The sequence below is a fragment of the Sphaerisporangium flaviroseum genome, assembly GCF_039537005.1.
Lineage (GTDB): Bacteria > Actinomycetota > Actinomycetes > Streptosporangiales > Streptosporangiaceae > Sphaerisporangium > Sphaerisporangium flaviroseum.
Window position 1 is genome coordinate 127,193 of record NZ_BAAAZR010000052.1, and the last position, 114,873, is coordinate 242,065.

At 68.0% G+C, this 114,873-nt stretch carries 117 protein-coding genes and 1 tRNA gene (1 of these 118 running past the window's edge); 25 read left to right on the plus strand and 93 right to left on the minus strand.

The genetic code is table 11. The features are described from left to right. The first annotated feature begins 3,388 nt into the window (after window positions 1–3,388). Window positions 3,389–4,096: a hypothetical protein gene (locus ABD810_RS37120; RefSeq protein WP_344952193.1), complete on the plus strand. Its 708-nt coding sequence runs from the start codon at window positions 3,389–3,391 to the stop codon at window positions 4,094–4,096. A 309-nt stretch (window positions 4,097–4,405) separates the two neighbouring features. Here ABD810_RS37120 and truA read toward each other — a convergent pair whose 3' ends face one another. The 51 genes from truA to ABD810_RS37375 all read right to left on the minus strand — a co-directional run bounded on the left by truA (window position 4,406) and on the right by ABD810_RS37375 (window position 44,981). Further along, window positions 4,406–5,320, minus strand: coding sequence for a tRNA pseudouridine(38-40) synthase TruA (gene truA / locus ABD810_RS37125; RefSeq protein ID WP_425567035.1), 915 nt, complete (start codon window positions 5,318–5,320; stop codon window positions 4,406–4,408). Window positions 5,321–5,648: 328 nt separating this feature from the next. Next, window positions 5,649–6,221 (minus strand): 50S ribosomal protein L17, encoded by a 573-nt coding sequence (rplQ, locus tag ABD810_RS37130; RefSeq protein WP_344952196.1) that lies wholly within the window; start codon window positions 6,219–6,221, stop codon window positions 5,649–5,651. Window positions 6,222–6,334: 113 nt separating this feature from the next. After that, window positions 6,335–7,351 (minus strand): DNA-directed RNA polymerase subunit alpha, encoded by a 1,017-nt coding sequence (locus ABD810_RS37135; RefSeq protein WP_344952199.1) that lies wholly within the window; start codon window positions 7,349–7,351, stop codon window positions 6,335–6,337. Window positions 7,352–7,473: 122 nt separating this feature from the next. Then, complete coding sequence (gene rpsD, locus ABD810_RS37140; RefSeq protein ID WP_344952202.1) at window positions 7,474–8,100, minus strand: 30S ribosomal protein S4; 627 nt, start codon at window positions 8,098–8,100, stop codon at window positions 7,474–7,476. Window positions 8,101–8,120: 20 nt separating this feature from the next. Further along, complete coding sequence (rpsK, locus tag ABD810_RS37145; protein ID WP_248964969.1) at window positions 8,121–8,525, minus strand: 30S ribosomal protein S11; 405 nt, start codon at window positions 8,523–8,525, stop codon at window positions 8,121–8,123. A 93-nt stretch (window positions 8,526–8,618) separates the two neighbouring features. After that, a complete protein-coding gene (rpsM, locus tag ABD810_RS37150) occupies window positions 8,619–8,999 on the minus strand; it encodes a 30S ribosomal protein S13 (protein WP_262849274.1) in 381 nt (126 codons plus the stop codon). A gap of 204 nt (window positions 9,000–9,203) precedes the next feature. Beyond that, complete coding sequence (rpmJ, locus tag ABD810_RS37155) at window positions 9,204–9,317, minus strand: 50S ribosomal protein L36 (RefSeq protein ID WP_003956441.1); 114 nt, start codon at window positions 9,315–9,317, stop codon at window positions 9,204–9,206. Between the two features lie 105 nt (window positions 9,318–9,422). Continuing rightward, on the minus strand, window positions 9,423–9,644 hold the full coding sequence (gene infA, locus ABD810_RS37160) for a translation initiation factor IF-1 (protein ID WP_012887858.1): 222 nt from the start codon (window positions 9,642–9,644) through the stop codon (window positions 9,423–9,425). Between the two features lie 716 nt (window positions 9,645–10,360). Continuing rightward, window positions 10,361–10,843 carry a hypothetical protein gene (locus ABD810_RS37165; RefSeq protein WP_344952211.1) on the minus strand — a complete coding sequence of 161 codons (483 nt, stop codon included), beginning with the start codon at window positions 10,841–10,843 and terminating at the stop codon, window positions 10,361–10,363. 175 nt (window positions 10,844–11,018) lie between these two features. Next, complete coding sequence (locus ABD810_RS37170; RefSeq protein WP_344952214.1) at window positions 11,019–11,450, minus strand: DUF1707 SHOCT-like domain-containing protein; 432 nt, start codon at window positions 11,448–11,450, stop codon at window positions 11,019–11,021. Window positions 11,451–11,515: 65 nt separating this feature from the next. Then, window positions 11,516–12,355 (minus strand): type I methionyl aminopeptidase, encoded by an 840-nt coding sequence (gene map / locus ABD810_RS37175; RefSeq protein WP_344952217.1) that lies wholly within the window; start codon window positions 12,353–12,355, stop codon window positions 11,516–11,518. 125 nt (window positions 12,356–12,480) lie between these two features. Further along, entirely contained in the window at window positions 12,481–13,134 is a 654-nt protein-coding gene (locus ABD810_RS37180) for an adenylate kinase (protein WP_344952220.1), read from the minus strand. After that, complete coding sequence (gene secY / locus ABD810_RS37185) at window positions 13,134–14,441, minus strand: preprotein translocase subunit SecY (RefSeq protein WP_344952223.1); 1,308 nt, start codon at window positions 14,439–14,441, stop codon at window positions 13,134–13,136. Before secY ends, ABD810_RS37180 begins: the two co-directional genes overlap by 1 nt. Before the next feature lie 167 nt (window positions 14,442–14,608). Then, complete coding sequence (gene rplO / locus ABD810_RS37190; protein WP_344952226.1) at window positions 14,609–15,082, minus strand: 50S ribosomal protein L15; 474 nt, start codon at window positions 15,080–15,082, stop codon at window positions 14,609–14,611. Window positions 15,083–15,084: 2 nt separating this feature from the next. Then, entirely contained in the window at window positions 15,085–15,267 is a 183-nt protein-coding gene (rpmD, locus tag ABD810_RS37195) for a 50S ribosomal protein L30 (protein ID WP_030451484.1), read from the minus strand. Window positions 15,268–15,270: 3 nt separating this feature from the next. Then, the gene (gene rpsE / locus ABD810_RS37200; protein WP_203982312.1) at window positions 15,271–15,903 is read right to left on the minus strand and encodes a 30S ribosomal protein S5; all 633 of its coding nucleotides are present in this window, start codon (window positions 15,901–15,903) and stop codon (window positions 15,271–15,273) included. 49 nt (window positions 15,904–15,952) lie between these two features. Beyond that, entirely contained in the window at window positions 15,953–16,333 is a 381-nt protein-coding gene (gene rplR / locus ABD810_RS37205) for a 50S ribosomal protein L18 (protein WP_344952233.1), read from the minus strand. 2 nt (window positions 16,334–16,335) lie between these two features. Beyond that, window positions 16,336–16,878, minus strand: coding sequence for a 50S ribosomal protein L6 (gene rplF / locus ABD810_RS37210; RefSeq protein ID WP_344952236.1), 543 nt, complete (start codon window positions 16,876–16,878; stop codon window positions 16,336–16,338). 19 nt (window positions 16,879–16,897) lie between these two features. After that, complete coding sequence (gene rpsH, locus ABD810_RS37215; protein ID WP_262849247.1) at window positions 16,898–17,296, minus strand: 30S ribosomal protein S8; 399 nt, start codon at window positions 17,294–17,296, stop codon at window positions 16,898–16,900. A 143-nt stretch (window positions 17,297–17,439) separates the two neighbouring features. After that, window positions 17,440–17,625 carry a type Z 30S ribosomal protein S14 gene (locus tag ABD810_RS37220; RefSeq protein WP_248964959.1) on the minus strand — a complete coding sequence of 62 codons (186 nt, stop codon included), beginning with the start codon at window positions 17,623–17,625 and terminating at the stop codon, window positions 17,440–17,442. Next, window positions 17,625–18,200, minus strand: a complete 576-nt coding sequence (gene rplE, locus ABD810_RS37225) for a 50S ribosomal protein L5 (protein WP_344952245.1) — start codon at window positions 18,198–18,200, stop codon at window positions 17,625–17,627. Before rplE ends, ABD810_RS37220 begins: the two co-directional genes overlap by 1 nt. After that, the gene (rplX, locus tag ABD810_RS37230) at window positions 18,200–18,499 is read right to left on the minus strand and encodes a 50S ribosomal protein L24 (RefSeq protein WP_344952605.1); all 300 of its coding nucleotides are present in this window, start codon (window positions 18,497–18,499) and stop codon (window positions 18,200–18,202) included. Before rplX ends, rplE begins: the two co-directional genes overlap by 1 nt. Window positions 18,500–18,507: 8 nt before the next feature. Continuing rightward, complete coding sequence (gene rplN / locus ABD810_RS37235) at window positions 18,508–18,876, minus strand: 50S ribosomal protein L14 (protein WP_203982318.1); 369 nt, start codon at window positions 18,874–18,876, stop codon at window positions 18,508–18,510. A gap of 149 nt (window positions 18,877–19,025) precedes the next feature. Next, window positions 19,026–19,310 (minus strand): 30S ribosomal protein S17, encoded by a 285-nt coding sequence (gene rpsQ, locus ABD810_RS37240; protein WP_344952248.1) that lies wholly within the window; start codon window positions 19,308–19,310, stop codon window positions 19,026–19,028. Next, window positions 19,303–19,539: a 50S ribosomal protein L29 gene (gene rpmC / locus ABD810_RS37245; protein ID WP_279776767.1), complete on the minus strand. Its 237-nt coding sequence runs from the start codon at window positions 19,537–19,539 to the stop codon at window positions 19,303–19,305. The genes rpsQ and rpmC overlap by 8 nt, the downstream gene beginning before the upstream one ends. After that, the gene (rplP, locus tag ABD810_RS37250; protein ID WP_184608221.1) at window positions 19,539–19,958 is read right to left on the minus strand and encodes a 50S ribosomal protein L16; all 420 of its coding nucleotides are present in this window, start codon (window positions 19,956–19,958) and stop codon (window positions 19,539–19,541) included. Before rplP ends, rpmC begins: the two co-directional genes overlap by 1 nt. A 2-nt stretch (window positions 19,959–19,960) precedes the next feature. Then, window positions 19,961–20,815, minus strand: a complete 855-nt coding sequence (gene rpsC, locus ABD810_RS37255) for a 30S ribosomal protein S3 (protein ID WP_344952257.1) — start codon at window positions 20,813–20,815, stop codon at window positions 19,961–19,963. Continuing rightward, window positions 20,815–21,183 (minus strand): 50S ribosomal protein L22, encoded by a 369-nt coding sequence (gene rplV / locus ABD810_RS37260; RefSeq protein WP_262849231.1) that lies wholly within the window; start codon window positions 21,181–21,183, stop codon window positions 20,815–20,817. Before rplV ends, rpsC begins: the two co-directional genes overlap by 1 nt. 25 nt (window positions 21,184–21,208) lie before the next feature. Continuing rightward, entirely contained in the window at window positions 21,209–21,487 is a 279-nt protein-coding gene (rpsS, locus tag ABD810_RS37265) for a 30S ribosomal protein S19 (protein WP_262849229.1), read from the minus strand. Between the two features lie 11 nt (window positions 21,488–21,498). Next, entirely contained in the window at window positions 21,499–22,335 is an 837-nt protein-coding gene (rplB, locus tag ABD810_RS37270; protein ID WP_248964953.1) for a 50S ribosomal protein L2, read from the minus strand. Between the two features lie 45 nt (window positions 22,336–22,380). Then, window positions 22,381–22,683 carry a 50S ribosomal protein L23 gene (gene rplW / locus ABD810_RS37275; protein WP_344952264.1) on the minus strand — a complete coding sequence of 101 codons (303 nt, stop codon included), beginning with the start codon at window positions 22,681–22,683 and terminating at the stop codon, window positions 22,381–22,383. Further along, window positions 22,683–23,333: a 50S ribosomal protein L4 gene (gene rplD / locus ABD810_RS37280; RefSeq protein ID WP_344952266.1), complete on the minus strand. Its 651-nt coding sequence runs from the start codon at window positions 23,331–23,333 to the stop codon at window positions 22,683–22,685. The genes rplW and rplD overlap by 1 nt, the downstream gene beginning before the upstream one ends. Then, window positions 23,330–23,983, minus strand: coding sequence for a 50S ribosomal protein L3 (gene rplC / locus ABD810_RS37285; protein WP_344952269.1), 654 nt, complete (start codon window positions 23,981–23,983; stop codon window positions 23,330–23,332). Before rplC ends, rplD begins: the two co-directional genes overlap by 4 nt. A gap of 14 nt (window positions 23,984–23,997) precedes the next feature. Then, on the minus strand, window positions 23,998–24,306 hold the full coding sequence (gene rpsJ / locus ABD810_RS37290; protein ID WP_012887830.1) for a 30S ribosomal protein S10: 309 nt from the start codon (window positions 24,304–24,306) through the stop codon (window positions 23,998–24,000). A 274-nt stretch (window positions 24,307–24,580) separates the two neighbouring features. Continuing rightward, a complete protein-coding gene (tuf, locus tag ABD810_RS37295) occupies window positions 24,581–25,774 on the minus strand; it encodes an elongation factor Tu (protein ID WP_184888245.1) in 1,194 nt (397 codons plus the stop codon). Window positions 25,775–25,955: 181 nt separating this feature from the next. Continuing rightward, window positions 25,956–28,004, minus strand: coding sequence for an elongation factor G (gene fusA, locus ABD810_RS37300; RefSeq protein WP_425567036.1), 2,049 nt, complete (start codon window positions 28,002–28,004; stop codon window positions 25,956–25,958). Window positions 28,005–28,094: 90 nt separating this feature from the next. Next, window positions 28,095–28,565 carry a 30S ribosomal protein S7 gene (rpsG, locus tag ABD810_RS37305; protein WP_344952274.1) on the minus strand — a complete coding sequence of 157 codons (471 nt, stop codon included), beginning with the start codon at window positions 28,563–28,565 and terminating at the stop codon, window positions 28,095–28,097. Window position 28,566: 1 nt separating this feature from the next. Then, window positions 28,567–28,941 carry a 30S ribosomal protein S12 gene (rpsL, locus tag ABD810_RS37310; protein ID WP_061253213.1) on the minus strand — a complete coding sequence of 125 codons (375 nt, stop codon included), beginning with the start codon at window positions 28,939–28,941 and terminating at the stop codon, window positions 28,567–28,569. Between the two features lie 625 nt (window positions 28,942–29,566). After that, on the minus strand, window positions 29,567–33,442 hold the full coding sequence (locus ABD810_RS37315; RefSeq protein ID WP_344952280.1) for a DNA-directed RNA polymerase subunit beta': 3,876 nt from the start codon (window positions 33,440–33,442) through the stop codon (window positions 29,567–29,569). A gap of 22 nt (window positions 33,443–33,464) precedes the next feature. Beyond that, window positions 33,465–36,932, minus strand: a complete 3,468-nt coding sequence (gene rpoB, locus ABD810_RS37320; RefSeq protein WP_344952288.1) for a DNA-directed RNA polymerase subunit beta — start codon at window positions 36,930–36,932, stop codon at window positions 33,465–33,467. A 456-nt stretch (window positions 36,933–37,388) separates the two neighbouring features. Continuing rightward, window positions 37,389–37,958 (minus strand): hypothetical protein, encoded by a 570-nt coding sequence (locus tag ABD810_RS37325; protein WP_344952291.1) that lies wholly within the window; start codon window positions 37,956–37,958, stop codon window positions 37,389–37,391. After that, window positions 37,955–38,428 carry a hypothetical protein gene (locus ABD810_RS37330; RefSeq protein ID WP_344952294.1) on the minus strand — a complete coding sequence of 158 codons (474 nt, stop codon included), beginning with the start codon at window positions 38,426–38,428 and terminating at the stop codon, window positions 37,955–37,957. The genes ABD810_RS37325 and ABD810_RS37330 overlap by 4 nt, the downstream gene beginning before the upstream one ends. 197 nt (window positions 38,429–38,625) lie before the next feature. Continuing rightward, complete coding sequence (locus ABD810_RS37335) at window positions 38,626–39,627, minus strand: ABC transporter ATP-binding protein (protein ID WP_344952297.1); 1,002 nt, start codon at window positions 39,625–39,627, stop codon at window positions 38,626–38,628. Between the two features lie 152 nt (window positions 39,628–39,779). Then, a complete protein-coding gene (gene rplL / locus ABD810_RS37340) occupies window positions 39,780–40,169 on the minus strand; it encodes a 50S ribosomal protein L7/L12 (RefSeq protein WP_344952299.1) in 390 nt (129 codons plus the stop codon). Window positions 40,170–40,259: 90 nt separating this feature from the next. Continuing rightward, window positions 40,260–40,838, minus strand: a complete 579-nt coding sequence (rplJ, locus tag ABD810_RS37345) for a 50S ribosomal protein L10 (protein ID WP_344952301.1) — start codon at window positions 40,836–40,838, stop codon at window positions 40,260–40,262. Window positions 40,839–41,170: 332 nt separating this feature from the next. Continuing rightward, on the minus strand, window positions 41,171–42,049 hold the full coding sequence (locus tag ABD810_RS37350; RefSeq protein WP_344952303.1) for an SCO4651 family lipoprotein: 879 nt from the start codon (window positions 42,047–42,049) through the stop codon (window positions 41,171–41,173). A 251-nt stretch (window positions 42,050–42,300) separates the two neighbouring features. After that, the gene (gene rplA / locus ABD810_RS37355; RefSeq protein WP_344952305.1) at window positions 42,301–43,020 is read right to left on the minus strand and encodes a 50S ribosomal protein L1; all 720 of its coding nucleotides are present in this window, start codon (window positions 43,018–43,020) and stop codon (window positions 42,301–42,303) included. A 65-nt stretch (window positions 43,021–43,085) separates the two neighbouring features. Continuing rightward, window positions 43,086–43,517 (minus strand): 50S ribosomal protein L11, encoded by a 432-nt coding sequence (gene rplK / locus ABD810_RS37360; RefSeq protein ID WP_344952307.1) that lies wholly within the window; start codon window positions 43,515–43,517, stop codon window positions 43,086–43,088. A gap of 176 nt (window positions 43,518–43,693) precedes the next feature. Next, window positions 43,694–44,500, minus strand: a complete 807-nt coding sequence (gene nusG / locus ABD810_RS37365; protein WP_344952309.1) for a transcription termination/antitermination protein NusG — start codon at window positions 44,498–44,500, stop codon at window positions 43,694–43,696. Between the two features lie 76 nt (window positions 44,501–44,576). Next, window positions 44,577–44,834: a preprotein translocase subunit SecE gene (gene secE, locus ABD810_RS37370; protein ID WP_344952311.1), complete on the minus strand. Its 258-nt coding sequence runs from the start codon at window positions 44,832–44,834 to the stop codon at window positions 44,577–44,579. Window positions 44,835–44,908: 74 nt separating this feature from the next. Next, window positions 44,909–44,981: transfer RNA gene (locus ABD810_RS37375), tRNA-Trp, on the minus strand. 171 nt (window positions 44,982–45,152) lie between these two features. Here ABD810_RS37375 and ABD810_RS37380 point away from each other — a divergent pair. Further along, the gene (locus ABD810_RS37380) at window positions 45,153–46,367 is read left to right on the plus strand and encodes a pyridoxal phosphate-dependent aminotransferase (protein WP_344952313.1); all 1,215 of its coding nucleotides are present in this window, start codon (window positions 45,153–45,155) and stop codon (window positions 46,365–46,367) included. A 1,367-nt stretch (window positions 46,368–47,734) separates the two neighbouring features. Here ABD810_RS37380 and ABD810_RS37385 read toward each other — a convergent pair. After that, the gene (locus ABD810_RS37385) at window positions 47,735–48,712 is read right to left on the minus strand and encodes a hypothetical protein (RefSeq protein ID WP_344952315.1); all 978 of its coding nucleotides are present in this window, start codon (window positions 48,710–48,712) and stop codon (window positions 47,735–47,737) included. Next, window positions 48,622–49,122 carry a SigE family RNA polymerase sigma factor gene (locus ABD810_RS37390; RefSeq protein ID WP_344952317.1) on the minus strand — a complete coding sequence of 167 codons (501 nt, stop codon included), beginning with the start codon at window positions 49,120–49,122 and terminating at the stop codon, window positions 48,622–48,624. The genes ABD810_RS37385 and ABD810_RS37390 overlap by 91 nt, the downstream gene beginning before the upstream one ends. A 99-nt stretch (window positions 49,123–49,221) precedes the next feature. Between ABD810_RS37390 and ABD810_RS37395 the strand changes: the two genes are divergently transcribed. Then, window positions 49,222–50,241: an adenosine deaminase gene (locus ABD810_RS37395; RefSeq protein WP_344952319.1), complete on the plus strand. Its 1,020-nt coding sequence runs from the start codon at window positions 49,222–49,224 to the stop codon at window positions 50,239–50,241. A gap of 161 nt (window positions 50,242–50,402) precedes the next feature. On the opposite strand, the gene ABD810_RS37400 is transcribed toward ABD810_RS37395, so the two are convergent. The 5 genes from ABD810_RS37400 to ABD810_RS37420 all read right to left on the minus strand — a co-directional run bounded on the left by ABD810_RS37400 (window position 50,403) and on the right by ABD810_RS37420 (window position 55,960). After that, the gene (locus tag ABD810_RS37400) at window positions 50,403–52,076 is read right to left on the minus strand and encodes a hypothetical protein (protein WP_344952321.1); all 1,674 of its coding nucleotides are present in this window, start codon (window positions 52,074–52,076) and stop codon (window positions 50,403–50,405) included. Window positions 52,077–52,102: 26 nt separating this feature from the next. After that, a complete protein-coding gene (locus ABD810_RS37405; RefSeq protein WP_344952323.1) occupies window positions 52,103–53,782 on the minus strand; it encodes an RNA polymerase sigma factor in 1,680 nt (559 codons plus the stop codon). Window positions 53,783–54,188: 406 nt separating this feature from the next. Next, window positions 54,189–54,617: a hypothetical protein gene (locus ABD810_RS37410; RefSeq protein ID WP_344952325.1), complete on the minus strand. Its 429-nt coding sequence runs from the start codon at window positions 54,615–54,617 to the stop codon at window positions 54,189–54,191. 130 nt (window positions 54,618–54,747) lie between these two features. Then, window positions 54,748–55,491, minus strand: a complete 744-nt coding sequence (locus ABD810_RS37415; RefSeq protein WP_344952327.1) for a hypothetical protein — start codon at window positions 55,489–55,491, stop codon at window positions 54,748–54,750. Then, window positions 55,478–55,960 (minus strand): RNA polymerase sigma factor, encoded by a 483-nt coding sequence (locus ABD810_RS37420; RefSeq protein WP_344952329.1) that lies wholly within the window; start codon window positions 55,958–55,960, stop codon window positions 55,478–55,480. Before ABD810_RS37420 ends, ABD810_RS37415 begins: the two co-directional genes overlap by 14 nt. Before the next feature lie 272 nt (window positions 55,961–56,232). On the opposite strand from ABD810_RS37420, the gene ABD810_RS37425 reads away from it, so the two are divergent. From ABD810_RS37425 to ABD810_RS37440, 4 genes are all read left to right on the plus strand, one after another. Next, complete coding sequence (locus ABD810_RS37425) at window positions 56,233–56,964, plus strand: class I SAM-dependent methyltransferase (RefSeq protein ID WP_344952331.1); 732 nt, start codon at window positions 56,233–56,235, stop codon at window positions 56,962–56,964. A gap of 101 nt (window positions 56,965–57,065) precedes the next feature. Next, window positions 57,066–57,584, plus strand: coding sequence for a DUF5666 domain-containing protein (locus ABD810_RS37430; RefSeq protein ID WP_344952333.1), 519 nt, complete (start codon window positions 57,066–57,068; stop codon window positions 57,582–57,584). An 11-nt stretch (window positions 57,585–57,595) separates the two neighbouring features. Then, window positions 57,596–58,357, plus strand: a complete 762-nt coding sequence (locus tag ABD810_RS37435) for a response regulator transcription factor (RefSeq protein WP_344952335.1) — start codon at window positions 57,596–57,598, stop codon at window positions 58,355–58,357. After that, entirely contained in the window at window positions 58,354–59,703 is a 1,350-nt protein-coding gene (locus ABD810_RS37440) for a sensor histidine kinase (RefSeq protein ID WP_344952337.1), read from the plus strand. Before ABD810_RS37435 ends, ABD810_RS37440 begins: the two co-directional genes overlap by 4 nt. Window positions 59,704–59,771: 68 nt before the next feature. Here ABD810_RS37440 and ABD810_RS37445 read toward each other — a convergent pair whose 3' ends face one another. From ABD810_RS37445 to ABD810_RS37465, 5 genes are all read right to left on the minus strand, one after another. Then, window positions 59,772–60,986 carry an alpha/beta hydrolase family protein gene (locus tag ABD810_RS37445; RefSeq protein WP_344952339.1) on the minus strand — a complete coding sequence of 405 codons (1,215 nt, stop codon included), beginning with the start codon at window positions 60,984–60,986 and terminating at the stop codon, window positions 59,772–59,774. A gap of 82 nt (window positions 60,987–61,068) precedes the next feature. Then, on the minus strand, window positions 61,069–62,502 hold the full coding sequence (locus ABD810_RS37450; protein WP_344952341.1) for a S41 family peptidase: 1,434 nt from the start codon (window positions 62,500–62,502) through the stop codon (window positions 61,069–61,071). Further along, window positions 62,499–63,563 carry an ABC transporter permease gene (locus tag ABD810_RS37455; RefSeq protein WP_344952343.1) on the minus strand — a complete coding sequence of 355 codons (1,065 nt, stop codon included), beginning with the start codon at window positions 63,561–63,563 and terminating at the stop codon, window positions 62,499–62,501. Before ABD810_RS37455 ends, ABD810_RS37450 begins: the two co-directional genes overlap by 4 nt. After that, the gene (locus ABD810_RS37460) at window positions 63,560–64,447 is read right to left on the minus strand and encodes an ABC transporter ATP-binding protein (RefSeq protein WP_344952345.1); all 888 of its coding nucleotides are present in this window, start codon (window positions 64,445–64,447) and stop codon (window positions 63,560–63,562) included. The genes ABD810_RS37455 and ABD810_RS37460 overlap by 4 nt, the downstream gene beginning before the upstream one ends. 64 nt (window positions 64,448–64,511) lie before the next feature. Next, entirely contained in the window at window positions 64,512–64,904 is a 393-nt protein-coding gene (locus tag ABD810_RS37465) for a GntR family transcriptional regulator (RefSeq protein ID WP_344952347.1), read from the minus strand. A gap of 247 nt (window positions 64,905–65,151) precedes the next feature. On the opposite strand from ABD810_RS37465, the gene ABD810_RS37470 reads away from it, so the two are divergent. Both ABD810_RS37470 and ABD810_RS37475 read left to right on the plus strand, forming a co-directional pair. Beyond that, a complete protein-coding gene (locus tag ABD810_RS37470; protein ID WP_344952351.1) occupies window positions 65,152–66,774 on the plus strand; it encodes a hypothetical protein in 1,623 nt (540 codons plus the stop codon). Window positions 66,775–66,995: 221 nt separating this feature from the next. Further along, window positions 66,996–67,229 carry a hypothetical protein gene (locus ABD810_RS37475; RefSeq protein ID WP_344952353.1) on the plus strand — a complete coding sequence of 78 codons (234 nt, stop codon included), beginning with the start codon at window positions 66,996–66,998 and terminating at the stop codon, window positions 67,227–67,229. Between the two features lie 116 nt (window positions 67,230–67,345). Here ABD810_RS37475 and ABD810_RS37480 read toward each other — a convergent pair whose 3' ends face one another. Continuing rightward, window positions 67,346–68,491, minus strand: a complete 1,146-nt coding sequence (locus ABD810_RS37480) for an acetyl-CoA C-acetyltransferase (RefSeq protein ID WP_344952355.1) — start codon at window positions 68,489–68,491, stop codon at window positions 67,346–67,348. A gap of 518 nt (window positions 68,492–69,009) precedes the next feature. Between ABD810_RS37480 and ABD810_RS37485 the strand changes: the two genes are divergently transcribed. Beyond that, window positions 69,010–69,336 (plus strand): hypothetical protein, encoded by a 327-nt coding sequence (locus ABD810_RS37485; RefSeq protein ID WP_344952357.1) that lies wholly within the window; start codon window positions 69,010–69,012, stop codon window positions 69,334–69,336. A 224-nt stretch (window positions 69,337–69,560) separates the two neighbouring features. Here ABD810_RS37485 and ABD810_RS37490 read toward each other — a convergent pair whose 3' ends face one another. Beyond that, window positions 69,561–70,430, minus strand: a complete 870-nt coding sequence (locus ABD810_RS37490) for a class F sortase (RefSeq protein ID WP_344952359.1) — start codon at window positions 70,428–70,430, stop codon at window positions 69,561–69,563. Window positions 70,431–70,449: 19 nt separating this feature from the next. After that, entirely contained in the window at window positions 70,450–70,626 is a 177-nt protein-coding gene (locus ABD810_RS37495) for a hypothetical protein (RefSeq protein WP_344952361.1), read from the minus strand. Window positions 70,627–70,672: 46 nt separating this feature from the next. Here ABD810_RS37495 and ABD810_RS37500 point away from each other — a divergent pair, with 46 nt between their 5' ends. Both ABD810_RS37500 and ABD810_RS37505 read left to right on the plus strand, forming a co-directional pair. Further along, window positions 70,673–70,864: a hypothetical protein gene (locus tag ABD810_RS37500; protein WP_344952363.1), complete on the plus strand. Its 192-nt coding sequence runs from the start codon at window positions 70,673–70,675 to the stop codon at window positions 70,862–70,864. A gap of 871 nt (window positions 70,865–71,735) precedes the next feature. Beyond that, window positions 71,736–72,842: a DUF3466 family protein gene (locus tag ABD810_RS37505; RefSeq protein WP_344952365.1), complete on the plus strand. Its 1,107-nt coding sequence runs from the start codon at window positions 71,736–71,738 to the stop codon at window positions 72,840–72,842. A gap of 707 nt (window positions 72,843–73,549) precedes the next feature. On the opposite strand, the gene ABD810_RS37510 is transcribed toward ABD810_RS37505, so the two are convergent. Beyond that, window positions 73,550–73,789 (minus strand): DUF397 domain-containing protein, encoded by a 240-nt coding sequence (locus ABD810_RS37510; protein WP_344952367.1) that lies wholly within the window; start codon window positions 73,787–73,789, stop codon window positions 73,550–73,552. Next, window positions 73,780–74,607: a helix-turn-helix domain-containing protein gene (locus ABD810_RS37515; protein ID WP_344952369.1), complete on the minus strand. Its 828-nt coding sequence runs from the start codon at window positions 74,605–74,607 to the stop codon at window positions 73,780–73,782. The genes ABD810_RS37510 and ABD810_RS37515 overlap by 10 nt, the downstream gene beginning before the upstream one ends. Before the next feature lie 86 nt (window positions 74,608–74,693). Here ABD810_RS37515 and ABD810_RS37520 point away from each other — a divergent pair, with 86 nt between their 5' ends. After that, window positions 74,694–75,155 (plus strand): ATP-binding protein, encoded by a 462-nt coding sequence (locus ABD810_RS37520; protein ID WP_344952371.1) that lies wholly within the window; start codon window positions 74,694–74,696, stop codon window positions 75,153–75,155. A 73-nt stretch (window positions 75,156–75,228) separates the two neighbouring features. Here ABD810_RS37520 and ABD810_RS37525 read toward each other — a convergent pair whose 3' ends face one another. Beyond that, complete coding sequence (locus ABD810_RS37525) at window positions 75,229–75,873, minus strand: TetR/AcrR family transcriptional regulator (RefSeq protein ID WP_344952373.1); 645 nt, start codon at window positions 75,871–75,873, stop codon at window positions 75,229–75,231. A gap of 61 nt (window positions 75,874–75,934) precedes the next feature. Here ABD810_RS37525 and ABD810_RS37530 point away from each other — a divergent pair, with 61 nt between their 5' ends. Together ABD810_RS37530 and ABD810_RS37535 are read left to right on the plus strand one after the other, a co-directional pair. Next, a complete protein-coding gene (locus tag ABD810_RS37530) occupies window positions 75,935–76,228 on the plus strand; it encodes a hypothetical protein (RefSeq protein ID WP_344952375.1) in 294 nt (97 codons plus the stop codon). Next, entirely contained in the window at window positions 76,228–77,250 is a 1,023-nt protein-coding gene (locus ABD810_RS37535; RefSeq protein ID WP_344952377.1) for a class I SAM-dependent methyltransferase, read from the plus strand. The genes ABD810_RS37530 and ABD810_RS37535 overlap by 1 nt, the downstream gene beginning before the upstream one ends. 395 nt (window positions 77,251–77,645) lie before the next feature. On the opposite strand, the gene ABD810_RS37540 is transcribed toward ABD810_RS37535, so the two are convergent. Beyond that, a complete protein-coding gene (locus ABD810_RS37540; protein ID WP_344952379.1) occupies window positions 77,646–78,512 on the minus strand; it encodes a class F sortase in 867 nt (288 codons plus the stop codon). Further along, entirely contained in the window at window positions 78,509–79,834 is a 1,326-nt protein-coding gene (locus ABD810_RS37545; protein ID WP_344952381.1) for a hypothetical protein, read from the minus strand. The genes ABD810_RS37540 and ABD810_RS37545 overlap by 4 nt, the downstream gene beginning before the upstream one ends. Before the next feature lie 275 nt (window positions 79,835–80,109). Here ABD810_RS37545 and ABD810_RS37550 point away from each other — a divergent pair, with 275 nt between their 5' ends. Continuing rightward, entirely contained in the window at window positions 80,110–81,255 is a 1,146-nt protein-coding gene (locus tag ABD810_RS37550) for an acyl-CoA dehydrogenase family protein (protein ID WP_344952383.1), read from the plus strand. A 227-nt stretch (window positions 81,256–81,482) separates the two neighbouring features. After that, window positions 81,483–81,647 carry a hypothetical protein gene (locus tag ABD810_RS37555; RefSeq protein WP_344952385.1) on the plus strand — a complete coding sequence of 55 codons (165 nt, stop codon included), beginning with the start codon at window positions 81,483–81,485 and terminating at the stop codon, window positions 81,645–81,647. A gap of 6 nt (window positions 81,648–81,653) precedes the next feature. On the opposite strand, the gene ABD810_RS37560 is transcribed toward ABD810_RS37555, so the two are convergent. From ABD810_RS37560 to pdxH, 5 genes are all read right to left on the minus strand, one after another. Continuing rightward, on the minus strand, window positions 81,654–82,430 hold the full coding sequence (locus ABD810_RS37560) for an alpha/beta fold hydrolase (RefSeq protein WP_344952387.1): 777 nt from the start codon (window positions 82,428–82,430) through the stop codon (window positions 81,654–81,656). Between the two features lie 627 nt (window positions 82,431–83,057). Further along, the gene (locus ABD810_RS37565) at window positions 83,058–85,286 is read right to left on the minus strand and encodes an ATP-binding SpoIIE family protein phosphatase (protein WP_344952390.1); all 2,229 of its coding nucleotides are present in this window, start codon (window positions 85,284–85,286) and stop codon (window positions 83,058–83,060) included. Between the two features lie 162 nt (window positions 85,287–85,448). Beyond that, a complete protein-coding gene (locus tag ABD810_RS37570; RefSeq protein WP_344952392.1) occupies window positions 85,449–86,153 on the minus strand; it encodes an iron-dependent transcriptional repressor DtxR in 705 nt (234 codons plus the stop codon). A 265-nt stretch (window positions 86,154–86,418) separates the two neighbouring features. Further along, entirely contained in the window at window positions 86,419–87,642 is a 1,224-nt protein-coding gene (locus ABD810_RS37575; protein ID WP_344952394.1) for an MFS transporter, read from the minus strand. Between the two features lie 106 nt (window positions 87,643–87,748). Beyond that, complete coding sequence (gene pdxH / locus ABD810_RS37580; RefSeq protein WP_344952396.1) at window positions 87,749–88,402, minus strand: pyridoxamine 5'-phosphate oxidase; 654 nt, start codon at window positions 88,400–88,402, stop codon at window positions 87,749–87,751. Between the two features lie 170 nt (window positions 88,403–88,572). On the opposite strand from pdxH, the gene ABD810_RS37585 reads away from it, so the two are divergent. Together ABD810_RS37585 and serC are read left to right on the plus strand one after the other, a co-directional pair. After that, a complete protein-coding gene (locus ABD810_RS37585) occupies window positions 88,573–89,673 on the plus strand; it encodes a citrate synthase 2 (protein ID WP_344952398.1) in 1,101 nt (366 codons plus the stop codon). 180 nt (window positions 89,674–89,853) lie between these two features. Continuing rightward, entirely contained in the window at window positions 89,854–90,966 is a 1,113-nt protein-coding gene (gene serC, locus ABD810_RS37590; protein WP_344952399.1) for a phosphoserine transaminase, read from the plus strand. Window positions 90,967–90,979: 13 nt separating this feature from the next. Here the strand turns inward: serC and ABD810_RS37595 are convergent, their stop codons facing one another. From ABD810_RS37595 to ABD810_RS37635, 9 genes are all read right to left on the minus strand, one after another. After that, complete coding sequence (locus ABD810_RS37595; RefSeq protein WP_344952401.1) at window positions 90,980–91,384, minus strand: BlaI/MecI/CopY family transcriptional regulator; 405 nt, start codon at window positions 91,382–91,384, stop codon at window positions 90,980–90,982. Window positions 91,385–91,482: 98 nt separating this feature from the next. Next, a complete protein-coding gene (locus ABD810_RS37600) occupies window positions 91,483–92,142 on the minus strand; it encodes a rhomboid family intramembrane serine protease (RefSeq protein ID WP_344952403.1) in 660 nt (219 codons plus the stop codon). Between the two features lie 172 nt (window positions 92,143–92,314). After that, entirely contained in the window at window positions 92,315–93,079 is a 765-nt protein-coding gene (locus tag ABD810_RS37605) for a crotonase/enoyl-CoA hydratase family protein (RefSeq protein ID WP_344952405.1), read from the minus strand. Between the two features lie 22 nt (window positions 93,080–93,101). After that, a complete protein-coding gene (locus tag ABD810_RS37610) occupies window positions 93,102–93,875 on the minus strand; it encodes an SDR family NAD(P)-dependent oxidoreductase (RefSeq protein WP_344952407.1) in 774 nt (257 codons plus the stop codon). A 48-nt stretch (window positions 93,876–93,923) separates the two neighbouring features. After that, entirely contained in the window at window positions 93,924–94,265 is a 342-nt protein-coding gene (locus tag ABD810_RS37615) for an STAS domain-containing protein (RefSeq protein ID WP_344952409.1), read from the minus strand. A 51-nt stretch (window positions 94,266–94,316) separates the two neighbouring features. Next, window positions 94,317–95,069, minus strand: a complete 753-nt coding sequence (locus tag ABD810_RS37620; protein ID WP_344952411.1) for an energy-coupling factor ABC transporter ATP-binding protein — start codon at window positions 95,067–95,069, stop codon at window positions 94,317–94,319. Then, window positions 95,066–95,830 (minus strand): cobalt ECF transporter T component CbiQ, encoded by a 765-nt coding sequence (cbiQ, locus tag ABD810_RS37625; protein ID WP_344952413.1) that lies wholly within the window; start codon window positions 95,828–95,830, stop codon window positions 95,066–95,068. The genes ABD810_RS37620 and cbiQ overlap by 4 nt, the downstream gene beginning before the upstream one ends. After that, the gene (locus tag ABD810_RS37630) at window positions 95,830–96,861 is read right to left on the minus strand and encodes an energy-coupling factor ABC transporter permease (protein ID WP_344952415.1); all 1,032 of its coding nucleotides are present in this window, start codon (window positions 96,859–96,861) and stop codon (window positions 95,830–95,832) included. Before ABD810_RS37630 ends, cbiQ begins: the two co-directional genes overlap by 1 nt. Before the next feature lie 80 nt (window positions 96,862–96,941). Next, the gene (locus ABD810_RS37635; RefSeq protein ID WP_344952417.1) at window positions 96,942–98,744 is read right to left on the minus strand and encodes a glycosyltransferase family 2 protein; all 1,803 of its coding nucleotides are present in this window, start codon (window positions 98,742–98,744) and stop codon (window positions 96,942–96,944) included. A 140-nt stretch (window positions 98,745–98,884) separates the two neighbouring features. Between ABD810_RS37635 and ABD810_RS37640 the strand changes: the two genes are divergently transcribed. Continuing rightward, window positions 98,885–99,259, plus strand: coding sequence for an STAS domain-containing protein (locus ABD810_RS37640; protein ID WP_344952419.1), 375 nt, complete (start codon window positions 98,885–98,887; stop codon window positions 99,257–99,259). Between the two features lie 350 nt (window positions 99,260–99,609). Continuing rightward, entirely contained in the window at window positions 99,610–101,934 is a 2,325-nt protein-coding gene (locus ABD810_RS37645; RefSeq protein WP_344952422.1) for a HelD family protein, read from the plus strand. 344 nt (window positions 101,935–102,278) lie between these two features. Here the strand turns inward: ABD810_RS37645 and ABD810_RS37650 are convergent, their stop codons facing one another. The 5 genes from ABD810_RS37650 to ABD810_RS37670 form a co-directional block, all read right to left on the minus strand. Then, entirely contained in the window at window positions 102,279–102,713 is a 435-nt protein-coding gene (locus ABD810_RS37650; RefSeq protein WP_344952424.1) for a YkvA family protein, read from the minus strand. Window positions 102,714–102,797: 84 nt separating this feature from the next. Continuing rightward, on the minus strand, window positions 102,798–103,829 hold the full coding sequence (locus tag ABD810_RS37655; protein ID WP_344952426.1) for an ABC transporter ATP-binding protein: 1,032 nt from the start codon (window positions 103,827–103,829) through the stop codon (window positions 102,798–102,800). A gap of 28 nt (window positions 103,830–103,857) precedes the next feature. Continuing rightward, window positions 103,858–104,703, minus strand: a complete 846-nt coding sequence (locus ABD810_RS37660; protein WP_425567030.1) for an ABC transporter permease — start codon at window positions 104,701–104,703, stop codon at window positions 103,858–103,860. Between the two features lie 6 nt (window positions 104,704–104,709). Continuing rightward, entirely contained in the window at window positions 104,710–105,495 is a 786-nt protein-coding gene (gene modA / locus ABD810_RS37665) for a molybdate ABC transporter substrate-binding protein (RefSeq protein WP_344952428.1), read from the minus strand. Between the two features lie 10 nt (window positions 105,496–105,505). After that, window positions 105,506–105,916, minus strand: coding sequence for a TOBE domain-containing protein (locus tag ABD810_RS37670; protein ID WP_344952431.1), 411 nt, complete (start codon window positions 105,914–105,916; stop codon window positions 105,506–105,508). A gap of 90 nt (window positions 105,917–106,006) precedes the next feature. Here ABD810_RS37670 and ABD810_RS37675 point away from each other — a divergent pair, with 90 nt between their 5' ends. Both ABD810_RS37675 and ABD810_RS37680 read left to right on the plus strand, forming a co-directional pair. Beyond that, entirely contained in the window at window positions 106,007–106,195 is a 189-nt protein-coding gene (locus ABD810_RS37675; protein ID WP_344952433.1) for a hypothetical protein, read from the plus strand. Between the two features lie 67 nt (window positions 106,196–106,262). Next, on the plus strand, window positions 106,263–107,687 hold the full coding sequence (locus ABD810_RS37680; protein ID WP_344952435.1) for a dihydrolipoyl dehydrogenase family protein: 1,425 nt from the start codon (window positions 106,263–106,265) through the stop codon (window positions 107,685–107,687). A 19-nt stretch (window positions 107,688–107,706) separates the two neighbouring features. Here ABD810_RS37680 and ABD810_RS37685 read toward each other — a convergent pair whose 3' ends face one another. After that, window positions 107,707–109,776: a glycoside hydrolase family 6 protein gene (locus tag ABD810_RS37685; protein ID WP_344952437.1), complete on the minus strand. Its 2,070-nt coding sequence runs from the start codon at window positions 109,774–109,776 to the stop codon at window positions 107,707–107,709. A gap of 642 nt (window positions 109,777–110,418) precedes the next feature. Here ABD810_RS37685 and ABD810_RS37690 point away from each other — a divergent pair. Continuing rightward, entirely contained in the window at window positions 110,419–112,161 is a 1,743-nt protein-coding gene (locus tag ABD810_RS37690; protein ID WP_344952439.1) for a glucuronyl esterase domain-containing protein, read from the plus strand. A 78-nt stretch (window positions 112,162–112,239) separates the two neighbouring features. Here ABD810_RS37690 and ABD810_RS37695 read toward each other — a convergent pair whose 3' ends face one another. Next, a complete protein-coding gene (locus ABD810_RS37695; RefSeq protein ID WP_344952441.1) occupies window positions 112,240–113,445 on the minus strand; it encodes a cytochrome P450 in 1,206 nt (401 codons plus the stop codon). A gap of 38 nt (window positions 113,446–113,483) precedes the next feature. Next, the gene (locus ABD810_RS37700; RefSeq protein ID WP_344952443.1) at window positions 113,484–113,972 is read right to left on the minus strand and encodes a GbsR/MarR family transcriptional regulator; all 489 of its coding nucleotides are present in this window, start codon (window positions 113,970–113,972) and stop codon (window positions 113,484–113,486) included. Between the two features lie 126 nt (window positions 113,973–114,098). On the opposite strand from ABD810_RS37700, the gene ABD810_RS37705 reads away from it, so the two are divergent. Further along, a protein-coding gene (locus tag ABD810_RS37705) for an ATP-binding cassette domain-containing protein (RefSeq protein WP_344952445.1) crosses the window boundary here: on the plus strand, window positions 114,099–114,873 show its 5' portion. It continues 254 nt past the right edge of the window; the window shows 775 of its 1,029 coding nt (coding positions 1–775); the start codon lies at window positions 114,099–114,101; its stop codon lies off the right edge, out of view.

The window sequence follows — 114,873 nt, forward strand, 5'->3', positions numbered from 1 at the left end:
CCGCACCACCCCCACCCGAAACCCGAACTTCTCCAGCGGCCTGACCAGCGCAAATCCCACGACCGACCCAGCCGGCACCGGCCCTTCCCCCCGACCAAGCGGTACGAACCCTTCGGACGGACCCGGCCGTACGGGACCCTCGGGCGGCCTGAGCGGTACGACCCCCTCAAGCGGACCCACCGGCGCAGCACCCTTCGGCGGCCCAGGCAACACGAACTCTGCGGGCGGACCCGGCCGTACGGGACCCTCGGGCGGCCTGAGCGGTACGACCCCTTCGAGCGGGTCGGGCGGTGCGGGATCCTTCGGTGGTCCGGGCGGTACGGATCCTTCGCGTGGACTGAGCACGCCGGGGTCTTCCGGGGGATCGGGTGGTACGGCTCCTTCGGATGATCTGCGCGGTGCGCAGTCTTCCCGTGGGCTGAGTACCGCAGGGCCCTCTGGCGGCCTGAGTGATGCGGATCGAGTAAGAGGTAAGGGCTTCTCGGGCCTGAGCGATGCCGGGTCCGCCGATCGGATGAGCGGTAGAGGTTCTTCGGGGCTGAGCGACGCAGGCTCCCCCGACCGGATGAGCGGTAAGAGCTTTTCTGGGCTGAGCGACGCGGGGTCCTCTGACCGGATGACTGGTAGGGCTGCTTCCGGTGGCGTGAGTGATGCCGGCCCGCAGAGGTCCGAGCCCACTGGAGACCCGAAGTCCGGGCAAGGGGCATCGAGCGCCCCGGGCGCTCCGTCCTGGCGGCCACCCGCGTACAACACCCCTTTCGAGATGCAAGTCTGGCCCGCGCCGGTCGTCCTGCCTCCGGAAGCGCCTCCCGCTGAGCCGCTCACCCCTCTGGAGACCCCACAAGACGCCCCGTGGACTCCCCACGACGCCCCGACCGCGGGACAGAACGCTCCCTGGGCACCACAAAACGCTCCTTCGGTCCCACAAGACACCCCGTGGACTCCCCACGGCGCCCCCGCCGCTGGACCAAACGCACCAGGGGCACCGCAAGACACTCCATGGACTCCCCACAGCGCCCCCACCGCTGGACCAAACGCTCCCGCGGCACCGCAAGACACTCCATGGACTCCCCACGGCGCCTCCACCATCGGACAGAACACACCCGCTGCGCCACAGGACGCTCCGTGGACTCCCCACGGCGCTCCCGCCGCTGGACCAAACGCACCCGCGGCACCGCAAGACGCCCCGTGGACTCCTCGTGACGCCCTATCGGCACCACAAGACGCCGCGCCCTGGAAGCCCGACGCTGCTCCAAGCGATGCGCCTTGGACTCGGGAGCAGGAGCCGTCCGGTGCCTCGAAGGACGCTTCTCCGACCCCGCAGGACGTCTCCCCTGCTCCGCATGACGTCTTGGGTGTGAGTCCGGGGTCATTCGAAGAACCGCCGACTACTCGGACCCGGCCCGCCGACTACCTCTCACGTCGGGACATCCCGGTCTGGCCGCCTTCCCCGGCCTCAGACGAGTCCCAGCAGGACAGGGCGGAAGGACAGCGCCCAGGTAGCGCACCGCTCCCGGGCGAGACCGGCGGCTCGTCGTCGATGAGTGGCACGCGGGGGGCCGAACAGCCCGGGTCATCCCCGGCCCCCCCAGCTCCGTCACCACGGCCGGCTCCCCCCGGCCCAGGACAATCTCCGTCCACCCCCACCCCGGGCCCCGGACCATCACCCTCGGTCCCCACCCCCGGCGCAGGACCGTCACCGTCCACCCCCACTCCCGGCCCAGGCCCATCACCCTCGGTTCCCGCCCCTGGCCCAGGACCGTCACCGTCCAGCCCCACCCCCGGCCCGGGACCATCCCCTTCGATCCCCGCCCCCGGCCCAGGACCGTCCCCATCGGTTCCGGCTCCCTCGCCTCCTCCGGCACCCACGCCGTCCGTACCGGCACCGCGCCCGTCCGCGCCTGCCGCTATGGGGTCCACGGACACCCCGGCGCCTCCCGTCCCTCGCTCCCAAGGCTCCCCAGGAGCGGGGCCATCCGATCCATCCCGGCCGTCCGGACCACACCAGCCATCCGGGTCGTCCGGACCGTCCGGGTCCTTTGGATCATCCGGACCGTCCGCGTCCTCTGGATCAGCTGGATCTTCTGGGTCCGGGTCGTCCGAGTCGTCCGGGTCATCCCGGTCCGGGTCTCCTGGGGGCAGTGGGTCATCTGGGGGGTCTGCGTCTTCTGGTGGGTCTGGTGGCGCTGGGTCATCTGGGCCGTCCGACCGGCACACCATGCCGCTCATCCACCGCTCTCAGGCCGGGCCTCCACCCAAGAGCGGCGCTCCTCGCACTCCCACGCCGCCCCGCGGTATTCCGCTCCCTCCAGCGCCGGTGACCTTGCCACCTGTGGCAGGCCCATCGGCCGCGGGCTCAGGCGGCTCTCCTAGCGGCCCTGGCACGTCACCAACCGGCTCGGCTACGTGGGCAGGCGATCCCCCCACCTCCCCGAACCGGCCGTCCACGCCGGCGCCCGGCACCCCCGGCTCCCCGATGGGTCAATCGGGCACAGGAACCGGATCGTCGGCACCAGGGACCGATCCCTCAAAGAGCGGTTCCGCCACGACGCGATCGTCGATGCCGGGGTCCAAGTCGTCCGGACTCTCCAAGTCGGGACCGGCGCCCGGCACGCCGCTTCCCCCCGCGCCGCTGACCAGCGACGCGCTCTCTCCGAGATTGCCGGGATCTCCCACCGGCTTGACCTCCTCACCGGGATCGAGGGGCGGTCTTCCTCCGGCACCGGCTCCAGGGACTCCGCTCCCGCCGGCGCCCCGGAGCCTCTCGCCCCTGGCACCTCCGCCATTCCCCACCCCATCCCTGCCGGGCTCGCCATCGTCCAACCCATCCACCCCGGGGTCCCCGTCGTCCAACCCATCCACCCCGGGCTCGCCCTCGTCCAACCCGTCCACCCCAGGCTCGCCTCCGTCCAGCCCGTCCACCCCCGGGGCGCCTTCGTCCAGCCCGTCCACCCCCGGGGCGCCTTCATCCCCTCCGGGTTACCCCTCGCTCAGCGGGTCCAAGACCGGCGGCGCTCCGTCCCCGTCCTCTCCGCTGGGGACGTCCACCCCCTCGACGTCCGGAGTCTCCGCACCCGGGCCATCCCCCTCCGTAACCTCCACGCCCGGAGCCGTCAACTTCGCAACGTCCACCCCGCAAACGCTGGCATCCGGAATATCCGGAATGCCGCCGGCTGGCGTATCAGGAGCGCCCGGTACCCCGCCCTCTGGGATCTCCGCGCTGGGGACGTCCGCACTAGGCACCTCCGCTCCCAGCGCGTTCAACGCTGAGCGGCCGGCGGCCGGGCCTGTGGTCGAGCGGGCGCCGTTCGTACCTCCGGGCGCCACGCCGCCGGATGCCCCTGGTACCGGTTCCACGAAGCCCACTTCAGGCTCGTCGAAGAGAGTCGTGCTGGCCGCCGGGGTGGCCGTGGCCATCGCGGCCATCGGCACGGCCGGGTACTTCGGTTACCAGTCCTACAGCGAGAGCAACGCGCCGGTGAGCCTGCCGCAGCCCATTCCCTCCGTGGACTCCCAGTTGCCCGAGCCGACCGAGTCCGTCTCCGCCGAGCCGACGCCCGTGACGACGAACGTCCTCGACTCCGAGCGGACCGATCCGAAGAAGCTCACGCTCAAGGAGGCGTTCGCCCAGCAGCGCGTGACCGTCGGAAGGCGCGCCTACACCCGGACCAAGGTCGACATCACCGGCCAGTGCGACAAGGTGGCCGTGGGCACGTTCGCCAGCGCCCTCAAGCGTCAGAAGTGCACTCGGGTGCTGAGGGCGACCTACGTCGACAACAAGCGGCGTTACGCGGTCACGACAGGGATCGCCGTGTTCCCCACCAAGGAAGCGGCGGTCGCGGCGGACAAGAGGAAGAACCTGGCGAAGACCGTGTGGTTCCGGGGACTCGCGGGTGGGGCGGGAACCGGCGCCGACAAGGCCGACATCTCGGGCGGCTACGCCGCCGGCCTCGTCTGGGGCCGGTACATCGTCTTCAGCTTCGCGACCTACAGCGACGGCCACACGCCGACCAGTAAGGAGAAGGATCTCGGACCGGTCAGCGGAGCATTCCGCGACCACACGGCCAAGGTGATCGAAAAGCGCGTCACCGACTGACCTTGGCCGTTGATCACACCCTCGACCACCGCCCGAACTCACCACGGCCGAACTCACGATCAACTGCGGCGGGGGGTGGGAGGGGGTTCGGCCAGTACTTCAGAGCACGAACGCCATCCCCACCGGCCGAGCCCACCAATGGTCGAAGGACCTTCAGAGCACGAATGCCATCCCCACCGGCCGAACCAGATGGTCGGAGGGCGGTCAGAGCACGAATGCCATCCCCACCCGCCAAGCCCACCAATGATCGAAGGACCTTCAGAGCACGAATGCCATCCCCACCGGCCGAGCCAGATGGTCGGAGGGCGGTCAGTGGTTGAGGGTGCGGAAGCGGCGGGTCAGTTGGGCGCGGCGGGTCAGTTCGCCGGGTTCGGGGTAGCGGACCTCTTCGAGGCACAGGCCGTGGGCCGGGGCGACGTTCACGCCGGCGTCTCGTACGGCGTTGGCCAGTACCTCTCGCGGCCATTCGACAGGCCGCTGCCGTTCGCCGACGGCCAGCAGCGAGCCGACGAGGGCACGCACCATGGAGTGGCAGAAAGCGTCCGCGATCACGGTCGCCACGAGGACCCCGTCGGCGCCCCGCACCCACTCCAGGCGCTGAAGCTCCCGGATCGTCGTCGCGCCGTCCCGTTTCTTGCAGAACGCGGCGAAGTCGTGCTCCCCCAGCAGACGCGAGGCGGCCTCGTTCATCTTGTCCATGTCAAGGGGACGTGGATACCAGAGGATCTCTCTCCTGCGGAGCGGGTCCGCTCCGCCAAGGGCGTCGTGCACCCGATAGGCGTACCGCCGGAAGAGAGCCGAGAAGCGGGCGTCGAAGCCCTCAGGAGCCTCTGTGACGGCGTGAACCCGTACATCTGGCGGCAGAACACCCGCCAGGCGCCGCATGAGCGCGGAGAGGCGCTCAGCCATGCTCATGGGCTCACGCCCGCCCCTGCGCCCTTCGACGGCCTTCAACGCCTCGGAGGGCAGGTCCACGTGAGCCACCTGCCCGCGGGCGTGCACTCCCGCGTCCGTACGCCCGGCGACGGTCAGCGTGGGAACGGGGTCGAGGCGGAGGATGCGGCCGAGCGCCGCTTCGAGCTCTCCCTGGACGGTACGCCGCCCGGGCTGGCGCGCCCAGCCGGAGAAATCCGTGCCTTCGTAAGCCAGGTCCAGCCGGAACCGCGTCGTGCCCGACCCTGCGGTGATCCCCGCACCGGCGGCCTGACCACCGGTCGCGCGCACGGCCGGCTGGACCCCCGTGGTCACGGGCGCATCCGTCCCGGTCCCATGCGGGACCGTCCCCGTTCCCGCCGTCTCGGGCCCATCCGTCCGGGTCCCATGCGGGGCCGTCCCCGTTCCCGCCGTCTCGGGCCCATCCGTCCCGGTCGCGCGCACGGCCGACCCCGCCGCCGTCTCGGGCGTACGTGCGGCGGTGTTCGTCCCCGTCGTCTCGGACACGTCGGCTCCCTTCTCGCCAACGCGAAGGGCCCAGCACACCGGTCAGTGCGCTGGGCCCGTTCACGATCTTCAACAGCCGGGAAGGAGAGATCCCGGCGCTACCACCGCGAGATCAGGCCTCGTCCTTCTTGGACTCGGTCTTCTTCTCGTCCGCGGGAGCCTCGTCCGCGGAGGCCTCGTCCGCAGGCGCCTCGTCGACCGGGGTCGCGTCGGCCGGGGCCTTGTCGGTCTCGGTCGCGGGCACGTCGTCCTCAGGAAGCTCGACGACCTCCTGGGCGGGCGCGGCCGTGGCGGCGGGCGTCGTACGGGACACGCTGACGGCGTTCAGCGGCTCCGCCACCAGCTCGATCAGCGCCATGGGGGCGTTGTCGCCCTTACGGGGGCCGAGCTTGGTGATGCGGGTGTAGCCACCGGGACGCTCGGCGAAGGTCGGAGCGATCTCGGTGAACAGGTGGTGGACGACGCCCTTGTCCTTGACCACGGCCAGGACCTGGCGACGGTTGTGGATGTCGCCCTTCTTGGCCTTGGTGATCAGGCGCTCGGCCACCGGCCGGAGGCGCCTGGCCTTGGTCACAGTGGTGCGGATGCGCCCGTGCTGGAACAGCTGGGTGGCGAGGTTCGCCAGGATCAGCCGCTCGTGAGCCGGGCTTCCACCAAGACGTGCGCCCTTGGCTGGCTTGGGCATGGTCGTTCTCCTTTGGGATAACCCGCTCCGGCCGTATCAGGTACCGGAGTCGGGCCGGGAGCCTCGGGCGAGGCTCCCGTTGACAGAAATGCGGTGAAGCGGGCCGGAGCCGATCAGTACTGCTCGGTCTCCACGTAACGGGCGTCGTCGTCGTCGTAGTCGCCACCGGCGACGGCCGTCGGGTCGAATCCGGGCGGGGAGTCCTTGAGGGCCAGCGTCATCTCGTGGAGCTTCTGCTTGACCTCTTCGATGGACTTGGCGCCGAAATTCCTTATATCGAGAAGATCCTGCTCGCTGCGCGCGACGAGCTCGCCCACCGTGTGGATGCCCTCGCGCTTGAGGCAGTTGTAGGAACGAACGGTGAGGTTCAGCTCCTCGATCGGCAGCGCCAGGTCGGCGGCCAGGGCCGCGTCCGTCGGCGACGGGCCGATGTCGATGCCCTCGGCCTCGACGTTGAGCTCGCGGGCCAGGCCGAACAGCTCGACCAGGGTCTTGCCGGCGGAGGCCACCGCGTCGCGGGGCTTCATCGACGGCTTGGTCTCGACGTCCAGGATCAGACGGTCGAAGTCGGTGCGCTGCTCGACTCGGGTGGCCTCGACCTTGTAGGTCACCTTGAGCACCGGGCTGTAGATCGAGTCGACGGGAACGCGACCGATCTCCTGGCCGGGCTGCTTGTTCTGAGCGGCGGAGACGTAGCCGCGACCGCGCTCGACGGTCAGCTCCATCTCCAGCTTGGCCTTGCCGTTCAGCGTGGCGATGTGCAGGTCGGGGTTGTGCACCTCGACACCCGCCGGAGGCGCGATGTCGGCGGCGGTGACCTCTCCCGGGCCCTGCTTGCGGAGGTACATCACGACCGGCTCGTCGTGCTCGGACGAGACGACCAGCGCCTTGAGGTTCAGGATGATGTCGGTGACGTCTTCCTTGACCCCGGGCACGGTCGAGAACTCGTGCAGCACGCCCTCGATGCGGATGCTCGTGACCGCCGCCCCCGGGATGGAGGACAGCAGCGTGCGGCGCAGAGAGTTACCGATGGTGTAGCCGAAGCCGGGCTCCAGCGGCTCGATGACGAACCGGGACCGGGTCTCCTCGATCGACTCTTCGACGAGGGATGGACGCTGTGCGATCAGCATGTGGGTTCTCCCCTGGGTTCCGCGGGGCCCGCTATTTGACCACCGCGACGATGTTCTTCACTGCCGGGGCCGCACGACCCTCCGAAGAAGACGTGCAGCCCCTGAACAGACTATGCGAGCTGCTACTTGGAGTAGAGCTCGACGATCAACTGCTCCTGGACCTGGGTGTCGATCTGCTGACGGACCGGGAGCTGGTGCACGAGGACACGCAGCTTGTCCGGAACGACGCCGAGCCAGGCCGGGACGGTGCGGTCGGCCGTGGTGGCGCGAGCCACTTCGTACGGCATCAGGTTGCGCGACTTCTCGCGGACCTCGACGATGTCGTGCTCACGGACGCGGTAGGACGGGATGTCGACCTTCTTGCCGTTGACCAGGAAGTGGCCGTGGCGGACCTGCTGGCGGGCGGCGTCACGCGACACGGCGAGGCCGGCGCGGAAGACGACGTTGTCCAGACGGGTCTCCAGGATCTGGAGAAGGTTCTCACCGGTCTTGCCGGTGCGACGGTTGGCTTCCTCGTAGTAGTTGTGGAACTGCTTCTCGAGGATGCCGTAGATGCGGCGGGTCTTCTGCTTCTCACGAAGCTGGAGCTGGTACTCAGACTCCTTGGGACGGCCGCGACCGTGCTCACCCGGGGGGTAAGGACGGATCTCGATGGGGCACTTGGGGGACTCACACTTGGCGCCCTTGAGGAAGAGCTTGGTCTTCTCTCGGCGGCAGAGCTTGCAGTCCGCTCCGGTGTAACGAGCCATTTCTCTATATCTCCTGGGCCTCAGACGCGGCGGCGCTTGGGCGGACGGCAACCATTGTGCGGAACAGGGGTGACGTCCTGGATGGAACCCACCTCCAGGCCGGTGGCCTGGAGGGACCGGATGGCGGTCTCGCGACCGGAGCCGGGGCCCTTGACGAAGACGTCGACCTTACGCATGCCGTGCTCCATGGCACGACGCGCGGCGTTCTCGGCGGCCATCTGCGCGGCGAACGGCGTGGACTTGCGGGAGCCCTTGAAGCCGACATGGCCGGCGCTGGCCCAGGCGATCACGTTCCCGGTCGGGTCGGTGATCGAAACGATGGTGTTGTTGAACGTGCTCTTGATGTGGGCGTGCCCGTGAGCGATGTTCTTCTTTTCCTTGCGGCGCACCTTTTTCGGTGCACCCTGGCGGCTCTTCGGAGGCATGTAGCGCTATCTCCTGAGGTGGTCGGTCCTGCTGCGTGGACGGGGCGCGGCTTCGGGCTCTGCCTAGGGCCCGGCTCGGCCCCCCGTCGCGGACTACTTCTTGCCGGGCTTCTTCTTGCCGGCCACGGTCTTCTTCTTGCCCTTGCGGGTGCGCGCGTTGGTCTGCGTACGCTGACCGTGCACGGGAAGACCGCGGCGGTGTCGGATGCCCTGGTAGCAGCCGATTTCAATCTTGCGGCGGATGTCGGCCTGCACTTCGCGACGGAGGTCACCCTCGATCTTGAAGGTGGCCTCGATGTAGTCACGCAGCGGCACCAACTCGGTGTCGGACAGCTGGTGGACGCGAAGGTCCCCGCTGATCCCCGTGACGCTCAGCACTTCCTGAGCGCGGCTGCGGCCGATTCCGTAGATGTAGGTGAGAGCGATCTCCAGCCGCTTGTCGCGGGGGAGGTCGACGCCAACCAGGCGAGCCATGGTCGGGCATTCTCCTTCGTGTGGCGGAGGTCCTGCGCTCCACTACCCCTCCCCATGCCCGGGGTGAGGGCCCCGGCCTCCGACCGGGGGTCGCCCACGTGGTTCGGCGTGAAGCCGCCTTCGTGGGTGTGGTGCGCGATTACATTTGTCCGGGTCGTGCCCGCCTCGCCCGCTAGTGGCTCGGCCGGCCCTCCCGGGCCGCGATCAGCCCTGGCGCTGCTTGTGGCGCAGGTTGTCGCAGATCACCATGACGCGACCGTGCCGGCGGATCACCTTGCACTTGTCGCAGATCTTCTTGACGCTCGGCTTGACCTTCATAGTCCCTGTCGTTCCTCAGACGGCCCGCCCGCCGGCTCGTAGGTCTAATGTCGCGGCTCGCATCGCGCGGGCCGGACGGTTCTTCCTCGAGGCCGGAAAGGAGGCTTACTTGTATCGGTAGACGATCCGCCCACGACTGAGGTCGTAGGGGCTCAGTTCAACGACAACCCTGTCGTCGGGGAGGATCCGGATGTAGTGCATCCGCATCCGTCCGCTGATGTGGGCCAGGACCTTATGGCCGTTGTCGAGTTGCACCCGGAACATCGCGTTCGGGAGCGACTCAACCACAGTGCCCTCGATCTCGATGGCGCCGTCCTTCTTGGCCATGTCCCTCGCGTTTCACTGATCGGTCGTCTGAGGTGATCGGAACACTACGCAGCCGCGACCTAGAGCACGTGAGAGAGCGGCGACATCTGGGATCGCCGAACGCGCAATGGTCATAGTGAACCGACAAAGGAGTGTACGACAACCGGCGAGGAATTGCGAAACGCCTGGCGCTTGTCTGGACACAACCGACCACTAGCGTACCTCAGACCGGCGGCGTCGCGGGATCCCCCGCCGGACACCTTCGGGCTCGGAACCGCATCCCCCGCCGGACACCTTCGAGCCGGAGCCGCATCCCCCGCCGGACGCCTTCGGGCCGGAGCCGTCGGCGACGCGGGGAAGCGGGGACGCGCCCACCCCGGACTCGGTACCGCCGATACCGGTCCAGGGTGAGCGCGTGCTCAAGGGCGCGCTCGCACGCGCGCCGTCATGGGGGTGACACGTGGGAGCCCGGCGTACGGGACGCCGGGCGCGCGTCGAGCGGTCATGGGGTACGCCCGGCCCGCGGCCCATGGCGCCCCCTAACCGCTGTTGTCCGATAAAGATCACTTACCCGGCAACAAGCCGGGAAACTGCCATGAGTGGTAAAGGCTGCGTCCAATGCCCGTGAACACGAGAAGAGCGGGCGCCCCCCTTAGGAGCGCCCGCTCGTTGCTTCCCCCGCGCCCCCTCCCCCTCGCTGGGTAGGGACGGCACACGATTACCGGGGTGGCGTCGGCTCAGAAGCCGCGCCGGTACCAGTTGCCCCAGTCGTAGTCTCGGCCGTGGCCCTCGCCGACCCGGAAGGCGAAGGAGTCGAAGCCCTCGCTCTTGCGGAAGCCGCCGTACCGGTTGACGTTGAACTCACCATGAGACTTGAAGATCTTGTGGTGGAAGCCGCGGTCGTCGTGCCAGCGGAACTCGAGGTAGTTGTAGTCGCGGTTGCGGTCGTCGTCGCGGTCGAACACGTGACCGGAGAAGTAGTAACGGCCGCCGAACTTCTCCCAGTAGCCCTTGAAGTAGGAGCGGTCTCCCCTGTTCTCGCCACGGCCGAAGTCGGAGTAGCGGATGGGGAAGAAGTGGCGCGAGCTCTGCGCCTCGGTGGCCGAGGTGACGCCGGCCGAGTCGGTCGTCGACGCCTGGGCGGCGGGAGCCGCGGCCAGACCTGCCGCCAGCGAACCGGCGAGGGCGGTGCCAGCGAGCAGTTTGCGAATGTTTCGCACGGTTTTCCTCCTGTGAGCGAGCGTCCCCGGGATGAGGACGGATTCCCCGTGCCGGACGAGCTTTGCTTGGTGCTACTCGTTCCGGACACCGCTCACGTTAGGGAGACCGAGCGGTCCTTTCTGCGTACGAATACGCACTCAGGGCCGAGAGTGCATTACTACACAGAAGGGAGGTTCAGCCTTTCTGGCCGTGGTTCTTCGATCCCAGCCCGAAGAACGTGCTCACCAGCAGAATCGCCCCCCATGGGCCCGCGACCCACATTGGCCAGAAGTATCCGCCAAAATCGGTCATAGCCCAGATAACCGAGCACACTGCCGTCGCGGCGGCCCATGACCCCCAAGCGGCCTTGATGCCCTGCTCGGCGTTGCTCTGCCCATCGAGCTTCGCGGGGGGCTGGGCCGTCGCGGCAGGCTGGTGCAGGTCGATGTCGGGCAGGTCGGCCGTCAGCTTCTGCAGATCGCCGAATGTCCTGCCCTGGTACACCTGCTCCAGGCGCTCGTTGAACTCGTCCATGGTGAGCCGGCCCTGGGCGCAGTGCTCGCGGAGAGCGGCCGCGACCCTGTCCCGGTCGCCGTCGGACGCCCTCATATCCGGTGTCGCCGCCATCGTCCTCAACTCCCGTGCTGACATCCGCCGCGAGGGCCGCACCGCATACGGGTCAAGAGAGCTGCTCACTCTGCCTTGCCGTCGGCGGTGATTTCCCCTCCGAGCAGTTCGGTAAGCCGTGCTTTCCCCCCGTCAAGGGCGGTAAGCACCCAAGGACCATTATCAGTCACCGCGACGCTGTGCTCGAAGTGTGCGGACGCCTTTCCGTCGATCGTCACGACGGTCCAGTCGTCGGACAGGACCTTGGTCCGGTCCGTACCGAGGTTGACCATCGGCTCGACGGCGAAGCACATGCCGGGCTCGAAGCGCGGTCCCCTGCCGGGCCTGCCGTGGTTGGCCACCCACGGGTCCATGTGCATCTCGGTGCCGATGCCGTGGCCGCCGTACTCCTGGGGTATCCCGTAGCGGCCCTGAGAGCGAACGTAACGCTCTACCTCATAGCCGACGTCGGAAAGGTGCCTGCCGGTGGTCAGGGTCGCGATACCGCGCCACATGGCCTCCTCGGTCACGCGCATCAGCTCGGTCAGCTTGGGGTCGACCTCGCCGACGGCGACCGTGATCGCCGAGTCGCCGTGCCAGCCCTCGAGGATCGCGCCGCAGTCGATGGAGATGACGTCACCCTCGCGGAGCGGCCGGCGGTCGCTCGGGATGCCGTGCACCACCTCGTCGTTGACCGACGCGCAGATGGTGGCGGGAAAGCCCTGGTACCCCTTGAACGACGGGATGGCGCCCTCGTCGCGGATGGCCTTCTCGGCGATCGCGTCGAGGTCGAGCGGCGTCATCCCCGGTTGCACGGAGTTCCGCAGCAGTTCGAGCGTGCGCCCGACGACCAGGCCCGCGGACCGCATCTTGTCGAGCTGCTCAGTTGTCTTGATCTGGATTCCGTGCTTGTTCTTCTTGAACACTTACTGGCACCCCCTGGGGAGAAGCAACGGCCGGCGCGGCATCCCAATTCCCCCGATTGTCCCCCAACAAGCCGAACGCCACCCCTGGAGCATGACCCCAGAAGTGGCGCTGGCCGTGAATATGATCAGTCGGCGAAGCGGCGTAGCTCCGCCATCGCCCGCTGCGTGATCTCCTCGACGGGGCCGGTGGCGTCCACACCTTGCAGGATGCCCTCGTCCGCGTAGAACGAGATCAGCGGGGAGGTCTGCTCCTGGTAGACCTCCAGCCGGTGGCGGATGGTGTCTTCCCGGTCGTCGTCACGCTGGAACAGCTCGCCGCCGCAGGCGTCGCAGACGCCCTCCTTGGAGGCCGGGTCGAAGACCACGTGCCACACCTTGCCGCAGGAGCGGCAGGTGCGGCGACCGGCCAGCCGCCGGACGACCTCCTCGTCGTCGACGACGAGCTCCAGCACGACATCGAGCGACGTGCCGAACTCGGCCAGCATCTTGTTGAGGATCTGGGCCTGAGGCACGTTGCGCGGGAAGCCGTCGAGCAGGAAACCCTCCTGCGCGTCGGCCTCCCCGAGGCGGTCGCGGACCATGGCGACGGTGACCTCGTCGGGTACGAGGTCGCCACGGTCCATGTACTCCTTGGCAAGCTTGCCGAGTTCCGTGCCGCCCGACACGTTGGCACGGAAAATGTCACCTGTCGAGATCTTCGGGATGGACAGGTTCGATGCGATGAACTGGGCCTGTGTCCCCTTGCCCGCTCCGGGGGGCCCGACCAGGACGACGCGCACTACTTGAGGAAGCCCTCGTAGTTCCGCTGCTGCAGCTGGCTCTCGATCTGCTTCACGGTGTCGAGCCCAACACCAACCATGATCAGAATGCTAGTGCCTCCGAACGGGAAGTTCTGGCTCGCTCCTGCCACCGCCAGCGCGATGATCGGCACCATAGAGATCAGGCCCAGATACAGCGAACCGGGGGCGGTCAACCGTGAGAGCACATAGGACAAGTACTCGGCGGTCGGCCGTCCCGGGCGGATGCCCGGAATGAATCCACCGTACTTCTTCATGTTGTCGGCGACTTCAACGGGGTTGAAGGTGATGGACACGTAGAAGTAGGTGAAGAAGATGATCAGCAGGAAGAACGTGGCCATGTAGACCGGCTGGTCACCACGGACGAAGTGCTGGGCCAGCCACTCGACGACCACGTTCGGCTTCTCGCTGGTGCCGAACAGCGAGACCAGCAGCTGCGGCAGGTAGAGCAACGAGGAGGCGAAGATGACCGGGATGATGCCGGCCTGGTTGACCTTCAACGGGATGTAGGTCGAGGTGCCGCCGTACATCCGGCGGCCCACCATTCGCTTGGCGTATTGCACCGGGATCCGGCGTTGCGCCTGCTCCACGAACACCACGGCAGCGATCATGAACACACCGACCACCATCACCACGACGAAGGTGAAGGCGTTCTGCCGGAAGATGTTCAGCAGCTCCGACGGGAAGACGGCGATGACCTGAGTGAAGATCAGGATCGACATGCCGTTGCCGACGCCGCGGTCGGTGATGAGCTCACCGAGCCACATGATCACGGAGGTGCCCGCCGTCATCACGACCACCATGGTCACGATGGTGAAGGCGTCGTTGCTGACCAGCAGCGGCTGGCGGCAGTTGGGGAACAACTGCCCGGTGCGCGCCAGCGCGACGAACGCGGTGGACTGCAGGACGGCAAGGCCGATGGTCAGGTAACGCGTGTACTGCGTGATCTTCGCGGTTCCGGCCTGGCCCTCCTTCTTGAGCGCTTCAAGACGGGGGATGACCACCGTCAGCAGCTGAAGGATGATGCTGGCTGTGATGTACGGCATGATGCCCAGCGCGAACACTGAAAGTTTCAACAGCGCGCCACCGCTGAACAGCTGCACCATGCCATAGATGTTGGCGGCGTCGCCCGACTGCGCCTCTTTCAAACACTGCTGGACATTGATCGTGTTGACACCGGGGGTCGGCAACACCGAACCCAGCCGGAACAACACGATGATGCCCAACGTGAAGAGCAACTTGTTGCGCAGGTCGGGCGTACGGAACGCCCGGCTAATCGCGGTCAGCACGGTCCCTCCTGCGCGCCTGAAAGGCGGTATCGGTCAGCGAAGGTCTGGGAGTGATCCATCGGCACATCTCTGATCAACGAGCCCTGGACAGCCTTCTGTCCAGCGCACTCTAACGCACTACGGGCGCGGCGGCTCTCTGTGAGCCCCCGCGCCTCGCATTGCCCTGCCTACAGCTCGGTGACGGCGCCACCGGCGGCTGCGATCTTCTCCTTCGCGGAGGCGGAGAAAGCGTGCGCCTGCACGTTCAACGCCACCGAGATGTCACCGGTTCCCAGGATCTTGACCGGCTGGTTCTTGCGGGCCGCGCCCCGCTCGACCAGCGTCTCCACGGTGACGTCGCCGCCATCGGGGAACAGCTCGCCGAGCTTGTCCAGGTTGACGACCTGGTAGGTCGTCTTGAACATGGCGTTGGAGAAGCCCTTGAGCTTCGGCAGACGCCGCTGGAGCGGAACCTGGCCACCCTCGAAACCGAGGGGGACGCTGGTCCGGGACTTGGTGCCCTTGGTGCCACGACCCGAGGTCTTGCCCTTGGACGCCTCGCCACGGCCCTTGCGGACCTTGGACTTGTTGGCGCCGGGGGCCGGACGCAGGTGGTGGATGCGCAGCGGCGTGCCGCCGCCGTTGTTCTCAGCGTTAGCCATGACTAGTCGACCTCTTCCACCTCGACGAGGTGCGTCACCACGGCGACCATCCCCCGGATCTCCGGGCGGTCCTCCTTGACGACGACGTCGCCGATTCGCTTCAGGCCCAGCGAGCGAAGCGAGTCACGCTGGTTCTGCTTGCCACCGATCTTCGATCGGGTCTGCGTGATCTTGAGACGAGCCATCGGCTAGCTCACCGCCTTCGCAGCCGCAGCAGCCTCGGCGATGCCCTCGGCACGAGCCTTGAGCATGCGTACGGGGGCGACGTGCTCGATCGGCAGTCCACGACGGGCCGCGATCTCCTCGGGCCGGCTGAGGCCCTTCAGAGCCGCCACCGTGGCGTGGACGATGTTGATCGGGTTGTCCGAGCCGAGCGACTTGGACAGCACGTCGTGGATCCCGGCGCACTCCAGGACGGCGCGAACCGGCCCACCCGCGATGACACCGGTACCGGGCGAGGCCGGACGCAGGAGGACGACGCCGGCGGCGTCCTCGCCCTGCACGGTGTGCGGGATGGTGCCCTGGATACGCGGCACCTTGAAGAAGTGCTTCTTGGCCTCCTCGACGCCCTTGGCGATCGCCGCGGGCACCTCCTTGGCCTTGCCGTAACCGACACCGACCAGGCCGTTGCCGTCACCGACGACAACCAGGGCGGTGAAGCTGAAGCGCCGACCACCCTTGACGACCTTGGCCACTCGGTTGATCTTCACTACGCGCTCGATGTACGAGACGCCCTTGTCTGCGGCGCCACCGCGGCGATCGTCGCGACGGTCACGCCGCTCACCACCGCCGCCGGCACCGCGACGCGGAGCTGCAGCCATCAGTGGTTCCTCTCCTCGTTGCTCTTGATTGCGATCCTGGCTGGAGACATCAGAACTCCAGCCCGCCTTCTCGGGCGCTGTCCGCGAGGGCCGCGATGCGGCCCGCGTAGCGGTTGCCACCGCGGTCGAACACGACAGCGGTGATCCCGGCGGCCTTGGCCCGCTGAGCGAGGAGCTCGCCGACCTTCTTCGCCTTGTCCGTCTTGGTGCCCTCGGCGGTACGAAGCGAGGCGTCCAGCGTGGACGCGCTCACCAGCGTGTGACCGGCGGTGTCGTCGACGATCTGCACGAACAGGTGACGCGCGGAGCGGTTGACGACGAGGCGCGGGCGAGCCGGCGAGCCGACGACCTTCTTGCGAACCCGGCCGTGACGGCGCGAGCGCGACAGCGCACGCGCGGCCGTGTGCCTGGCAACCTTGGTGAAGGCCATGACTACTTACCAGCCTTTCCGACCTTGCGGCGGATGACTTCGCCCTGGTACCGCACACCCTTGCCCTTGTAGGGGTCGGGCTTGCGCAGCTTGCGAATGTTCGCGGCGACCTCGCCGACCTTCTGCTTGTCGATGCCGTCCACGTGGAACAGGGTCGGCCTCTCGACGCGGAAGGAAACGCCATCGGGTGCGTCGACGACGACCGAGTGGCTGAAGCCGAGTGAGAACTCCAACTGCGTCGGGCCCTTGGCCTGAACGCGGTAGCCCACGCCGACGATCTCCAGCGTCTTGCTGTATCCCTTGGTCACGCCGTCCACCATGTTGGCGATCAGCGTGCGGGACAGCCCGTGCAGCGCACGGACCTTGTTCTCGTCGTTGGGACGGGATACGGCGATGGTGCCGTCGTCCCCCCGAACCACATCAATGGGCTCGGCGACTGTGTGTGAAAGCGTGCCCTTGGGGCCCTTGACCGTGACATCCCGGCCGTCGATGGTGATGTCAACACCATTCGGTACGGGGATGGGCAGCCGTCCAATTCGCGACATGCTGTAATTCCTCCCCTCGTTACCAAACGTAGGCGAGGACTTCCCCGCCCACACCACGCTTGCCGGCCTGCCGGTCCGTCATGAGGCCACCGGACGTCGAGATGATCGCGACGCCCAGGCCGCCCAGGACCCTAGGCAGGTTGTCCTTCTTTGCATAGACCCGCAGACCAGGCTTGGAAACCCGGCGCAGGCCCGCGATAGACCGTTCACGCGTTGGCCCGAACTTGAGCTCCACCACGAGGTTCTTCCCGACCTTGGCGTCTTCGACGGCCCAGGCCTGGATGTAACCCTCCTGCTGGAGGATCTCGGCGATATGCGCCTTGATCTTCGAGTACGGCATGGCCACGGTGTCGTGGTATGCCGAGTTCGCGTTACGCAGACGTGTCAACATGTCTGCGATCGGGTCGGTCATCGTCATGGCCGGTGGCCCTCCTCACCGCGGTTTCCCTGTGACGGGACCTACGGTGTGGTCGTGGGCGCTTGAATCAGCGCCCGGTTGATATGACTTATGTGTACGGCCGGGCCGCGGGCGGGCCTCCGTGAAGAAGGCCCGCACGACGACTACCAGCTGGACTTGGTGATGCCGGGCAGCTCGCCCCGGTGCGCCATCTCGCGGAAGCACACGCGGCAGAGGCCGAACTTACGGTAGACGGCGCGGGGCCGCCCACAGCGCGTGCACCGAGTGTACGCGCGGACACCGAACTTCGGCTTGCGCTCGGCCTTGGCGATCAAGGACTTCTTAGCCATCAGGCCTCCTTAAAGGGGAAGCCGAGAAGCTTGAGCAGCGCCCGGCCCTGGTCGTCGGTCGTAGCCGTGGTCACGACCGTGATGTCCATGCCCCGCTGCCGGTCGACCTTGTCCGGGTCGACCTCGTGGAACATGACCTGCTCGGTGAGACCGAAGGTGTAGTTCCCGTTGCCGTCGAACTGCTTCGGCGACAGGCCGCGGAAGTCCCGGATACGCGGAAGCGCCAGGGACAGCAGCCGGTCGAGGAACTCCCACATGCGGTCGCCGCGGAGCGTCACGTGCGCGCCGATCGGCATGCCCTCGCGCAGCTTGAACTGCGCGATGGACTTGCGAGCGTGGGCGACGGCCGGCTTCTGACCGGTGATGGCGGTGAGATCGCGCACCGCGCCCTCGATGAGCTTGGAGTCCCGAGCCGCCTCGCCGACGCCCATGTTCACCTTGATCTTGGTGAGCCTGGGGATCTGCATGGCGTTCTCGATGCCGAACTGCTCGCGCAGCTTCTCCACGATCTCCTCGCGGTAGCGCTGCTTGAGACGCGGCAGGGGACGCTCGGTCTCAGTAGTGGTGGCGGTCATCAGTTGTCCTCACCCGATTCGTCGGCCTTGGCGGCCTTCTTGGCGGGCTTGTCGTCCTTCTTCGCCTCATCCTTGAGCTTCTTCACGTTGCTCACGTGGATGGGGGCCTCCATGGTCTGCACGCCGCCTTCCTTGGCGCCGCGCGGTCCCTGGTGGGTGACCTTCGAGTGCTTCTTGACCATGTTCACGCCCTCGACCACCACGCGGTCCTCGCGCGGCAGGGAGACGATCACCCGGCCCTTGGCACCCTTGTCCTTACCGGCGATGACCTGGACGAGGTCACCCTTCTTCACATGCAGCTTCGGCATTACAACACCTCCGGCGCGAGCGAGATGATGCGCATGAACTTCTTCTCGCGCAGCTCGCGACCCACCGGACCGAAGATACGCGTGCCCCGAGGGTCACCGCTGTCCTTGATGATGACCGCGGCGTTCTCGTCGAAGCGGATGTAGGAGCCGTCGGGGCGGCGGCGCTCCTTGCTGGTGCGCACCACGACAGCCTTGACCACATCACCCTTTTTCACGCCTGCGGCGGGAAGGGCGTCCTTCACCGTCGCGACGATGATGTCGCCGATACCCGCGTAGCGCCGACCCGAGCCGCCGAGCACGCGGATGCACAAGATCTCCTTGGCACCCGTGTTGTCGGCGACCTTGAGCCGCGACTCCTGCTGGATCACGTCAACTCCCGTGTGTCACGCCGGTTCTCATTCAGTGAGCCTGGCGGAACTAGATTCGGTCTTTACTCCCTCGGCGACGGACCGGCCGACGCCCAAGGGGGGACGTCCAGGCGGGAGACCCCCTTCCGGGGGGTCTCCCGCAGGACGACTTACTTGGCCCGCTCGAGGATCTCCACGACCCGCCACCGCTTGGTGGCGGACAGCGGCCGGGTCTCCATCAGGAGAACGCGGTCGCCGACGCCGCAGGAGTTGGCCTCGTCGTGGGCCTTGTACTTGGTCGTACGGCGGATGACCTTGCCGTACAGCGGGTGCTTCACGCGGTCCTCGACGGCGACGACGACGGTCTTGTCCATCTTGTCGCTGACGACGAGACCCTCGCGGGTCTTGCGGTAGTTCCGCGTCTTCTTGTCGGTGGTCTCGGTTGTCTCAGCCATCGCTCGGCTCCTTCTCGACCGTGATGATTCCGAGCTCCCGCTCACGCATCACGGTGTAGATACGGGCGATCTCGCGCCGGACGGCCCGGAGCCGCCCGTGGCTTTCCAACTGACCGGTCGCCGCCTGGAAGCGGAGGTTGAACAGCTCCTCTTTCGCTTCCTTCAGCTTCTGAACCAGTTCGTCCTGGTCAGAAACCCGCAGCTCACCAGCGGTCAGGCCCTTAGCCATCACGCCTCACCCACTTCACGCTTAACGAACCGGCACTTCATCGGAAGCTTGTGCATCGCGCGCCGGAGGGCCTCACGGGCCACCGGCTCAGACACACCAGACAACTCGAACATGACGCGGCCGGGCTTGACGTTGGCGATCCACCACTCCGGCGAACCCTTACCGGAACCCATGCGGGTCTCGGCCGGCTTCTTCGTCAGAGGACGGTCCGGGTAGATGTTGATCCACACCTTGCCGCCACGGCGGATGTGCCGGGTCATGGCGATACGAGCGGCTTCGATCTGACGGTTGGTCACGTAGTGGTGCTCAAGCGCCTGGATGCCGAACTCGCCGAACACGACCCTGGTGCCGCCCTTGGCGGCTCCGCTGCGGTCAGGCCGGTGCTGTTTACGGTGCTTGACCCTGCGAGGGATCAGCATGGTCAGCTCCCTTCAGCACCCGGCTGCTCCGCCGGGCCGGTCTCGGGCGCCCCTGCGGGCGCGGTTGATTCGGTCCGTGGTCCACGACCGCCGCCACGGGGGGCGCCGCCGTCACGACGGCCACCGCCACCGCCGCCACCGGCGCCGCGGCCACGCTGCGGCCGGTCGGTGCGGTCACGACGCTGCCCACCCGCGCGCGCACCGGCCGCAGCCGCTTCGCGCTCGGCGCGGCTGGTCGGAGCCTCACCCTTGTAGATCCACACCTTCACGCCGATGCGGCCGAAGGTGGTGCGGGCCTCGTAGAAGCCGTAGTCGATGTCCGCGCGAAGGGTGTGCAGAGGCACCCGACCCTCGCGGTAGAACTCCGACCGCGACATTTCGGCGCCGCCGAGCCGACCGGAGCACTGGACACGGATGCCCTTGGCGCCGCTCTTCATCGCCGACTGCATGGCCTTGCGCATCGCCCGCCGGAAGGAGACCCGGCTGGAGAGCTGCTCGGCCACGCCCTGGGCGACGAGCTGGGCGTCCACCTCGGGGTTCTTGACCTCGAGGATGTTCAGCTGGACCTGCTTCTTGGTCAGCTTCTCGAGGTCGCCACGGATGCGGTCCGCCTCGGCGCCGCGGCGGCCGATGACGATGCCCGGCCGGGCGGTGTGGATGTCGACCTGGACTCGGTCGGTGGTCCGCTCGATCTCGACCTTGGAGATGCCGGCCCGCTCCATGCCCTTCTGCAGCATGCGGCGGATCGACACGTCTTCGGCGACATAGGACTTGTATAGCTTGTCGGCGTACCACCGGCTCTTGAAGTCGGTCGTGATGCCGAGTCGGAACCCGTGCGGGTTAACCTTCTGGCCCACTAGCGGGTCCTTCCCTTCGGCCTGCCCTGACCTTCCGGCCGGGCTTCGACGATCACGGTGATGTGACTCGTCCTCTTGTTGATCCGATAGGCACGGCCCTGGGCGCGGGGGCGGAACCTCTTGAGCGTCGGGCCCTCATCGACCCACGCCCGGCTCACGACCAGCAACTCGCGGTCGAGCTTGAAGTTGTGCTCCGCGTTCGCCATCGCGCTCGACAGCACCTTGTAGATCGGCTCGCTCGCCGCCTGGGGGGCGAACTGCAGCACGGCCTGCGCCTCCGAAGCGGGCAGCCCGCGAATAAGGTCCACCACGCGGCGGGCCTTCTGGGGCGTGACGCGGACGAACCGCGCCTGAGCCCTGGCTTCCATCGCTTACTCCTCGTTTCTAAGGCGCTTACCGCCGGCTACGCCGGTCTTCCTTGACGTGGCTCCGGAAGGTCCGCGTCGGCGCGAACTCACCCAGCTTGTGACCGATCATCGACTCGGTGACGAACACCGGGACGTGCTTGCGCCCGTCGTGGACGGCGATCGTGTGGCCGAGCATGTCGGGCACGATCATGGAGCGCCGCGACCACGTCTTGATGACGTTCTTGGTGCCCTTCTCGTTCTGGGTGTCCACCTTCTTCATAAGGTGGCCATCCACGAAAGGACCCTTCTTAAGGCTACGTGGCATTTAGGCTGCTCCTACCGCTTCTTCCTCTTGCTCCGCCGACGGATGATCAGTCGGTCGCTGGCCTTGTTGGCCTGACGGGTACGACCCTCGGGCTTGCCCTTGGGGTTGACCGGGTGACGACCGCCTGAGGTCTTACCCTCACCACCACCGTGCGGGTGGTCGACCGGGTTCATGGCGACACCGCGGACGGTCGGGCGCTTGCCCTTCCAGCGGTTACGGCCGGCCTTACCGATGTTGATGTTGGCCTGCTCGGCGTTGCCGACCTGGCCTACGGAGGCGCGGCAGCGCACGTCCACCTGGCGCATTTCGCCGGAGGGCATACGCAGCGTGGCGTACTGTCCCTCCTTCGCCAGGAGCTGGATCTGCGCGCCGGCGGACCGGCCCAGCTTGGCGCCGCCGCCCGGCTTCAACTCCACGGCGTGGATGAAGGTACCGGTCGGAATGTTGCGCAGCGGCAGGCAGTTGCCCGGCTTGATGTCGGCCGCGGGGCCGTTCTCGATGCGGTCGCCCTGCTTGATGCCCGTGGGAGCGAGGATGTAGCGCTTCTCGCCGTCCGCGTAGTGCAGCAGCGCGATGCGCGACGTCCGGTTCGGGTCGTACTCGATGTGAGCGACCTTGGCCGGAACGCCGTCCTTGTCGTGGCGCCGGAAGTCGATGATCCGGTAGGCGCGCTTGTGCCCACCGCCCTGGTGACGCGCGGTCACCCGGCCGTGGACGTTTCGACCACCCTTGCTGTGCAGGGGAGCAAGCAGCGACTTCTCCGGCGTGCTGCGCGTGATCTCGGCGAAGTCCGAGACGCTCGCGCCGCGACGACCCGGAGTCGTCGGCTTGTATTTACGGATGCCCATCTTTTTCGTTCATCCCTTGTCGATGTTGCTTGAGTGCAGCGGTGATCAGCTGATCTGACCGAAGATGTCGATCCGGTCGCCTTCCACCAGGCTCACGATCGCCCGCTTGGTGCTCGGGCGCTGGCCGTAACCGAACTTGGTCCGCTTGCGCTTGCCCTGGCGGTTGATCGTGTTCACGCTGGTGACCTTGACGCCGAAGATCTGCTCGATCGCGATCTTCACCTGGGTCTTGTTGGCCGTCTTGCGCACCAAGAACGTGTACTTGTTGTTCTCATCGATCAGGCCGTAGCTCTTCTCGGAGACGATCGGCTTGATGATGATGTCGCGCGGGTCGGCGATCTTCTGCATCAGGCGTCTTCCTTCCCGCTTTTACCCAGCCGCGCCACGACCTGGTCGTACGCCTCACGCGTGAAGACCACGTCGTCGTAGCAGAGCACGTCGTACGTGTTGAGCTGGCCCGCGTCCAGGAGGTGAACCTCAGGAGCGTTACGCAGGCTCAGCCAGGTCAGCTCGTCACCCTCGTCGACGACGACGAGAACGCTGCGAGCCTTGGTGATGTTGCGCAGCGCCTCGAGCGCCGACTTGGTCTTCGGGGTGTCCCCGGTGACCAGGCCGTCGATGATGTAGACGCGGCCGCCCGCCGCCCGGTCGCTGAGGGCACCGCGGAGCGCGGCGGCCTTCATCTTCTTGGGCGTCTTCTGGCTGTAGTCCCGCGGCTGCGGGCCGTGGACGATGCCACCGCCGGAGAACTGCGGGGCGCGGGTCGAACCCTGACGGGCCCGGCCGGTGCCCTTCTGGCGGTACGGCTTCTTGCCACCGCCCCTGACCTCACCACGGGTCTTCGTCTTGTGCGTTCCCTGCCTGCGCGCGGCAAGCTGGGCGACGACGACCTGGTGGATCAGCGGGATGTTCACCTTGGCGCCGAAGATGCTCTCCGGCAGGTCGACGCTTCCGGTCTTCGCGCCGGCCGCGTCGAGGACGTCAACGGTGGTGCTCACTTGGCAGCCCCCTTCTTGGCCGAGGTGCGAACGAGAACCAGGCTGCCGTTGGCACCGGGGATCGCACCCTTGATCAGGATGAGACCCTTCTCGGCGTCCACGGCGTGGACCTTGAGGCTCTGGATGGTGGTCCGGACGTTGCCCATCCGGCCGGCCATACGCAGGCCCTTGAAGACGCGACCCGGGGTGGCGCAGCCACCGATGGAGCCGGGCGAGCGGTGCTTGCGCTGGGTGCCGTGAGAGGCGCTGAGGCCCTTGAAGCCGTGACGCTTCATGACACCCGCGAAGCCCTTGCCCTTGCTCTTGCCGGTCACGTCGACGTACTGGCCGGCCTCGAAGGTGTCGGCCAGGACTTCCTGGCCGATCGTGTACTCGGAAGCGTCCGTGGTCCGAAGCTCGACGAAGTAGCGGCGTGGGGTGATGTCGTGCTTGCGCAGATAATCACCCAGCGGCTTGTTCACCTTGCGCGGGTCCACCTGCCCGTAGCCGAGCTGAACAGCGGAGTAGCCGTCCTTGTCCTCAGTGCGGACGCGGGTCACCACGCACGGACCGGCCTCGACGACGGTCACCGGAACCATCCGGTTGCCCTCGTCGAAGACCTGGGTCATGCCGAGCTTCTTGCCCAGGACGCCCTTGATCTGCTTAGCCATGTCAGTGCGTTCCCTCAGAGCTTGATCGAGATGTCGACGCCGGCCGGAAGGTCGAGACGCATGAGCGAGTCGACCGTCTTCGGCGTCGGATCGATGATGTCAATCAGCCGCTTGTGCGTGCGCATTTCGAAGTGCTCACGGCTGTCCTTGTACTTGTGCGGCGAGCGGATGACGCAGTACACGTTCTTCTCGGTCGGCAATGGCACCGGGCCCGCGACCTTCGCGCCAGTCCGCGTCACCGTCTCGACGATCTTCTTGGCCGAGCTATCGATGACCTCGTGGTCATAGGCCTTAAGCCGGATGCGGATCTTCTGTCCCGCCATAGTGGCCTCGGTGTCCTTCGCTGTCGTCCTGCAGAAGTTTCGTGCGGCCTTTTGCCGCTGTGGGGTGTCCCACGTGGCCGATGCCCCGCGACCCGCCTATTTCTCCGTGATCTTGCAGTCATCTCGGTCTTTCCGTGGCCGAGACGGCTGCGAGATCACGGGCCTGGATCGGGCTCGGAGCTCGCTGTGGGCTCCGGGGCCGAACGGATCGGCCCCTTCGTGGTACGGCGGTCGGCCCCGGTCTCCCGAGGCCGACCGCCGACCAGCGGTCGTGCTACTTGATGATCTTCGTGACTCGACCCGCACCGACGGTGCGGCCACCCTCGCGGATGGCGAACTTGAGTCCGTCCTCCATCGCGATGGGCTGGATGAGCTGGACGGTCATCTCGGTGTTGTCACCGGGCATGACCATCTCGGTGCCCTCGGGCAGGGTCACGACGCCCGTTACGTCCGTGGTACGGAAGTAGAACTGCGGGCGGTAGTTGTTGAAGAACGGCGTGTGGCGGCCGCCCTCGTCCTTGGACAGGATGTAGACCTGAGCCTCGAACTCGGTGTGCGGGGTGGTCGTGCCCGGCTTGATGATGCACTGGCCGCGCTCGACGTCCTCGCGCTTGATGCCGCGCAGGAGCAGGCCGACGTTGTCACCGGCCCGGCCCTCGTCAAGGAGCTTGCGGAACATCTCGACACCGGTGACGGTGGTCGTGGTGCTCTTCTCCTTGATGCCGATGATGTCGACGGTCTCGTTGACCTTGACGATGCCGCGCTCGATGCGGCCGGTCACGACGGTGCCGCGGCCGGTGATCGAGAAGACGTCCTCGATCGGCATCAGGAACGGCTTCTCGGTGTCACGAACGGGCTCGGGGACGTTGTCGTCCACGGCGTTCATGAGCTCGATGATCGAGTCGCCCCACTTCTCGTCGCCCTCGAGCGCCTTCAGCGCCGAGACGCGCACGACCGGCAGGTCGTCGCCGGGGAACTCCTGGGCGGAGAGCAGCTCGCGGACCTCGAGCTCGACGAGCTCCAGGATCTCCTCATCGTCGACCATGTCGGCCTTGTTCAGGGCGACGACGATGTAGGGGACGCCGACCTGGCGAGCCAGGAGGACGTGCTCCTTGGTCTGCGGCATCGGACCGTCGGTGGCGGCGACCACGAGGATCGCGCCGTCCATCTGGGCCGCGCCGGTGATCATGTTCTTGACGTAGTCAGCGTGACCGGGGCAGTCCACGTGGGCGTAGTGGCGCTTCTCGGTCTGGTACTCGACGTGAGCGATGGAGATGGTGATACCGCGGGCCTTCTCCTCGGGCGCCTTGTCGATCTTGTCGAACGGGGTCGCCTCGTTGAGGTGAGGGAAACGGTCGTGGAGCACCTTGGTGATCGCCGCGGTCAGAGTGGTCTTGCCGTGGTCGATGTGCCCAATGGTGCCGATGTTCACGTGCGGCTTGGTCCGCTCGAACTTGGCCTTGGCCACTGCTCTGTCTCCTTAGAGATTCTGACTTGACTTGCGTAGTCTCACTCGGGCTTGGAGCCCGTGCGCCCGTGGCGGCGATCGCTCGCCGCCCCAGACGAGGAGCCTGGGCCTGTCCGGCCCGAGCCCCTCCGGCTGCCGGGCGACGGTCTCCCGCCGGCCCTCAGCCATCGGACTCCTGGGACTATTCGCCCCGAGCCTTCGCGACGATCTCCTTGGCGATGCCCGGGGGCACCTCCGAATAGGAGTCGAACTGCATGCTGTAGACCGCCCGGCCTTGGGTCTTGCTTCGCAGGTCACCCACGTAACCGAACATCTCTGACAGCGGAACGAGGGCATTGATGACCTTTGCCCCGGTCCTGTCTTCCATCGCCTGGATCTGCCCGCGGCGACCGTTGAGGTCACCGATGACGTCACCCATGTAGTCCTCGGGCGTGGTGACCTCGACGGCCATCATCGGCTCCAGGATTACGGCGTCCGCACGGCGCGCGGCCTCCTTGAAGGCCATCGAACCGGCGATCTTGAAAGCCATTTCGGACGAGTCGACCTCGTGGTAGGCACCGTCGCGGAGGGTGACCTTCACACCCACCATCGGGTAGCCGGCCAGCACGCCGAACTCGGCGGCCTCCTGGGCGCCCGCGTCCACCGACGGGATGTACTCCCGGGGGATGCGGCCACCACTGACCTTGTTGGAGAACTCGTAACCGTCGTTGCCCTCGCCCAGCGGCTCCAGGTCGATGATCACGCGCGCGAACTGGCCGGAACCACCGGTCTGCTTCTTGTGCGTGTACTCGACCTTCTCCACCTTCCGGCGGATGGTCTCGCGGTAGGCGACCTGCGGGCGGCCGACGTTGGCCTCGACCTTGAACTCGCGGCGCATCCGGTCGACGAGGATCTCCAGGTGGAGCTCACCCATACCCCAGATGACCGTCTGCCCGGTCTCGTCGTCACGACGGACCTGGAAGGACGGGTCCTCCTCGGCCAGGCGCTGGATCGCCGTGCTCAGCTTCTCCTGGTCGCCCTTGGTCTTGGGCTCGATCGCGACGTTGATGACCGGCGCCGGGAAGTTCATCGACTCCAGGACGACCTGGTGCGTCGGGTCGCTGAGGGTGTCACCGGTAGTGGTGTCCTTCAGGCCCATGACGGCGACGATCTGACCAGCGACGGCCGCCGGGCGCTCTTCGCGCTTGTTGGCGTGCATCTGGTAGATCTTGCCGATGCGCTCCTTCTTGCCCTTCACCGAGTTGACGACGGAGGTTCCGGTCTCGAGCGTGCCCGAGTAGATACGGATGAAGGTGAGCTTGCCCAGGTGCTGGTCGCTCATGATCTTGAAGGCCAGAGCGGAGAACGGCTCGTTCGGGTCCGCGTGGCGCTCGACGACCTGCTCCTCGTGACCGACCGCGTGCCCCTGCAGAGCGGGGATGTCGGTCGGGGCCGGGAGGTAGGCCACGATCGCGTCGAGGAGGGGCTGCACGCCCTTGTTCTTGAACGCGGTGCCACACAGGACCGGGTTGATGGAGCTGGCGAGCGTCGCGCGGCGGATGCCGGCGACGAGCTGCTCCTCGGTGGGCTCGACGCCCTCGAGGTACAGCTCCATGAGCTCGTCGTCGTGCTCGGCGGCGGTCTCGATGAGCCTGTCGCGCCACTCACGGGCGACCTCGGCGTGGTCGGCCGGGATGTCGACGGTGTCGTACATCTCGCCCTTGGCGGCCTCGGCGCTCCAGAGGAGGCCCTTCATCTTCACCAGGTCGATGATGCCCTTGAAGTCGGCCTCGACGCCCCAGGGAAGCTGGATGACCAGCGGGGTCGCACCGAGGCGCGACACCATCATGTCGACGCACCGGTGGAACTCGGCGCCGACGCGGTCCATCTTGTTGACGAAGCAGATGCGGGGGACGCCGTAGCGGTCCGCCTGCCGCCACACCGTCTCGGACTGCGGCTCGACGCCGGCCACGGCGTCGAACACGGCTACAGCACCGTCGAGAACGCGAAGCGACCGCTCCACTTCGACGGTGAAGTCGACGTGGCCGGGCGTGTCAATGATGTTGATCGTGTGATCAAGCCAAATGCAGGTGGTCGCGGCGGAGGTGATGGTGATGCCGCGCTCCTGCTCCTGCTCCATCCAGTCCATCGTGGCAGCGCCCTCGTGGACTTCACCGATCTTGTAGTTGATGCCGGTGTAGAACAGGATGCGCTCGGTCGTGGTTGTCTTGCCCGCGTCGATATGGGCCATGATCCCGATATTGCGGACCCTGGCCAGGTCAAGAGCGGTCGTAGTGGCCACTTCTCTCGCGTCCTCGTCGTCTCGTCGTCGCCGCTGGGGTTACCAGCGGTAGTGGGCGAAGGCCTTGTTGGACTCGGCCATCTTGTGCGTGTCCTCGCGCCGCTTGACGCTGGCGCCGAGGCCGTTGCTGGCGTCGAGCAGCTCGTTCATCAGCCGCTCGGTCATGGTCTTCTCACGGCGGGCGCGGGAGTACTGCACCAGCCAGCGGAGCGCCAGCGTGGTGCTGCGCGCCGCGCGCACCTCGACCGGCACCTGGTAGGTGGCGCCACCGACACGGCGGCTGCGCACCTCAAGAGTGGGCTTGACGTTGTCGAGCGCGCGCTTGAGGGTGACGACCGGGTCGTTGCCCGACTTGTCCTTGCACCCCTCGAGGGCCTCGTAGACGATCGTCTGAGCGAGCGACCGCTTGCCGTTCAGAAGCACCTTGTTGATGAGCGCGGTGACCAGCGGCGAGTTGAACACCGGGTCTGCGACAAGCTGTCGGCGCCCAGCGGGACCCTTACGCGGCATGTCAGCTCTTCTCCTTCTTCGCGCCGTAACGGCTGCGGGCCTGCTTGCGGTTGCGGACGCCCTGGGTGTCCAGCGAACCGCGGATGATCTTGTAGCGAACACCCGGCAGGTCCTTCACACGACCGCCACGCACGAGCACGATGGAGTGCTCCTGAAGGTTGTGACCGACACCAGGGATGTAGGCCGTCACTTCGATGCCGTTGGTGAGCCGGACACGCGCCACCTTGCGGAGGGCCGAGTTCGGCTTCTTGGGGGTCGTCGTATACACGCGCGTGCAGACGCCGCGCCGCTGGGGGCTCCCCTTGAGCGCCGGGGTCTTGGTCTTACTGACCTTGTCCTGGCGGCCCTTGCGGACCAGCTGCTGAATCGTGGGCACCGCGTCTCCGTTCATGCTTGGCCGGTGTTTCGAAAAATCGTGCGTTTCGCAGGCTCTGCCGGTGTCATGACCTGCTGTTCTTCCTTCGGCTCCGACCCACGCGTTCGGGCGTGTCGCGATCTTTGCCGCAGTACGCCCCACGATGGCTGAACCGGTGGAGGAGGTCATGCGGCGTCCTACCGGCCTCCGCGGAGGCCTCGGAACGCACGCATGTGAGCCCATGAAGCCACGGGCACGAAGGGCTAGACTACCTAGCCCATCGCAACACGTCAAAACGGTTGCGCCGAGCCGCTGGCATGTGCGGCTTCGGGGCGTGTCGTGGTCCACGCGGCCGGTTTCCCGCCGGCCGCTGTCAGGCTCCCATCAAGTTTACCGTCACCCGGGATGTTCTCCGGACCATTTTCCTCCTGTTGCCGTCCGCGCCTTCACGGGGGCCCGGTATGCCTTCCGCGGTCCCGCCGAGTAGGCCGTACGAAGCGCGCCACGGCCCCGTGCGGCCCTGCCGGGGGAGGATCGCGCGCGGGGCGCCCCGACACGCGACGAGGGGCGCCCGCTCCCTCTCGGGAGTCGGACGCCCCTCGGCCGCTTGCGGCGACGGGGGCCGGCGCTCGCGCCGGCCGGACCGTCAGCGGTTGTACTGACCGAAGTCGTACTCCTCCAGCGGGACGGCTTCGCCGCTGCCCGTGCCGAAGGTGTAGTCGGTGGCGGAGCCGTCGTAGCCTCCGACGGTGTACATGGCCGCCTTGGCCTCCTCGGTGGGCTCGACCCGGATGTTGCGGTACTGGGACATGCCCGTACCGGCCGGGATGAGCTTTCCGATGATGACGTTCTCCTTGAGGCCGAGCAGGGAGTCGGACTTGGCGTGGATCGCCGCGTCGGTGAGCACCCTGGTGGTCTCCTGGAAGGACGCCGCCGACAGCCACGACTCGGTGGCGAGGGAGGCCTTGGTGATGCCCATGAGGACCGGACGGCCGGAGGCGGGGGTGCCGCCCTCGGCGACGACCTCGCGGTTGACCATCTCGAACCTCGGCCGCTCGACGAGCTCGCCGGGCAGCAGATCGGTGTCACCCGACTCCAGCACGTTCACGCGCTTGAGCATCTGCCGCACGATGATCTCGATGTGCTTGTCGTGGATCGACACACCCTGCGAGCGGTACACCTGCTGGACCTCGGCCACCAGGTGGAGCTGCACGGCCCGCGGGCCGAGGATGCGCAGCACCTCGTTCGGGTTGACCGCACCGGCGATGAGCTGCTGGCCCACCGTCACCCGCTGGCCATCGCTGATCAGCAGGCGCGACCGCATCGAGACCGGGTAGGCGATCTCCTCGGAGCCGTCGTCCGGAATGATGATGATCTTCCGGGTCTTGTCGGTCTCGTCGATGCGCACGCGGCCGTCGGCCTCGCTGATCGGGGCGACGCCCTTGGGGACGCGCGCCTCGAACAGCTCCTGCACACGGGGCAGACCGTGGGTGATGTCCGCGCCCGCCACACCACCGGTGTGGAAGGTGCGCATCGTCAGCTGCGTGCCGGGCTCACCGATCGACTGGGCCGCGATGATGCCGACGGCCTCGCCGACGTCCACCAGCTTGCCGGTCGCCAGCGAGCGGCCGTAGCAGGTGGCGCAGACACCGATCTTGGCCTCGCAGACGAGGGCGCTGCGGGTGCGGACGGTCTCGATGCCGGCCTCGACCAGCGCGGTCACGGTGATGTCGTTGATGTCGACACCCGCGGTCGCGATGACCTTGCCGTCCACCTCGACGTCCTCGGCCAGGATGCGCCCGTGGACGTTGCTCTCGGCGTTCTCGGCCTTGACGAGGTTGCCCGAAGCGTCGCGGTCGGCGACGTGCAGCGGGACGCCGCGGTCGGTGCCGCAGTCGATCTCGCGGACGATGACGTCCTGCGCGACGTCCACCAGACGACGGGTCAGGTAACCCGAGTCGGCGGTACGCAGAGCGGTGTCCGCGAGGCCCTTCCGCTGTCCGTGGGTGGAGATGAAGTACTCCAGCACCGACAGACCCTCACGGAAGGAGGACTTGATCGGCCGCGGGATCGTCTCACCCTTGGTGTTGGACACCAGACCACGGATACCCGCGATCTGACGGACCTGCATCTTGTTACCGCGGGCGCCGGAGTTGACCATCATCCAGACGGAGTTGGTCGCCGGGAAGGCGTTCACCATGTCGGTCTCGACGTCCGCCGTGGCGTGCGTCCAGATCTCGATGAGCTCCTGACGGCGCTCCTCGTCGGTGATCAGACCACGCTCGTACTCGCGCTGGACCTTGTCGGCCCTGCGCTCGTACGACTCCATGATCTCGGCCTTGTTCGGCGGCGCGACGACGTCGTCGATGGAGATCGTGACGCCGGAGCGGGTGGCCCAGTGGAAGCCCGCGTCCTTGAGCGCGTCCAGAGCGGCCGCGACCTCGACCTTCGGGTACTTCTCCGCGAGCTCGTTGACGATCAGCGAGAGCTGCTTCTTGCCGATCTGCGAGTTCACGAACGGGTAGTTGTCGGGCAGCGTCTGGTTGAACAGGCACCGGCCCAGGGTCGACTCCAGGCGGTAGGCCTCGCCGGCCTCCCAGCCCTCGGGAGCCTGCCAGCCCCGCGGCGGCGGGACGTCCTTGACCCGGACCTGGATCTTGGCCTGGATGTTCAGCTCGCGCCTGTCGTAGGCCATGAGCGCCTCGGACACCGAGCCGAAGACCCGGCCCTCGCCCTCGGCACCGTCGAGCTGGGTGGTCAGCCAGTAGAGGCCGATGATCATGTCCTGGGTGGGCATGGTCACGGGCTTGCCATCGGCCGGCTTGAGGATGTTGTTGGTCGAGAGCATCAGGATGCGCGCCTCGGCCTGGGCCTCGGCCGACAGCGGCAGGTGCACCGCCATCTGGTCGCCGTCGAAGTCCGCGTTGAACGCGGTGCAGACGAGCGGGTGGATCTGGATCGCCTTGCCCTCGACCAGCTGCGGCTCGAAGGCCTGGATGCCCAGGCGGTGCAGGGTCGGCGCGCGGTTGAGCAGCACCGGGTGCTCGGTGATGACCTCTTCGAGCACGTCCCACACGACCGGCCGGGCACGCTCGACCATGCGCTTCGCCGACTTGATGTTCTGCGCGTGGTTGAGGTCGACCAGGCGCTTCATCACGAACGGCTTGAAGAGCTCCAGTGCCATCTGCTTGGGCAGGCCGCACTGGTGCAGCTTCAGCTGCGGGCCGACGACGATGACCGAACGGCCGGAGTAGTCGACACGCTTGCCGAGGAGGTTCTGCCGGAAACGACCCTGCTTGCCCTTGAGCATGTCGGACAGCGACTTCAGCGGACGGTTGCCCGGTCCGGTGACCGGACGGCCGCGGCGGCCGTTGTCGAACAGCGCGTCGACGGCCTCCTGCAGCATCCGCTTCTCGTTGTTGACGATGATCTCGGGCGCGCCGAGGTCGAGCAGCCGCTTGAGGCGGTTGTTCCGGTTGATGACCCGGCGGTACAGGTCGTTCAGGTCCGAGGTCGCGAACCGGCCACCGTCGAGCTGCACCATCGGGCGCAGGTCCGGCGGGATGACCGGGATGCAGTCGAGGACCATGCCGTTGGGCGAGTTCCGCGTCGTGAGGAACGCGGACACGACCTTGAGCCGCTTGAGCGCGCGAGCCTTCTTCTGACCCTTGCCGCTGCGGATGGTCTCCCGCAGCGACTCGGCCTCGGCGGCCAGGTCGAAGTTGTTCAGGCGCTCCTGGATGGCCTGCGCGCCCATGCCACCGCGGAAGTAGCGGCCGAAGCGGTCGCGCATCTCGCGGTAGAGGAGCTCGTCGCCCTCCAGGTCCTGGACCTTGAGGTTCTTGAAGCGGCTCCACACCTCGTCGAGGCGGTCGAGCTCGCGCTGGGTGCGGTCGCGGAGCTGCCGCATCTCGCGGTCGGCACCCTCACGCACCTTGCGGCGCTGGTCGCCCTTGGCGCCGGCGGCCTCGAGCTCGGCCAGGTCGGACTCGAGCTTCTTCTGCCGGGCCTCGATGTCGGCGTCGCGACGCTGCTCGATGTGCTGCCGCTCGACGGAGATCTTCGCCTCGAGCGAGGGCAGGTCACGGGCACGCATGTCGGTGTCGACGAACGTGATCATGTAGGCCGCGAAGTAGATGACCTTTTCGAGGTCCTTCGGGGCCAGGTCCAGCAGGTACCCGAGGCGCGACGGGACGCCCTTGAAGTACCAGATGTGGGTGACAGGAGCGGCCAGCTCGATGTGGCCCATCCGCTCACGCCGCACCTTGGCGCGAGTCACCTCGACGCCACAGCGCTCACAGATGATGCCCTTGAAGCGGACGCGCTTGTACTTGCCGCAGTAGCACTCCCAGTCGCGGGTGGGGCCGAAGATCTTCTCGCAGAAGAGCCCGTCCTTTTCCGGCTTCAGGGTGCGGTAGTTGATGGTCTCGGGCTTCTTTACCTCGCCGTGCGACCACTGACGGATATCGTCGGCCGTGGCGAGACCGATTCGCAGCTCGTCGAAGAAGTTGACGTCGAGCACTTCTTATCCCCTCGCTTGAAAATCAGACCTCTTCGACACTGCTCGGCTCACGCCGCGACAGGTCGATGCCGAGCTCCTCCGCCGCGCGGAAGACATCCTCATCGGTGTCCCGCATCTCGATGGACATGCCGTCGCTGGAGAGCACCTCGACGTTGAGGCACAGCGACTGCATTTCCTTGATGAGGACCTTGAAGGACTCAGGGATACCCGGCTCGGGGATGTTCTCGCCCTTGACGATGGCCTCGTACACCTTCACGCGGCCGAGGACGTCGTCGGACTTGATGGTCAGCAGCTCCTGGAGGGCGTACGCAGCCCCGTAGGCTTCGAGCGCCCACACCTCCATCTCACCGAAGCGCTGGCCACCGAACTGGGCCTTACCGCCGAGCGGCTGCTGGGTGATCATGGAGTAAGGACCGGTCGAGCGAGCGTGGATCTTGTCGTCGACCAGGTGGAGCAACTTGAGGATGTAGATGTAGCCCACCGAGATGGGGTGCGGGAACGGCTCTCCGGACCGGCCGTCGAACAACCGGGCCTTGCCGTTGACGCCGACCATGCGCTCGCCGTCACGGTTGACCAGGGTGTTGTCGAGCAGGCCGGTGAGCTCCTCCTCGTGGGCACCGTCGAACACCGGGGTGGCGACGTTGGTGCGCGGTGCGACCTGGCCGAAGCCCTTGTCGCGCAGCCGCTCGGCCCACGCCTCCTGGATGCCCGTGATGTCCCACCCTCTGGCGGCGATCCACCCGAGGTGGGTCTCCAGCACCTGGCCGACGTTCATACGGCCCGGCACACCCAGCGGGTTGAGGATGATGTCCACCGGGGTGCCGTCCTCCAGGAACGGCATGTCCTCGACGGGCAGGATCTTCGAGATGACGCCCTTGTTGCCGTGACGTCCCGCCAGCTTGTCGCCATCGGTGATCTTGCGCTTCTGGGCGACGTACACCCGTACCAGCTCGTTCACGCCGGGGGGGAGCTCGTCGCCCTCCTCGCGGCTGAACACGCGGACACCGATGACCTTGCCCATCTCGCCGTGCGGCACCTTCAGTGAGGTGTCGCGGACCTCGCGGGCCTTCTCACCGAAGATCGCGCGCAGCAGGCGCTCCTCCGGGGTCAGCTCGGTCTCGCCCTTGGGCGTGACCTTGCCGACGAGGATGTCACCGGGCACGACCTCGGCGCCGATGCGGATGATGCCGCGCTCGTCGAGATCGGCCAGGACCTCCTCGGAGACGTTCGGGATGTCCCGGGTGATCTCCTCAGGGCCCAGCTTGGTGTCACGAGCGTCGACCTCGTGCTCCTCGATGTGGATCGAGGAGAGCACGTCGTCCTGCACCAGGCGCTGGGACAGGATGATCGCGTCTTCGTAGTTGTGGCCTTCCCACGGCATGAACGCCACGAGGAGGTTCTTGCCCAGGGCCATCTCGCCGTCGTCGGTGCAGGGACCGTCGGCGACGACCTGGTTCACCTCGATCCGGTCGCCCTCGCGGACGATGGGCTTCTGGTTGAAGCAGGTGCCCTGGTTGGAACGCTTGAACTTCGCGACACGATAAGTCGTACGCGTGCCGTCGTCGTTCATCACGGTGACGTAGTCGGCCGAGACCTCCTCGACGACACCGGCCTTCTCGGCGGTGATGACGTCGCCGGCGTCGGTCGCGGCGCGGTACTCCATGCCGGTGCCGACCAGCGGGGCCTCGCTCTTCAGCAGGGGCACCGACTGGCGCTGCATGTTGGAGCCCATGAGCGCGCGGTTGGCGTCGTCGTGCTCCAGGAACGGGATCATGGCGGTCGCGACGGACACCATCTGGCGTGCCGAGACGTCCATGTAGTCGACCTCGTTCGGCCGGATGAACTCGACCTCTCCGCCCTTACGGCGGACCAGGACGCGGTCCTCGGCGAACTGGCCGTCGGCCTGCAGCGGGGTGTTCGCCTGGGCGATGACGTGCCTGTCCTCCTCGTCGGCGGTCAGGTAGTCGATCTCCTCGGTGACGCGGCCGGCGACGACCTTGCGGTACGGGGTCTCGACGAAGCCGAACGAGTTGACGCGGCCGAAGGACGACAGCGAGCCGATGAGGCCGATGTTCGGGCCTTCCGGCGTCTCGATCGGGCACATCCGGCCGTAGTGGGACGGGTGCACGTCGCGGACCTCGAAGCCCGCCCGCTCACGGGACAGACCACCGGGGCCGAGCGCGGACAGACGCCGCTTGTGCGTCAGGCCGGCCAGCGGGTTGGTCTGGTCCATGAACTGCGACAACTGCGAGGTGCCGAAGAACTCCTTGATCGACGCCACGACCGGGCGGATGTTGATCAGGGTCTGCGGCGTGATCGCCTCGACGTCCTGCGTGGTCATCCGCTCGCGGACGACGCGCTCCATACGGGCCAGGCCCAGGCGGACCTGGTTCTGGATGAGCTCGCCGACCGTGCGCAGGCGACGGTTGCCGAAGTGGTCGATGTCGTCGGTCTCGACGACGACCTCACCGTTCGCCCCGGGCATCGCGACCTCGCCGGCGTGGAGCCGGACGATGTACTCGATCGTGGCGACGATGTCGTCCTCGGTCAGCGTCCCCTGGGTGATGTCGGAGTCGACGCCGAGCTTCTTATTGATCTTGTAGCGGCCGACCTTGGCGAGGTCGTAACGCTTGTGGTTGAAATACAGGTTCTCCAGCAGCGTCTGAGCGGACTCCTTCGTGGGAGGCTCGCCCGGGCGCAGCTTGCGGTAGATGTCGAGCAGAGCGTCATCCTGGCCGGACGTGTGGTCCTTCTCCAGGGTGGCGCGCATCGACTCGTACTGGCCGAAACGCTCGAGGATCTTCTCAGTGGTCCAGCCAAGCGCCTTCAGCAGGACCGTGACGGCCTGCTTGCGCTTGCGGTCGATGCGGACACCGACGCTGTCCCGCTTGTCGATCTCGAACTCGAGCCAGGCACCGCGTGAGGGGATCACCTTGCAGCCGTACAGGTCCTTGTCGGACGTCTTGTCGACCGAACGGTCGAAGTAGACACCCGGGGACCGCACCAGCTGCGAGACCACGACACGCTCGGTGCCGTTGATGATGAAGGTGCCCTTCGAGGTCATGAGCGGGAAGTCGCCCATGAACACGGTCTGGCTCTTGATCTCACCAGTGGTGTTATTGATGAACTCCGCCGTCACGAACATCGGGGCGGAGAAGGTCATGTCCTTGTCTTTGCACTCATCGACGGAGTACTTGGGCGGCTCGAACCGGTGGTCGCGGAACGACAAGGACATCGTTCCGGAGAAGTCCTCAATGGGACTGATCTCTTCGAAGATCTCTTCGAGACCCGATTGGGCCGGAACGTCCTTGCGCCCGGCCTGGCGAGCCGCTTCGACCCGCGACCGCCATTTCTCGTTGCCTAGCAGCCAGTCGAAGGACTCGGTCTGCAGAGCGAGAAGATCGGGAACTTCGAGCGGCTCCTGAATGCGCGCGAATGAAACGCGGCGGGGACCAGCGGGTACGGCGAAGGCGTTGCGCGAGGCTGCCAACAGATGTCCTTCCGAGGGCTCGCGGACTGACTACACGCACGCCAGACGACCATGCATCAAAGTTACCTAGAGAAGCGGGTCGTCAAAGGGCAGCGCAAAGGGGCAGTGTAGCCGATGGGCATACACCTGTCCACTTCAGTCTCGCTCTGCGCTCCACGTTGGACGCAGCATCGCCCGTCAGCGGCGAAACGTCAAGCCCGTACGGCCGGATTCGAGCGAACCAATGGCCGTCACGCTGGGTTTCTTCCCTCGGAGACTTAGCGGGTCAGCCGGACCCAGACGATACCCGCGAGGCGGATCGGCTAACGCTCAGTCACACGGAGGGTCGAAGGCTTGCCGCCTCACGACGCTGTCGTGCCCTACTACATCCCCAAGCCCATGATCTTCAAACCTAAGCTTTACTAACAATTTAGTAACGCGCCACGCCCGGCCCGGCCAGGGACTTCGGCAAGGATCTCAGCTGGTCGGGGCATTGCCGATCAACGTGGACAACTCTGACACCAGCCAGTGGCCGTCACCTCTGACCAGCACGAACCGGGCGCGGTTCTGAACGACCTGCTTCTGGGGTTGCTTCTCGCCCGGGAACACCTTGGTAGTTCCCATGTTCATGAACAGCAACACCTGAACGCGGTCGGGACGCGCGGATTCGACCGCGGCGGCGGCCACCACCGCCTGCTGCACGGTCTGCTGCCGGCGGACGGTCGGGGTGAGCACCCGCGTCAGCTCGCGGTAGTGCTCGGCCAGATTCCCCGTGGCGTACCCCCGCGCCCGCGCCAGGTCGGCGTCGATGGTGCGGTAGTCGTACGAGAGCATGTCCGGCGCGTACGTGCGCGCCGCGGCGAGCGCCTCCGCCGCGGCCGACTCGCTGTCACGCATTTCACGGAGGCGCAGATGGCCCACCGTCACCAGAACGGCCAGAACGGCCGCCAGGAGCCCTGACAGCACAACGGCGACAATGTATGCCCTCGAGCGTGAACGGCGGCGAGGACCGCCTTCCAGCGGCTCCAGGGCCTCCTCGGCGCTCACGAGACCTGCTCCAGCTTTGACACCCACCACGCTCCCCGCACCTTGGCGACCTCCACGCTCCAGCGGTAGAAGCGGTCCTGGGGAGCGGTCTTGGCCCCCTCCCAGCGGATCACCGAGTCGGCCACCACGAGAACCCTGGCGGTGTTCCTCGGCCCGTCCATGGAGACCAGCCCGGCCGCGCGGACCACGCCCGTCTGCACGGCCTTGTTGAGGCGGGTCGCCTCCTTCAGCCGCTCGGCGCCCCGCGCGTACTCGTCCTTGGCCTGGCCGATGGAGGCGTCGAGCACGCGCTGGACATCGCGCTCGACCGTGCGGTGGTCGACGGCCATCAGGGAGAGCGCGTAGCGCTCCGCGGCCTGGATGGCGGCCATGCGGTCGCGGGCCGCCGCCCGCGCCTCGTCGAGGTCACCGCCGACGCGCACCCACTCGGTGCCGAGAGCGGCGACGAGCACGAGCAGCACGACGAGCAAGAGCGGACGTGATCTCCGAGGGGACCGAGCCGCGTGAAGCGCCACCTGTTCCCTCCCATCGCCCGGTCGCCGCCACGCGGCGCCACGACGGCATGGACGCGCTGGAAGCGGAGGCCAACCAGTCAGCCGGTCGCCGGATCATAACCCGGTATGGAGATCCACACCGGCGATCATCACGTTTGACCGGAGCGGCCGGCTCACCGGACTCCGTCGAGATGGGCCGCTACCAGGCGGGGGTACTCATCCAGCCAGTTGCGGCCCTGTTCGTCCACGAACGAGCCGGGCGGCGGGATCACGCCGTGCTCGGCCAGCCAGGTGCCCGGAGGGCGCTGGCTCCTGCGAAGGCCGCTGCGCGAGGGCATCAGCTGCGGAGGGATCGGGGGCAGGCGGCCGGGCTCGTGGCCCATCTGCGCCTCGGCCTCCAACTCGGAGATGTCCTTCTCCTCGGACATGCCGATCGGCCCGTGGCGGCGCGCGTTGAGGAACTGCCGTACGACGGGCTCGTCGCTGGACAGCAGCATCTCTCGGGGGCCGAACATGACCAGCTCGCGCCGGAAGAGCAGCCCGATGTCGTCGGGCACCGTCCTCGCGGTGTTGATGTCGTGGGTGACGATCAAAAACGTCGCCTCGATCTCCGCGTTGAGATCGACGATCAGCTGGTTGAGGTAGGCCGTACGGACCGGGTCGAGGCCGGAGTCGGGCTCGTCGAACAGGATGATCTCGGGATCGAGCACGAGGGCCCTCGCCAGGCCGGCGCGCTTGCGCATGCCGCCGGAGATCTCGCCGGGGAGCTTCGCCTCGGCGCCCACCAGGCCCACGAGATCCATCTTCTCCATGACGATCTCGCGGATCCGGCTCTCGTTCTTGCGGGTGTGCTCGCGCAGCGGGAAGGCGATGTTGTCGAACAGGCTGAGCGAGCCGAAGAGGGCGCCGTCCTGGAACAGCACGCCGAACAGCCGACGCAGCTCGTACAGCTGCTTCTCCCGGCAGTTGGCCAAATCGTGCCCGTTGATCCAGATATGGCCCTTGTCGGGACGCAGGAGGCCCACCAGCGTTTTGAGGAAGACCGACTTGCCGGTGCCGGAGGGACCGAGCAGGACGGAGATGTGGCCGGCCGGGAGCGTCAGCGTGACGTCCTCCCAGATGACCTGCTTGCCGAAGGTCTTGGTCAGCCCTTCGACGACGACTTCGACGCCCACCGGTCACCTCGAGGTCTGCTCGGCGCCACTAGAGACGGCCAATTATGAGACACATCATCCAATTGGCGTGGCATTCCCGGCAAGCGAAAGGGGCGGGCCACCCGGCACCTGGGTGGACCCGCCCCTTTGCGTGGAGCTTCAGACGCGAGAGGTCACTTGACGGTGACGGTGGCGCCGGCGCCCTCGAGGGCGGCCTTGGCCTTCTCCGCGGCTTCCTTGTTGACCTTCTCGAGCAGCGCCTTGGGGGCACCGTCGACGAGGTCCTTGGCCTCCTTCAGTCCGAGGCTGGTGAGCGCGCGGACCTCCTTGATGACCTGGATCTTCTTGTCGCCGGCGGCCTCGAGGATGACGTCGAACTCGTCCTGCTCCTCGGCCTCCTCGACGGCGGCGCCTCCGCCGGCGGGGCCGGCAGCGGCGACGGCTACCGGAGCGGCAGCCTTGACGTCGAAGGTCTCCTCGAAGAGCTTCACGAAGTCGGACAGCTCAAGAAGGGTCATCTCCTTGAACGCGTCGAGCAGCTCGTCGGTGCTGAGCTTCGCCATGGTGGTGGTTCCTCCGTATTAATTACAAAACTTGGAAACGGACCGCGGTATGCGCCTGAATCCCCTGCTGTGGTCGCTTTCGCGCCCGACCTACTCGCCGGCTTCCGCGCTGGTCTCAGCGCTGTCGGCCTGCCCCGTGGTCTCGGCGCCGCCGGCCTCATCGCGCTTGACGCGCAGAGCCTCGACGAGCCGGGCCATGGTGGTGGGCAGCGCGTTGAACGTGGCGGCGGCCTGAGACTGCTTCGCCTTCATCGCGCCGGCCAGCTTCGCGAGCAGGACCTCGCGCGACTCAAGGTCGGCAAGCGTCGTGATCTCGGCCGGAGTCATCGACCTTCCGTCGACGACACCACCCTTGATGACCAGGAGGGGATTGGCCTTGGCAAAGTCACGCAGGCCCTTGGCCGCCTCGACCACGTCGCCACTGACGAACGCGATCGCGGTCGGGCCCTGGAACAGATCGTCCAGGACAGTGACCCCGGCCTCGTTGGCCGCGATCTTGGACAGCGTGTTCTTCGCCACGGCGAACTTCGCATTCCCACCGAGCGTGGTGCGCAGCTGCTTCAGCTGCGCCACGGTGAGACCGCGGTACTCGGTCAGGACAGCGGCATTCGAGCTCTCGAAGCGATCCTTGAGCTCGGCGACCGCAGTCGCCTTTTCCGCCCTCGCCATGGGCCTCCTTCCAGATGTGCCACCGGCGAAGGGCCCACAGGTCCGAGAAAACGGAAAAGCCCCGGCGCAGGCGCACGGGGCTCACACACGGGCTTCGGGCGGCCGGGCCGCACGAGCACCACATGGAAACTCACATCACACCTACGCGGGCCGTCCACACTCGTGAACCTTGGGCCACCGAGCCATTGACAGGCTCAGCGACGACCGGCGGTCTTCGGCATTCATCACTGTACGGGGTCTTACTCGTTACGCCAAATCCAGGCAACGCACCCCGCGGCCGAGCCGCGGGGTGCGTTGGCGCCTACAGGGGCCTACAGGGGTACGAAGCGGGGTCAGCTACCCGCGCCGCCGGTGCCCTCGAGACCCTTGACGTCGCCCAGGTTCTCGGGCAGCTCGCCCACCTGGTCGGCCGGCGGGGCCGCGACCTCAGCGGCGTCGTTGAACGAGGTGAACAACGAGGTCAGCTTGAAGGTGCCCTCGGCCGCTCCCCCGTTCATCTCCACCTTGCGGGGCAGGCTCTGGCCGTCGATCCACGCGTCGAACTTCATGTCCTTGACGTTGGCGAGCTGACCCTGCAGCCTCTGCTGCATCTCGGGCGTGAGCTGCTTGACCGCCTCGGCGACCGTGAACGTGCCCTTGTAGTGGGTCGTGTCGACGCCACCGACCGTCTCGGTGCCGACCTTGGTGACGTCCTTGGAGGTCGTCAGCATCTTCACGCTGCTCTGCAGGTCCATCTGCTGCGCCTGCGCCAGGAACTGGCCGACGTCGACGCCGGCGGACTGGCCCGCCTTGGCGAGGTCTATCTTGATCCAGGGCTTGGTGCCGCCGACGAGCTTGCTGAGCAGGTCGACCTTCACGTAGGCGGTCTGGCCCAGCAGGATCACCCGCACGCCGCCGGGAACGTTCTGCCCGCTCACGTTGATCTGGTCAAGGGTGACGTCGGAGGCGATCTGGGGCTTCTGGTGGTAGACCATCGTGCCCTTCACCGTTCCCGCGCCCTCCTTGGGAGAGTTGAAGTCCAGCGCGAGCTGTGCGGTGTACGACTCGACGGTCTCGGTGTTCTTGACGCTCTGCTGGAGCGTCTCCGCAGCGGAAAGCTGGACCGCGCCGAGAGACGTGGTCGACTGCTGCGGGGCCTGGCCACATGCTGATACCGCGATGAGCATGGCCGAGCCCACGGCCGCGATCGCGGGTGTCATTCGACGCTTCACTTGGTATCCCTTCGTATCCCCCGGAATTACATTCGACCCTACGCGCCAGCACTACCCCGTGCGGCGCCTTGTGCGCATCGGCCTTATGGCCTCCGGGGCCCATACACCGGGGAAATAGGCTCCCACCTGCAAAGAAGGGTCCTACGGGAAATACAAAAAGGGTCTCCGCCCTAAGGCGGAGACCCTTTAGCCGCTCGTCACCGTCAGAAGCCGAGCACGGTTAGTGCTCGAATTCGGGGGCTGAGGAACGCTCAGGCGTCGAGGTCGGCGGTGATGGCCCGCGTCACGTTCGGGTCGACCGGGATGCCCGGGCCCATGGACGTGGAGAAGGTCACCTTGCGGAGATAGCGCCCCTTGGCCGCGGACGGCTTGAGACGGATGATCTCGTCGAGCGCGGCGGCGTAGTTCTCCAGGAGCTGGCGCTCCGGGAACGACACCTTGCCGATGATGAAGTGAAGGTTCGCGTGCCGGTCGACACGGAACTCGATCTTTCCACCCTTGATCTCGGTCACGGCCTTGGCCACGGCCGGCGTGACGGTGCCGGTCTTGGGGTTCGGCATGAGACCACGGGGGCCGAGCACGCGGCCGAGGCGGCCCACCTTGCCCATGAGGTCGGGCGTGGCCACGACGGCGTCGAACTCGTTGAGCCGGTTGCCCTTGGCGATCTCTTCGATCAGCTCGTCGGCGCCGACGATGTCGGCGCCCGCGGCGCGGGCCTCCTCGGCACGGTCGCCGGTCGCGAAGACCAGGACCCGGGCGGTCTTGCCGGTGCCGTGCGGGAGGTTGACGGTGCCGCGGACCATCTGGTCGGCCTTGCGGGGGTCGACGCCCAGCCGCAGTGCCACCTCGACGGTCGCGTCGAACTTGGTGACCGAGGTGCTCTTGGCGAGCTTGGCCGCGTCGACCGGGGTGTACAGCTGCTCGTCGTCGAACTGCTCGGACGCCTTGCGGTAGTTCTTGCTGCGCTTCACTGGCTTCTCCTTGTGGAGTATGTGGTCATGGGCCAGCGCCTGGCCCTCCCACGGTGTTTCTCTTGTCAGTCGGCGATCGTGATGCCCATCGACCGGGCGGTGCCGGCGATGATCTTCTCGGCCGCCTCGATGTCGTTGGCGTTGAGGTCGGGCATCTTCGTCTCGGCGATCTGGCGCAGCTGCTCCTTGGTGAGCTTGCCCACCTTGTCGCGGAGCGGGTTGGCGCTGGCCTTGTCGAGACCCGCGGCCTTCTTGATCAGCTCAGGCGCCGGCGGCGTCTTCGTGATGAAGGTGAAGCTGCGGTCTTCGAAGATGGTGATCTCGACGGGGATGATGTTGCCCCGCTGGGCCTCGGTAGCAGCGTTGTACTGCTTGACGAAGTCCATGATGTTGACGCCATGCGGGCCGAGGGCGGTACCGACCGGCGGGGCGGGCGTGGCCTGACCAGCGGGAAGCTGGACCTTGACCAGGGCCGCGATCTTCTTCTTTGGAGGCATTGTCCTACTCCGGGTCCTTAACTCCTGCGAAACTCCCACAGGGCGTGAGAGCCCCCGGGGCATGCAACGGCCAGGATGGCCATGCTCCCTCGGGATTACCCCCACGAAGTCGTTGATCCGTGGGGACGACTTATCAGTGTATGCGCGCCGTCAGATCGCGGAGACCTGGTCAGCTGTCAGATCTTGGAGACCTGGTTGAACGACAGCTCGACCGGCGTCTCACGGCCGAAGATCGAGACGAGCACCTTGAGCTTCTGCGACTCGGCACTGATCTCGCTGACCGTGGCGGGCAGGGTGGCGAAGGGGCCGTCCATGACGGTGACCGACTCGCCGACCTCGAAGTCGACGGTCGCGGCGGCGGCCTTGGCGGCTGTCGTCTTGGTCGTCTCGGTGGGCTCCGGCGCGAGCAGCTTGGCGACCTCGTCGAGGCTCAGCGGGCTCGGCCTGTTCGACAGGCCCACGAATCCGGTCACACCCGGCGTGTTACGCACCGCGGACCAGGACTCGTCGGTGAGCTCCATGCGCACCAGCACGTACCCCGGGAGCACGCGCTCCTTGACCGGGGTGCGCTTGCCGCCCTTCATCTCGGTGACGGTGTGAACCGGCACCTCGACCTGGAAGAGGTAGTCCTCCATGTTGAGGGACTGGGTGCGGGTCTCGATGTTGGACTTCACGCGGTTCTCATAACCGGCGTAGGAGTGGATGACGTACCACTCGCCGGGCATGCCGCGCATGGTCCGCTTGAACTCTTCGATGGGGTCGACATCGGGAACGAGATCACCGTCTTCGTCGACGGCGCCGACCTGAGCCTCGGCGTCGCCGCCGGACTCCTCTTCATCATCTGAGGTGGCGGCGTCGCCGAGCTCTTCGGCATCACCGGAGGAGTCGGCCTCGCCTGACTCATCGGTGATCTCGATCGCCTCTTCCGGCTCGCCCTCCCACTCCTCGTGGGATGCGCCAGCCGACAGTGGGGACTCGGACACGGTGACTCTTTCTTCTCTCGTCGATGTTGCGATCTCCTACCGTCCGGTAGAAGACGGCTGTCGCGCGGCGGCCGGCTCAGGCTCCGCCGAAGACCGCCAGCACACCCTTCGTGAGCAAGAAGTCTATCCCGGAAACGATCCCGACCATTATCAGGACGAAGACGAGGACCACGGTGGTGTAAGAGATCAGATCCTTGCGCGTCGGCCAGATCACCTTGCGCAGCTCGGCGACCACTTGCCGGTAGAAAAGGGCGGGAGAGGTGCGCTTCTTAGCGGTCGTGCCAGACGGCTTGCTAGGCCCTTCAGCGGCTTCGCCGCGGGTGTCGATCGCCACAGTCCTCACCTGATCCGTCGTTCCTACGCAACTTTCGGCGGCATACACGCCATCGGTGCGCGGACCGCACTCCGCAGGGCACGAGGGACTCGAACCCCCAACCGCCGGTTTTGGAGACCGGTGCGCTACCAATTGCGCTAGTGCCCTATGCCGTGAACCACCTTACCCCGAGCAGCCCGAGGCGCGTCGCTCACTAGTTGCAGAAGTGTACGGGTCAATGCGCCTCACGTCGAACCAACTCGTGCGGCACGCCATGGGTTTCTGCCGCTTGTCCATATCTTGGATATGCGGCCGCAGCGGTGCAGGACGTCTGGAAACATGGATGGTATGACCCGTCCTCGCATCTCAGCGCGCATCTCCGCGATCTCAGAGTCCGCCACCCTGGCCGTGGACGCCAAGGCCAAGGCGATGAAGGCGGAAGGTCGCCCGGTCATCGGCTTTGGCGCCGGCGAGCCCGACTTCCCGACGCCCGATTACATCGTCGCGGCCGCCGTCGAGGCCTGCGGGAACCCCAGGTTCCACAAGTACACGCCGGCCGGCGGCCTCCCCGAGCTCAAGCAGGCCATCGCCGACAAGACGCGGCGCGACTCAGGCTACGAGGTCGAGGCATCGCAGGTGCTGGTCACCAACGGCGGCAAGCAGGCCGTGTACGAGGCGTTCGCCACGCTGCTCGACCCGGGTGACGAGGTCCTGGTGGTCGCTCCCTACTGGACGACCTATCCCGAGGCCATCAAGCTCGCCGGCGGCGTCCAGGTCGACGTCGTGACCGACGAGACCAGCGGGTACCTCGCCTCGGTCGGCCAGTTGGAGGCCGCGCGCACCGAGCGCACCAAGGTCCTGCTGTTCGTCTCGCCGTCCAACCCGACCGGCGCCGTCTACTCCCCCGAGGAGGTCCAGGCGATCGGCCGCTGGGCCGCCGAGCACGGCCTGTGGGTCGTCACCGACGAGATCTACGAGCACCTGGTCTACGGCGACGTCGCCTTCACCAGCATCGCGACGGCCGTGCCCGAGCTGAACGACCGCGTCGTCATCCTCAACGGCGTCGCCAAGACATACGCCATGACCGGCTGGCGGGTGGGCTGGATGATCGGCCCGAAGGACGTCGTCAAGGCCGCGACCAACCTGCAGTCCCACGCCACCTCGAACGTCTCGAACGTCGCCCAGGCGGCGGCGCTCGCGGCCGTCTCCGGTGACCTGTCGGCCGTGGCGCTCATGCGGGAGGCGTTCGACCGCCGCCGCCAGACCATGGTCCGCATGCTGAACGAGATCCCGGGCGTCCTCTGCCCCGAGCCGTTCGGCGCCTTCTACGTCTACCCCTCGGTCAAGCAGCTTCTCGGCAAGGAACTCCGGGGCAAGCGCCCGCAGACCTCCGCCGAGCTCGCCGAAGTGATCCTCGAGGAGGCCGAGGTCGCCCTGGTCCCGGGCGAGGCGTTCGGCACGCCGGGCTACTTCCGCCTGTCGTACGCTCTCGGCGACGACGACCTGGTCGAGGGCGTCAGCCGCCTCGCCAAGCTCCTCGCCGAGGCACGCTGATCGTCGTCGCACGCTTCGGTCATCTCTGGGCACCTTTGATCATCTGGGTCACTGATCAGCCGGCTTTGTGTTGATCGGCTGGTTACATCCGGCAACGGGGGGATCGGCAGATCACCACCGACTACGAAGGCCCGGGCCGTTAGGTCCGGGCCTTCGCTTTGCTCGTTGTCCATTGGTGGGGGGCGGGTTGTGGGGGTTGTTGGTACGGGGGTGATCGACCTGTTCATGCGGGGGGTGATCGGCTTGTTCGCGCGAGGGTTGATCGGCTTGTTCGTGCGAGGGGCGCTGGTTATTCGTGCGAGTGATTGACGACCCGGTATGAGGCCCTCCCGGCACCCATTTGATCGGGGTACCCGAGTGCTGCCCACCCGCGATTGGACCATCCCCAGGACCGGAACGGAGTGGATGGTGGCCGCGCCGAGATGCCGGGGTAGCGGGGCAAGGTCGACGCGGTGCACAACCGTTCATAGGGGAGCAGTGGGCAACCGTACGTACGGGAGCAGTGGACAACCGCTCGTACGCACGCGGCAGACGATCGTTCGTACGTACGCGTACACAGGGCTCGTACGCACGGGGTGGACGACGGTTCGTGCGCACCAAGGGCGACGGTTCGTTCGTGCGAGGGGCGCTGGTTATTTGTGCGGGTGATTGACGACCCGGTATGAGGCCCTCCCGGCACCCATTTGATCGGGTACCCGAGTGCTTCCCACCCAGGCAGTACCACCCCGGTGACGGCACAGAGTGGGATCTTCCGGCCATGGCGGGAGCTTCTACACGGCCAGCCTCAGCGAGCACCGCCCCACTCCGGCCCCTTCGCTGAAGATCTCGACTGGGAAGCAACCCGGTGCTCCGGAACCCATTGCAGCGGGGACTCAACTGCTCCCCACCCACGCAGTACGACCCCGATGACGGCACAGAGTGGGACCTTCCTGCCATGGCGGTAACTCCTTTACGACTCCGCTTCAGCGAGCACCCACTCCAGCCCTTAAGCAGATGGTCTCAACTCGGGTGGGAAGCAGCCGGGTACCCCGATCAAACGGGTACCGGGAGAGCCTCACCAACACTGATCAACCACCGCACCAACAAACCCTCCCCACCCCCGCCTCCACCACAGCCCCAACACCGGGCGGGAAACAACCCGGTACCCCAATCAAACGGGTACCGGCAGGGCCTCCCCAACGCTGATCAACCACCGCACGAACCGCCCCTCCCCCACCCCCAAGGCAGCCCAATCCAAAATGCACGGCTCGCGCCGTTTCTGGGGTGAGAGGGCGCGAGCCGTACGTCTAAGGGTCAGCCGGCATCGGACGGGCTTTGGTCCATCCTGCGTACCCGAGCCGTACGTCTACGAGCCGTACGTCTAAAGGTCAGCCGGTGGCGCGGATGCCGTTGGCGATCTTCTTGAGCTCGGTCGCGGTGCCCTGGGTGCCGAGTCTTTCGGCCAGGACCGGGCTGAGCATGACTTCCACGGCGAGGTTGCGCTTCACGAACCACAGGATCGTCGGCGTTCCGTCGGTCTTGATGACCTCGGAGGCCTCTCCCAGATTGGCGATGACGCCGTCCGCGCCGCGTACCGATACACGCTTGGCCGCCTTGTCGCCCCTGTACGACTGCAGGCGGGGCTTCATTTGCTGTGCGGCCTCGCCCTCGAACACGACGATCTGCACCGCGTACATCCCGGGTTCCGCCCCCGGCTCATTCCACGTGGTCGTGTAACTGGTGGTGCCGAAACCATTTTTGCCCGACCATTGTCCCCATTCCAGGTGATCAGGCAGGTAATTCACGCGGATGCCGCCGAATTCCCGCCCGTCTCCGAGGTCGCCGAGATCCTGCGGCATGCTCACCTGGGGCTCGGCGGTCGCGTCACTCGGCGAGGGTCGCGGAGTTTCGGTCGGCAACGGTTCTGGTGTCGCCACGTCGACCCCGTCCGACGGGCTTTCCGATGGCGCTACCGGTCCGGCCGTGCCTTCCGGCGGGGCGGCCGACTCCGGCGGGGCGGCCGACTCCGGCGGCACGGCCGGCTCCGTGGGCCCCGTGGCCGGGCCGCCCAGCCCGGGTGCCGCCGTCCCGGAGGTCAGCGCCGTGTAGGCGGGGAACGCCCCGGCGACCACCACGGTCAGCGCGGCCACACCCGCCGTACGAAACCGCATGACGTGCGAACGGTGCCTCCGGCGGATCGTCTGACCCGTCATCGCGGATGCGCGCACGTTCGCGACATGGGCGGACATGGCTTCCTTGAGTTCATCCTCGATGTTCATACCGACGTTCCCTTCAGGGCGCCGATTCGCGCCCGCATCCTCGCCAGCCCGCGTGCGGCCTGGCTTTTCACCGTTCCGACCGAGCATCCGAGCAGCGAGGCCGTCTCGATCTCCGACAGGTCCTCCCAGTAGCGCAGGACGACGACCGCGCGCATCCGTGCCGGGAGGAGCCGGAGCTCCTCTATGAGGGCATCACGTAGATCGAGGTCGAACTGGGGCGCCGCCGTCTCCGGCGGGCGCGCGAAGGTGATCTCGTGGATCACCTTGCGGCGCCGCGACCGGGAGATGGCCGCGTTGACGACCACACGCCTCGCGTACGACTCCGGGTTGTCGTGCCGGATCCGGGGCCAGTGCCGGTACACCTTCTCCAGCGCGCCCTGGACGAGGTCCTCGGCATCGTGAGCCGAAGCGCCGCAGACGAGAACGGCCGTGCGGAGCAGAGCGGTGGTCCGGGCGGCCAGGAACTCGTCAAAGGCGGCTTCGTCTTCTTCCGTCATGGCAGATCCCCTTTCGCCCTCCCCAACGCACGAGCGCCCGCGCGGGTTGAGTGGTGGAGTCGCCGTCGGCGCGCCGACGGCGTACGGCAGGATATGGAGATGGCACGCCCGCTCGTCGAACTCCCCAAAGCCCATCTCCACCTGCACTTCACCGGGTCCATGAGACATTCGACCCTTCTGGAGCTCGCGCGGGACCAAGGTGTCCACCTGCCGGACGCTCTGGTGCAAGATTGGCCGCCCCAGTTACGGGCGACGGATGAGCGGGGCTGGTTCCGGTTCCAGCGGCTGTACGACATCGCGCGCTCGGTGCTCCGCCGCGAGGAGGACGTCTACCGGTTGCTGCGGGAGGCCGCCGAGGACGAGGCCGCCGAGGGATCCCGGTGGCTGGAGATCCAGGTCGACCCCTCGGGTTACGCCCAGCGGTTCGGCGGGCTGACCGCGACGCTGGAGCTGGTCCTCGACGCGGCCGGGAAGGCCGCCAGGTCGGCGGGCGTCGGCATCGGTGTGATCGTCGCGGCCAACCGCACCCGGCACCCTCTCGACGCCAAGACCCTCGCGCGCCTCGCCGTCCAGTACATCAACAAGGGGGTGGTCGGCTTCGGCCTGTCCAACGACGAGCGCCGTGGCCGGGCCCGTGACTTCGACGGGGCGTTCCGCATCGCCAAGCGCGCGGGGCTGCTGGCCGTGCCCCACGGCGGCGAGCTGTCCGGGGCGGCGAGCATCGCCGAGTGCGTGGACGACCTGGACGCCGACCGCATCGGCCACGGGATCCGGGCCGCCGAATCCCAGCGGCTGATGGAGCGCCTCGCGGACCGCCAGATCGCCTGCGAGGTGTGCCCGACCTCCAACGTCGGCCTAGGCGTCGCGCCGCGGGTCGCCGATGTGCCGGTGAAGCGCCTGTTCGACGCTGGGGTGCCGATCGCGCTGGGCGCCGACGACCCGCTGCTCTTCGGCGCGCGGCTCCTGCCGCAGTACGAGCTGGCGCGCGACGTCTACGGCTTCCGCGACGCGGAGATCGCCGAGCTGGCCCGCCAGTCGATCCGCGCCTCGACCGCGCCGGACTCCTACAAGAAGGAACTCATAGAAAGCATCGACACCTGGCTCGCCGACGGGAGCTGAGAAACCGGACCGGGCTTCCCGGTGGTGACCCGCGAGGCGGATCACCACCTTCAGGAAACGCCTTCACCGTTCGCGCTCCCCCGGTGGTAACCGTCACCACCGTCAGGGAGACGATCGCGCTTCCCCGGTGACCTGCGAGGCAGGTCACCGGGGGTGGTGCGTCACTGCGAGTGGATGTAGACCTCGTTGAAGACCTGGGCGAGCTTGGTCAGGTCCTGGGCGATTCCCACCTCGGGGTCGCTGGCGTCGAAGGTGACCGACAGCCGGCCGAGTCCCTTGCGGGCCTGGAGTGCCTTCCACATGGTGTTGGTGGCCAGGCCCTGGTCGAGGATCCGCCACGTGGAGCCGTCCCAGCTCTGGCGGTGGGTCCACAGCATGACCGTCTGCACGCCCGCCTGCAGGGGCAGGTCGACGCGTAGCTTGGCCGCGGCCTCCGCCTGCGCGGCGGTGAGCTTGGTCGCTCCGCTGTGGGCCAGGCCCACCTCGCGTGCGCCGATGTGGACGCGGGTGTCCCAGCCGCGGGCCCGTACGGCGATCCACTGGTTGCGCAGCGCCTTGTCCGCGGTGATCTTGAACTTGGCGTACTCGCTGGCGAACAGGCCGCTGGAGACGTTGACGTGGTCCACGTCGCCGGTGAGCACGTACTTCTCGACGTTGGCCCGGGTGATCAGCGGGTACTTGGCGCGCAGCGCGGCCTGGCAGGGCTGGGAGACACCGCAGCCCATCTCGGGCACCACCACGTCGACGGCGAGCTGCTTGCCGGCCGGCATCGCCGCGCGCAGGGCGGCGGAGGCGTCCTTGACGAACTTGCGCACGTCGGTCGCGGACTTGAAGCCCCAGTAGCCGAGGTCCTGGGCGAACTTCACGCCCACCACCCCGGGCCTGCCGGCCTGCGCGGCCATCGAGGCGACCGCCGCGTCGAACTGGTCCTGGCCCGCCGTCCACGCGGGGGCCAGCTCGCTCTCGATCCAGACTCGCATGCCGAGCTTGACGGCGGCGGCGGCCGCCTTGCCCGTGGCGTCGTTGGGCGCCGCGAGCGGCTGCTTGGACGCGGTGGGGGTGGCGCTCGGCTCGGGCTCGGAGGACGCGGTCGGCTCGGGCGCGGACGACGCGGTCGGCTGCGGGTCGTTCACGCTCGCGCTGGCGCTGGGCGTCGCGACCTCATCGTTCCCGTCCGGGAGCGTCGAGTTCTCGACCACCGGCGCCTGCTCGGAGTTCAGCGGCCGGCCGCTGGGATCCGTCTGATCCTGCGTCGTCTGATCCTGTGTGGTCTGGTTCTGCGTGGTCTGGTTCTGCGTCGTCTGGTCTTGTGTGGTCACGTCCGGTGTTGGAACCGGGCCGGCCGTGGTCTGGCCGGAATTGGCGGTCGGAGTGCCGGACTGACGCGAGCAGTCGAACTCCCCGCCCTGGCACGCCTTGGCCGGAGGGTTGGTGATGTTGCCGCTGGTGTCCTTGCACACGTACTTGCCGGCGCTCTGGTCGTACTTGCACAGGACCTGGTCCTTGTCGGCGCAGTCCTGCATGCCGGGACCCTTGTTGGTCTTGTCCATGCAGAACAGGACCGGGCCGGGATAGGGCACCGCTTCCTTCAGCTTCTCGCCGTCGTTCTGTCCCCAGAAGCGGACGACCTCAAGGGCGTCCCTGGGCGTCTTGGCCATCCAGGAGCAGTACATGTACTCGGGAGTGCCCGTGCCCAGGATTTCGTCGCACTCGCTGTTGGAGACCTCGGTCGCGACCGGGTCGGCCAGGGCCATACCGGTGGGGATGCCGATTGTGAGCGTGGCGATCACCGCGATGAGCGCGATGATCCACTCGCGTTTGCGCAACTGGGACATACGCGGACTCTCCTCGTGATCAGTCCCTAGCAGGACTTCGTGTAGGTGATGTTCACGCCGATCGTTCCGGAGCCCTTGATGCCTTTGTTGTCGCCGGACCAGGAGATTGACATGTACGCCTCCTGCTGCGTCCCGCAGGCGCCCGAGCTCCGTATGGTGAATCCGATCGTCGAGCTCTGCCCGTCACCGGTGCTGCCGGTACCGGGAGAAGTGGTGATGTCCCTGCCGAGTGCCTGCCAGGTGATCGATCCCGCTCCGGAACGCACCGTCACCGAGCCCTGGCGGTTGCCGCCGACGTCCACCGACGTCGTGGACGCCACGAAGGACGGGGGTGGAGGCGGTGGAGGAGGTGGAGGCGGCGCCTTCGTGGTCTGCTTGGTCTGCGGCTGCGAGCTCTCCTTGGGAGACGACTTGGGCGACGACTTCGGCGCCGTGGTCTTGGGAGGCGGCGGGGGGTTGTTGGGCCCGTCGTTCGAAGGCGGGTCGGTACGTTTCTTGGCCGTCGGCGTCGCCGAGGGCTTGGCCTTGCCGGTCGGCGGCGGGACCAGCGGCACGGACCCGGTGGGCGGCGCCGCACCCGGCCGGGTGGCGCCGGCCGTGGGCGTCGCGGTCCCCGAGGGCATGCCGGTGCCGCCGGGTGGCGGCGGGGGCGGGGAGTCGACCAGCGGCGGCAGCGATTCGCCGGGCGTGACGACGATCGTGCCGCCGGCCGCCTCGACGTCGATCGGCCTGTTGGGGCTCGGGGCGAACAGCAGCGACCAGATGACGCCCGTCGAGGCGACGGACACCAGCGTCACCAGGCCGACCCGTCCCCATCTGATGCGGCTCTCGGGGTCGTCGGTGTCGGGGTCGGGCTCCCAGAACTCCGTGGGCGGCTTGACGCCCTCGGCCCGCTCGGGGGTGAAGCCCTCTTCCACCGTCAGCGGGGCCTCGGGCGGAGGCGGGTCCTCCAGGACGTCGGGCTGCACGGGGAACCCGTCAGGGTGCCAGCTCTCGGTGCGCGTCTCGGCCGCGGTGAAGGAGGCGTCGGCACCGGCGAAGAGCCGCTCGGACGGGGCGGGGCTGGCCAGGATGGGCATCCGCGTCATCAGCGCGGTCATGGTGACCGTAGAGGTCGCGGCCTGGCAGTCCTTGCAGGAGCGGACGTGCCGGCTGATGTGGGCGCGCAGCAGGCGGGTCGGCGACTCCACCCACGACTTCACCAGGTCGGGCAGGACCGAACACCGCGGAGTGGCGTTGCGGGCGTCCATGACGGCGGCCAGCCAGTGCTCGGCGTGGCGCCTGCCTGAGCGGGCGGCCGTCTCCACCGAGTCGACCGAGATGTCGAGGACCCGGGCCACCTCATCCGACTTCAGGCCATGGCGCAGTGTCAGGTCGAGGATCTCGCGTTCGCGGGGTTCCAGGCAGGCGAGCACTTCGACGGCCAACTCGGGCGCGCCTCCGCGTCCCTGCCGGGCGTAGGAGCCCTTGTGTGCGACCCCGGCGAGCCGGGACTGGCATTCGGCGCGGGCCAGAGCGTAGAGCCAGGCCCGCAGGCGAGTGGCGTCGTACAGCCGGTCGGTGTGGGCCACGGCTCCGTAGAGCGCGCCCACCGTCGCGGAGAGAGCATCGTCGTCATCCAGCAATGACTGACAGTAGTCATAGAGATGATCTCCATACTCGCGGCACAGCCGTTCGAGCGCGGCGGGATCATCCCTCCTCAGCACGGGGCTCAGCTCTCCTGACATAGTTGCAAATGATAAATCTGCTACTGGCAAAGCAGTCAGAAATATACGGGAGGGAGCGTCAGTTTCTCATATCACTTTTGTTACATAACAAACTTCTATACTCTGTTGACTGCCTTGTGGTCTTTACCCCCACATGAATGCACATGTAGTGACGATCGCCACGATGTGCATCAAGCAGCCGACGTCGATCCCGCCCACGGAGACAGAGCATCGTGCGAGACAACTGGGATGATCACACTTCACCACGACGTCGTCCGCCGTATGCCAAGGATTCGACCGGTAGTGATCCGCGTGGAGCCGGAAGCGGCCCGCGAGGAGACCGATGGCGCACGTGGGAGACCTCAATCGATATGGACGACGACGACGAGCCCAGGCGCTGGCTGGGTCATGAAAGGGGCGGTCCCATCATCGTCGGGCTGACCCTGCTGGTGGCGGCGGGAGCCGGCATCTGGTTCGCCTGGCCCGGCTCCTCGGGGTCCGACACCCCCGCCGCGATCCAGACCCCTACGAGCCTGCGCAGCCCGAAGCCGACCTCTTCGGGGCTCTCGGGCGTCGTCGACTCGCCACCACCGCCGCCGGCCTCAGACCAGGCGGCCCGTAAGCGCAAGAGCGCTTCTCCGGCGCCCAGAGGTCTGCGGACGGCCCTGCCCCCGCCCCCGGCCGCATCGTCCCGGGCTCCCTCGAAGCCGCCCGCGGCCAGGAAGGGCCCCAGGCCGGTCAGGTCGCCCACCGGGCAGACGGGCCCGACGGCTCCGCCGCCGCCTCCCGCTTCCTCCAAGCCCACCGTGAAGCCCTCGTCCAAGCCGTCTGGCACCACCATCCCCGAGACCGGCCCGACCCTTCCCCCGCCCCCACCCGGCGGGTGACGCCGCGCTCCGGGGGCTGACGATGCGCTCCGGGGGGGTGGCGGTGCGCTGACGTGCACTCTGGCGGGTGCGGGTGCGTCAGCGGAGCGATTCGGCGATCTCCCGGGCGCGGAGCACGTCTGTCGGCCCTTCGAGGCGGTAGCCGACCCCCTCCCGCTGCCAGATCAGCGTGGACTCCGCGCGCCGCTGGAGCGACTCGCTCGTCCCGCCACCGGACGGAAGGTACGTCAGGCTGTGCGGACCGGAGACCCACCAGCCCGGGGACGAGCCGATCTGGACGTTCTCCGGCCACGGTTCACCGAGGTCCTTGCGCCAGACCACGTCGAGCAGCCCGTCGTAGGCGTCCAGCCGGACTCCGGGCCAGAACAGCGAGACCACGCGGCCCCCGTCGCTCACCCGCACATCGTCAGGCTCTCCGAGCTTCGCCGGCACGAGGAACGGGAACTTCACCGTCTCCCGCGCCTGGTCCAGCGCGACGTGCTTCTCGCCGGGCAACGGGCTCGGCACCCCGGAAGGCACCGGCTCCGGCTCGCCGACGTGGATCTCGATGCCCGCGAACCGCAGCACCTGCGCCACGGCGGCCTGGCCCTGCGGCGTGAAGCCGAGCAGGGCGGCCAGCAGCGCCGCGATCCCGGTGGCGACCCACCGCCGGCGCTGCCGAGCCGCGGGCTCGGGGCGCCGTGCCGCGGGCTCTGGGACCGTCTGAGGCCGCTCCAGGCGGGCCCGTACGGAGGCGGCCACGGCGGCGGGAGGCGGGGCGGGCGTCTCAAGCGCCTCGCCGAGCGCTCGCAGCTCGGCCTCCAGGTCGTCAGGAGAGTTCATGGCCCACCTCCTTCCGTAGCTTGGCCAGCCCGCGGAACGTCCGGGACTTCACCGAGCCGAGCGGGCACCCCAGGACCTCTGCGGTCTCCGCTTCTGACAGCTGAAGGAAATACCGGCAGATGACCGCGTTACGTTCCCCTTCCGGCAAGGTTCGTACGGCCTCCAGGAGCCTGGCGCGCCGATCGGTGGCGATGGCGGCACCTTCCGGATCACCAGGCGCTCTCTGCTCCGGCTCGGCGCCGATCTTCAGCACCAGGTCGACACGGCGCCCGCGTGAGCGGGTCATCGTGTGGGTCTCGTTGGCCACGATCCGGAGCAGCCACGGCTTGAAGGCGGCCTCGCGCCGAAACCCCGACAGGTGCCGGAACGCCTTGACGAAGGCTTCCTGGACGACGTCCTCGGCCTCGTTCCCGGCTCCGAGCAGCGCGGCGGTACGGTGCGCCACCGCGCTGTACCGCGCGACCAGCACCTCGTAGGCGGCGAGGTCGCCGGCCAGTGACCGGGTTATCGCCTCGTCGTCGTCCGTCGGGAGCTCCTCGGCTGATCCTTTAGCGACAAAAGGTAGTTTCTCAAGTACCGGTTACGCAAAGCCCAGGCCACGGAAGGGCCATGGTTGTTTCCACCTCGGCTCGCCGGGAAGTTGTGACCTTCGCCGAGAAGGGACAGATAGACTCGGTGCCCATCCGTGGCCGTGGTTCCGAGGGGACCGCGGTTTTGAGTGAGCGAAGCTGGGCGGGACGCATGTCTGGGTATGACCGCGTGGTGCAACCGGCGGCCGGTGACGAGGCCTTGGAGAACCACCTTGGTGGCGATGAGGCCAAGAACTACCGGCAGTACGAGTTCGACATGGTCGCCCCGCATGTCGGCAGGTCGATGCTGGAGATCGGCTCAGGCCTCGGCCACTTCGCCGAGCAGTTCCTGCCCCGTCTCGACCGGCTCGTGGTCAGCGACTTCGACCCTTACTGCGTCGAGCAACTCGGCAAGCGTTTCGAGGACCGCGACGACATCGACGTGCTGCAGTTCGGCCTCCCCACCGACATCCCGCTCGAAGACCCCGTGGACACCGTGGTGATGATGAACGTCCTCGAGCACATCGAGGAGGACGTGGAGGCGCTGCGTTCCCTGGCGAGGGTCACCCAGCCCGGCGGCCGCATCATCATCTGGGTGCCCGGTTACATGCAGCTCTATGGGGACTTCGACCGCAAGGTCGGGCACGTCACCCGCTACACCCCCACGACGCTCGGCAAGACCGTCGCCGAGGCGGGGCTGAAGGCCGACGTGCTCAAGCCGATCAACTTCCTGGGCGGCATCGCCTGGTGGGCGGCCGTGCGCCGGGGCGGCGTCGGCTATCCCGACCCCCGGCTGGTCAAGATCTACGACCGCACCGTCGTGCCGACCACCCGCTTCATCGAGCGGTTCATCCGGCCGCCGTTCGGCCAGACCGTCTTCTGCGTCGCCCGCGTCCCGCACTGAAACGCGTCATTACTGAAACCGCGTCCTCTGTGAAACGTGTTCTTCGGGAAACCACAGGGATTCCTCGCACTTCTCCTAGCCGCGCGCGGTGATCTGGAGACATGAGAAATCCATCCAAAGCGGTGATCGGTAGCGCGGTGGCCGGCGCCCTGGCCGTCGGCGTCCTCGGAGGCGTCGCCGTGGGCCGGCAGTCGGCCGAGCCCGCCGGCGTTCCGTACGATCTGCTGGCCGCCGACTCCAGCGACTCCGCGGCGTACGAGGCCATCGGCCTCACCGAGGCGGGGAAGGACAAGGACGGCCTCAGGCCGCGTCTGGGCATCCGCAGGGGTCTCATCGGCGTCCACGGGGACGCCACCCTCCGCCGTGGCACGGAGTTCGTCGCCTACACCTGGCAGCGCGGCGACGTGACCGCCGCATCCGGCACGTCGCTCACCGTCAGGAGCGCCGATGGCGTGAGCTGGACCTGGTCGGTCACCGGGAACACCAAAATCCGGAAGAATGGCGCTAAGTCCACTCCGTCGGCGCTGGCGACCGGCGACAAGGTGTTCGTGCTGGGACAGCCCGACGGCGACGCCCGGTCCGCGCAGGGAGTGGTGGTCCCCAAACGCTCCAAGGAGTGATCACAGGACGCATGAGCGACCAGACGAACAAGCCGGTGGTCCTCGTCGTCGACGACGAGCGCAACATCCGCGATCTGGTGGGTGTCGCGCTCCGGTTCCACGGGTTCGAGGTGGTCAGCGCCGCGCGCGGGTACGAGGCGCTGGAGCTGGCCAGGGCAGGGGCACCCGACCTTCTGGTGCTCGATGTCATGCTTCCCGATCTCGATGGATTCGAGCTCTGCCGGCGGTTGCGCGCCCAGGGAGACGACGTTCCGGTCATCTTCCTGACGGCGCGTGACGCCCCGGCGGACACCGTGCACGGCCTCACACTGGGCGGCGACGACTACGTCACCAAGCCGTTCTCGGTGGAGGCCCTGGTCGCCCGGGCGCGGGCGGTGCTGAGGCGGGGCAGCCGTCAGAGCTCCTCCAGCACCGACCAGACCCTCACGGGGGCCGACCAGGCGATCCTGTCCGTCGCGGACCTGGAGCTCGACGAGGCCCGCTGGGAGGTACGCCGGGGCGGCAGGCCGGTCGAGCTCTCGCCCACCGAGTTCCGGCTGCTGGCCTTCCTGATGCGGCATCCCGGGCAGGTTCTCACCAAGGCCCAGCTCCTGGAGAACGTGTGGGGGTTCGGCACCCAGTCGCAGGTGGTGGAGACCTACGTCTCCTACCTCCGGCGCAAGCTCGACCCTCTCGGCCCTCCCCTGATCCACACCCAGCGCGGCGTGGGGTACGCCCTGCGCCCTCCCCATGACGCCGAGCGCCAGGCCGACAGGCTCCCGGACCTACCGTGACGCTCAGAGGGCGCCTCCTGGCCGGCCTGCTGTCCGTCACGGCCGTCGGCCTCGCCATGCTGTCCGTGGTCAGCGTCCTCGTGCTCCGCGGTCACATGCTCGACCGTACGGACGCGACGCTCACCGCCACCGCCAGGGCCTCGGCGGCGAAGCTCGTCCGGGTGTCCGGCATCGCGCTCGTCAACGCGGGCCCGACGTACGCGGCGGCGGTGTACAACGTCTCCACGGGACGGGGAAGGCTGGTGTCCGGAGACGACTCCGAGGCCCAGAACGTCCCGGCCATCCTTGAGGGGTTGGGGGCGGCCACGCTCGGGGCGCTGGCGGACAAGGGCGAGCCCTTCGCCCTGAGCGGCCGCCTGCGGGCGGCGGCGGCGCGGATGACCACCGGCAACCGCATCGTGGTCGTCGCCGTGCCGCTCGACGAGGTCAGGGACGCGATCCGGAACCTGGTCCTCACCGAGCTGGTCACCGGAGCCGTGCTGATGGCCCTGTTGCTCCTGCTCGGCAGGTCGCTGATCGGCAAGGGCCTCGCCCCGCTGTCGCGTATGGCGAGGACCGCTCAGCTCGTCACCGAGGGCGGCGACCTGTCCGCCCGGATGCCGGAGGGCAGGTCCGAGGCCGGGCGGCTCGGGTCGACGATCAACGTCATGCTGACCCGGATCCAGGACGCGTTCGCGGCCCGCTGGGCGTCGGAGGAACGCGTGCGCCGGTTCGCGGCCGACGCCTCCCACGAGCTGCGCAACCCGCTCACCACGATCCACGGGTACGCGGAGCTCTACCGTCAGGGAGCGATCCCGGACGATGAGATCCCGCAGGTCATGCGCCGCATCGAGGACGAGGCGACGCGAATGACCCGGCTGGTGTCGGAACTGCTGGAGCTGGCCCGGCTCGACAAGGGGACGCCGCTCACCATGGCGCCCGTCGACCTGACGGCGGTGGCCGTCGAGGTGGCCGACGACTTCACCGCCATCACCCCCGACCACCCGGTGACCGTCGAGGCGCCGGACACGATGGTCGCCGTCGTCGACGAGGCCAGGATCCGGCAGGTGCTGGTGAACCTCCTCGCCAACGTGCGCGCCCACACCCCGCCCGGCACCGCGGCCACAGTACGGCTGGCGCCTCCCGCGGTCGTGGAGGTGGGCGACGACGGGCCCGGCATGTCCCCGGAGAACGCCGCGCTGGCCTTCGACCGGTTCCACCACGCCTCCTCCAGCGACGGCAGCGGCCTCGGCCTGGCGATCGTGCGGGCCATCGCCACCGCCCATGGAGGTCAGGCCACGCTGCGATCACTGCCGGGCAGGGGCACCGTCGTGCGGGTGGAACTGCCCGACTTCGCGGCCCGCTAGGAGACTACATAGGCCGGTCGCCCTCCACCGGCGCGAGAAGCAGGAGTTCGGGCGCTGACAGCGATCCGCTAACCGCAAATCTTGTTGTCCGGGGTGCAGAGCTTGACCTCGGGGTAGCGGGGCGACGGTTCGTCCAGCAGGGGTTGGCGCCTGGTATGCAGGTGCAGGTCGAAGAAGGCCCGGACGTACGTGCGAGTGATCTCCGCGGAGCGGGCCGGGGACAGCTCCCCTGGGTGGCCGAGGCCGAGCACCTCCGCCAGGAGCGGCACGTCGGTGAAGGACTGGTGCTCCCCGCCGGACAGCAACAGCCAACGCTTCCATCCGGTCAGGAGTTTCCAGTCGCGGTCCCACGAATTGTCGCGGCCTCCGGGCGGGTGGCCTGCCGAGCCCAGGAACATGAACGGCCGTGACAGCCCGCTCTTCGGGATGCGGGCGTACGTGGTGCCGTCCATGTTGATCCCGGCGCGTACCCGGGAGTCCTTCACCATGGCCGCCACGGTCCCGGCCCCACCGATCGACTGGCCGGCCATCGCGATCTTGGACGGGTCGATCAGGGAGGAGCCCTCCCACTTCGCGCTCGACCCGGTCAGCCGGTCGAGCACGAAGGAGACATCGGCCGCCCGAACCCCGACCACCTTCGTGCCGAAGCCGAAGTCCGAGTCGCTGTCGCACGCGACGCATTCGGCGATCCGCCCGTCCGGGAAGGTCGTCGCGTAGTTCTCATACGTATGGTCGATGCCGGCCACCACATACCCACTGCCGGCCAGTTCCTCGGCCAGGGTTGTGAGCGTGCTCGAGGGCATGGTGAACCCGGGCGACAGCACCACCAGGGCCAGGCTGCCCTTGCGCCCTGCCGGTTTCGCGTCGCTGAAGGCGTTGGTGCGTGTCTTGCTCAGCACGTCATACGGCGCGCCGGTCACCTTCTTGCCCTTCAGGATGAGCTCCGACTCCTTCGGAGTCATGTATTGGGCCCGCCGCCCCTCACGCGCCCGCGTCGGGTACCACAGGGTGACCTTGAGCTCCCTGGCCTTCGCTTCTGGCACCCATGGGTCGGGGCGTGAGGTGTCCTTCAGGAACAGGGCGGTGGTGCCGACCGGATGGGTACCGGTGGGCGCGGGCAGGGTCAGGGGCCCGGTGGGTCTGGCCGACGGGCTGATGGACGCGGCGACGGACCTGGGAGGGGTGGGCGCGGAGCAGGCGGCCGCGGCGAGGACGACCAGCCCGGCGGCGGCCACCAGGCCACCACGCAAGATCTTCTTCGGTGGTTCGATGGCATGCTTCATGAAGCGGTCCGTCCTTTCGACGGGACGACCTGATGGCAGGGGAAGGCCTACACGGCCTACGTGGCCGGTTCCGCCGGAATCGTCACTTGCGCAGCAGGGTCAGGGCCCTGGCCAGAACGGGGTCGCGCCCGGCGGCGGCGTCCTTGGGGGTCAGCGGCACGTAGAGGTCGGGTGCCACGCCGACTCGGTCGATCACCTCGCGGTCAGGGGCCAGGTGGTGCCGCGACGGGAACGCCAGGACGGTGTTGTTGCTGAGGACGTACGGCCGTGCCGGACCGGAGACGACACCCGCGGTCCGCGTTCCGACCAGCCGTCCGACACCAAGGTCCTTGACGGCGGAGCTGAAGTGCTCGCACGCCGAGGCACAACCGCGGTCGGTGAGCACCACCAGCGGCAGGTTGAGCAGCGCGACGCTGTCATCGGTCCGCATGGTCTCGCACGTGCCGTCCACGGTGCACTGGTACGCGGTGACCTTGCCGTGGGCGAACCCGCCCAGCAGCCGGTTCACCTCCTCGGGACCGCCGCCGCCGTTGCCGCGCAGGTCGAGCACGACGCCGGTGAGCGTCTGGCCGGTGCCCAGCCGGGAGATCGCCCGGAAAACCCTCTCCGCGGCGTCGGACGCGAAGCCGCTCAGCCGTACATAGGCGATGCTCTCCCGCAGCAGCCTGGATGACACCGCTTCCATGGTTGCTGGATCAGGCTGGTACAGGCCGGGCTTCAGCGTCACGGTCCAGCGGCGGCCGGTGTCCTGCCGCAGCAGTTCGAGCCGGACCGGACCGGCTTCCGGATATCGCGGGTAGAGCGCGGTGACAGCGGCCGGGGTGACCTGTCCGTTGCTGAAGGGCGCCGATCCGTTGATCGATTCGACGATGTCGCCGGGGCGCAGCCCGGCGGCCTTGGCCGGTCCGCCCAGGACGGTGACCACGAACAGCGGTGGCAGGGCGGTCCCGGGGTTGTCGGTCACCTGGGGACCCACGTTGGCCTTGAGACCCAGGCCGTACTGGTCACCGTCGTAGGAGTCGGGTGGCCGCTGAGCGCCGTACATCCAGCGAGCGTGGTTGTCGCCCAGGCCGGCCACGATGCCCTTCAGGGTGACGGCGGCCAGCTTCTCTTCGAGGTCGTCGGGTAACCGATCGGTGTTGCGCCGGTAGACCGCCTCGAACGCGGCCCAATCGGCTTTCCGGTCACCGGTCAACGCCGGCATGGTCGCCTCGGCCAGGTCGCGCCCGCTGCGGTTGAGCTCTTGCGTGAAGGCGACGAAACCCGCGCTCAGCAGCGAGCGGGCGTCCAGCGTGGCCCCGCTGTAGTAGTCGGCGAGGATACAGAGGTAGGCCTGCTCGATGACGTCGATCGTGGTGGGCGTCTCCGGCCGGCGATCGGCGCCCCCCTGAGGCTGCGGGCATGCGGACGGTCCGGCGAGGGCCGACTTGCCGGATTGGCTGCGCGGCGGCGTCTGTCCCGTGCAACCGACCGCCAGGAAGAGGACGAGCCCGGCCGTCACGGTCTTGAGGGTCATGACAGGCGCCTTCGGATCCACCAGAAGCAGAACCCAGAAACACCGAGGGTGAGGAGGGCGTAGATCCCGGTCTCGATCCACTGGAAGGGCCAGAAACGGTCGAAGGGCTGGTAGGTCGCCTGTTGCCGGTAGCCCAGCCGGTTGATCTCGGCGATGCACCCGTCCACGGGCCCTCCCGACTGCGCTGCCTGTGCCTGCGCTCCCGGTGAGCAGGGTCCTGAGGTCACCGACACCGGAACGACGGCGCCGAGGGCGTCGGCGTCGGTCGGGCGTCCGGACGGATCGAGGAGGTGGCTGGACAGGACCCAGGCGCCCGCGTGGCCGGGTATCGCCGACTCCAGGAGCATTCTCGGAGATCCGTTGCGAGGCAACATCAACGAATCCACGTTCGCAGGGCCGACCTCGAAGGTCGAGACGACCGGAGGGAGCAGGTGGGGCCGGACCGTCAGCGGCATGGCGATCTGAACCGCGGCGAAGAGGGCCAGGGTGACGGCCATGGCGGGCAGGGTACGGCGGACGAGCATCCCCACGGTCACACCGAGGACGAAGGCGAAGGCCGCGTACCCCATGGGGGCGACACCTCGCGCGCCGAACACCAGGGGATCCATCAGCGCGAAGCCCGGGGCGGCGGACCTGTCCAGGGGCCCGGACCACCACGTCACCGCGAGGCTGCACAGGCAGGCGGCGGCCATGGCGGCCAGGCCGATGAGCGCGAGTTTGACGGCCAGCCAGCGAGTGCGGGTGATGCTCTGGTTCCACACCAGCAGGTGAGTGCCGGCCTCCAGCTCACGGGTGATCAGCGGCGCCCCCCAGAAGAGACCGACCAGGCCCGGCAGCACCAGCACGATGACGGTGACGATCAGGAAGGGGGCCTCGTAGTCGTCGAAGAACCGGTCGAAGAAGCGCGTGCAGTCACCGCTCTGGGTGCAGGCGGCGATCCCGGTGGAATAGTCGGAGGCCAGCTCAGGGCCGGTCAGCACCAGGGCGGCGGCGAGCACGAGGAGCACTGCGGACATCGTCGCGGCCGCGCCGCGGAACTGGCGCCAGGTCAGCCAGATCATCGCTGCACCTCCAGGGCCGCCGGCCGAGTGGCGGCGGGCTTCTCCATGTAGGCGAGGACGAGGTCTTCCATGCTGAGCCGGCTGACCGTCCAGGCGGGATCGTGGATCGGGGAGTCGGTGCGGACGACGATGGTGCTCTGCCGGTCGGTGTGGCGCTCGGAGACGACATGCTGGTCGCCGGGCAGGCGATCAGGGTCGCGGCGCGGTCCGGTGAGCCGGTGATGGGTGGCCAGGAGCTTGTCGACCTCGCCGGACACCTGCACGCGCGAGTCGACTAGCACGATCAGGTAGTCGCACGTCCGTTCCAGGTCGGCGACCACGTGCGAGGAGAGCACCACGCTGAACTCGTGCTCGGCGACGGCCTCCATGAGGCCCTGCATGAACTCGCGGCGGGCCAGCGGGTCGAGCGAGGCGACCGGCTCGTCCAGGATCAGCAGCTCGGGCCGCTTGGCCAGGCCCAGGGTCAGGGCGAGCTGGGCACGCTGCCCGCCCGACAGCTTTCCCGCCCGGTGCGCGGGATCGAGGCCGAGCTCTTCGATGCGTTCCCGTGCGAGCGCGGCGTCCCAGCCGGGGTTGAGCCCGGCTCCCAGCCGCAGATGGTCGGCGACGCTCAGCCCCGCGTAGACGGGGGTGTCCTGGGCGACGAACCCGACCTTGGCCAGCTGCGCCGGGCCACCAGCGGGATGGCCGCCGAGCACGGTGATGCTGCCCGACGTCGGCGCCAGCTGGCCACCGGCCATCTTCAGCAGCGTGGTCTTGCCCGCCCCGTTGGGGCCTACCATCCCGACGACGTGCCCGGAGGGGATGTCGATGGTGCAGTCTCTCAGCGCCCATCGCTTGCCGTACTTCTTGCCTAATCCTCGGGCCTGCATGACAGCGGTCATGAGAGCTCCTTGGGAGCTCTGACGACCAGGGTGCGGTGCTCGCTGATGCCCTCGCTTCGCTCGGTCACGCTATGTCCTCCTGGGCGGCGGTCCGAAAGGTGGAGATGAACAGGGCCTCGATGCTTTCGTCGTCGAGACCGGCCATGCGGGCCTTGGCCAGCCAGCGCCGCAGCTCCTGACGCAGCGGGCCGTGCGCGGCCAGCGAGGCGTCGGTCAGCGTCTTGGTCACGAACGTCCCGACCCCTGGCCGGGCGGCCGCAAGGCCCTCGTGCTCGAGTTCCCGGTAGGCCTTGAGCACCGTGTTGGGGTTGATCGCCAGCCGCGCCACCACCTCCTTGACGGTCGGAAGCCGGTCTCCTTCGCGCAGCAGGCCCAGCCGCAGCGCCTGCCGCACCTGCTGGACCAGCTGCAGGTAGGGCGAGACACCGGACCGGACGTCCAGATGAAACTCGATCACCGTTCCTCCATTTATCTACTCTCCTAAGACTATAGGTCTCTAGGCGTAGAAATGGCGTAAATCTCCCGGCACGCCTCCGTCCGCTCGCCACAGCGCTGCGCCCGCACCGGACGCCGGCGGGGAACCCAGGAGAGCAAGACCTCAAGAGATAGGTAGAGGGGTACTCATGTGGGCTCCGCTCGTCTCGCGCAGTGTGGCTGGACCGCCTGCTTCGGCCTCGCGGCGGTCACCAACGAGAGGAACCCAGATGCCCGAGATCCCGAACTTCCCGCACGATCTCCTTGACCTGCACCACGCATGGCACCAGCCGAGCGCGCATCCCGGCGTACCGACACGGGTGAACCCGGCGGGCACCCCCGGCGCGGGACTGGAGTTCCTGGTCTTCCACCGGGACTACATAGCGCGGTTCCACGCCTGGTACGACCGCCAGCCCTTCGCCGACCAGGCGGCCGTCAAGCCCTGGCCGGAGGTCCCGGCGGAGATGAGGCGTCCGGACCTGGGCTGGAATGCCTGGGCGGCCGACGTCGAGCGCATCATCGGCGACCCGTCGTCGTTCGCCTCGGCCGACCAGCTCGGAACCTTCATCGAGGAGGGCGTGCACAACAACTTCCTGCACAGCGCGGCGGCGACCGTCTTCAACGAGCCGGTGCTCGGCACCTTCCACTCGCCGCAGATCACGCAGTTCTACCAGTTGCACGGGCTGGTCCAGAAGTGGTGGGAGGACTGGGAGGCGCGCCGGTTCGTCTGGCTGCACGGCGTCCCGGGCGCGGTCAGCGACGTTCCGGTGGCGACAGGAACCAGCCCCACCAGCTGGTACACCACTCCCGAGAACGTCCAGCACCTGGGTTACGTGGGCACCGACCAAAGAATCCACGAACTGTTCTACTTCATCGGCGGCGACGGCCAATGGCACCACGGCGTCCCCGGCATGGTCAGCGACGTACCGGTGGCGACAGGAACCAGCCCCACCAGCTGGTACACCACTCCCGAGAACGTCCAGCACCTGGGTTACGTGGGCACCGACCAAAGAGTCCACGAGCTGTTCTACTTCATCGGCGGCGACGGCCAATGGCACCACGGCGTCCCCGGCATGGTCAGCGACGTTCCGGTGGCGACAGGAACCAGCCCCACCAGCTGGTACACCACTCCCGAGAACGTCCAGCACCTGGGTTACGTGGGCACCGACCAAAGAATCCACGAACTGTTCTTCTTCATCGGCGGCGACGGCCAATGGCACCACGGCGTCCCCGGCGCGGTCAGCGACGTACCCGTGGCACCCGGCACCAGCCCCACCAGCTGGTACACCACCCCCGAGAACGTCCAACACATCGCCTACGTCGGCACCGACCAAAGAATCCACGAACTGTTCTACTTCATCGGCGGCGACGGCCAATGGCACCACGGCGTCCCCGGCGCGGTCAGCGACGTACCCGTGGCACCCGGCACCAGCCCCACCAGCTGGTACACCACCCCCGAAAACGTCCAACACATCGCCTACGTCGGCACCGACCAGAAAATCCACGAACTGTTCTACTTCATCGGCGGCGACGGCCAATGGCACCACGGCGTCCCCGGCGCGGTCAGCGACGTACCGGTGGCGACAGGAACCAGCCCCACCAGCTGGTACACCACCCCGGAGAACGTCCAGCACCTGGGTTATGTGGGCACCGACCAGAAGGTGCATGAGCTGTTCTTCTTCATCGGCGGCGACGGCCGATGGCTGCACGGCGTCCCCGGCGCGGTCAGCGGTGTTCCGGTGGCGACAGGCACCAGCCCCACGAGCTGGTACACCACCCCGGAGAACGTCCAGCACCTGGGTTACGTGGGCACCGACCGGAAGATCCATGAATTGTTCTTCTTCATCCGGTAGCGCCGGCGGGCCACGGCGGGGCGATAAATCAGTTGTGCCGCCGTGGCCCGGCCTCGTACCGTCTTCTCATGCGCACTTTTCCTTACTGACGGCGCCGATCGGTCACGCCGATCGATCCGCTGGCACTCGGCTTTCTGGTCCCCGTCCATTCAGACGCGGCAGCTGAGGCTCCGACCGGCATGAACATCCCTGCCGCGTCGCCATCTGTAAGGAGACTTCATATGCGTGCTCGTTCCGGCGACAAGAAAAGCGGCAAGGCCGCCAAGACCAAGACATCGCTTCCGCAGCCGGGTGTGACCCTGCCGGGCTTCCCGCAGCCGGTACTACGGCCGGGCGTCATCCAGGGCTCTTCGCAGCCCGAGCGGCACCTGCCTCCGGCGCCGCGCCGGATCCCGGTGCCGCCGGCGCCCGTACGGCGAGTGACGCCGCCTCGGCGCCAGCCGAAGGGTCGCTGACCGGCTCACCGGGGATCTCCCCAGGCGCGTTCGCCGGGGAGGTCCAAACGGAACGGCGGTGCCCCGCCCTTACTTCCCGGGGCGGGACACCGCCGTTCCTCTTATCCAGGTCCTGGTCAGAGCCTTTCGATGATGGTGACGTTGGCCTGGCCGCCGCCCTCGCACATGGTCTGCAGGCCATACCGGCCGCCAGTGCGCTCCAACTCGTGGAGCAGCTTGGTCATGAGGATGGCGCCCGTGCCGCCGAGCGGGTGGCCGAGCGCGATGGCCCCGCCGTTCGGGTTGGTCCTCTCCGGGTCGGCGCCGATCTCCTTGAGCCAGGCCAGCGGGACCGGTGCGAACGCCTCGTTGATCTCGATCGCGTCGATCTGGTCGATCGACAGGCCCGCCCGCTCCAGCGCCTTGCGCGTGGCGGGGATCGGCGCGGTGAGCATGTAGATCGGGTCGTCGCCGGTGAGCGCGAGCGTGACGATCCGCGCCCGCGGGGTCAGCCCGTGGTCTCGCACGGCCTGCTCGGACGCGATCAGCACCGCACCCGAACCGTCGGAGATCTGCGAGGACGTGGCGGCGGTGATCTGGCCGCCGTCGCGCAGCGTCTTGAGCTGGGCCATCTTCTCCAGCGTGCTGTCCGGCCGCGGGCCCTCGTCGTCCTCGACACCGTTGATCGGGGCGATCTGGTCCTTGAAGTAGCCGTTGGCGATGGCCTTGGCGGCCCGCTGGTGGCTCTCGTACGCGAACCGCTCCAGCTCGTCGCGCTTGAGGCCCCACTTCTCGCACATCAGCTCCGCGCCGCGGAACTGCGAGATCTCCTGCTTGCCGTACCGTTCGACCCACTTCTCACCGAACGGGAAGGGCATGCCCTTCTCCAGCGCGGCGGTGATGCTCGACCCCATCGGGACCATGCTCATCGACTCGACGCCGGCCGCGACCACGAGATCCTGCGTGCCGGACATGACGCCCTGGGCCGCGAAGTGGATCGACTGCTGGGAGGAGCCGCACTGCCGGTCGATCGTGACACCGGCGACGGTCTCCGGAAGACCCGCGGACAGCCACGCGTTGCGCGCGATGTCCATGCTCTGCGGGCCGAACTGCATGACGCAGCCCATGATGACGTCGTCGACGGCCGAGGCGTCCACGCCCGTACGGTCGACCAGCGCCCTGAGGGTGTGCGCGGCCAGGTCAGTGGGATGAACGGTTGACAGGCCGCCCTTTTTCTTGCCGACCGGGGTACGGACCGCCCCGACGATGTACGCCTCTGCCACAGTGCCTCCTGGGTTCCGTCCCATGAAACCGAGCAATGTTCGGTCTATACGAGGTTACAACAGAATAATCCTCCGCGGACGAGGGTCGCCGTCCGTGAAGGGACACCCCGGAGGCGGCCCTCGACGGGAGGCGGACTCGTGAGCCCTTCACGCTCGCCAGGGTGCCCCTTGGATGGCTCACGTGGCGGATCCGACGCCCGACTGCCGACGACAGTCCGCACCTATCCAGATATACCCGTTTATACTCGCCAGTGCCAGCCTGATGGCATTTAATAAGAATTGTCGGGATCGGTGGAGTGCGATCAGTTATTTGTGATCAATTCCAGTGATTTGGCCGGTGATCAATCGGTATGATCCCAACGGGTTCACGGCACTCCGTGCCTGGCCTGACACCTGTGATCGCCGGTCGGGGCCCGAGCTCGCTCATTGGCGAACATGCGCCGATACGATTGCGAGAGCGCCTCACGTTTACCGGCATCATCATCTCCTTTTCTTGCCCCAACGCCGAGAGGTCTGTCATGCGTTTACCCAGTGCCGCCCGTTCCGCCGCCTTGTCCGTCGCGGCGTCCGTTCTGATCCTCGGCGTCTCCGCCTGTGGCGGCGACGCGATGGGCGAGGCCGACAAGGCGGCGCTGATCAGCAAGGTGAAGGCCGACCCCGAGTTCAAGGACCTGCCCGAGGCCTTCCTGAACTGCATGGCCGACGTGGTGGTGAAGTACGGCGAAAAGAGCAACCTGCAGTCTTACCTCGACGGCAAGATCAAGCTGGACGCCATTCAGGGCGTGCAGCCGTCCGATAAGGAAGCGGACGCCGCGGCCAAGAAGTGCGCTGAATCGATTAAATAACCCAGGTATCGCCATAGGCCGGTTCGCGACGGGTGCGGCATTCCTCTTCCGTGTCGCACCCCCGAACTCGATTGTCACGCCATGCGATGACCGGCATGGAGATGAGCGCTCTCTCCGCCGAAGGCGACCGGCATCGGCAGGAACGGTGTCTCCGCGGAAGACGACCGGTATCAAGATGAACGCTTTACCGCGAAGGCGATCGGCACGCCGATGCCTTCCCACGGTCAGCGTCTGGAGGAGCCCTTCCTCGTGCTCGTCATTCTCGCGTAGACGATGACGTTGTCCACGTAGTGGCCTGTCGCGCGGTTGTAGGTGCCGCCGCAGGTGATCAGGCGCAACTCGGCCGCGTCGGCGTTGCCGTAGACCCGGTTGGTGGGGAACGTCTGCTTGGCGGCCTGCTCGACGCCGCCGACGGTGAAGATCGCGACGGTCCCGTCCATCCGGGTGACCTCGATCGTGTCGCCGAACCGCAACTCGTGGAGCCTGCTGAACACGGCGCTGCGCGTGGTCGTGTCCTTGTGGCCGAGCATCACGGCCGGACCGGCCTGGCCGGCGGTCGGGCCGAACTGGTACCAGCCGACGAGGTTGGGGTTGTTGATCGGCGGTGTCTCGATCTCACCCTTCTTATCGGTGCCTACCGGTTTGATCGGCGCGTTGATGCCGAGCTTCTTGACGATGAGGCGCTTGGGGGTGGACGGCTGCAGTGGCGGCGCCGGAGGAAGCGTCGGCACGGGGGCCGGCGCGGTCGGATCCGCCTGTGTCAGAGGCTGTCCTGGTCCGCCGGGGCCGACCGAGGGCGCGAGCGGCTGCACCTGGAGCTTGAGCGGCTGGCGGGCCTCGGACAGCCCGTACTGCTCGGGGGCGCCTGCCATGAACAGCAGCCCGACGACCACCGTGACGACGCCGGCGACGGCGGCGAGGATCAGCACGGCGCGCATCATCTGCCCGCGGTGGACCTCGGGCTCCGGCTCCTGCCACTGGCCACCGGGGTATCCGGGGTGCTGGTAGTACACCTGCGGCATGTACGCCTGGTTGTGCACAGGTTGTGGATATCCCGCGTTGGGATCGTCCGAGTACGGATATTCGGGCGGCATCGTCACCCCGAGCCCCCGATCAGCCCCGGTTCGGGCGTCGGCGGCGCATCATGAGCCCGCCCACTCCGGCCCCGAGCACCAGCACCGACCCGACCAGCACGAACGTCCGCCCATCAGGCCCCGCGTCCCCGCCACCACCGGTGGCCGCGCCTCCACCAGGCTTCCTGGTGACCTGCTGGGAGGACCTGGGGGTCACGGTCTCGTAGACGGTCTGGGTGGGCTTGGGGGTTCTGGAGGTCCTGGTGTTCGACGGCGACGGCGAGGAGGACGTGGTGTTCGTATTCGTGGGACTACCAGAGGCAGCCCCGGTCTTAACGATGAGAGTCAGTCTCGCAGGCGTGGTGGAAGTGCCCGTTGTGGGAACTGTGCACGTGTACAAGGTGCTCAGGTTGGGAGCTGCGCCAGCGGCTGAGGTCGGCCCGATCTTCACGTAGATCGTCTTGGCCTCAATACCCACCGTGCCACTAGCGGTGGGCGTCACCGTCACTACCCCACCCGCAGCCGGGAGCGAGATCGTAGCGCTCGGCGTCAAAGACGCCGTCAACGACGCGGAGGCAGTCGCTGTCGGCGTGGCGGAAGCTATTGGAGTACCCGAAACGGGCGCGACAACAAGCTCACCTTCCACCCAGACGTAATCCGTGACCGCTACACCGGGTTGCGGCGCGGTCAAAACGGAGCCGGCCACTTGGGAGACCTTCACCGTGACCGTTACCGGCTGGCTGGGAGATGGAGTCGCTGTTGAGGCGGCCATATCAACCGATACGGCGTAAGGGCCTCCACCACCCGCAGTAGCGGTGCAGTTATAACTCACCGGCTGTGCTGCGCTGGCCGCTAGCTGCGGGATACCGACCAGGAGGGCCCCAGCACTTAAGGTTCCAGCTACCGCAGCCTTGGTGGCGACACGACGTCGTGCTTGCGACTTCAGCACGTATCTCTCCATTTCAGCGGCGCTGACCGGTTTGCCAGGCGTACCAGGATTGCAGTCTGTGGTCACAGTTCAGTAGAGATCCTACGGAGGCTTCATCCCACCTCGCTGTGATTTGACGGGGCCCATGGCACCTCTCGGCCATGACCGCAGGTCAACGCCGTACAGACTGGTTAACTTTCATTTGTCAGAACCCTCCGTCGTAGCCGATCCAATCACTCTGAGTACACAACGATGTGGCAGGTGTGACTGAAGGCGACCAGCGAGGCGCTGATCAAGCCATAATCGTTCCGTAAGACTCTCGGCCCGAAATTCGGTCAGCATCATCTTCAACCCCTCCAACACCCGTTAGGGACAAGATGATGCGAAGACGAAGTGTCGTGCTGTTACCTGCAACCCTCAGCCTCCTGCTCACCGCGCTGGTCGGCTCGCCACTCGCAGCCGAGGCGGAGACACGTTCGGCGGCCACCACCTACACCTACGTCAACCTCGGCTGGCTCGGCGTACCGGCCGGAGGGCCGATCAGTGAGGCCTGGGACGTCAACGCGAGCAGGCAGGTGGTCGGCAACTCCTCCAACGACCAGAATCCCGCCGCCCATGCCTTCCTCTGGGAGAACGGACGACTGACGGCGCTGGAGGCGATCTACTCGACCGGCGAGAACAACGCGACCGCCATCAACGATCTGGGGCACATCGCCGGGTACACCCACGTCAGCTTTTACGAACCTCCGCACGCCTTCCTCCGCCGTGACGGCAGGACGACCGACCTGGGCACCGGGTGGGGCAGCGGTAGCGGCAGCGCGGCCTATGACGTCAACAGCAACGGCGTCGTGGTCGGGACACGTTTCCGGTCCCAGGGCAGCCCCGTGCGTGCCGTCATGTGGAAGAAGGGCAAACTCCGTGACCTCGGGACACTTGGCGGCAGCAGCGACCAGAAGTGGAGCACCGAGGCCGAGGCCAACGCCATCAACGACAAGGGTCAGGTCGTGGGCACGGCCCTGCCGAGCACCGGTAACCCGCTTCACGGGTTCATCTGGCAGGACGGCCGCATGACCGATCTGGGCTCGCTGGGCGGTGGCACGGAGGCCACCGTGGCACAGGACATCAACGAGAGGACCCAGATCACCGGCTGGTCCCAGAACGCCGCCGGACAGACCAATGCTTTCGTCTGGGAAGCCGGCGCGATGCGTGATCTAGGAACCCTTCCCGGAGGCACGGGAAGCTTCGGCTACGGCATCAACGAGTCGGGGCAGGTGGTGGGAAGGTCACGCACCAGCGATAGCTACTACGGCGCGCATGCCTTCCTGTGGAAGAACGGCGAGATGGTCGACCTGAACACCGTCGTCACGAACCTTCCGCCGGACGTGTCGCTCGAACTGGCCAATGCGATCAACGATGACGGCGTCATCGTCGGCCAGACCTGTTACTACTGCGACCCAGGCAAGACCGCTGACCCGCACGCCTACATGCTGATTCCCAACTCCTGAGAGCGCGACGACACCGAGTTCACCCTCAGCCCCTCCGCCTGCGCCTGCGGGATCACGGCAGGCGGAGGACCGGCACCGACGGCCTGACCATGAAGCGGCGAACGTGGGACTTTTAGCACAGTCGGCAAGCATGGGCCCCGACTCACCCCCCCACCCCGCGTCCCACCGCACACGGCGCCGGATTCACCGCACCACACCCCGCCGAATCGGCGCCGACACCAACCAACCCGGGGCGCAGCAGGGCCAGACTCCCCCGCCAACCAGGGGAGGCACTGCGCCCAGCCGTGGAGACAACCAGATCTACAGCCCGCCGACCAGCAAATCCCATGACCCACCGACCAGACAACTTCATGACCCACCGGCGAACGTGGGACTTTTAGCACAGTCGGCAAGCATGGGCCCCGACTCACCCGCCCACCCCGCGTCCCCACCGCACACGGCGCCGGATTCACCGCACCACACCCCGCCGAATCGGCGCCGACACCAACCAACCCGGGGCGCAGCAGGGCCAGACTCCCCCGCCAACCAGGGGAGGCACTGCGCCCAGCCGTGGAGACAACCAGATCTACGGCCCGCCGACCGGCAACTTCCATGACCCGCCGACCAGCCAATTTCATGCGACGACGGTCATATCCGAACGCCGGGACGGCAGGACGGAGTACGGGCGAAGTTGGCGCCCCGTACGGCGGCGGCCCCTATGCGTCGGCTCAGGTGCGATCGAACTCGCTGGCCTTGACGCCCTGGAGGAAGGCATCCCACTCGGCGGGCGTGAAGAACAGCTTGGGGCCGTCAGGATCCTTCGAGTCACGCACAGCGATCAGCTCGGCGTGCTCGGCCTTGTGGCCGGGTGCATCGCTGACACCCGTGAGCTCCGCCACCTCAACGCAGTTTCCACCGTTGCTTCCCGTGAAGCTGGACTTCTGCCAGGTAGCGCTACTCAGGTCCATCGTTCCTCTGCCGTTCTCTTGATGAGGTCTATCGACATACGCAGTGGCAACGCCTCAATGCGGATGGCCTCGAATTTTGCTACGGCTGCCGTGACATCATCCTGGTCGGTGGTGACCAAGCCACGCACTGCGGTGTCCAAATACGCTACCTCGCTTCCCCCTTCGAGCGTAGCGATTATGAATCCCGCCTCAAGACCGACGCGTATGCCACCGAGCGGTACCACCTGGACGCTGATGCGTGGCGTGATGATCGAGGCAAGGTATTCGAGCTGCTCACGCATGAGCATGGGAGTTCCGATCAACCGGTGCAACACAGCCTCATCGACCACGCAGCGAAGCAAGGGTGCGGGAGGGTCCATGCGACGGAAGATTTCCTGACGAGCAATACGGGCCTGCACGGCGGCCTCATCTCCGTACAGCACTTCAGAGGCGTATTCAGGAGTCTGTAACAGACCGGGGATCAAGATCGGTTCGTAGGCACGGAGCGTCGTCGCGACCTGTTCTTTGTCGCGCCATCTCCCGAACCACGACGGGATGACCTGTCCACGTCTCCAGTCGAGTAGCCGGTACAAGGCGCCGCCCGTACTCAGGGTGGTGTCACATGCCTGGGCGAACTCGGGGCTCGCCGGTAGCTGGCCCGTCTCGATGCCGCTGATCAGCGACTCGCTGAAATGGATCTTCTGAGCCATCTGGGCCTGCGTGAGGCCCGCGACCTGCCGGTAGTGACGGAGCTCCCTGCCCCAGATGGCCTGGGGTGTGTACTTGTCCACCAAAGTGCCCCAATCGCCGAGGTTCAATGGACCGAGCCTGCTGTTCAAAGCTGCTTATTAGTAACCGTTCGCCTACCGACAGTAGCCCCATCTCGACACCCTTGGCATGCGAATTCCGCAGCGAGGAGAAGATCGTGGCCGAGGCTATGGGTACTCAGATGACGTCACCCGATTACCACTATGGGATGGGCGAACGCGTCGTCCTCCTGGGACAGAAGTGGATACCGCGCGACGAGAAATGCATCTCGTCCGCTCGCCGCTTCGTACGGGACATCGCCCTCGACTGGTACACGACGGAAGAGGTGCCGGATATCGCGGAACTGCTCGCGTCCGAGATCGTCACGAACGCGCTCGTACACGGGGCCGTGGACTTCCCGACCCCAAGCACCCTTCGGATAGCGGTCGGCCGCGACGGTCCGGTGATGACGGTGGACGTGTACGACTCCTGCATAACCGTCCCGGAACTGAGAAGGGCCGACTCCCTGGAGACCTCCGGCAGGGGCCTCGCCATTGTCGAGACCCTTTCCCTGAAATGGGGCTGGAACCTGCACCGCCACGGCAAGTCGGTATGGTTCCAACTCGCCGCCTGGCCTTGAAGACATCCTGTGCTCGCGTCGAGCGAGTGGCGTGTTCGGCCCGAACAGACCTCGGCCCGCACCAGGCATGCCCCTACTGCGGGATGTCGAGGATCGCGGCGGCCACCGTGTCGACGTACCAGCGCTCGAAACGCTCGGAAGACCAGCCGCGCCGGCGGACGAGCCAGTCGTAGTTGCTCACATCCATGGCGAGCCAGAGGACGTCGGCGGCGCTGTCGACATCATGGTCAGGACGCAGGCGACCGGTCGCGGCCAGCTCGGCGGCGAACATGGCCATGCCGTGCCGGCGCTCGTCGGCGTTCTTGCGCCAGATCGCGGCCGCGTCCGGATCGGCGGTCGCCGCCCCGGCCAGCGCGATCATCACATCGGCCTGGCGGGCATGGGTCTCGCTGAGGTGCCGGGCGTAGCGGGCCAGCTTGCTCCGGGGGTCGGCGATCGCGCGGATCTCGGCGACAAAGGCTCTTTCAGGGAGCGTCACCGGATCGTCGTCACCGGCGATGGTGACGTCGACGAGCTGGGACAGCAGTTGGCGCTTGCTTCCGAACGCGGCGTACACGGTCTGGACCGCGACTCCGGCCTCGGCCGCGACGGCGGTCAGCGGTGTGGCCGCGTAACCCCGATCGACGAAGAGCCTGGAGGCGGCGTCGAGGATCGCTCTGCGGGTCAGACGGGCCTGCTCCTGCCGCCTTGCCGAGTCGTACGGCCTCTTGACAACCACATTCGAAGTGTAGTGCTCTATTGGATAGAGGTTTGCTACATCGAAAGTAAAGGTGGCGGCGATGCCGTTCGGAGTGCTGCAGGAGATGCCGGGTGTCAGCGAGAAGGAGTATCGGCAGGTGGAGAGGCATCTGGGTCCCGATCGGCCGCCCGGCCTGCTCGCCCACGTCGCCGGTCCGACCGATGAAGGATGGCGGATCATCAACGTCTGGGAGAGCGAGGAGGCGTTCCGCCGGTTCCAGTCGGAGCGCCTCATCCGGGCGGCCGGCCTCGCCGCCCAGGACGATGGTTTCGATCCCACCAAGGCCGCCACGTTCCGCTCGATGACCGTCGACGGCACCGAGATGCCGTTCTGATGCCGGATATCGCCACCCTGCGGGAGCGTAACGCCACATTCTGGGCGCAGGCTGCCCCCGGCTGGATCCGCCACGCCGACCTCCAGGACGACGCCGGCCGACCACTGGGCGCCGCGGCGATGGAATGGCTACGTCCACGTCAAGGAGAACGAATCCTCGACATCGGCTGCGGCTGCGGCGGCACCACGGCCGACCTGGCGGCGGCGGTCAGACCGGAAACCGCGGACGCATCGGCTGAGCCGGTCGAACCGGCAGCCACGATGAGTCCGGCGGTGGCGGTGCAACCGGCAGCCACGGTGAGATCGGCGGTGGCGGTGCAACCGGCAGCCACGGTAGAACCGGTAACGGCAGCCGAACCGGCGGCCACGGTGGGACTGGATGGTCAGGCGTACGGCGTGGATCTGGCCGAGTCGATGGTGCTCGCGGCACGTGAGAGGTTCCCGGCCGAGCGGCATCCCGGCCTCCGGTTCATCGCCGCCGACATCGAGACGATCGGTGTCGTGCCCGGGGCGCCTTTCGACGCGGTCTTCTCCCGGATGACGTTGATGTTGCTGGCGGACCCGGTGGCCGGGTGCACTACGATCCGGCGGTCGTTACGTCCCGGTGGCCGCCTCGCCGCGACCGTCTTCCGGGACGGCGGGGTCAATCCGTGGCTGCCCGCGGCCATGCTCGGCGCCGCGCCGCACGTGGGAGCGGTCGCGCCGCTCCCGCTCGGTGATGAGCCGGGGCCGTTCGCCTTCGCCGACCCGGAACGGGTGAAGCGCATCCTGACCGCCGCCGGCTTCGACGCCATCACGATCCAGGCCCACGACGTCATCCTGCGCGCTCCCGACAGCCCCGACGCCGTGGCCGAATGGCTGATCGAACTGGGCCCGGCCGGCGCGGCGTATCGAACGGCTTCCCCGCCGCAACAGGCCAACGCCCGATCAGGTGCGGTACGCCTCCTCAGTCGGTTCCACACCCCAGGCACCGGCTACCACCTTCCCGCGGGCCACTGGCTGATCACCGCCACGACCACCTAACCCGGGCGTCCTCTCTGCGGCGTACCCCACCCCGCCCCTTCCCCGGTAGCCGACGCAGGTGGAACATCTCCCCCCGGCCAGCCGCTCCGCACCGTTCCCCACCTCCGCCCCTACCCCGGTAGCCCATGCCGGGTGGGAATCAACCGGGTTCCCCAAACAAACGGGTACCGGGAGGGACTTCACTGATCGACCACAACCCAGTGAACATCTTCCCCAGCCCAGCCCAGCCGCTCCGTACCGTTCCCCACCCCCACCCCTTCCCGGTAACCCACGCCGGGTGGGAATCAACCGGGTTCGCCAAACAAACGGGCGCCGGGAGGGACTTCACTGATCGACCACTACTCAGTGGAACGTCGGAGATACGCGCTAGCTGTCTCGCCTGCGGACCTGGAGGATCAGGCGCGGACGGAGGCGGTGAGGGTTGCGTAGACGATGATGTTGTCGGTGTAGCTGTGCGCTACGGGGTTGAACACGCCGCCGCAGGTGATCAAGCGTAGGCTCGGGCGGTCCACGTGTCCGTACACCCGCTTCGTCGGGAAGCGGTTCTTGCTCGCCTGCTCGGCGCCGTCGACCGTGAACTCCGCCGTGGAGCCGTCCGCCCGTACCACCGTGATCTTGTCTCCGCGTCCGAGCTCGCGTAACCGGCTGAACACGGCCGGGCCACCACGGGTGTTCACGTGGCCGAGGATCACCGCCGGGCCCATCTCGCCCGGAGCGGGACCGAGCCGGTACCAACCCGCCACCTTAGGCCGACTGAGCGGAGGCACCTCGATCTCACCGTTCTTCTCCACCCCCATGGACAGCAGCGGCGCGTCCACACCGATGCTCGGAACCCGGACCCGGGTGGGGGCGGACTTGCGGAGCGGGGTCACCGGCACGGCCGCCGGAGAGGGCGGCGACGCGGTGGGGACGGCTTCCACCAGGGGTACGCCCACTCCCCCGGGACCCACGGTCGCCGTTTCCTGCCCTGCCGGAACGGCCACGGGATCCGCGGCCTGGTCGGTGGCGGGTGAGTCACCCGGTGACGCGTTGGTGGTGGCCTCCACGGGGGAAAGCCGGGCGATCATCGGGGTCGGCTCGGGTACGGCCGTCGATGCGCTGCCCTGCTCGGGCGAGAGGTACATCAACAGACCGGCCATCACGACCCCGATCCCGGCGAGGCAGCCCACCGCCAGGAGGGCGGGCAGCAGCGCTTTCGGCCAGCGGGCAGCGGAGGGCTTGTCACCCGAGTTCGTGTGGTCGGGTGGTGGCGCCGCGCTCAACCGAGCCTTCCCCGGCCGGCGGTTCCGTGCAGGGCGCGGCGGCGTCTCAGCACGAACGCGCCTGCGAACCCGCCCAGGGTCAACGCGGTGCCGTACCCGATCAGCAGCGGCGCGGTCGTGTCGGCTTCGGCAGCCTCACCTGTGTGCGCGCCGCCCTTCGGGGTCACGCGTACCTGGGGGGTCGAACTGGCCTTGGAGGTCTTCTTCGGCTTGGGCGTGGCAGTGGCCGTAGGAGCCCCATGCCCCTGCCCCCCACCCGAAAGCACGATCACCCCCCGAGCCGAGTCATCCCCATCAGTGATCTGCCCGTTGCCGTTGTTGTCGTTTTCGTCATTGTCGTCATCGTCCGAGCCACCTCCATTGCCGGAGGCCGCGACGACATCCACGGTGGCCGTGGTCGGGTTCCCGGTGTAGACGCACGTAGTTCTGAAGTACCTAGGAGGAAGTGAAATCGGATCGGTGACCACATTGAAAGCATCTACGAGCATGTATTTACCGCTCGGAGCAAGGTTGGTGAGCTTCAACGTGTGATCAGGGCGGTAGTCCAAGTTGTGGAATGACCACAGCGTCTGCTGAGCCTTGCGCGTCGTCACCTTGGTCTCCCCATCGGCCTCCAGCGACGCATCTGGTTTCTCCGAGCGTACATATCCGTCGAGTTCGACCTTCACCGCACCCATCTCGGGATGCCGCTCAGTGATGTACTCAATGCCGGTCCCCGCGAACGTCACTGTCACGCTGTGGTTCTGCACAACCGTCTCATGCACGTCATCTTGATAGTCGCCGAACCCAGCACGCGGGACCTTGCCCGAGTAGGACCAACTGCCTTCGTATCGGATGGGACCGTGCTGATGAGGGATTGGGGCTACCTGCTCGTTGGGATCGTCGGTGTCGTTGATCGTGGTCTTGGTGGCAGGCGGAATGAAGTCGAGGAGCAGAGTTCTAGGAGTTATGAGCAGTTTGCCCTCTTTGGTGGTAGCGACGGAGCCTGAGATCGCCGTCGGCAACTCCAGCGGGCCATCGACTCTGAGTTCGCCCTGCTCCTTGCTACCTATGGAGTCGAGCATCCCCTGCCAAAGGCCGGCTACCTCAACGGAGCCTGTGACGGAGAGCTGACCACCTGCTTTGAACTTCGCGGATGAGGCCAAGGGCGACGCGGTCAGCGTCCACTCCAGCGGAATACGTTCGCCGACACGAACGCTCTTGGGGATCGCTACCCGAGCCTCGATCTTGGAACCTGGAGTCTTAAGAAGAGCTCCATCATGGCAGGTGTATTGATAGTGGTAGTACGCCGTCTCAGCTGCACTTGGGGGAATGGGTAGCACGGCTACGCTCGCGCAGGCTCCCAGTAGCCCCGCCGCCAGTGATGTCCGGATCTTGGATCCCCACCCGTTCAAGACCGCCTCCGATCACCCCGCGGTCCACCATGACCGGAGATGATCGTACGACTCGAACCACTTATGCGGACCTGACGGATATATCAGTTACACGGAACGTAGCTGATTTGTTACGTATACCCGTCTCGCTCCATGACCGGCCCGCGACGTCTCCCTGACGACCAGAACCGTAATCTGTTGGACGAGCCCCCAAGGAGGAACCAATGCAGCGAGACCTCTTCGAGGAGGAGCACCTGCTCTTCCGTGAGACCGTGCGCGAGTTCATAGCCCGCGAGGTCCTACCCCACCACGATCAGTGGGAGAAGGACGGGATCGTCCCCCGAGAGGTGTGGAAGAAGGCCGGCGAGCTCGGCATGTTCGGCTTCACGGTGCCCGAGGAGTACGGCGGCGCCGGGATCACCGACTTCCGCTACAACACGGTGATCGTTGAAGAGATCATGGGCAAGGGCGCGACCGGGCTCGGATTCAGCCTGCACAACGACATCATGGCTCCGTACCTGGTGGATCTCACCAACGACGAGCAGAAGCAGCGCTGGCTGCCCGGCTTCGCCTCGGGCGAGCTGATCACCGCCATCGGGATGACCGAGCCCGGCGCCGGCAGCGACCTGCAGGGCATCCGGACGACGGCCGTACGCGAGGGCGACCACTACATCGTCAACGGCCAGAAGACGTTCATCACCAACGGCATCAACTCCGACCTGGTGGTCGTCGTCACCAAGACCGACCCGTCCGCGGGAGCGCGTGGCACCACGCTTCTCGTCGTCGAGCGGGGCATGGACGGCTTCACCCGGGGGCGCAACCTGGAGAAGATCGGCATGCACGCCCAGGACACCGCCGAGCTGTTCTTCGAGAACGTGCGCGTCCCGGTGGCCAACCGGCTCGGCGACGAGGAGGGTCAGGGCTTCTTCCAGCTCATGAACAACCTCCCGCAGGAGCGTATGTCGATCGCCGTGGCGGCCGTGGCGGCGGCCGAGGCGGTGCTGGAGACGACGATCGAATACTGCAAGACCCGCAAGGCCTTCGGCCGGAACATCGGCGCCTTCCAGAACACCCGCTTCGTCCTGGCCGAGCTGGCGACCGAGCTGGAGATCGCCCGCCACTACGTGGACAAGTGCATCCGGGCGCTCAACGCCAAGGAACTGACGCCCGTGGACGCCGCCAAGGCCAAGTGGTGGACCACCGAGCTCCAGCACAAGGTGATCGACCGCTGTCTCCAGCTCCACGGCGGCTACGGCTACATGACGGAGTACCCGGTGGCCAAGGCCTGGATGGACAGCCGCGTGCAGAGCATCTACGGCGGCACCACCGAGATCATGAAGGAGATCATCGGTCGCTCGTTCGGCTTCTGATCCCCTTCACACGGCCGGCGCGCCCCCAACGCCATCGAACCTGACCAACCGGGCGCGCGAGCCGTACCGCCTCCGAGAGGCTCCGAGAAAACGCGGCGCGCGGGCCGTACGGTCCCGCGCGCGGCGGGGATCCGCCGCATACTGGTCAGCGGAGGCTCCCGAACGCGGGTCCCGAGACGGGCCGGCGAGAGCGGGGTCCACAGAGCGGGCTCCCGGAGGCGATGGCGATGGACAACGGCGGACTGATCCTGCTGATCTTCCTGGCGTTCCTGTTCGCGTGGGGGCTGAACCGCGTCCGCAGGATGCTGAAGTTCGGCCCGGTGGCCTACGCCGGGGTGATGATCACCTTTGTCATCCTCATGCTCGCCCTCTACACCCAGACCCAGCACTGACCCGCCTCAGTGTGAGCTGCCTTCCAGCAGGACCTGGCTGACCAGCTCGGGGTCGTCGCTCATGGGCACGTGACCGCACCCCCGCAGCAGCTTCACCCGCTGCTCCGACCACTTCGCCGCCCGTACGGCCTGACGCCGGAGCAGCAGGCGATCGTGCTCCCCCCAGGCGATGGTGATCGGTACCTTCGGCCGCCCCGGAGGCACCACCGAGTGGAACGACCGCAGCGTCTCGTCGAAGCCCACCGCCCCGCGAAGGGCGACGCCACCCGCGATCACCGCTTCGGGGGTCATGCGCGACGGGCGGGCCACGATGACCCCGACCGACATCGCGCGACCCACCGGCGACCTGGCCAGCGCGTCCATGCGCCCCGGAGGCAACGACCGCGCGAGCCCGCGCAGGCCGCGCAGCAGGACGTGCGCCAGGAGCGGCTCGGCCCCGAGCCAGAACCCGGCCGGTGACAGGGCGGTGGCGGTGCGGACGACGCCCCGGGCGGCCAGCGTCAGCGCCACGTACCCGCCGAGCGAGTTGCCCGCCACGTGCGGCTCGCGCACCCCGATGTGGGCGCAGAAGGACTCGATCGCGTTCGCGAGGGTCTCCGGGGTGTACGGCGTGCCGGCCGGCAGCGGAGGGGACACACCGAACCCGGGGAAGTCCACGGCGATCACGTCGCGGGATCGGGCGAGCAGGTCGATGACCGGCTCCCAGGCCTGCCAGTGATGACCTATGCCGTGCAGCAACACCAGGGGCGGGCCGGCGCCGCGCCGTTCGTAGGCCAGTTCCATGCGCCAGAGTCAAGCATTCATCCCCTGACCTGTCACCAGACGACACCAACCCTGCGCGAACTATGACAAACCCGGAGTCGCCAACCCTCACATCGCTATGAATCGCCCAGTCAGCCTGTGGCCGTGGACGCATACTTACCGAGCGTGCACCCTTGGCGGCCTGACGTCCCTCCTCCGACCACTGCACGAGGGTCATACGGGACGACAGCCGGCAGCTCACAATCGCCAAGAGACCCTGCCGGCACGCATTTGACGGGGCACCCGGCTGACGCCCACCCACCCGAAGACCACCCCCAAGGCGAGACCCTCGGACGAGGCAGCTCCGGACCACCTAGACCGGGCCGGATGGGAACCTGGCGAGGAGGATCGGGACCTGCCGGCCTAGATCGGCCCCGTACCAATTGGCCAGGTCGAGGGTCCTACATCCCCATCCAGCCTGCGAAGCGGGGAGCTCGAGGGGCGCAGCCCTTCGATGAGAGGGGTCGAAGGGGGGCCGCCAGGCCCCCTGGGAAACGCTGCCCGAGCCGAAGGCGAGGACCACACCCAAGGGCCAGGACACCGCAACCAGTCGAAGGAGGGCCGCCAGGCCCCCTGGGAAAACCGCCCGGCCCGAAGGCGAGGACCATCTCAGCGGCCGCGGGTCGGGATCTCGAACCAGACGGCCTTGCCTTCCTTGGTGGGGCGGGAGCCCCAGCGACGGGCGAGCTGGTCGACCAGGTAGAGGCCTCGGCCGCCCTCGTCGTTCTCGCCGGCGCTGCGGATGCGGGGCAGCCGGAGATCCTGGTCGAAGACCTCAACCCAGATGGACTCCTCGCCACGGCGCAGCCGGAGCGTGAACTCCTTCTCATTGATGATCTCGTTGTCGAAGCCGGGCACGTCCCACGACTCGTCGAAGGGCAGCGGCGGGCCGTCGAGCACCAGTTCCCTGCGCGGGACGCTGGCGCTGGCGGCGTGGAGCACGACGTTGGTGACGACCTCGGAGACGAGGAGGCAGGCGAGCTCGGAGCGCTCATCGGGGACCCCCCAGCTGATGAACGCCTCCGACGCCATGCGCCGGGCCTCACCGACCATGATCGGCTGGGCAGGGAAGGTGCGTTCCTCGAACTTCAGCTCCTTGCCCGCCGACCGGACCACGAGGATCGCCATGTCGTCGTCGATCTCACCGGGGACGGCCACGGTGGCGGCGTCGGCGATGCGCTCGACGCTGTCGCTGGAGGCCTTGGCGACCTTCTCGCACAGGATGTTCAACGTCTCTTCGTCGCTCAGCGGCGCCTCGCCTGACTCGCGGGCGGGGCGGCGGTCGACCAGGCCGTCGGTGTAGAGCAGGAGCGCGGCACCGGGCGGGAGCACCCGGATCTCCTCCTTGTAGACCAGGTCGGCGTGCACGCCCTTGGCGTTGATGCCGAGCGGCTGGCCGACCTCGGAGATGTCGAGCTCGGTGACCATGCCGTCGACGATCAGCAGCGGTGGCGCGTGCCCAGCGTTCGCGAACGACAGCTGCCGCGACCACGCGTCGTACACGAGGTACTGGCAGGTGACGATCGGCGGGGTGCTGACGTCGGCGCCGTAGTCGTCACGCTCCGGCGCGGCGATGATGCGCGTCCACTCGTTGAGCCGGGCGAGGATGTCGGCCGGGGACTTGTCGTCCTGGGCGAAGGCGCGCAGCGCGGCCCTGAGCTGGCCCATGACCGCCGCGGCCTTGGCTCCGCGGCCCTCGACATCGCCGATCACGATGCCGACCCGGCCGGCGGACAGCGGGATCACGTCGTACCAGTCGCCGCCGACCTGGGTCTGGATGCCCTGGCCGTGGGAGGCGAGCGGGGCGGCGGGGTAGTAGCGGACCGCGATCTCCAGCCCGTCGAGCTGGGGAAGCTCCCGAGGGAGCAGGTATTTCTGGAAGGACTCGGCGGTGTGCCGCTCCTCCTCGAACAGCAGCGCGTTGTCGACGGCCAGCGCGACCCGGGTGGCGATGGCACCGACGAAGTCACGGTCGAAGGCGTCGTAGTGCGGCGAGCGCCGGTCGGTGAGGTTGGACATGCCGAGATACATCAACCCGAGCGTCTCGCCCCGCGCGCACAGCGGCGCGACGATCGCGGAGGTCATGCCGATCTCGCCGCAGAGCCTGCTGCTCTCCTCGCTGGGCGAGGGATAGCTCATCTGCGCGAAGTCCTCGACGATGATGGTCTCCTGGCGGCGGAGAGCGATCTCGCCGTAGTGACCGGCGGGATAGCGGATCTCGGAGCCGACGGGGCGCCAGGTGCCCGGAGGAGGACTCCATCCCTGCACGTGGGTGGAGACCTTGCGGACGAGCCGGTCGCCCTCGGTGAGCTCGATGAAGCAGTGGTCGGCGAACTGGGGCACCAGCATCTCGGCGACCCGGTTGAGGGTCTCCTCGACGTACAGCGAGCTGGCGAGCCGCTCGCCGATGCGCTCCAGCAGGCCGAAGCGGTCTTTCTCACGCTCGTTGCTGCGCATCGCCTCGCGGGCGGTGATCACGATGCCGGTGACCGAGCCTGAGGGGTGGCGGAGGGGGACCGCCTGGGCGCGCACGTAGATGATGGTGCTGTCAGCGCGCACCACGTCGAAGGTGCCCTCCCAGACCCCGCCCTTGAGGACGTGCTTGGCGAGCTCGACGGCCAGAGGGTGGTCCTTCTCCATGATGCCTAAGGACAGGACAGTCTGGTCGCCGCCCACCGGCCGTTCTGGACGGCCGAAGAGCCGCTCGGCGAACGGGTTCCAGTAGAGGACGTTGCTGAAGCGGTCGGTGACCACCACGGCCATCTCGGCGTGGTCGAGCACCGATCCCGCCGTCAGATGGTCGGCCGCGTCCTGCGAAAGGTCCCCCCATCGCTTCATCTCGCGGCCACCCCCTGGGGAGGGTCATTCGCAAAGCGGAACACGCGCGCTCCTGCAGCAGCCTCGGCGGCAAGGTGGCCCGGAGACTCCGGGAAGGCCGGGTCGTCGGATAAGGGAAGGGGGGACTCCCCACTGGGAATCAACCAAGCACACCCTGAGCCGTCAGCGTCTGGAAACGAAGACATGCGCGGCGACATCACGCGGGAAGTCCGCGGGAGTGTTGTGCGCTTCATCGTCACCTGTCACCCGTACACCGTCGTCGCTCGCCGCGAGCGTCACCTCGCGTCCGGGTTGTATCCCAACTTGCTTGAGTTTAAGCATCACGGCGGGATCACTTTGCACTTGTTCGCTAATTCGCCGCACGACAACGGGTATATCTCCGGGTCCGGCCAGATCGGCCATTGCGGAGATCACCTCGACGACGGACGCGTCGGCCTCTTTCACCCCGAGCTCGTCGAGGCCCGGAATGGGGTTGCCGTGCGGGCAGACCACCGGGTTGTCGAGGAGGCCGACCAGGCGGGCCTCCACCGACTCGGACATGACGTGCTCCCAGCGGCAGGCCTCGATGTGGACCTCTTCCCACGGCATACCGATGACCTGGGTGAGGAGGCATTCGGCCAGGCGGTGCTTGCGCATCACCCGGGTGGCGAGTGTGCGGCCGAGATCGGTCATGGTCAGGTGGCGGTCGCCCTCGACGCGGACAAGTCCGTCGCGCTCCATGCGAGCCACCGTCTGACTGACCGTCGGGCCGCTCTGCTGCAGGCGCTCGGCGATGCGGGCGCGCAGCGGAGTGATCCCTTCCTCTTCCAACTCAAAGATGGTGCGGAGGTACATCTCGGTGGTGTCGATCAGCCCATGTGCGGTCAAAGCTCCTCCCCTCTAAGTATCGATGCTACGTCCGACTGCCCACTTGACAGTCATGTCCAGAGGGATCAGGACACTGCCTACAGGGGCACAGATTCGACGTCTGAACAGAGCTTACGCAGACCTACTGACAGAACGGCCCGAGATGACGAATGACCGCGGCAGCGGAAGGACGTGACTCCTCCCCCAGGATCTCACTGTTCGGCGCCCGCGTCGCGCGTACGACCAGAACGTGATCTATCGCTTTCACCGCGGCCGGGCCACCGTCTCACGATCGTCTCACGCGTTCGGCGGCGGCGTCGTACTTCCTGAAGGCCGGTACGGCGAGGCCGGCGGCCACCACGAGAACGGCGCAGAGCAGCCCTCCGCCCGCCCAGGCGGGGACGAGCCCGAACGCGCTCGACGTCGCGCCGGCCCGCAGGTCTCCGAGCCGGGGGCCGCCCGCGACCACGACCATGAACACCCCCTGCATGCGCCCGCGCATCTCGTCCGGCGCGTAGGTCTGGAGGATCGTCTGCCGCCAGACCGACGACATGAGATCGATGGCGCCTCCGACGGCCAGCAGCGCGACGATCATCCACAGCGGCCGCGCGAACGCCGCCGCGGCCACCGTGAGCCCCCACAGCGCGACCACGACGACCAGGGCCACACCCTGGCGACGCACCTGGCCGACCCATCCGGACAGCAGCCCGGCCACCACCGCGCCGATGGCCAGGCTGGCCGAGAGCCAGCCGAACGCGATGGCCGACCCGCCGAAGCGTTCGGCCGCGATCCCGGGGTACAGGGCGCGGGGCATCGCGAACGCCATGGCGATGAGGTCCACCACGAAGGACATCATGACGATCGGCTGGCTGCCGATGTAGCGGAGCCCGTCGATGACCGAGCGCAGGCCCGGCCGGCGGATCTCACCGAGGGGGACCAGGCGCGGCAGCCGGGCGGCGGCGTAGAACCCGGCGCCGAAGAGGAGCACGTCGATGAGGTAGGCCATGGCGTAGCCCGACTTCGCCAGCACGACGCCGGCCAGCAGCGGGCCGAGGACCGTGCCGACGCTGCTCACCAGGAAGTTGAGCGTGTTGGCCGCCGCGACGCGCTCGGTGGGGACGAGCCGGGGGATGATCGCGCCGCGCACCGGCGAGGTGATCGCGAACCCGGTCGACTGGACGGCGACCACGGCGAGCAGAAGAAAAACATTTTCCAGCCCTGACCAGGCATGAAGCAGCAGAGCGAGGGTAGCCGACCAGGCGACCAACGAACCGGTGAGCAGCAGCCTGCGGCGGTCGACCGCGTCGGCGACGGCGCCGCCCCACAGACCGAACACCACCAGCGGGATCAAGTTCGCCGGGCCGAGCAGACCCACCCAGAGCGACGACCGGGTGATGTCGTACACCTGGGCGCTGACCGCCACCGAGGTGAGCTGGAAGCCGATGAACGAGACACCCTGCCCCAGCAGCAGCCGCCGGTACGCCGGTGCGCGCAACGGCCGGGTGTCCACGGCGACACGTCTCCAGGCTGACTGGACCCCCGGCATTACCCACCTCGTCGACCCGGTTCGTCTGGGACCTACCGGGGCACTTTACCCACGCAGTCTGAGTGACGGCTCAGGGGGCGAGGCGTTCGACCACCCAGGCGTCCCCGGAACGGCGATAGCGCAGCCGGTCGTGCATGCGGTCGATCTGCCCCTGCCAGAACTCCACCTCCAACGGCACGACCCGGAAACCGCCCCAGAAATCGGGCATCGGCGGCTCCTCGGGCCAGCGCTCGGCCAGTTCCCGGTAGCGCGCGTCCAATTCCTCCCTGGAACGCACGACCGCCGACTGCCGCGAGGCCCACGCCCCGATGCGCGACCCGTACGGCCGCGAGTGGAAGTAGGCGGCGGAGTCCTCCCGCGGCAGGCGCACGACGTGGCCCTCCACGCGGATCTGCCGGCGGAGGGGGTGCCAGGGGAAGACCAGGCAGGCACGCGGGTTCTCCGACAGGTCGCGGCCCTTGCGGGACTCGTAGTTGGTATAGAAGACGAACCCTCCCTGGTCATACCCTTTGAGCAGGACGGTCCTGGCGGTCGGCAGACCCCCCGCGGAGGCGGTCGCGAGCACCATGGCGTTCGGCTCGGGAAGCCCGGCGTCCACCGCGTCGGCGAACCACGTCGCGAACTGGGTCACCGGGTCGATGGCGAGGTCGGCCTCCCTCAACGGCAGGCCCTCGTATGTACGGCGGAGCCCGGCGAAGGACGGCGGGCTCGAGGCGGCATCCACAGACCGGTATTCTTCCCCGTTCGGCACCACCACCGAAGCGGCACCCCCTACCAGGGACGATTGCGCTTCGGCGGGTCCGGAGGCGGAGCACTTCCGCCAAGGGGGTTGAATATGACCCGCCGGTATCTCGACATCAAGGCTTTGACTTCAAGAAAGGGAGGCGGCCGAGAATGTCCGACTTCAAACCCGGGCTGGAAGGCGTAGTAGCGTTCGAGACCGAGATCGCGGAACCGGACAAAGAGGGAGGCGCCCTTCGCTACCGGGGCGTCGACATCGAAGAGCTGGTCGGCCGCGTCTCCTACGGACACGTCTGGGGCCTGCTGGTCGACAACAAGTTCAAGCCGGGTCTGCCCCCCGCCGAGCCTTACCCCATCCCCGTCCACTCCGGTGACATCCGCGTCGACGTCCAGAGCGCTCTGGCCATGCTGGCCCCGGCGTACGGCTTCCGCCAGCTTCTCGACATCGACGAGGAACAGGCTCGCGACGATCTCGCGCGCGCCTCGGTCACGGCGCTCTCGTTCGTGGCCCAGTCCGCCCGTGGCCTCGGCCTTCCCATGGTGCCGCAGTCACGCGTCGACGAGGCCTCCACGATCGTCGAGCGCTTCATGGTCCGCTGGCGCGGTGAGCCCGACCCCGATCACGTCCGGGCCATCGACGCATACTGGACCTCCGCCGCCGAGCACGGCATGAACGCCTCCACGTTCACCGCCCGCGTCATCGCCTCCACCGGCGCCGACGTCGCCGCCGCTCTCTCGGGTGCGGTGGGCGCCATGTCCGGCCCGCTGCACGGCGGGGCCCCCGCCCGCGTCCTGCACATGATCGAAGAGGTCGAGCGCATCGGGAACGCGGAGACCTACGTCAAGAAGGCCCTCGACAGCGGCGAGCGGCTGATGGGGTTCGGCCACCGCGTCTACCGTGCCGAGGACCCCCGCGCCCGCGTGCTCCGTCGTACCGCCCAGGAGCTGAACGCGCCGCGTTACGAAGTGGCGTGCGCGCTGGAGAACGCGGCGCTGGCCGAGCTCCACGCCCGCAAGCCCGACCGCGTCCTGGCCACGAACGTGGAGTTCTGGGCCGCGATCATGCTCGACTTCGCCGAAGTCCCCCCGCACATGTTCACCTCGATGTTCACCTGCGCCCGCACCGCCGGGTGGGCGGCGCACATCCTGGAGCAGAAGCGCACGGGCAGGCTCGTCCGCCCCAGCGCCACGTACGTGGGCCCCGCCCAGCGTTCGATCAAGGAGGTCCCGGGAGCGGACGAGGTCATCGGCTGATCGGCCTTCTCCCTCGCCCCCCACGGCCCGCAGCCCCCGGTTGCGGGCCTTGTGCGCGGTGGGCATCTCGCCGCCCTACCCGAGCCTGTGACATCCGCGGACATCTCCCTGCATGAACGCGTGTATCTCACGATCCGGACCCGGGGCGTGAGCACCGAGGAGGCTCACTAACCTGGTTAGGTGGCTGACATCGAGATTCCCGCTGAGCTCAAGCCCGTGGACGGCCGTTTCGGCTGCGGGCCATCGAAGGTACGCCCCGAGCAACTCGCCGCCCTGGCCGAGGCCGGCGCGAGAGTGATGGGCACCTCCCACCGCCAGAAGCCGGTGAAGAATCTGGTCCGCCAGGTCCGCGAGGGCCTGTCCGACCTGTTCTCGCTCCCCGAGGGGTACGAAGTCGTGCTCGGCAACGGCGGCACGACGGCGTTCTGGGACATCGCGTCCTTCGGGCTGATCAAGGAGAAGTCCCAGCACCTGAACTTCGGCGAGTTCTCGTCGAAGTTCGCCTCCGTGGCCGCCAAGGCCCCGTGGCTGAGCGAGCCGACCGTCATCAAGTCGGCCGTGGGCAGCCACCCGGTGGCCACGCCCGAGGCCGGTGTGGACGTCTACGCGCTGACCCACAACGAGACCTCCACCGGCGTGGCCATGCCGATCAAGCGCGTGGCCGACGACGGCTCGCTGGTGCTCGTGGACGCCACCTCCGGCGCGGGCGGCCTGCCCGTCGAGGCGAGCGAGTTCGACGTGTACTACTTCGCGCCGCAGAAGAGCTTCGCCTCCGACGGCGGCCTGTGGATCGGGCTCTTCTCGCCGAACGCCCTGGCCCGGGTCGACGAGATCGCGCGCACCGACCGGTTCGTCCCCGAGTTCTTCAGCCTGCCGACGGCGATCGACAACTCCGCCAAGGACCAGACCTACAACACCCCCGCCGTGGCCACGCTGTTCCTGCTGGCCGACCAGCTCGAGTGGATGAACGGCAACGGCGGACTGGCCTGGACCACCTCGCGCACCTCCGACTCGGCGTCCCGCCTGTACACCTGGGCGGAGAAGACCGCCTACACGACGCCGTTCGTGGCCGACCCGGCGCAGCGCTCCCACGTCGTCGGCACCATCGACTTCTCCGATGACGTCGACGCGGCCGAGGTCGCCAAGGTCCTGCGGGCCAACGGCATCGTCGACACCGAGCCCTACCGCAAGCTCGGCCGCAACCAGCTTCGCGTCGCGATGTTCCCGGCCATCGACCCGGCCGATGTCGAGGCGCTGACGGTCTGCGTCGAATACGTGGTCGAGCGCCTCTGAGCCTCGCCGAGGTCTAGGGTGGCGGCACCCAGCCGGGGCCCCCGACGTGCCTGTGCCCGCCCGTGCGGCGGGCCAGCTCCTCCAGCAGGCGCAACGCGTCGTCCAGGTCGACGCTCTGCGCGAAGCAGGACAGCACGGGGGCCCGGTCGGGGCTCTCGGCCAGAGCCTCCAGCATGACCGCCGTGACATGCTCGTCACGGGTGCGGCTGGCGGCGTAGCGGAAGGCCTTGCGCTCGGCCGTTCGGCTCAGCAGGCCCTTCCTGACCAGCCGCTCGGCGACGGTCTGCACCGTGGTGTACGCGAGCGGCTTGTCGGCGTCCGCGTTGAGCACTCCCTGCACCTCGCGGACGAGCAACGGCTTGGCGGAATCCCAGAGCACTTCCATGATGGCGCGCTCTAGAGATCCCAATTTGTTCACGCCGTCATTCTCCCTTGGGGACACCCGTCACGACTAGTTAAAGATCCATGGCGGTGTGCTTCCGGCGACATTAGGCCTTTCACCCCTTCTGCGGGGAATTATGCTGGTTGGCCAATTTCGGTCCTCTTCGTGGCCCGCCTCCTGCGGCGCAGCGTCCAGGCGGCGAACACGCCTCCCACCAGGCCGAACAGGTGCCCCTGCCAGGAGATGCCAGGCTGGCCGGGGAGCACTCCCCAGATCAGCGAGTAGTACAGGACCGCGACCCCGATGCCGAGAACGATGTCGAGCAGATGCCGGTCGAAGAACCCGCGGGTCACGACGTATCCGAAGTAACCGAAAACCAGCCCGCTCGCGCCCACGGTCAACCCGGGAGGGCTGAGGAACCAGACCCCGAGCCCGCTGACGATGATGATCATCAGGCTGGCCACGAAGAAGCGGCCGAGACCGCGCAGGGCGGCCAGGAACCCCAGGATGGCCAGCGGCACGGTGTTCGCCATCAGATGCGCGAACCCCGCGTGCAGGAACGGGGCGATCAGGATGCCGACCAGGCCGTCCACCTCGTGGGAGACGATGCCGTACTGGTCGAGCTCCTGGGGCAGGATGTAGTCGGCGACCTCGACGGCCCATTCCACGGCCACCAGGAGCGAGACCACGATGGCCGCGCCGAGGGCTCCGGTGACGAGGCCCACGACGCGTCGCTTGACCACCTCACCCGAGGATCGGCCGGCCGGTGCGACTCCGGTCGCGTACTCGCTCATCGTTCTCCTCTGATGGCATGCCTTGGAACGTGCTTTGTCCTCCCTTTACCGTACGCAAACTGTGTTTAACCCGCGATTTCCACTGGGACACGAATAAGGCGCATGTTGCCGCCATCACGGCAACATGCGCCTTGTCTCCGGCGACGCCGGAATGATCATTTCGGGGCGGAGATCACTCCCCCGCCCACTTGGGCGCCCGCTTCTCGGCGAAGGCCGCAGCGCCCTCCATCGCGTCCTTGGAGCCGAACACCGGGTTGATGATCTCCGCCTGCCTGGCGAACATCTCCTCGCGCGACCAGTCGGCCGACTCCACCAGCACCCGCTTGGTCGCCAGCAGCGCCAGCGGAGCGTTGGCGGCGATCTTCCCCGCCAGTTCCTTCGCCGCCGCCAGCGCCCCGCCCGCCGGGGTGATCCGGTTCACCAGGCCGAGCTCGTACAGCCGCGACGCCGGGTAGTGATCGCCGGTCAGCGCGATCTCCATGGCGACGTGGTACGGGATGCGCTGCGGCAGCCGGATGACGCCGCCGGCCCCGGCCACCAGCCCGCGCTTCGGCTCGGGCAGGCCGAACTTCGCCTCCTCGGAGGCGACGACGACGTCGCAGGCCAGGACCAGTTCGAACCCTCCCGCGAGGGCGTAGCCCTCCACCGCCGCGACGATGGGCTTCTTCGGCGGCCTCTCGGTGATGCCACCGAAGCCTCGCCCTTCGACGAGCGGGAAGTCACCGGTCAGGAACCCCTTGAGGTCCATGCCGGCGGAGAAGGTGCCGCCGGCACCGGTCAGGACGTACGCGGAGACGTCCTTGCGCTCCTCCAGCTCGTCCAGCGCCGCCACGACGCCGCGCGCGACGGCGCCGTTGATGGCGTTCCTGGACTTCGGCCGGTTGATCGTGATGACGGCGATGCCGCCTTCTACCTCGACGAGAACCTCGTCAGACACCCTTACCTCCGATTCGCGGGACTCACTTGGGCTGGAAGCGGATGCCGCCGTCGAAGCGGATTACTTCACCGTTCATGTAGTCGTTCTCGACGAGAGCGCGCACCAGGTGGCCGAACTCCGACGCCCGGCCCATCCGCTTGGGGAAGGGCACCGGCGCCGCCAGCTTGGCCTTGAAGGCCTCGGAGTCGGGGCCCGATCCGTAGATCGGGGTGTCGATGATGCCCGGGGCGATCGTCAGGACCCGCACACCGATCGCCGCGAGGTCACGCGCGGCGGGCAGGGTCATGCCGATGATGCCGCCCTTGGAGGCGGAGTACGCCACCTGGCCGGTCTGCCCCTCGATACCCGCCACCGAGGCGGTGTTGATGACGACGCCACGCCCTCCGTCGGCGTCGGCGGGCTCGGTCCTGGCCATGGCCGCCGCGCCGATGCGCATGAGGTTGAAGGTGCCGATCAGGTTGACCTCGATCACCTTGCGGTAGCTGGCCAGGTCGTGCGGCGAGCCGTCACGGCCGACCGTACGAGACGCCCAGCCGATGCCCGCGCTGTTGATGACGGCGCGGAGCGGCTTGCCCGTCGCGACGGCGGCGTCCACGGCCGCCTGGACCGAGGCCTCGTCGGAGACGTCGGTCTGCACGAAGACGCCGCCGAGCTCGTCGGCGAGGGCCTTGCCGCGCTCGGCGTTGAGGTCGGCGATGACGACGGTGGCGCCGACGCCGGCGAGTTCGCGTGCCGTCGCCTCACCGAGGCCACTGGCACCGCCCGAGATGATTGCTGCTGCTCCGTTCAGGTCCATATCCGGGACCCTAACGTGGCAACCGAATGAAGTTCTACAAGGGGGGCCTCAAATCTCACCCGAAATGGCGGCGTCCACGTCGGGGTAGACCTTGATGCGCCGGTCAAGGCCGGTAGTGCGCAGGATGCGCGCCACCGGCGCCTGCGGGGCGGCGAGGGACACGCCGCCGCCCTCACCGGTCGCGAGGCGCCAGGCCTCGATGAGGACCGACAGACCACTCGAATCCATGAAGGACAGCGCGCCCAGATCGAGCACGAGCCGGTTGCCGTCCTGCTTGATGGCCTCACGGACCTCATCGCGGAGGAACGGCGCGGTGAACAGGTCAAGTTCACCCTCGACAGCCACGACGACGGCGTCGCCGAACGCACGCCGCGCCAGCCGCAGCTTCATGTGGAACCTCCTCGCGGGCCCACTTTACTTCGCATTCACCCTGAACGATCGTCAGTAGGGACGCTGGTGCACCACGAACCCGTATGGGAGCTCCAGCCTGTGAGCGGCGAGCAGGTCGCCGTCGGCCAGGAGGTCACGGGTGGGGCCGTCGGCCGCGATCACGCCGCCCGAGAGGATCAGCGAGCGCTCGCACAGCTCCAAGGCGTATGGCAGGTCGTGCGTGACCATCAGCACGGTGACATCGAGGGAGCGCAGGACCTCGGCCAGCTCCCGCCGCGAGGCGGGATCGAGGTTCGAGGAAGGCTCGTCCAGGACGAGGATCTCCGGCCGCATGGCGAGGACCGTGGCCACGGCGACCCTGCGGCGCTGCCCGAAGGACAGGTGGTGCGGCGGCCGGTCGATGACGTCCGGCAACCCGACCTGGTCGAGCGCCTCCCGCACGCGCAGCTCCAGCTCGGGGCCGCGCACGCCCAGGTTCGCCGGGCCGAACGCGACATCCTCGCGGACCGTGGGCATGAAGAGCTGGTCGTCGGGATCCTGGAACACCAGGCCGACCCGGCGCCGGATCTCCGCCAGAGTGTCCTTGCGCACGGGAAGGCCCGCCACCTCGACCGATCCGTGCCCGGCGGTCAGGATGCCGTTGAGGTGCATCACCAGGGTGGTCTTGCCCGCCCCGTTGGGCCCCAGCAGCGCCACCCGCTCACCCTTCCCGATGGCCAGGTCGACGCCGAACAGCGCCTGCGTGCCGTCGGGATAGGCGTAGGCCAGTTCGCTGACGCGCAGGGAGGGCGGGGAGCCGGTCACGAGACGCCCCAGGAGAGTACGGCCGTCGCCAGCGCGGCGGCGGGCAGGATCGCGGCGGTGGCCCAGCTCGTCACCGGAGTGCTCACGTCGTGCATCAGGGGCATCGACCCGGTGTACCCCCTGCTCAGCATCGCCAGGTGCACCCGCTCACCACGCTCGTACGAGCGGATGAACAGCGCGCCGGCCGACTTCGCCAGGATCGGGAGCTGCCGTACGTCGCGCGCGACGAAACCCCGCGACTCGCGGGCGACCCGCATCCGGCGCATCTCGTCGAGGATCACGTCCATGTAGCGGAGCATGAACATCGCGATCTGCACCAGCAGCGGCGGCAGCCGGAGCCGCTGCGCGCCCAGCAGGATCATGCGCGGCTCGGTCGTGGCGGCCAGCAGGATGCTCGCCATGACACCGAGGGTGGCCTTGGCCAGGATGTTCCACGCGGCCCACAGGCCTTCGGCGCTCAGCGACAGCCCGAGCACCTCGACACGCTCGCCCAGGCCGATCACCGGCAACGCGAGGGCGAACAGCACGAACGGCACCTCGACCACCATGCGCCGCAGCATGAACCTCGCCGGGACCCGGGCGACCGCGGCCACCGCTCCCAGCAGCACGGCGTACACCCCGAAGGCCCAGAAGGCCTCGCGGGGCGTCGCCACGACGACCACGGCGAACGCCGCCACGGCCGGGATCTTGCACTGCGGGGGCAACCGGTGGACGACCGTGTTCCCCGGCCGGTAGAGCTGGTGATGGTGTCCGGCGCCCACTACACGTGTGCCCGATCGGCGTCGCGGCGGCGGCGCACCACGGAGAAGATCGCGCCACCCGCGAGGACGGTGATGCCGACCCCGGCGACGCCCGCGACGCCCACCGCGAGCCGCTGGTCGCCGACGCCCTTGACTCCGTAGTCGGCGAGCGGCGAGCCGCCGAGCGTGTGGTCGGCCTGGTGGGTGTCGAGCCCCTTGTCGCCGGCGACCTTCTCCAGCCCGTCGGGGCTGCTGGAGGCGTAGAAGGAGACCACGCCAGCGAGGAGCACGGCGACCAGGGCGCCGCCGATGAGCAGCGGGCGCGGGCTCCGGACCCGCTCCGGGGCAGGCGCGGGGGTCACGTCGGTGGTGCGGCCGTCGGCCGTGCGCAGCACCAGCGGCGTCGTCAGGCCCCGCGCGCCGTACACGAGGTCGGGGCGTACGGCCAGCACGCTGCTCACCGTGAGCGCCGTGATCAGCCCTTCACCGAGGCCGATCAGGACGTGCACGCCGCCCATCGCGACCGCCACGGAGGACACGTCGATCGGGGCGGTGCCGCCCAGCCAGAAGAGCACGGTGAAGGCCAGCGCCGCGGCCGGGACCGAGACGAGGGCCCCGGCGAACGCGGCGACGGAGACGGCGGTGCGGCCGCGCGGGAGGCTCCGCACGATCAGACGGAACACGGTCCAGCCGACCACGGTGGTCACGATCGCCATCAGCGTGATGTTGACGCCCAGCGCGGTGAGCCCGCCGTCGGCGAAGAAGAACCCCTGCACGAGCAGTACCACGGACACGCACAGGACGGCGGTGTACGGGCCGACCAGGACCGCGGCGAGCGTGCCGCCCAGGAGGTGACCGCTGGTGCCGGCCCCGACGGGGAAGTTCAGCATCTGGACGGCGAAGACGAAGGCCGCGACCAGGCCCGCCATCGGGGCCGTACGGTCGTCGAGCTCGCGCCGCGCGCCGCGCAGGCACACGCCGAGCCCTGTCGCGGCGAAGGCGCCGGCGGCGACGGACACCGGTGCGGTGAAAAAACCGTCAGGAACGTGCACTAGAGGCCTCCAAGCGATCGCACGGTGCCACTCTAGGCCATCACCTTGTAGTTGCGAGTAAGTGGCATTAAGCATTCGCGCTAGCGGCCTATGCGGATTGATCGGCGTACGACGGATTTCGGGCCTCGGGCGAGAACGGTGACGACGAGCCTGCGGCGGATCTTGGAGGCGCGCGCCGTGGCCGTCCAGCGTCGCCGGCCGCGCCACCACGCCACGCCCGGCCCGAGCTCGGCCTCCCCCACCTGGATGGGATAGCGCAGAGGCGGCCCGCCGAGGTTGAGCTCCAGGTTCGCCTCCCAGATGCCCGGAGCGTCCAGCGTCGCCGTGGCGGTGAACAGCGCGTCGTCCACGGCCGACGCCGGCGCCCGGCGCTCGTTCCCTGAGGACCGCTCCCGCCAGACCACCTGGCGCACGCATCGCGCCGCCGGGCAGTCGCTGCCGACGGCGGCCGTGCCCTCGATCGTCAGCACACCCTTACCGCCCCACTCCGCGCGCGTCAGCCATACGGCTCCGGGGACCGCGACGACGTGGCCGCCGACGTCGATGCTGAGGTTCCCGTGCGGGTTGGTGAAGTAGGGCAGGGCCACGGACGCGGCCAGGCGCGGGCCGGGACAGCCGATGCCGAGCTCACGGTCGGCGCCGAACCTCGCCACCCGGCGCACCCCCTCGCACGCGATCACGACGTACATGTCCCAGACGCCGGATGGCAGCCGGGACACCTCGACGCTCCCGGCGAAGACGTCGGCCACGGAGGTCACCGGGACGCGGCGCTCCGCGCGGGTGGAGCGTTCTCTGAGCAGGAGGCCGACGGCGACCCCGTTCCACGAATCGGTGAGGAACGCTCGCCCGGTCACCTCGAGCCGGTCACCCGCCCACTCGAGCCCGGTGAGCCGCCGGCGGAGCGCGGCGGTCTCGACCCGCGCGAGCCGCACGAGCCGGTCGACGTCGCCGAGCGAGGCGGCCCGGAGCCGGTCGATCGGCCGCAGCCGTTCGAGAACCTCGTCGGTCAGCCAGGTGGCGCACATCTCGGACACCTCGTACACGATCGCGCGCCGGGAGGCCAGGTCCGCCGCCAGCAGGGGCGCCCCGAGCTGGCCGAGGATGTCGAAGCGGAAGTGCCTTCGCATGAGGTGGTCGCGGAGGGGACCCTCGGGGATGTGGCGGATCATGAGCTCGATGGGCATGCGGATCATCCGGAGCCAGGCGAGGGGGTCGCGGCTGCCCGGCTCCTGCATGATGCTGCTGCCGTCGGGGCGCGAGACGAGGTGGTAGCAGTCGTGATCGGCGACCACGGAGATCGTCTCGGCGTGGCAGTAGGCGTGGACCGAGAAGAGGATGTCCTCGCCGACCCGCAGGGACTCGTCGAAGCGGATGCGGTGGCGGGTCAGCAACTCGCGGCGGAAGAGCTTGAAGCACGTGAGCGTGTTGTAGACGGTGCTCTCACCGAGGGGGGCGCGGTCGCGGTTCTCCCGGAACATGGAGGTGGGGACCCTGCGGCCGTGGCCGACCATCTTGCCGAGCACGATGTCGGAGCTGTTGCGGTCGGCCATGGCGAGCATGCGTTGCAGGGCTTCGGGGCCGAGGTGGTCGTCGGCGTCGCAGAAGAAGACGTAGCGACCGGAGGACTGGGCGATCGCGCGGTTCCTGGGACGGCCGGCGCCGCCGGAGGCCTGCTCGTACGAGACCCGTATCTCCGGGAATTTCGCTGCATATTCGGCGAGGAGATCCTGGCTGCCGTCGGTGGATCCGTCATCGACGATGACGATCTCCTTGCTGACGGCCTGCTCCAGCAGTGAGGCGAGGCACCGGTCGAGATAAGGGCGGCAGTTGTGGACGGGCACCACAATGCTCACGTCGACGTGCCGATTACTTTCCGTCTTCATTGCGCTTCATTATGTAACCGTTGACCAGCGTCACGGAGCCCAATCAGCGCGTCTGTCAGTACGCGGCCTACCTGCTTATTTGGCTATGTGGGCTTATTACCTTTTTGTCAGGGTAACGAGTCGGCAACGGAGGTGATCACATGGCTTTCCCGGCGCGCGAGACAGGACTGGAGATCCACGTAAGGCACGAGGAATCGTGTGCGATCTTCGAGATCGCCGGCGAACTCGACATGACCGCGGTACCCCGGCTCCGCGCCCAACTCGACATGACGATCGAGGCGGTGGCACATCCGCCGAGCCTGGTGCTGGACCTCTCCCGGACCACCTTCTGTGACTCCCTGGGCCTCGGGCTGCTGGTCAGCACCTACAACAGGGTTCGCGAGATGGGCGGGCGACTGGCGATGGTGGTGGTTCCCGGCATGATCTCCAGGCTGCTGATCATCACCAATCTCGACCACCACTTCTCGATCTACCCGACGGTGGACGAAGCGGTGGCGATCGTACAGGCGGCTTGACTCGTATAGGGCGGCCCGACTCGCGCGCCGCGGGGCCCGACTCGCGGGCCGCAGGGGCCGACTCTGGTGGCAGCGGCCTCGGGTTCTGATCCGTTTGCGGGACACCGGCCTGGGGGGTTGTGATCCGCTTGGGAGGCATCACGCCTGCGTTCTGATCCGCTTCAGGGCATCAGCGTGAGCCGGGACCGACCGGTGCCGTTTGCGCGGCGCAAGGGGCTCTTCTGGCGGAAATGGCGTAATCCATGGGAAATCAATGGATGCCGATAAGGGGCAGAAGCTGTTAAGCTCGGCAGTTCGGCGTAATAAATGTAACGCCATGCACCACTGCCCGTTAGGAGTATACCACACCAATGGAGCGCCGTGCATCCGAAAACGCCCGTGCAGAAGCCCTGCGAGCCGAGCAGGCCTATGTCTCCATGCTTTACCACCGCCTAGACACCGTACGAGAGCGCGCCGACAAGGCCCTGAGCGCGGAATTCGGGCGCGGCACGCCGGGCGGCACACGCCAGGCCCGTTTCGAGCGGGACGTGGCCGCCCACGAACACGCACGGCGGATCACGCAGCTCGCCGGGGTCGAACGCGGCCTGTGCTTCGGCCGGACCGACGACGCCGACGGCGAGACGTACTACATAGGCCGGGTCGGCCTGCGCGGCGCCGACAACGAGCTGGTCCTCATCGACTGGCGGGCGCCGGCCGCCCGGCCCTTCTACACCGCCACGCCCAGCGACCCCGGGCCCCTGGTGCGCCGCCGTCACCTGCACACCCGCGGTCGTACGGTCGTGGACCTCGACGACGAGGTGTTCGACCTCGGGAGGATGAGCGAGCCCGACCGCCGCACCCTGGTCGGCGAGGCCGCACTCATGGCGGCGCTGCGGCGCGGGCGCACAGGACGCATGGGCGACGTGGTGGCCACCATCCAGACCGAGCAGGACCAGGTGATCCGTTCGGGACTGCCCGGGGCGCTCGTCGTGCAGGGAGGCCCAGGTACGGGCAAGACCGTGGCGGCGCTGCACCGGGCCGCGTACCTGCTGTACGCGCACCGCGACACGCTCGAACGCCGGGGCGTCCTCGTGGTCGGGCCGAACGCCATGTTCCTGCGCTACATCGGCCATGTGCTGCCCTCCCTGGGCGAGACCGACGTGGTGCTGACCACCGTCGGCGAGCTGTATCCCGGCGTGCGCGCCACCGTGGCGGACGAGCCCGCGGCCGCGATCGTCAAGGGGGACCCGCGGATGGCCGAGCTGGTCAGGAGGGCCGTCCGGGACCGCCAGCGCGTGCCGTCCGGCGACCTTGAGGTCCTGATCGCCGTGAGGACCTCGCTCAGGGACGGCGTCGAGGTCGTGGTGGAACAGATGGCGCTGCGGATGGACCACGCCACCTGCGTGCGGGCCCGTGAGCGCGCACGGGCGGTACGGAGCCCGCACAACGTGGCGCGCAAGCTGTTCATCGACTCGGCGCTGACGGCACTGGCCCTCGACGAGGCGCGTCAGCTGGACCGGCCGCTCGACGAGGAGGACCTGCGGTACGCGCGCAAAGCGCTGTGGCAGATGCCCTCGGTACGGAAGGCGCTGGACCGCCTCTGGCCGCTGCTCACCCCCGAACGGCTGATCTCCGAGCTGTTCTCGGACCCCGAAGCGCTGCGCTCGGCCGTCTCCTCCGGTGACGATCGCGACGGCGTGATGCTGTTGACCCCTGAGGAGCAGCAGGCGCTGCTACGGCCTTCGGGCGCGCCATGGACGACCGGTGACGTGCCGCTACTCGACGAGGCCGCCGAGCTGCTCGGCGAGGACGACTCGGCCGCCAGAGCGGCGGAGCGGGCCGCCAGGCGGGAACGGCAGGCCGACGAGCTTTACGCACGCGAGGTGCTGGAGATCACCGGGGTCGCGGAAGAGGAGATGCTCGACTCCCGCACCCTCGCCGGGCGTCACCTCACCGACGGACCCGCCGCGACGACCGCCGAGCGGGCGGCACGCGACCGGCAGTGGGTGTACGGGCACGTCATCGTGGACGAGGCCCAGGAACTGTCGGCGATGGCCTGGCGTACCGTGATGCGTCGCATCCCGACGCGTTCCCTCACCATCGTGGGCGACGTGGCGCAGACCGGCTCGGCGGCGGGCGCGCGGTCATGGCGGGACATGCTCGACCCGTACGTGAAGGGCCGGTGGCGGGAGGCACGCCTGCTGGTCAACTACCGGACCCCGGCGGAGATCATGGAGGTCGCCACCGACGTGCTCGCGGCGGTCGCCCCGGACCAGGAGCCTCCCATCTCTGTACGCGACGGAGAGGCCCCGCCTCGAGCCCTGCGCATTCCGGGCGCGGACCTGGCCGTGGCGCTGCCCGAACTGGTCGCCTCGGAGCTTGCGGAGATCGGCGATGGACGGCTGGCGGTACTGACCCCCGACGCGCGGCACCGCGAGATCGCCGCCCTGCTCCCGCAGGCCGCGTCCGCGCTGACGGCCGACGCGCTGGACTCCCCGTCGGTCGTCCTCACCGTCACCCAGTCGAAAGGCCTGGAGTTCGACTCGGTGGTGGTCGTGGCCCCCGATGAGATCCTGGCCCAGTCGCCCAAGGGCGGCCAGGACCTGTACGTCGCGATCACCCGTGCCACGAGACGGCTGATGGTCGTCCACGAGGGAGAGCTACCGCCCATGCTGTCCCGGCTGAACGGTGACTGATCGCACGATCATGCTGTCCTTCAACGGCAGATCATGGCTGACGTATGGCACTTCTTCTCGCAGGCGGGGGGATTGTCGGTGACGTACATCGGCATGCGGATGGGCGAACGCACATAGGCCCTCCCGGCACCCATTTGATCGGGGCACCCGCCTGCTGCCCACCCAGGTCAGACCAGCCCTGTAACGGCTAGCAGGGTCATTCGCTCCACGTTCTGCCGAGCGGGGTCATTCGCTCCACCAGCTGAGCAGGGTCATTCGCTCCACCTTCTGCGAGCGGGATCTTGAGCTGGGCGGGCAACACCCGGGTACCCCGGTCGAACGGGTGCCGGGTGGGGCCCTGAAGTTTACGGCGGTCCGGGTGGGGAGTCTGGCCCGTTCAGGCCGGTCAGGCGGCACAGGGCGGTGAATCCGTCGTCGGTGCCCGGCCACTGGCGGCGCACCGCCTCCAGCCCGGCCCGACGTACCACCGAGCGGAGGACCGCGGTGACGACGATCGCGTCGTCCGCGTACCCCAGAACGGGGATGAAGTCGGGCACCAGGTCGATCGGGAAGGCCAGGTAGGCGAGCAGCAGCCCCAGCCGGACGCGCACGCCCCGGGGCAGCGCCGGATCGGCGGCCAGCCGGCGCACCAGCCGCAACACATCGGGCAGCAGGCGAATCGCCTCGCGCAGCAGTCCGCCCCGCGGCCGCACGATCGCCAGCGCCACGACCAGCGCCAGCCAGGTGACCAGCAGGGCGACGGCGAGGCCGATCAGCAAGTCCCACCACGAGCCCGTCATGCTCAGACCATGCCAGCACAGCAGGTCCCGACGCCAACGGGGGCCACCCTCGCGCCCTGTCATCCGAGGGAGATATGGGCCGGGCTACGCGGGGTAAGCGTGGGTCTCTGTGGCCTTGACCGCGGCCCAGATCTGCCGGCCGGGCGTCAGGTCGAGCTCGGCGACGGCGGCGGGAGTGATGTCGGCCGAGGCGCTGATCGGCCCTTCCAGGTGAACGCGGACGTTGTCGCCGTGCCGTTCGATGCCTTCGATGCGGGCCTGCCACAGGTTGCGCGGTGAACCGTCCGGACGGGTGCGGTACAGGGCGACCGCTGCGGGGGCGAAGGCGACGAACGCGGGGCCGTCGAGATGCTCGGCGACGCTGAACAGCACCTCCTCGACCTTGACCCGCTTACCGGCGGCGACGCCGCGATACAGGTTGAGCCCGACCAGGCGGCCGACATAGTCGGTACGGGGGCGGCGGGCGACCTCCGCCGGACCGCCCTGCTGCACGATGGCGCCGTTCTCGATGACGACCAGGTGGTCGGCGAGCACCATCGCCTCCAACGGGTCGTGGGTCACAAGGACGGTGGCGCCGCCGAAGTCGGCCAGGTGACGGCGGAGCTCGGCACGGACGTCGAGCCGCGTACGGGCGTCCAGCGCGGCCAGCGGCTCATCGAGCAGCAGCAGGCGGGGTTCCGCGGCCAGGGCGCGCGCGAGGGCCACGCGCTGCGCCTGGCCACCCGAGAGCTGCCTCGGCCTGGCCCGTGCGAAGTCCGCCATGCCGACGCGCTGCAGCCAGGCGGCCGCCCTGCGGCGAGCGTCGGACTTCGACGCGCCGCGGCAGCGAGGGCCGAAGGCCACGTTCTCCAGCGCCGACAGGTGAGGGAACAGCAGGTAGTCCTGGAAGACCATGCCGATCGGGCGGCGCTCCGCCGCCAACGTGTGCAGCGGGGTGCCGTCCAGGGTGATGTGGCCGCCCGACAGGCCGGTGAGGCCGGCCAGAGCGCGCAGGGCGGTGGTCTTGCCCGCGCCGTTCGGGCCCAGCAGGGCGACGACCTGGCCGGGTGCGACGGTGAGATCGATGTCCAGACGGAACCCGGAGCGCTGGACGGCCAGATGGGCGTGCAGGCTCACGAGCCGGCCACCCGCTCGTCGTAGGACGTCATGGGCTGCTCACCCACTTGTCGCGCAGGCTGGCCAGGATGACGACCGAGACGGCGAGCAGAAGGAGGCTGAGCACGATCGCGGCCTCGGGTTCGGTTTCCAGGGCGAGGTAGACCGCCAGCGGCATGGTCTGGGTGCGGCCGGGGAAGTTGCCCGCGAAGGTGATGGTGGCGCCGAACTCGCCCAGCGCGCGTGCCCAGCACAAGACGGTCCCGGCCACGACGCCCGGGGCCACCAGGGGCAGCGTGACCCGGCGGAAGATCGTCCACCGGGAGGCGCCGAGCGTGGCGGCGGCCTCCTCCAGCCGCAGGTCGGCCGCGCGTAGCGCGCCCTCGACGCTGATGACCAGGAAGGGCATCGCGACGAACGCCTCGGCGATCACGACGCCGGCGGTCGTGAAGGGAAGGGTGACGCCGAAGGTGGCCTCCAGCCACTGTCCGACCAGGCCGCGCCGTCCGAGCACGAGCAGCAGCGCCACCCCGCCGACCACCGGAGGCAGCACCAGGGGGACGGTGATCAGCGCGCGCACCGCGCGCCGTCCGGGGAAGGTGACGCGGGCCAGCAGCCAGGCCAGCGGAACGCCGAGCAGCAGGCAGACCGACGTGGCGATGGTCGCGGTGACCAGGGACAGGCGCAGTGCCTCCAGCACCTGCGGCTCGGCCAGCCGCTGCGCCAGGGTCGGCCAGGGGGCGCGGATCAGCAGTCCGGCCAGGGGCAGCAGCAGGAAGGCCATGCCGAGGGCGGCGGGCAGGATCAGCGGCCAGGGCGTGCGGCCCGTCACAACGCCTGCCGGGCCGGAGCGGCGCCCGCTCCCCCGGCCCGCCGACGTCGTGGACGGTGTCATATTCACTCAGGGTGCCAGGAAGCCGGCCCTGGTCAGCACGTCCCTGCCCTGGGCGGACAGCACCAGGTCGACGAACCGCCCGGCCAGATCGGCCGCGGGCGCCTTGGTCAGGGCCGCGATGGGGTAGTCGTTGATCGCCTTGTCGGCCTCGGGGAACTCGATGCCCCTCACCTTGCCGCCCGCCGCCGACACGTCGGTGGTGTACACCAGCGCGGCGTCGACCTCGCCGAGTTCGACCTTGGTGAGGGTGGCCTTGACGTCCTGCTCGTAGGTGACGGGGGTGACCTTCAGCCCCGCCGCGTCCAGGGCCTTGACCGACGCCGCCCCGCAGGGCACCTGGACGGCGCACAGGGCGACCTTGACCGCGGGGTCGGCCAGGTCACTGAGCCGGACGACCTTCGCCGGGTTGTCGGCCGGGACGGCTATCCGCAGCTTGTTCCGCGCGAACGTGACCGGTGTGCCGGCGAGCGAGGCGTCGGTGACGGTCTTCATCGTGGCGGGGCTGGCGGCGGCGAACACATCCGCGGGCGCGCCCTGGGTGATCTGCTGGGCCAGGGTGGCGCTGGAGCCGAAGTTGAACCTCACCGACGCCCCCGGGTGGGACGCCTCGAAGGTCTTGCCCAGCTCGGCGAAGGTCTCGGTCAGCGAGGCGGCGGCGAACACGGTCACCGTCGTGGCCCCGCCACTCGATGAGCCCGGACCCGACGGGTCGGCCTGGCCGCTGGAGCCGCAACCGGCCAGCGCCAGCGCCAGCGGGATCGCGACGGCCCACCGGGTAAGACACCTGGGCAACGAAGGCTCCTCACTGACTCGCCATGCGAGCGTGGTCGGGGATCTCGACGACGACGTTGGTGGACTTGATCACGGCGACCGCCACCACCCCGGGCGCCAGGCCAAGCTCGTCCGCGGCCTGGCGGCTCATCAGCGAGACGACCCGGTAGGACCCGGCGGCGATCTCCACCTGGGCCATCACCGCGTCCTTGATCACCTCGGTCACGATCCCGCGGAAGCGGTTACGCGCCGAGGAGTGACCCGAGCCGTCACCGGCCTCGGTCTGGGAGCGCGCGAACGCGGCCAGGTCGGTGCCCTCGATGATCCGGTGGCCGTGCTCGTCGCGGCCCGCCGCCAGCCGTCCGGCGTCGACCCACCGCCGGACGGTGTCGGCACTGACCCCGAGCAACCCCGCCGCCTCGCTGATCCGAAACGTCGTCACACCCTCACCATACCTTCGTATATGCGGGCATCAATGGCAGAACACCATCGCAAAAGCACGGCGGACGCTACGAAATCGGCGGCATCTGCGATGTCCGATGATCCGTCAGGCCCGCCGGCCTCAGGCCGCGCGTCTTTCGACCTGGTGGTCGGCGCGGACGGCGCGCACTCGGTGACCCGGTCCCTGGCCTTCGGTGCGGAGTCGCGCTTCGGCCGCGAGCTCCTGCTGCTCGGCGTACTTCACCGCGCCGAACGTCTACTTTCCGTCCCGTCGCCCTAACGGATGAAAGACTGGCGTGAGCACGCCGTCAGCGGCGTGCCCTGCGGCAACGGGGGTGCGTATACCCATGGCGGACCAGGACGACGTCTTCGACGTGATCGTGATAGGCGCGGGACCGGCCGGAGAGATGGCCGCCGCGCGCGTCGTACGAGGCGGTCTGACGGCCGCCGTCGTCGAGGAGCGCCTGGCGGGCGGCGAGTGCGCCTACTACGCGTGCATCCCGAGCAAGGCGCTGCTGCGGCCGGTGGACCTCGCGGGCGAGGTGAGCCGGATGCCGGGGCTGGAGCTGCGCGGGCCGATCGACGCCGCCGCGGTGCTGGCCCGCCGCGACGAGACCGTGTCCCACCTCGACGACGGCGGCCAGGTGAGCTGGATCGCGAACCTGCCGGCCACCTTCGTCCGGGGCCGGGGACGCCTGGCCGGGCCGCTGCAGGTCGAGGTGACCATGCCGGACGGCGGGGTCCGCGCGCTGCGGGCCCGGCACGCCGTGGTGATCGCGACCGGTAGTGACCCCTTCATCCCCGACGTGCCCGGCCTGCGGGAGGCGCGCCCGTGGACGAACCGGGAGGCGACCAGCGTCCAGCAGGTGCCGAAACGGCTGGCCGTGCTCGGCGGCGGGGCCGTCGCCTGCGAGATGTCCCAGGCGCTGCAGGGCCTCGGCGCCCACGAGACCACCATGCTCGTGCGCGGCGATCGCCTGCTCACCCGGATGGAGCCGTTCACCGGTGACCTGCTGGAGAAGTCGTTCCGCGAGTCGGGCATCGAGATACGCTTCGGGCGCTCCCCCGCCCGTGTCGAGCGCCCCATACCCGGCGGCCCGGTGACCGTCCACGCCGACGACGGCTCGCAGGTCGAGGCCGATGAGCTCCTCGTCGGCCTCGGCCGCCGGCTGTCCGTGGGCGACATCGGCCTGGAGACGGTCGGCCTTCGGACGCACGGCCCGATCGAGGTGGACGCCAGCATGCGCGCGACGGGCGTCCCCGACGGCTGGCTGTACGCCGTCGGCGACGTCAACGGGCGGAACCTGCTCACCCACATGGGCAAGTACCAGGCCCGCATCTGCGGCGACGTGATCAGCGCCCGCGCCGGGGGCCTGCCCGACGACCTGCCGGCGCTGCGCGACATCGCCGACGAGCGGGGCGCCCCCCAGGTCATCTTCACCGATCCGCAGATCTGCGTGGTCGGGCGCACGGAGTCCGCGGCCCGCGCCGAAGGGTTCGCGGTACGCGCCGTGGAGTACGACATGGGCGCGGTCACCGGCGCCTACCTCCAGGCCGATCCCTACATCGGCCGGGCGAAGGCGGTCGTCGACGAGGACCGCCGTGTGCTCCTCGGTGTCACCTTTGCCGGCCCCGGGGTGGTCGATCTCCTCCACGGGGCCACCATCGCGGTGACCTCGGAGATCCCCCTTGACCGGTTGTGGCACGCCGTTCCGGCGTTCCCGACGGTGAGCGAGATCTGGCTCCGCCTCCTGGAGGAGTACGGCCTGTGACCTTCGTGTAGCGCCCCGGTCAGAGCGCGGGATGAGCGTTGTTCACCAGCGCCATGAACTGGTCGTGGTGCCAATCGGCGGCGGCGGGCGCGTTGGGCAGGGCGTTGGTCGGCGCGCTGCGGAAGTACCGGTTCTGCGCGGCGGGGTCGCACATGGGGTCGACGACCCGGTCGGTGTCCGGGGGCAGCAGCGGGCCGCCGGCCCCGTCGGACTCGCCCGGCGGCTTGATCCACAGGTAGGCGTCGACGCCGGGCACCGGGTCCGCGGCCGGCCGGGCGCCGAGCCCGGCGCCCTTCTGGTTGCAGGGGCTGAGCCGGTACGGACGCCGGTCCAGACGGCTCAGGTCGACGTAGGTGTTCACATCGGCGGAGGTGCTGACGGAGGCAGGCCGCTCAGGACCGCCCCAGCCGTTGCGCGAGGTGTCGATCACGGTGCCGAGCGAGCTGGGAAAGCCCTTGGCGATGAGGGCGCTGCGCATCGCGGTGGCGAAGTCCCGCTCGTCGAACATGGGATTCCAGTCGAAGAACCGGGTGGCCCTGACCTGCACACCGCTGATGGCCAGGTACGGGTCGGGCAGGTGGATCTCCTCGGTCGGGATGTAGTCGGCGACGTTGGTCGCGATCCCGTCCAGGCTGGGCAGTCCGCCCGCCGAGCCCCGCACCGTCGAGGTGACGAGGTCGGCGAGCGGTGCGAACTCGGTCTCCCAGCCCACCCAGCCGGAGTGGGCCGCGTCGAGGTAGGTGTAGACGTTGGGCAAGGGCGACAGCTTGTCCAGGGCGTACCGGATGCCGGAGACGTAGACGCCCGACTGCGCCACCTCATCGCACGTCACGGTGTTCCTGCCGGTGATGAGGTGGGCCAGGGAACGCGGCTCGATGATCGTGGCGATGCGCAGCCTCTGGTATTTCGGCTTGGCGGCGATAGCGGCGATGGCATTGATGTACTCGGTCTTGTACCGGTTCAGGCCGTTCTCGGAGTAGTGCAGCTCGGCGTCCGACACCAGGGACCAGCAATCCTTGTCCGGCAGGTCGTACAGCACCAAGGTGACGTAGCCGGCATTCTGCGCCAGCGCCGCGTCCAGGTGGTCCTCCAGCGTCCTGGTGACGCCGGCGCCGCCGCTGACCTTGGCGATGCGGTCCAGCCAGACGGCGGTGGAGACCGTCTTCAGGGCGCGGATCCGATCCGCCGCCGTCCCGCCCGCCTCCATGGCCGAGCCTTCGACGTTGGCCGTCCAGTCCGTGTTGACGTACCCGGTGACGCCCCTGAACGGGTTGTCCACCGGGACGTCGGGCGTGGAGGAGCCGTCGTTGTCCTGCTCCGTGGCGGCCCACAGCACGGCGCTGCTGCCGGTGATCTGGCTGCTGCGCGAGTCGAACGTGGCCGATCCGTTCGCCGTGTCGGCGTCCTCGGCCGCGGACACGGCCAGCGCCTGCGGGACGTTCCAGTTGTCCGGGGTGAAGGTCAGCGGCGGCCCGGCGGCGAGGTCCCTGTCGCCGGCCACCCGGGCGGTGCCGACGATGACGTTGCCCGGCGGCTGCCGGTTGAGCCGCACCTGGACGCTCGCCGTGCCCCCCTCCGGCACGGTGAGCGACGAGGGGGAGATCACGATCCTGAGCGGGACGGGCGACGGCGTCGTGCTCGGACTCGGACTCGGACTCGGACTGGGACTCGGGATCAGGGTGACCTTGCACGGCACGCCGTTGACGGCGAAGTCCGTCGGGGGCGGATTGCTTCCCGTCCAGGACCCGTTGAAGCCGATGGTGAAGCCGGTGCCGGACGACTGGCCCCGGGCGGTGACCCGGGCGCCCGACTGGCTCCACTGGGCCGACCAGCCCTGCGTGAGCTGCTGGGAACCCGGGAACGTGAAGGTCAGCGTCCAGCTCGTGACCGGTTCGGTGGTCTTCACGGCGATGCCGGCCGTGAAACCGCCCGACCCCGTGCCCCACTGGTGGGTGGTGTAGGTCACCTCGCAGGTCAGGGCGGCGCTCGCGGCGGTGATCGTGCCGGTGACGAGCCCGGCCACGGCGAGCGCCGTGGCCATGACCGCCGTCATGACGTTGCGCCGTAATCGACTCGTACCAAGTCCCATTAAAGATCATCTCCATGACGAGGCTGACCGAGCTGTGCCGTCGTGGTGGTGACGGTCGTACCACGCCCATCCGGACCCGGGGTTCAAGCGGTGGCGCTCCCAGGTTCGGCACCGTTTCTAGTGGTGTACAGCAGGTCGCGGCCGATTCGCCGTCCCGGGCCGGCGGCGGCGGGGCAGGGGGCGGGCTCGGGAGCGCGGGCGGCTTCGGCACCTCGGCAAATGCCACCGGACCGCGGCTGAAGGGACGCGGAACGCGGTGAAAGATTCAGCTTCATGCCGAGACCACCGAGGCGGCCACCTAGCCTCATCCCTCGGACACCAATGGCCTGCCGCGCTGGTTCACGAGCGGCGTGGTGTCCTTTCCCGCGTCTGTCGAAATGTTTTGGAGTGATGACCTGAAGGGGCCTGACCACCCTCGCTTGTGCGGGCTTTCCGCTACTTTCATCGGCCTTCTTTGGCCTGATCCTGGTCGAATGCGTATCGCCGCCGCGGGTATCGAAATATTTCAAGCCATCCTTGACATGTTTCGTAGCGATTTCTCACACTGATCGGCAGCTCGACACATGCGGTGAACAGCCCCGTACCGGCGATTCATCGATCGGCGGTCGTCGCTTCCATCGCCCTACCGGAAGGAGAGCCCTAGTGATCATCAGCTCGGGCCGCTCTAAGATCCGTTCGACGGTCGTCGCGCTGGCGGTGACGGCGACGCTCGCGGGCGCTGGAGCGGCAACGGTAGTGGTCGCCGAGGCGGCCGCGCCCGTGGCCGCCTCGTCTGTGACCGCCGTGGCCGCCGCGGCGCCTGAAGACGAGGGTGCCGACTGCGCAGTGCCCGGCCTGCCCGACGCGGGATCTTTGCCGACGGTCTCCAGGCTTCCCGATCCCTTCACGAAGCTGAATGGTTCGCGCATCTCCACCAAGGCCGAGTGGCGGTGCCGGCGGCAAGAGATCAAGAAGCTGGCGGAGAAGTTCGTCTACGGCGAGAAGCCTGGAAAGCCGGCAAGTGTCACGGGGACCGTCTCGAATACCAACATCAGTGTGAACGTGACGCACAACGGCAGGAGCTCCAGCTTCTCGGCGAGCGTCCAGCTGCCGAGTGGTACCGGACCATTCCCCGCCGTCGTCGTCCTCGGCGGGTTCGGGGCGGACACGGCCGCCATCAGAGCGGCCGGCGCCGCCGTCATCAACTACGACCCCTACGTGGTCGGCAGAGAGGGCACGCCGCGAAACAACAAACAAGGCGCTTTCTACAGCATCTACGGCGCCCAGAGCAGCACAGGGCTGCTGGTCGCCTGGGCCTGGGGTGTGAGCCGGATCATCGACGTCCTCGAACAGTCGGGAGGCAACATCCTCAAAGCCGATGCGACCGGCGTGACGGGATGCTCGCGGTTCGGCAAGGGCGCCTTCGTGGTCGGTGTGTTCGATCAGCGCATCGCTTTGACCATGCCGATCGAGTCGGGCAGCGCCGGCGTTCCCATCTTCCGAGGGATTCCCGGAGAAGGCGCCCAGAGTCTGAGCAGCGCCTACGGGGAGCAGCCGTGGCTGGGCGACGCGTTCGGCTCCTTCACCGGCAGCCCGACCAGGCTGCCCGTAGACACGCACGAAATGGTGGCCATGATCGCGCCCCGAGGACTGTTCATCATGGACAACCCCCACATCGCCAACCTGGGTCCCAGGTCCGCGAGCGTGGCGGCCTTGGGCGGAGCAGAGGTCTACAAGGCGCTCGGCGCCGGAGGCAACATCACCTACTGGTCCGACATCCAGGACGGCAACCACTGCGCCAACAGGTCTGAATGGCGGACCCCCTTGCAGCAGAACATCCAGAAGTTCCTGCTGAAGACCGGCAATGCCGCCGGCACGATCAGGATCTCGTCCAGGGCGCAGGGCAATCTGTCCGAGTGGAGAGACTGGCAGACTCCGACCCTCACGGACTCCGGCCCGTCCCCCACCCCGACCATCACTCCCACCGTCACCCCGACCCCGACGATCACTCCGACCGTCACCCCGACCCCCGCGACCGAGTTCCGCCTGCGCAACGAGGCGGCCGGCCGCTGCGTCGACTCCCCCAACAACGCCAACGCCAACGGCACCCAGTTCCAGATCTACGACTGCCACACCAACGCCAACCAGCGCTTCGCCTACAGCTCCGGCAGACTCCAGATCCTCGGCAAGTGCCTGGACTCCCCGACGAACGCCGGCTCCGGCACCCGCGTCCAACTGTGGGACTGCCACGGCAACAGCAACCAGCAGTGGACCTTCACCTCCGGCGGCACGGTCACCAACGGCGCCAACAACCTCTGCCTCAACGTCACCGGCACCGGAAACGGCTCCACCGTGACCGTCGCCACCTGCAACGGCCAGGCCGCCCAGAGATGGACCAGGTCATGACCGGCAACTAACCGACATCAACCCCGCCGGGTCCAGGCGACCTCGCCCGGACCCGGCACACAACCGGGGCGCAGACCATCACCCCTGCATGAGCGGAAGGCGGCGCACTCCGGTAAGGGACGGCGTGGGAATGAACTGCACGGGGTCGGCCGGGTCGGTACGCAGAGTGTCGAAACGGTCGAGCAGGATGTTCAGGGCGACCCGTCCCTCCAGCCGAGCCAAGGGAGCGCCCAGGCAGAAGTGGATGCCGCGGCCGAAGCCGAGGTGCGGGTTGGGGTCGCGGTCGGGGTCGAAGACGTCAGGGTCGGGGAACTGGCGTGGATCCCGGTTGGCCGCCCCGAGCCAGAGCATGACCATCTGGTCGGCCGGGATCGTCACCCCGCCGAGCCGGGCCTCGCGAGTGGTGGCGCGACCGAGGAGGGCGAACGGGGTCAGGAACCGGATGGACTCCTCGATGACCGCCGGGATCGCCGAGCGGTCGGCGCGTACCCCGGCCTGCTGCTCGGGGAAGGCGTCCAGGCACAACACCGTGTTGCCGAGCAGCATCGTCGTGGTGATGTGCCCCGCGAGCAGGAGGACGATCGCGAAGTTGACCACCTGATCGTCCGGCAGACGTTCGCCGTCCACCTCGGCCTCCACCAGCCTGGTGAGCAGGTCGCCACGCGGCTGCCGCCGGCGTTCGGCGGCGTGGCCGGCGAGATAGGCGGACATCTCCTTCCACGGTTTCATCGTGGCCTCGATGTCCGCGCTGCGCTCCTCGGCGGACTGGTTGAGCGAGATCTCGGCGTCACGCTGGAAAAGCGCGTCGGCCCACTGCTTGAACAGGGCGCGATCACCGCTGGACACCCCGAGCAACTCGGCGATGACGATGACCGGCAGCGGATAGGCCAGATCGCTCACGAGCTCGAACCGGCCGCGCTCACGCGCCGCGTCGAGCAGCTCGTGGGTGAGCGCGGCGATCCGCGGTTCGAGATCCCCCACGACCTTGCGGGTGAAGGCGCTGCTGACCAGCTTGCGGAGCTTGCCGTGCTCCGGCGGGTCGATCTGGGTGATGAAGCCCTTCAGCGAGAAGTCGTCCTCGCTGGGCAGCATCTCCTTGGGGACCACGCGCATGGTGTCGGAGGAGTACGTCGCGGGGTCACCGAGGACCTCGTGCAGTTCCGGGTACCCGTAGACGTTCCACATCCCGGTGCGGGCGTCGAACTCGACCGGCGGGCCCGATCGGGGCCCGTGCAGCCAGAAGTGCCGTTCGGGGAGGTCGTACCGCTTGACGATGTCGGACATCGCCTCTCCTTGGTTGAGGATCCCTCTGCTGATGTACGTCAGGACGACTTCTCGCGGTGCTCCTTCCAGCGCTCGAACATCTGGTCCGAGTCCTGCAGGATGAAGGCGAAGAACTCCCGGGTGTCCTTGAGCCGGTCGCGCTGGCCGGGTCGGTCGTCGCCGAGGATCGACAGCCCGAAGTCGAGCGTGTCGAGGCTCTGCTTGAGGATGGCCAGCTGGACCCGCATGACCTGAGCCCACCCACCGCCGACTATCCGGTAGCGGTGCTCGCGGGTGGAGCTGGGAACGCGTTCCACCATTCCGCTCACCTCCAGATGCCTGGCGACCGTGCTGACGGCGGTCTTGCTCACGCCGAGCTCCGCCGCCAAGTCGGTGAGGGATTGGTCGGGCGGATCGCTGATCATGAGCCACGCGTACATGCGGCCCATCGTGCGTGTCCCGCCCAGACGCTCCATGATCAGGCCCATGCGATCGACGAACTCGATCTCCGAAAGGTTCACCGTCGCCAACTCCACAATGGACGTCAAGTACGTACTTCACGGAATATACGCCGCGCCTCCGGCACGCGTGAAGAGGCGTACGGCAACAGGTCCCGGCAACCGGTGAAACCCGGTCGAGGGTGCCGTGAAACCGGCGCCACCGAGAGTGAAGCCATGAGCATCACAGAACTCAGACATACCGGGGGCGGCCCGGCCTCCGACGACGGGGGCACCGATCTGGCCGTACGTGCCGAAGGGCTTGTGAAGACGTTCGGCGAGCATCGTGCCGTCGACGGGATCGACCTGGACGTACGCCCGGGTGAGATCTTCGGCGTCCTCGGCCCCAACGGCGCCGGCAAGACCACCATGCTACGGATGCTGGCCACCCTGTTGAAGATCGACGCGGGCCGTGCCGAGATCTTCGGGGTCGACGTGGCCGCCAACCCGCACGTGATCCGCCAACTCGTCGGCGTCACCGGACAGTACGCATCGGTCGACGAGAACCTGACCGCCCGCGAGAACCTCTGGCTTTTCAGTCGCCTGCAGGGCATCGCCGCGCCGCGCGCCCGGCGCATCGCCACCGAACTGCTGGCCCAGTTCGGTCTGGAGGAGGCCGCCGGCAAACCGATCGCGCAGTTCTCCGGCGGCATGCGCCGGCGCCTCGACCTGGCGGCCAGCCTGATCACCAGGCCACCGCTGATCTTCCTCGACGAGCCGACCACCGGTCTCGATCCGCGCACGCGCGGCCAGATGTGGGACACCATCCGCGGTCTGGTCACCGACGGCTGCACGGTGCTGCTGACCACGCAATATCTGGACGAGGCCGACCAGCTCGCCGATCGCGTCGCCGTCATCGACCACGGCCGCAAGGTCGCCGAAGGGACCCCCGACGAGTTGAAGACCACGGTCGGCAACTCCGCCCTCCAGTTGCTGCTCGCCGAGCCGGGTC

Coding starts and splice junctions, on each gene's coding strand:
- rplL (WP_344952299.1), bottom strand. CDS start 40,169: ATGGCGAAGCTCAGCACCGACGAGCTGCTCGACGCGTTCAAGGAGATG.
- ABD810_RS37510 (WP_344952367.1), bottom strand. CDS start 73,789: ATGGACCTGAGTAGCGCTACCTGGCAGAAGTCCAGCTTCACGGGAAGC.
- rpsD (WP_344952202.1), bottom strand. CDS start 8,100: ATGGCTCGTTACACCGGAGCGGACTGCAAGCTCTGCCGCCGAGAGAAG.
- ABD810_RS37530 (WP_344952375.1), top strand. CDS start 75,935: ATGCCGTTCGGAGTGCTGCAGGAGATGCCGGGTGTCAGCGAGAAGGAG.
- ABD810_RS37485 (WP_344952357.1), top strand. CDS start 69,010: ATGCGTTTACCCAGTGCCGCCCGTTCCGCCGCCTTGTCCGTCGCGGCG.
- rplF (WP_344952236.1), bottom strand. CDS start 16,878: ATGTCGCGAATTGGACGGCTGCCCATCCCCGTACCGAATGGTGTTGAC.
- ABD810_RS37490 (WP_344952359.1), bottom strand. CDS start 70,430: ATGCCGCCCGAATATCCGTACTCGGACGATCCCAACGCGGGATATCCA.
- ABD810_RS37555 (WP_344952385.1), top strand. CDS start 81,483: ATGGACAACGGCGGACTGATCCTGCTGATCTTCCTGGCGTTCCTGTTC.
- fusA (WP_425567036.1), bottom strand. CDS start 28,004: ATGGCCCATATCGACGCGGGCAAGACAACCACGACCGAGCGCATCCTG.
- ABD810_RS37380 (WP_344952313.1), top strand. CDS start 45,153: ATGGATGGTATGACCCGTCCTCGCATCTCAGCGCGCATCTCCGCGATC.
- ABD810_RS37455 (WP_344952343.1), bottom strand. CDS start 63,563: ATGATCTGGCTGACCTGGCGCCAGTTCCGCGGCGCGGCCGCGACGATG.
- ABD810_RS37415 (WP_344952327.1), bottom strand. CDS start 55,491: ATGAACTCTCCTGACGACCTGGAGGCCGAGCTGCGAGCGCTCGGCGAG.
- ABD810_RS37610 (WP_344952407.1), bottom strand. CDS start 93,875: ATGGACCTGAACGGAGCAGCAGCAATCATCTCGGGCGGTGCCAGTGGC.
- ABD810_RS37450 (WP_344952341.1), bottom strand. CDS start 62,502: ATGACCCTCAAGACCGTGACGGCCGGGCTCGTCCTCTTCCTGGCGGTC.
- ABD810_RS37220 (WP_248964959.1), bottom strand. CDS start 17,625: ATGGCTAAGAAGTCCTTGATCGCCAAGGCCGAGCGCAAGCCGAAGTTC.
- ABD810_RS37615 (WP_344952409.1), bottom strand. CDS start 94,265: ATGAAGCTGCGGCTGGCGCGGCGTGCGTTCGGCGACGCCGTCGTCGTG.
- rpsQ (WP_344952248.1), bottom strand. CDS start 19,310: ATGGCTGAGACAACCGAGACCACCGACAAGAAGACGCGGAACTACCGC.
- rpsK (WP_248964969.1), bottom strand. CDS start 8,525: ATGCCTCCGAAGAGCCGCCAGGGTGCACCGAAAAAGGTGCGCCGCAAG.
- rplJ (WP_344952301.1), bottom strand. CDS start 40,838: ATGGCGAGGGCGGAAAAGGCGACTGCGGTCGCCGAGCTCAAGGATCGC.
- ABD810_RS37660 (WP_425567030.1), bottom strand. CDS start 104,703: ATGACACCGTCCACGACGTCGGCGGGCCGGGGGAGCGGGCGCCGCTCC.
- ABD810_RS37430 (WP_344952333.1), top strand. CDS start 57,066: ATGAGAAATCCATCCAAAGCGGTGATCGGTAGCGCGGTGGCCGGCGCC.
- ABD810_RS37475 (WP_344952353.1), top strand. CDS start 66,996: ATGCGTGCTCGTTCCGGCGACAAGAAAAGCGGCAAGGCCGCCAAGACC.
- ABD810_RS37600 (WP_344952403.1), bottom strand. CDS start 92,142: ATGAGCGAGTACGCGACCGGAGTCGCACCGGCCGGCCGATCCTCGGGT.
- ABD810_RS37585 (WP_344952398.1), top strand. CDS start 88,573: ATGTCCGACTTCAAACCCGGGCTGGAAGGCGTAGTAGCGTTCGAGACC.
- ABD810_RS37635 (WP_344952417.1), bottom strand. CDS start 98,744: ATGAAGACGGAAAGTAATCGGCACGTCGACGTGAGCATTGTGGTGCCC.
- ABD810_RS37645 (WP_344952422.1), top strand. CDS start 99,610: ATGGAGCGCCGTGCATCCGAAAACGCCCGTGCAGAAGCCCTGCGAGCC.
- ABD810_RS37640 (WP_344952419.1), top strand. CDS start 98,885: ATGGCTTTCCCGGCGCGCGAGACAGGACTGGAGATCCACGTAAGGCAC.
- ABD810_RS37435 (WP_344952335.1), top strand. CDS start 57,596: ATGAGCGACCAGACGAACAAGCCGGTGGTCCTCGTCGTCGACGACGAG.
- rpsH (WP_262849247.1), bottom strand. CDS start 17,296: ATGACGATGACCGACCCGATCGCAGACATGTTGACACGTCTGCGTAAC.
- rplB (WP_248964953.1), bottom strand. CDS start 22,335: ATGGGCATCCGTAAATACAAGCCGACGACTCCGGGTCGTCGCGGCGCG.
- ABD810_RS37460 (WP_344952345.1), bottom strand. CDS start 64,447: ATGACCGCTGTCATGCAGGCCCGAGGATTAGGCAAGAAGTACGGCAAG.
- rpsS (WP_262849229.1), bottom strand. CDS start 21,487: ATGCCACGTAGCCTTAAGAAGGGTCCTTTCGTGGATGGCCACCTTATG.
- ABD810_RS37675 (WP_344952433.1), top strand. CDS start 106,007: ATGTCCGATGATCCGTCAGGCCCGCCGGCCTCAGGCCGCGCGTCTTTC.
- ABD810_RS37550 (WP_344952383.1), top strand. CDS start 80,110: ATGCAGCGAGACCTCTTCGAGGAGGAGCACCTGCTCTTCCGTGAGACC.
- ABD810_RS37170 (WP_344952214.1), bottom strand. CDS start 11,450: ATGGCGGCGACACCGGATATGAGGGCGTCCGACGGCGACCGGGACAGG.
- rplW (WP_344952264.1), bottom strand. CDS start 22,683: ATGCAGAAGATCGCCGACCCGCGCGACATCATCATCAAGCCGATCGTC.
- ABD810_RS37390 (WP_344952317.1), bottom strand. CDS start 49,122: ATGACGGAAGAAGACGAAGCCGCCTTTGACGAGTTCCTGGCCGCCCGG.
- rpsG (WP_344952274.1), bottom strand. CDS start 28,565: ATGCCGCGTAAGGGTCCCGCTGGGCGCCGACAGCTTGTCGCAGACCCG.
- ABD810_RS37470 (WP_344952351.1), top strand. CDS start 65,152: ATGCCCGAGATCCCGAACTTCCCGCACGATCTCCTTGACCTGCACCAC.
- ABD810_RS37385 (WP_344952315.1), bottom strand. CDS start 48,712: ATGCTCGGTCGGAACGGTGAAAAGCCAGGCCGCACGCGGGCTGGCGAG.
- ABD810_RS37135 (WP_344952199.1), bottom strand. CDS start 7,351: ATGCTGATCGCACAGCGTCCATCCCTCGTCGAAGAGTCGATCGAGGAG.
- rplP (WP_184608221.1), bottom strand. CDS start 19,958: ATGCTGATCCCTCGCAGGGTCAAGCACCGTAAACAGCACCGGCCTGAC.
- ABD810_RS37685 (WP_344952437.1), bottom strand. CDS start 109,776: ATGGGACTTGGTACGAGTCGATTACGGCGCAACGTCATGACGGCGGTC.
- rplE (WP_344952245.1), bottom strand. CDS start 18,200: ATGACCGCCACCACTACTGAGACCGAGCGTCCCCTGCCGCGTCTCAAG.
- ABD810_RS37395 (WP_344952319.1), top strand. CDS start 49,222: ATGGCACGCCCGCTCGTCGAACTCCCCAAAGCCCATCTCCACCTGCAC.
- rpsJ (WP_012887830.1), bottom strand. CDS start 24,306: ATGGCGGGACAGAAGATCCGCATCCGGCTTAAGGCCTATGACCACGAG.
- ABD810_RS37680 (WP_344952435.1), top strand. CDS start 106,263: ATGGCGGACCAGGACGACGTCTTCGACGTGATCGTGATAGGCGCGGGA.
- rpmJ (WP_003956441.1), bottom strand. CDS start 9,317: ATGAAGGTCAAGCCGAGCGTCAAGAAGATCTGCGACAAGTGCAAGGTG.
- ABD810_RS37695 (WP_344952441.1), bottom strand. CDS start 113,445: ATGTCCGACATCGTCAAGCGGTACGACCTCCCCGAACGGCACTTCTGG.
- rpmC (WP_279776767.1), bottom strand. CDS start 19,539: ATGGCTAAGGGCCTGACCGCTGGTGAGCTGCGGGTTTCTGACCAGGAC.
- ABD810_RS37535 (WP_344952377.1), top strand. CDS start 76,228: ATGCCGGATATCGCCACCCTGCGGGAGCGTAACGCCACATTCTGGGCG.
- rplC (WP_344952269.1), bottom strand. CDS start 23,983: ATGGCTAAGCAGATCAAGGGCGTCCTGGGCAAGAAGCTCGGCATGACC.
- rpsM (WP_262849274.1), bottom strand. CDS start 8,999: ATGGCTCGCCTGGTTGGCGTCGACCTCCCCCGCGACAAGCGGCTGGAG.
- ABD810_RS37650 (WP_344952424.1), bottom strand. CDS start 102,713: ATGACGGGCTCGTGGTGGGACTTGCTGATCGGCCTCGCCGTCGCCCTG.
- ABD810_RS37445 (WP_344952339.1), bottom strand. CDS start 60,986: ATGAAGCATGCCATCGAACCACCGAAGAAGATCTTGCGTGGTGGCCTG.
- rpsE (WP_203982312.1), bottom strand. CDS start 15,903: ATGGCTGCAGCTCCGCGTCGCGGTGCCGGCGGCGGTGGTGAGCGGCGT.
- rplK (WP_344952307.1), bottom strand. CDS start 43,517: ATGCCTCCAAAGAAGAAGATCGCGGCCCTGGTCAAGGTCCAGCTTCCC.
- ABD810_RS37425 (WP_344952331.1), top strand. CDS start 56,233: ATGTCTGGGTATGACCGCGTGGTGCAACCGGCGGCCGGTGACGAGGCC.
- rplV (WP_262849231.1), bottom strand. CDS start 21,183: ATGGAAGCCAGGGCTCAGGCGCGGTTCGTCCGCGTCACGCCCCAGAAG.
- infA (WP_012887858.1), bottom strand. CDS start 9,644: ATGGCCAAGAAGGACGGCGCCATCGAGATCGAGGGCACTGTGGTTGAG.
- rplQ (WP_344952196.1), bottom strand. CDS start 6,221: ATGCCCAAGCCAGCCAAGGGCGCACGTCTTGGTGGAAGCCCGGCTCAC.
- rplO (WP_344952226.1), bottom strand. CDS start 15,082: ATGGCTAACGCTGAGAACAACGGCGGCGGCACGCCGCTGCGCATCCAC.
- ABD810_RS37400 (WP_344952321.1), bottom strand. CDS start 52,076: ATGTCCCAGTTGCGCAAACGCGAGTGGATCATCGCGCTCATCGCGGTG.
- ABD810_RS37560 (WP_344952387.1), bottom strand. CDS start 82,430: ATGGAACTGGCCTACGAACGGCGCGGCGCCGGCCCGCCCCTGGTGTTG.
- rplR (WP_344952233.1), bottom strand. CDS start 16,333: ATGGCCTTCACCAAGGTTGCCAGGCACACGGCCGCGCGTGCGCTGTCG.
- ABD810_RS37565 (WP_344952390.1), bottom strand. CDS start 85,286: ATGAAGCGATGGGGGGACCTTTCGCAGGACGCGGCCGACCATCTGACG.
- rpmD (WP_030451484.1), bottom strand. CDS start 15,267: ATGGCTCGTCTCAAGATCACGCAGACCCGATCGAAGATCGGTGGCAAG.